We start from the raw sequence: 113182 nt of genomic DNA, 5'->3' as shown, positions 1-113182 counted from the left end.
CACGTGCCGCTGGAACGCCCCGGTCCTTTCCAGCTCCCGTACGGCGAGCGCCGCCTGCTGTTCCGGCGAGGAGGTCGAGTCGAGCCCCACGTACACCCGGATCGGCTGGAGCGCCGGCCTGCCCGAGAAGGCGGACAGCTGCGCCGGGGGCACCGTCCCGCCCGTGAACGTGCGCCCCTCCCTGCCCAGCGACGCCCAGCTCACCAGCGAGCCCGGGCCGCCGGAGATCTTCGGCGAGGTGGGCCGGTGCGCCCGCGGGTCGGTGGTCCCGTTCGTCACCGACGACAGGTCGCTCATCGCGCCGACGAAGCCGGAGTACACCACGTCGTTGGCGAACACGGCCACGACCACCCCGACGATCGCCACGCCCGCCACGTGACCCACGTAGACGGGCACGAACCGGTCGAGCCAGTCGATCAGGTTCCGTCCCGCCAGCCGTACCAGCCGGGCGATCAGCAGGAAGAGCGTGAACAGCGCGAGCGAGACGGCCAGGATCACCGGCGGGAACCAGGTGATGCGGGTGTCCATGTCCATGAGCGCGCGCAGGTCGCGCTGCCAGTCGTAGCTGTACCAGAGGGCGACCGCGGTCAGCCCGGCGCAGCAGCCGAGCATGATCTGCCACGCGAGCCGCCGCCCCCGCTCGCGCGCGGGGAGCAGCCTGCGTCCGGCGGCGCCGATCGCGGCGCCGACGCCGTACCCGAGAATGCCGGTGACCGCGCCCATCACGCCCTGCAGCAGCCAGTCGCGCGGCAGCAGCGACGGCGTCAGCGAGGCGCAGAAGAACAGCGTCGCGCCCAGCGTCCCGCCGAAGCCGGGACGCCGCCATACGACGCGTGCGTTGTTCACGATCACAAAGCGTAACGGACCAGGTCCGGGACGTAGCGGACCAGGCCAGGGCATAGGGTATCCGTGTGACACTCGAGCTGACGGTAGGTCCGGTTGCCCATGGCGGATGGTGCGTGGCGCGCCACGATGGGCGAGTCGTGTTCGTCCGGCACGCGCTGCCGGGCGAGCGCGTCCTGGCCGAGGTCACCGAGGAGACCACCCGCTTCCTGCGCGCCGACGCCGTGGAGATCCTGGAGGCCTCGCCCGACCGCGTGGTCCCTCCCTGCCCGTACGCGGGCCCGGGCCGCTGCGGCGGCTGCGACTGGCAGCACGCCACGCTCGAGGCCCAGCGCGAGCTGAAGGCCGCCGTGGTCGCCGAGCAGCTGCAGCGGCTGGCCGGCATCACCAGGGACGTCGTGGTGGAGGAGGTGCCCGGGGCCAAGGACGGGCTCGGCTGGCGCACCCGCGTGCAGTTCGCGGTCACGCCGGAGGGCGGGCTCGGTTTCCGCAGGCACCGCTCCCACGACATCGAGGTGGTCGACGCCTGCCTGATCGCGCACCCCGAGGTGGAGGCCGTCGGCGCCGAGCAGGTTCCCTGGCGCGGCGCCGGCGGGGTCGAGGTCATCGCCTCGTCGATGGGTGACCGCGCCGTCGTCGTCAAGCCCAAGCCACGCCGTACGGTCACCGTCCCGCCGCTCGACGTGCCGGCCTCGATCCTGCTCGAATCGGGCAAGGGCCGGACGGAGCCGCGCCGGGGCTCCGGCATGCTGCGCGAGCAGGTCGGCGACCGGGAGTTCCGCGTCGCGGGCAGCGGCTTCTGGCAGGTGCATCCCGGCGCCGCCGAGACGCTGCTCGACGCCGTGCTGTCCTACGCGGCCCCCGAGCCGGGGGAGTGGGCGCTCGACCTGTACTGCGGGGTCGGCCTGTTCACCGCCGGGCTCGCCGAGGCGGTCGGCCGCTCGGGCGCGGTCTTCGGCCTGGAGTCGGAGGCCGCCGCGGTCCGCGACGCCCGCGCCAACCTGCGCGACCTCCCGCAGGCGCGGGTGGAGCGCGGCCGGGTGGAGGAGGCGCTCGACCGCTTCCAGATCGAACGCGCGGACCTCGTCGTCGTCGACCCGCCCCGTTCAGGTCTCGGGCGCGACGTCGTCGAGCGCATCGCCACGCTGGAGGCCGGCCGCATCGTCTACGTCTCCTGCGACCCTGCCACCCTGGCCCGCGACCTGTCGTGGCTCGCCGACCTCGGCTATCCCCTGACGGACCTGCGCGCCTTCGACGCGTTCCCGATGACCCACCACGTGGAGTGCGTCGCCCTGCTGTCCAGGGACTGAACCCCGGCCGTTGACCGGGAGTATGCAATCCACTCCTGTATTGTAATTCCTGTTACAGGACAGCGCCCGTGAGTCTATGATCTTGCCCGTCGTAGTGCGGTATGTCATGACATATCGCTATTTGGAGGGCACGATGAGCTTTCGCTTACGCGCGATGACCCTGATATTCGCCACCCTGGCAGGCACCGCCCCGATGGTCTCGGCGACCGTCGCGGCGGCGGCCGAGAAGGCCGTGACGTTCACATCCGAGGAGGACGCCTACGTCAGCCAGGCCGGTCCCGACAAGCCACACAACACCGCCACCTGGCTGTCGGTCTGCACCACCCCGTGCGACGGCGCGAACGCCTCCGAGCGGGGCGCGTTCATCCGCTTCACCGTCAAGGACGTCCCGGACAACGCGGTCAACGTCAAGATGACCCTGGACGTGCAGTCCGTGCGGACCACCGACACCACGCTCGAGGTGCGGCCGGTGACGGGCAAGTGGAGCGCCGACACGCTCACGTTCAACAACCGCCCGGCCGTGGGAGAGGCGATCACCACCCGCAAGGGCCTGACCGCCGGCGGCACGGCGAAGCTGGACGTGTCCTCCGCCTTCCAGGGCAACGGCTCCTACGACTTCGCGCTGACCTCCCCGTCGGGCGCCCACGGAGTGCTCCACTCCTCCCGCGCGACCGCAGGCGTGGGCCCCAAGCTGTCGATCACCTACGACACGCAGGCGGCGACCCCCAGCGGCCCGCTGCCCTTCGCCCTGCCCTCGACCGCGACGCTGCGGGCCTCCGAGCGCAAGGTCTTCGCGCACTACTTCACGCCGTACCCGATCTCGCTGAACAACAAGGCCGGAGCGGACGACTACTACACCAAGAACTACCTCACCCCGACGGGTGAGAGCGGCAAGCACGCGGCCTACGGCGGCCTGCTCAGGGACCGTCCCGTGCCGCGGGGCGTCCTGGCGGGCGACTGGCAGCTCGCGGACATGAAGAAGGAGGTCCAGACCGCCGCGGCCGCCGGGCTCGACGGCTTCACCGTGGACGTCCTCTCGCTCAGCGGCGCCCACTGGGACCGCCTCCAGACGCTGATCAAGGCGGCGGACGCGGTCGACCCGGGCTTCAAGATCGTGCTGATGCCGGACATGACCTCGCTCAAGGCCGACGCGGCCACGCTGGCGGCCTCGATGGCCCAGCTGGCCGCCGCCAAGTCTGTCTACCGCCTCGCCGACAAGCGCCTGGTCATCTCCCCGTTCAAGGCGGAGGGCCAGACGGCCGCGTGGTGGCAGAACTTCATGAAGATCATGAAGGACACGCATGGCATCACGGTCGCCTTCGTGCCCGTCTTCCTGAACTTCCCCTCCAACGCCTCCGCCTTCGCCTCGATCAGCTACGGCTTCTCCAACTGGGGCAACCGCAGCCCCGAGGGGCAGAGCGGCGTCGCCTCGAACATCGCCAAGGCGCACGGCCTGGGCAAGATCTGGATGCAGCCGGTGTCCGTCCAGGACGAGCGGCCCAACCAGGGCATCTACGACGAGGCCGACAACACCGAGAACCTGCGCGTCACGTGGGAGAAGTCCATCGCCGAGCACGCCGACTGGGTCCAGCTGACCACCTGGAACGACTTCTCCGAAGGCACCCAGTTCGCGCCCTCGGTGCACAACGGCGGCGCCTACCTGGACATCTCCTCCTACTACCTGACCTGGCTCAAGACCGGCAAGGCACCGGCGATCATCCGTGACACGCTCTACCTGACGCATCGCACGCAGTTCGCCGCCGCCCGGCCGACCTCGGGCACGCAGACCAAGTTCATGGTCCCGCGCTCCGGCGCCGGCACCCCGCGGGACACCGTCGAGGTGCTCTCCTTCCTCACCCGTAACGCCACGGTCAAGGCGAGCATCGGCGGCGCCGAGAAGACCTACGCGGGCCAGGCGGGGATCCAGGCCAAGACCTTCCCCCTGGCTTACGGGACGAACAAGGCGTCGGTCGGCGCGGTGACGGTCACCTCGCCCTGGGAGGTCAAGAAGGACTTCGCCGTGCAGGACCTGCAGTACCACGCCGTCAGCAGCGGCAGGAAGTGACCCCGGCGCGGGTCCCGCGGGGGACCCGCGCCACCGGCGCTGTCAGAGCCAGCCCATGCGCTGGGCGGTGCGGATGGCCTCCAGGCGGTTCTGGGCGTTGAGCTTGGTCATCGCGCTGGACAGGTAGTTGCGGACCGTGCCCTCCGTCAGGTGGAGCTCCCCGGCGATCCTGGCGACGCTGGCGCCGTCGGCGGCCAGGTGGAGAGCGTCGCGTTCGCGGTCGGTCAGCGGGCTGTCGCCCGCCGCCATGGCGGCGGCCGCCAGCTCGGCGTCCAGGTAGCGGCCGCCCGCCTGGACCTTGCGGATCGCCGCCGCCAGCTCCTCGGCCGGGGCGTCCTTGCCGAGGAAGCCGCTGACGCCGGCGGCCATGGCGCGGCGCAGGTAGCCGGGCCTGCCCAGGCTCGTCAGGATGACGATCTTGCAGTACGAGCTGATCTGCTCGGCCGCGGACAGGCCGTCCATGCCGGGCATCTCGATGTCGAGCACCGCCACGTCCGGGCGGTGCTCGGCCACGGCGGCGAGCACCTCGTCGCCGCGGCCCACCTGGGCGACGACCTCGATGCCCTCCTCCAGGTCGAGCAGCGCCGCCAGGGCTCCCCTGATCAGGTGCTCGTCATCGGCCAGCAACACCCGAGTGGTCACATGCCCTCCCCTGTCAGTCGTGTCGGCGACATCATGCGCTCTCCCCGGCCTGCCGTACGAGGGCTCTGAGGAGGTAGCGGCCGCCGGGCGCGGGCTCGGCCGTGAGGGAGCCGCCCGCGGCGGCCAGCCGCTGTGACAGGCCGCGCAGGCCCGCGGCGGCCTGGTCGTTCACCCCGGCCTGATCGCCGACCCCGTCGTTGGCCATCTCCAGCATCCCGTCCTTGATCGTGATCGTGCAGTGTGCGGCCGTGCTGTGCTTGAGCACGTTGGTCGCGCCCTCGCGCACCACCCCGGCCAGCAGCGTGCGCGACTCGGCGGGCAGCGACCCGGTGTCGGACTCGACGGTCGTGCGCACGTCGGCCGCCTCCAGCACCGCGCGCACGCTCGCCAGCACCTCGTCCAGGTCGAGCGCGCGATAACCCTGTACGGCGGAGCGGACCTCCCGCAGCGAGGTCCTGGCAGCCTCCCGGATCCGCAGCATCTCCCGCGCGGCGGCCTCGGGATCGGTGGCCAGCAACTCCTCGGCGGCGGCCGTGCGGGCGGAGATGTCCGTCAGGGCTTGCCCGAGCAGGTCGTTCAGGTCCCCGGCGAAACGCAGCCGGGCCTCGGAGACGGCCAGCCCCGCCCTGGCCTCCTGCCCCTCGTGCGCCTCCTTGGCCAGCCGCCACAGCCACAGGTTGGCCAGGACGGCGCCCACCACGACCACCGTGACGGCGACCATGACGATCACCAGGAATGCGGTCAGGTCGATCACCAGCGCGAGGACCGGCAGGTAGACCGCCAGGAACAGCGCGCTCAGCAAAAGGACGATCCAGCGGCGGACGAACGGCGCGAGCATGGCCAGCCAGACCGGCGCCACGTAGGGGTTGAACGGGCAGGTGAGGAGCGCGATCACGCCAGAGACAGCCAGCACGGCCACGGGCGCGCGCCCGCCCCTGATCGCGACGCGGAAGGGCCGGGTGGACAGCACGTAGAAGGCCACCGTGAGCACCGCCAGCCCGATCGGCATGATCACGGGGACGGTCTTGGCGGCTTCGGGCTGCAGGAGGGCGACCACGCCGATGAAGCCGGTCAGCGACAGCAGGAACAAGAGGTCGACCGAGTGGACGATGAGCATCCGCACCCGGTCGAGCCGGGAGCGCCGCCTCATGCGGGCACCGCCGCGCGCAGCAGGAACTCCCCGCTCCCGGTGGGCGCGGCCGACAGCGAGCCGCCCGCGCCGGCGATCCGCTCCGACAGCCCGCGCAGCCCGCTGCCCTGGTCGGAGACGGGCCCTGCCATGCCGTCGTTGCGCATCTCGAGCACGCCTCCGTCGATCCTGATCGCGATGCGGGTGGCGGTGCTGTGCTTGAGCACGTTGGTGGCGCCCTCGCGCACCACCCAGGCCAGCAGGGCGCGCGCGGCGGGCGAGAGGTCGTCGGCGCTGGCCTCGATCGTGCAGCTCGCCCCCGCGGCCTCGAGCGCGGCCCGTACCCCGGCCAGCTCGGCTTCCAGGTCCAGCGTCTGGTAGCCCTCGACGGCGGCCCGCACTTCCGTCAGCGACTCGCCCGCCAGGTGCCGCACCGCGGCCATCTCGGCGGCGGCGCGGGCGGCGTCCTTGGTGGCGAGCTTGCCGGCCAGCTCGCTCTTCAGCGCGATGACGGAAAGGCTGTGGCCGAGCAGGTCGTGCAGGTCACGGGCGAAGCGCAGCCGCTCCTCCGAGACGGCCAGGCTGGCCTTGGCCTCCTGGCTGTCGTGCGCCTCCCTGATCGTGCGCCACAGCCAGAGCCACAGCCACGTGGCCACGGGCAGCAGGATCGCCGCGCCTGCTTGGATGGCCAATTCGGCCTGCCAGGGCAGCCACCCGATCCCCCTGACGTACGGGAAGACGATGGCGATCTCCAGCACGCCGAACGCCACCGTGACCTGCCACGACAGGAACAGCGCCGCGGCCGACAGCCAGAGCGGGCCGACCATGTCCCAGGACATGGGGGGCTGGTCCAGCCCGGCGCCGGAGGGCAGGAGGACCAGGGCGACCGCGGCGAGCAGGCCGGAGACGACCAGCTTGGCGACGGGCCTGGGCCGCTCGTCGTAGGCATCGCGCAGCATGAAAGGGAAGATGGCGCAGAAGGCGAGCGCTGAACCGGCCCCAGCCATCGCGTGCGGTACGGAGATCCGATCCTCGGCGACCAGGTACCAGGCACCCGCGATGAACATCACGGCGAAGAAGGCGATCATGCCGTCCATCCAGTAGAGCAGGACCTTCCTCGCCGTCTCCGGACGGGTCGCCACCTCGTACTCCAAACGCCGGAAAATGCCGCCTCGCTGGGAAATCCTATAGTTCAGCCGGCGCGCCAGAGGAGCTGGGCGACGGCCGGAGGCGGCTGGGCGCCGCGCAGCGACAGCCAGGCCAGTGCGTGCTTGTCGGAGAACCCCGCCAGCTTGCCGGCTTCGACCTCGTTCAGATCGCTCGAGCTCGCCAGGACGGAGGTGAGCCCGATCCGGTGCCACGCGTCGGAGTCGCCGAGGTCGAGGGCCCGCGCGATCTGCCGCTGCGCGGCCTTGACGGCGTCGGCGACGCGGTGCAGCCGCCCGGCCGGCGCCGTGCGCGGCTCGAGCGTGGCCAGCAGGTCGACGGTGGCGATGCCGGCCCCGGCCTCGCGGGTGGCGCGCAGCATGGCGGCGTCGGCGTCGGACAGGCCGGTGGGCTGCAGCGGCAGCGTGAAGCCGACCCGCAGCGGGCTGTCCTTCTGCAGTTCCTTGATGGCCAGGGCTCTGCGCCGCACGGTGGCGGTGTCGGTGCTGTCGTGGATCTCGAAGTCGACGTAGGAGGGGTCGAAGGCTCCGGTCATCCGCCGGTAGGCGGCCAGGAGCGCGTCGGGCCGGGTGCAGGCGGCGGCCAGCTCCCTGCCGTCGGGACCGCCGAAGGCGAGCCCGGCGTCGGCGCCCCCGGCGCGCAGGCGGCCGATCCGGTTGGCGACCTGGTTGCCGCCGGGGGCGAGCCCGCCGCTCCAGCGCGGCTGGCACCCGTCGCCGCCCGCGACGAGGTGGCCGAGCGAGTACCACTCGACGCCGCTGCGGCGGGCGTCGGCGGCCAGGTCGAAGCCGGGATGCCGGGCGGTGTCGACGAAGGTCAGGAACGTCTTGGGGCCCGCCATCCTGGCCTGCTGCGTGGGTGTCGGGCTCGGTGTCGCGGGCATGGTCTTGCGCGGCGCGGCCGTCTGCTGGGGCTCGGCCGTGGCGGGCAGCAGCCAGACGGCGACGCCGGTGCCTCCGGCCAGCGTGAGCGCGAGCAGCGTGGCCAGCGGCCGCGGAAGCGTGCCCGGCTCCCTACGGTGCCGAGACTCGGACATAGACCACCCTCCGTGGTGGACCGGCTACAGAGAGCACTGGCAGGGGAACGCTAGCAGCCACGCCGCTCGCCTTGCGGATAATTGGCATATGAAGTTGCGGATCTTCACCGAGCCCCAGCAGGGCGCCACCTACGACGATCTCCTGGCCGTGGCGCAGGCCACCGAGCGGCTCGGATTCGACGCGTTCTTCCGTTCGGACCACTACCAGCGCATCGGCCCCGGCGACCCGGGACCCGGCTCGACCGACGCCTGGGTCACGCTGGGCGCGCTGGCCAGGGAGACCTCGCGGATCAGGCTGGGCACGCTGGTGAGCCCGGCCACGTTCCGGCTGCCCGGGCCGCTGGCGATCAGCGTGGCCCAGGTCGACCAGATGAGCGGCGGGCGGGTCGAGCTCGGCCTGGGCACCGGCTGGTTCGACCAGGAGCATGCCGCCTACGGCATCCCGTTCCCGCCGCTGGGCGAGCGCTACGGCCGCTTCGAGGAGCAGCTGGAGATCATCAAGGGGCTGTGGGCCGCCGAGAAGCCCTACTCCTTCGAGGGCCGCTACTACCGCGTGGTCGACTCGCCCGCGCTGCCCAAGCCGGTCCAGCGCCCCGGACCTCCGGTGATCATCGGCGGGTTCGGCGCCAAGCGCACGCCGCGCCTGGCCGCCACCTACGCCGACGAGTACAACGTCCCGTTCCACACGGAGTCCGACACGGCCGAGGCCTTCGGCCGCGTACGGCAGGCCGCCGAGACCGCCGGCCGTACGCTCGCGCTGTCGGCGGCCCAGACGGTCTGCGTGGGGTCGGACCAGGCCGAGCTCGAACGGCGGGCGGCGGCCATCGGCCAGGACCTGGGCGCGCTGCGGCAGAGCGGGCTGGCGGGCACGCCCGCGGAGGTGGTGGAGAAGATCGGCCGCTTCGGGGAACTGGGCGCCGAGCGCGTCTACCTCCAGGTGATGGATCTGTCGGATCTGGAGCATCTGGAGCTCATCGCGGCGGAAGTACTCCCCCAAATCTGAATATTGACGTTTTCTTGACGCCCTGAGCACGAGAGCACCCTGCTCAACCTCAGTAGGGTGCTCTTCGTCTTTACGGGTTGTTGATGTGGGGGTGGCCGAAATGGCCGGGTATGCGCCGTTTCGTGCATGGATGCTCGAAGGGCTGACCACCGACCGCGAACAGATCGAGCACGGTCCCCACAAGAAGCACTCGTGGTGGCAGGTCATGTGCCTGACCGGCGTGGACTACTTCTCCACGCTGGGCTACCAGCCGGGCATCGCGGCGCTGGCCGCCGGCGCGCTGTCGCCGATCGCCACCCTGCTCCTGGTCGGACTGACGCTGTTCGGCGCGCTGCCGGTCTACCGGCGGGTGGCCGAGGAGAGCCCGCACGGCCAGGGCTCCATCGCGATGCTGGAGAAGCTGGCGCCGCAGTGGTGGGGCAAGCTGTTCGTGCTGGCCCTGCTCGGCTTCGCCGCCACCGACTTCGTGATCACGATGACGCTGTCGGCCGCCGACGCCACCGCGCACATCCTGGAGAACCCGTTCGCGCCGGAGTTCCTGAGCGGGCAGCAGGTGATCGTCACGCTCGTGCTGCTCGCCCTGCTGGGCGGCATCTTCCTCATGGGCTTCAGCGAGGCCATCAGCATCGCCGTGGTGCTCGTGTTCGTCTACCTGGCGCTCAACGCGGTCGTGGTGGCCGTGGCGATCCTGCACGTGCTGGAGAACCCGCAGGTGATCCTGGACTGGAAGAACCTGCTGCGCGTCGACTACAGCAGCCCGCTGGTCATGATCGGGCTCTCGCTCGTCGTCATGCCCAAGCTGGCGCTGGGCATGTCCGGCTTCGAGACGGGCGTCGCGGTCATGCCGGTGATCAAGGGCAAGCTCGAGCAGCGCATCCACGGCACCAAGCGGCTGCTGACCACCGCCGCCGCCATCATGAGCGTGTTCCTGATCCTGACCAGCACGGTGACGACCGTGCTGATCCCGCACCAGGAGTTCGAACCCGGCGGCAAGGCCAACGGGCGGGCCCTGGCCTACCTGGCGCACGGCTTCCTCGGCGACTGGTTCGGCACGATCTACGACGTCAGCACGATCGCCATCCTCTGGTTCGCCGGGGCCTCGGCGATGGCCGGGCTGATCAACCTGGTGCCGCGCTACCTGCCGCGCTACGGCATGGCGCCCAACTGGACGCGCGCCGTCCGCCCGCTGGTGCTGGTCTTCTCCGTCATCGGGTTCGCCATCACGATCATCTTCCGCGCCGACGTCGACGCCCAGGGCGGCGCCTACGCCACCGGCGTGCTGGTGCTGATGCTGTCGGCCGCGGTGGCGGTGACACTGTCCGCGTTCCGCAAGCGGCAGCGCCTGGCCACGGCCGCGTTCGCGCTGATCTCGGCGGTGCTCGCCTACACGCTGGTCGCCAACGTCATCGAGCGGCCCGACGGTGTGAAGATCGCCTCCTTCTTCATCATCACCATCATCGTGACCTCGATCCTGTCCAGGGCCACGCGCTCCACCGAGCTGCGGGTCACCGAGGTCCACCTGGACCCGCTGGCCGAGCAGTTCGTGAACGAGGCGGAGGCCGCGGAGGTCCACCTGATCGCCAACGAGCCGCACCAGCGCGACCAGCGCGAGTACAACGACAAGCTGCGCGAGCAGTGGCTCAACCACCGCCTGCGCTCCTCGGAGCCCATCATGTTCGTCGAGGGCACGGTCGTGGACGCCTCGGAGTTCGAGTCGGAGCTGCGGGTGCGCGGCGAGGAGCGCTACGGCCACAAGATCCTGCGCTTCGAGTCGCCGACGGTGCCCAACGCCCTGGCCGCGCTCACGCTGCACCTGCGCGACCGTGCCGGCAGGCCGCCGCACATCTACTTCCACTGGAGCGAGGGCAACCCCATGGTCAAGATGCTCGGCTACCTGCTGTTCGGCGGGGGTGACGTGCCGCCGATGACCAGGGAGGTGCTGCGCAAGGCCGAGCCCGACCTGGACAAGCGGCCGCACGTGCACGTCGGGTGAGATATTCCGTTCGCGCCGCTCTGCCCGGCTGCGGCACTATGGGGGCGTGCTGCTGACGATCTCGACGACCGCCTCGCCCGCCACCGACCTGGGCTTTCTCCTGCACAAGCATCCCGACCGGGTGCAGGAGTTCGGCCAGTCGTTCGGCACGGCCACGGTGTTCTACCCGGAGGCGGGCGAGGATCGCTGCACGGCGGCGCTGCTGCTCGAGGTCGATCCGATCGCGCTGGTCCGCTCGCGCGGGCGCAACTCACCCGATTTCAGCCTGTCGCAGTACGTCAACGACCGGCCCTACGCCGCCTCGTCGCTGCTGGCGGTGGCGCTGGCCGACGTCTTCCGCACCGCCCGCGCCGGGCGCTGCAAGGCCAGGCCCGAACTTCCCGGTACGGCGCTGCCGCTGGAGATCCGGATTCCCGCGCTGCCCTGCCGGGGCGGGCCGGACCTGGCGCGGGAGCTGTTCGAGCCGCTCGGCTGGCAGGTCGAGGCGCTGGCCGTACCTCTGGACGAGGCCTTTCCCGAGTGGGGTGACTCGCGGTACGTCTCGCTGACGCTGCGCGGGACGCTGCGGCTGGCCGACGCGCTCAACCACCTGTACGTGCTGCTGCCCGTGCTCGACGACGGCAAGCACTACTGGGTGGCCCCCGACGAGGTGGACAAGCTGATCAGGGCCGGCGAGGGCTGGCTGGCCGCGCACCCCTCGCGCGGGCTGATCACGCGCAGGTATCTGGGGCGGCGCTGGGCTCTGGCGCGTACGGCGCTGGCCCGGCTGGCCGAGCTCGGCGACGAGACCGAGGAGCACCTGGAACCCGCGGTGGACGAGGAGGCGGCGCCCGGCGAGACGGCCGCCACGGAGGCGGCTTCCGCGGAAGCTTCTGCGGAAGCCGAGCAGGACGACGCGCCGCCGGAGGACAAGCCGCGCCCGCTCAACACGCTGCGGCGCGAGGCCGTGCTGGCCACGCTGGAGGAGCTGGGCGCGACCAGCGTGATCGACCTGGGCTGCGGGCAGGGCGAGCTGGTCGGCGCGCTGCTGGCCAGGCCGCGCTTCGCCCGGGTGGCGGGCGCCGACGTCTCGTCGCTTGCGCTCACGATCGCGGCGCGCAAGCTGCGCCTGGAGCGGATGCCGGACGCCAAGCGGGCCCGGCTGACGCTGTTCCAGGGCGCGCTCACCTACACCGACAAGCGCTTCACCGGCTACGACGCTGCCGTGCTGATGGAGGTCGTCGAGCACGTGGACCCGCCGCGGCTGGCGGCGCTCGAGCGGGTGGTGTTCGGCCACGCCAGGCCGCAGCACGTGATCGTGACGACGCCGAACGTCGAGTACAACGTGCGCTACGAGTTCCTGACCGGTTTGCGGCACAACGACCACCGCTTCGAGTGGACCCGGGCGGAGTTCCAGGAGTGGGCGACCCGAGTCGCCGCCGCCTACGGCTACCAGGTGACGTTCCGGCCTATCGGGGAGGAGGACGCGGAGATCGGCTCTCCGACGCAGATGGGGGTGTTCAGCCGTGATTAGTGTCCCGGAGCTTTCTCTGGTCGTGCTCGTGGGCGTGTCCGGGAGCGGGAAGTCGACGTTCGCCGCCAAGCACTTCAAGCCCACCCAGGTCATCTCGTCCGACTTCTGCCGCGGCCTGGTGGCCGACGACGAGAACGACCAGGCGGCCACCCCCGCGGCCTTCGACCTGCTGCACCACATCGTCGGCGTACGGCTCTCGCGCGGCCTGTTCACCGTGGTCGACGCCACCAACGTGCAGTACGGCGCCCGCAAGGCGCTCATCGAGCTGGCCAGGAAGCACGACGTGCTGTGCGAAGCGATCGTCCTGGACACCCCGGAGGAGGTGGCGATCGAGCGCAACGCCGCCAGGCCCGACCGCGACTTCGGCCCCGGCGTGGTGATCCGCCAGCGCAAGGACCTGCGCCGCTCCCTGTCGAAGATCTCCCGCGACGGGTTCAGGAAGGTGCACGTGCTGCGCGGCCTGGACGAGATCGCCGCCGCGGAGATCTCCTACGAGAAGGCGTGGACCGACAAGCGGGAGCTGACAGGCCCGTTCGACATCATCGGCGACGTGCACGGCTGCCGCTCGGAGCTGGAGTCGCTGCTCGCCGAGCTGGGCTGGCAGGGATTGACCCACCCCGAGGGCCGCACCGCGGTGTTCGTCGGCGACCTGGTCGACCGCGGTCCCGACACCCCCGGCGTACTGAAGCTCGTCATGAGCATGGTCGCGGCCGGCACCGCGATCTGCGTGGCGGGCAACCACGAGCAGAAGCTGGTGCGCGCGCTGAACGGCCGCAACGTCAAGGTCGCGCACGGCCTGCAGGAGTCGCTTGACCAGCTGGCCGCCCGCGACCCGGCCTTCGTCGAGGAGGCCCGCGCCTTCATGGACGGGCTGATCAGCCACTACCAGCTCGACGGCGGCCGCCTGGTCGTCGCGCACGCCGGGCTCAAGGAGGCCTACCACGGCCGCGCCTCCGGCCGCGTCCGCTCCTTCGCCCTGTACGGCGACACGACCGGCGAGACCGACGAGTACGGCCTGCCGGTGCGTTACCCGTGGGCCGAGGAGTACCGGGGCCGGGCCATGGTCGTCTACGGGCACACCCCGACCACGACCCCCGAATGGGTCAACAACACGATCTGCCTCGACACCGGCTGCGTGTTCGGCGGCCGGCTGACCGCGCTGCGCTACCCGGAGCGGCAGCTCGTCTCCGTGCCCGCCGAGCAGGTGTGGTACGAGTCGGTCAAGCCGCTGGGCGGGCCGTCCCGCGATCCCGGCATGCTCGACATCACCGACGTCCAGGGCACCCGGCACGTGGAGACCCGCTTCGGCGGCCGGGTCAAGATCTTCGAGGAGAACGCGGCCGCCGCGCTGGAGGTGATGAGCCGGTTCGCGGTCGACCCGCGCTGGCTGGTCTACCTGCCGCCGACCATGGCGCCGCCGGAGACCTCCAAGCTCGACGGCTACCTGGAGCACCCGCACGAGGCGTTCGAGGAGTTCGCCGCCGCCGGGGTGACCGAGGTCGTGTGCGAGGAGAAGCACATGGGCTCGCGGGCGATAGCCGTACTGGCCCGTGACCCCGGCGTCGCCGCCGCGCGCTTCGGCGTGACGGACGGTTCGTCGGGCACGGTGTTCACCCGGACGGGCCGGCCCTTCTTCGGCGATGTGGCGCCGCTGGTCGAGCGGCTGCGCGAGGCGTGCGAGCCGCTGTGGGGGGCGCTCGGCTCCGACTGGGTGGTGCTGGACTGCGAGCTGCTGCCCTGGTCGGCCAAGGCGGGCGAGCTGATCCGCACGCAGTACGCCGCGGTCGGCGCGGCGGCGCGCGCGTCGCTGCCGGAGGCGGTCGCGGCGCTGGAGGCGGCGTCCGGGCGCGGGCTGGGTGTGGGCGGGTTGCTGTCCCGCACCCGGCGTCGCCACGACAACGCTGCCCTTTTTCGCGACGCCTATGCACGCTACTGCTGGCCGGTCGACGGACTTTCCGGGGTACGGCTCGCGCCGTTCCAGATCCTGGCGTGCCAGGGACGCGCGGCGGCGCTGGAACCGCACGCCTGGCACCTGTCCACGCTCGGGCTGTTGGAGTCCCCGCTGATCACGCAGACCAGGCACCTGTTCGTCGACCTGAGCTCCGAGTCCTCCCGTGCCTCGGCCGTGGAGTGGTGGTCGTCGCTCACAGCGGCCGGGGGCGAGGGGATGGTGGTCAAGCCCGCCGTCCACACCCCAGGGCGGGTCCAGCCGGGGATCAAGGTGCGCGGGCGGGAGTACCTGCGGATCATCTACGGGCCCGACTACACCGAGTCGCTGGACGTGCTGCGGCACCGCTTCCTGGGCAAGAAGCGGTCGCTGGCGCTGCGCGAGCACTGGCTCGGGCTGGAGGCGCTGTCACGGCTGGCCGACGGTGAGGCGACCTGGCGCGTCCACGAGCCGGTCTTCGCCGTGCTCGCCCTGGAGTCCGAGCCCGTCGACCCGCGGCTCTAGGGGGAGTCGGTCAGTTTCTGAGAAGCGCGGGGGAGGAGGCGAGCCTAGCGTCGTCGGCATGAGAAAACGCCTCCTCACCTGCGCCTACTGGATCCTCGCCGCTTCGTTCGTCGTCGGCGCTGTGACCAAGTACTGGCCGGGGCCGACGTTCTACGGCCCCGCCTACTCCGTGAAATTCGTGGAATGGGGATATCCGTCCTGGTTCAGGTTCGTGATCGGGACGGTGGAGTTCCTGTGTGCCATCCTGCTGGTCATCCCGCGCCGCGAGCACCGCTTCCTGGGCGCGGCGATCCTCGTGGTCGTGCTCACCGGCGCGACACTGACGCACATCATCAACCGCAACGTCCTCTACGAGAGTGTCGCTGCGCCCACCCTTCTGGTGGTCATGCTGGCGATCGCCTGGACATCCCGCCCGCCGAACCTGCTCACCTGGGCCAAATCCCTCACGAAGCCGGTCCAGAACTCCCCCCGCTGACCTCCCGCCCCCTGGGCGGCAGGAGACCGAGGGCCACCTGCCGCCCTACCCGGCCTGGCGATCAGCGGCGGGCTCGGGACGGCGGCCGACCAGACACAGGGCCTCCAACCAGAACAGGACAGTGGCGATGGCGGCGGATCTCACGAGATGGCCCCACGGAGTGGGGTCCTCCCCGGTCGCCCACGACGCCAGGGCGCCCACGCAGAAGAGCGCGATCCCCGATGCCGGTGGCGCGAGCACCGGATGCGCGTCGATCCAGCGCGAATGCCATCCCCATGCCGCCGCGATCCTCGCCCGAACCGTCACGAAGCCGATCATCCCATCGGCGCGACCGGCATGTCACGGCCACTTCGTCTGTTCGTCCCACTGGACGAGCTTCTTGAGCTCGGCGACGGGCGGCAGGCCCTTGGCGCCGCGCAGGTCCGCGTTCTTGAAGTAGGCGCCGTCGAGCTTCGCCCCGGTGAAGTCGGCGCCCCTCAGGTCGGTGGTGAGGAAGACCGTGCCGCGGAGGTCGGCGTGCCACAGGCTCGCGCGGGACATGTCCGCCAGGTTGAAGTTGGCCTTGGCCAGATTCGCCTCCGTCAGGAAGGCGCCCGACAGGTGGGAGAACGGCAACAGGGAGCCCGAGAGATCCGCCTCGATCAGGTTGGCGGACTTCATGCTGGTCCCGAACATCCTGCTGTGCGCCAGGTATGCGCCTTGCAACGTGGCGCCGTCGATGCGGGCGTGCGACAGATCGAGCCACCCGCTCTTCGGGCTCGCCGGGTGGACCCTGCCCAGCACCGTGAGGGCGGTCTGCACATCCCTGGCCACCTCGCTCTTCCCGGACGGGCGGCCGTTGCCGACCACGTACGTGGCCAGCACGTCCACGGTGGTCTGCCGGTATTCGGCGGCGTCGCGCCCGATCCCTTCCAGCGCGTAGACGCCGCCCACCCGCACGTCCACGCTCGCGGCGCCCAACTGCTCCACGGCCCTGGTGAACCGGTCGGTGAGCTGTCCCTTCCTGGCGATGCCCAGCTCCTCGCGCGAGGCCTCGATCGACTTGGCCGTCTGCGCAAGGCCCTGCGCCGTCAGCAGCAACCCGCCGAGCACGCCCAGTGCCGTCACGAACTGCAGGACGGTCGCCACGAGCTCGCGCCGGCTGTCGCGCGCGGCGCGGTGCAGCTCGGCCCGGTCCAGGGCCGGTAACGCGTCGAACTCCTCCTGGCTCAACGGCGTCGGCGCCGCGCGCCTCCATCTCATGAGCGCATTCTGCGATCACATTGGCTTTCCGGCCAGACCTCAGTTCTTCGTGGAGCGCCGGGGTCTTGAAGGTTTGGGCAAGAAGGGGTTATGAAGCGTTGGTAAGGCCCTGATCTGGGGATATGTCGAGACATGTCGGTGACTGCGGAGCGCGTCACCGTTCCTCTGGCTGACGCGCGGGACAACGAGGCCACGCTCTGCTTCGGCCACGGCGTCGATCGGATGAGCCTGCACGCGGCTCCCGGCCTCGGATACCTGCTCGAGGCCAGTCTCGGGACCCCGGGACCCGAGGTGAGCTGGTCCGACGGGCGGATCGACGTCGACTACCCCTACCTCGGCGTGCTGCGCAGGGCCCACCCCGCGCACCTGCTCGTGGACGCCGGCACCGCCTGGACCATCAAGATCGCCGATGGCGCCCACGACGTGTTCATCGATCTGACAGGGGCCGACCTGCTCGAGCTGGAGATCACTGGCGGGGCGACCGGGCTGACACTCGTCCTCGACGAGCCGGAGAAGCCGCGCACCATAACCGCCGACGAGCTCTACCGGACCACGATCCGGCGGCCGGCGGACGTGCCCGTGTGGGTCGAGGTGCACAGGGGAGCCCGTCAGCTCTTCGTGGACGGGCGGCGCATCGGGCACGGAAACGGCCTGATCGCGCAGACGCCGGGGTATGACCCGGCGGATCCCGGGTACCTGGTGGCGATCGGGATCGCCGCTGAGACACGCGTGGAGAGGAGCTGAGATGGCAGTCCGGCCTTCTCACCAGGAGCATCTCGGTCACGTCGTGTTCATAGCGGCGGCGGCGGCCATCGGCGGGTTCCTGTTCGGCTATGACAGCGCCGTGATCAACGGGGCTGTCGTCGGCATCCAGAAGTACTTCGGCGTCGGCCCGGTGCAGACCGGGCTGGTGGTGGCGATCGCGCTGCTCGGCTCGGCCGTGGGCGCCTGGATCGGGGGCGGGCTGGCCGACCGGTGGGGGCGGACGCGGACCATGCAGGCGGCGGCGCTGCTGTTCGCGGTGAGCTCGATCGGGCAGATGCTGCCGTTCTCGATCTGGGACCTGGGGTTCTGGCGGTTGCTCGCGGGCATGGCGATCGGGATGGCCTCGGTGCTCGGGCCCGCATACATCGCGGAGGTGGCGCCGCCGGCCTACCGGGGTCGGCTCGGGTCATTCCAGCAGCTCGCGATCGTGCTCGGGATCGCGGTGTCGCAGCTGGTCAACTACATGTTCGTGCGGCTGGCCGGCGGCAACGTGAACAACACGCTGTGGGGGCTGCAGGCCTGGCAGTGGATGCTCGGCGCCTGCGTGGTGCCCGCAGTGCTGTACCTGGTGTTCGCGCTGAACATTCCCGAATCGCCGCGCTACCTCATCGCCGCCGGCCGTCTCGAGCAGGCGCGCGTGGTGCTGACCGAGGTGGAGGGCGAGAAGATCGACCTGGACGCGCGGGTGGCCGAGATCCAGCACGTGCTCCACACCGAGCACGTGCCGACGATGAAGGACCTGCGCGGGCCGGCGTTCGGGCTCCTGCCGATCGTCTGGATCGGGATCACCCTGTCGGTGTTCCAGCAGTTCGTCGGCATCAACGTGATCTTCTACTACTCGTCGGTGCTGTGGCAGTCGGTCGGTATCACCCAGAGCAACTCGTTGCTGATCAGCTTCTCCAGTTCGGTCATCAACATCATCGGCACGTTCATCGCGATCGCCCTGGTGGACCGGATCGGCCGCAGGCCGCTGCTGATGATCGGCTCCGCGGGCATGGCGGTCTCGCTGGGCACCGCCGCGTGGGCCTTCAGCGCTGCGACCAAGGTGCACGGCGTCGTCACGCTGCCCGACCCGCAGGGGCCCATCGCGCTGATCGCGGCCAACGTGTTCGTGCTGTTCTTCGCCCTGTCGTGGGGTGTCGTGGTCTGGGTGCTGCTGGGGGAGATGTTCCCGAACCGGATCAGGGCCGCCGCGCTCGGCGTGGCCGCGGCCGCGCAGTGGCTCGCGAACTGGGCGATCACGGTGTCGTTCCCCGCCCTGTCGGAGTGGAACCTGCCGCTCACCTACGCGGGCTACGCCGGGTTCGCCGTGCTGTCGTTCGTGTTCGTGTGGTTCTGGGTCAAGGAGACGAAGGGCCGCAAGCTGGAGGAGATGGGCTAGCCACCACGAACCCCTCGTCGCCTTCCGCCTCGAGCGGCCTGCCGACGGACAACGAGTACGCCGCCGCCGGATGGAAGCGAACCTCCCAGCCGTGCCCGGCCAGCCATCCCGCGGGGTCCTCGATCCCGCCCTTCCACAGCTCCCGTACGGCACGCATCCCGGGAACCCGCCCGGCCCGGTCGAGCAGCCGCCCGCCGGTCTCGAAGGACAGCACGCTCCCCGGCGCCGACAGCTCCCCGATCCCGGTGAACAGCCCGGCGACCTCCTCGGCCGCGAGGTAGACCAGCAGCCCCTCGGCCAGCCACGCCGCCGGCTCGTCCGGCGAGAACCCGGCCGCCGCCAGCTCCCGCGTCCACGGGCCCCGCAGGTCGGCCGGCACCGCCGTACGCTCGCAGCGGGGCGCGGCCGAGGCGAGCACCGAGTCCTTGAACTCGAGCACGCCGGGCAGGTCGACCTCGAACACCCGGGTGCCCGGCGGCCAGGCCAGCCGGTAGGCCCGCGTGTCGAGCCCGGCGGCCAGCAGCACCACCTGGCTCAGCCCCGCTCCCAGCAGGTAGTCGTCGAAGAAGCGCGTCCTGAGCACCCCGCTCGCGCTGAACGCGGCACCCAGCCAGGCCATGGGGCCGGACACCGTGTCCGGCGCGGGGAACACCCCGGGCAGCGCCTCCAGGAACGCCCGCGCGTACGGGTCGTCGAACAGCCGGTCCTCCCGCTCGCTCTCCAGGGCGCGCACCATGGCCACGCCCAGGGCCGTGACGCCCACACCGTGCAACATCGCCCGCCTCCAAATCCATCGCTAACGATGCATCTCTACCGATGTATTATCGCGAACCATGGACGCAGCGCAACTCCACAGGCTCGGCCGGCGGCTCATCGAGCTGTCCGCGGAGGTGACGGGCGAGGTCGGTGATGTGGCACTGGGTGCCGCGGAAATGGTCATACTCGAAGACGCCATGAAATATCCGGACAGCCCTATCCGCGACATCCAGCACAGGACCGGCTTCGCCCAGAGCCACGTCTCGGCGGTCATCGCCCGCCTGCGCTCCCTCGGCGCCCTGGAGACGGTGGCCGACCCCGGCGACGGCCGCCGCACGCTGGTCCGCGTCGCCCCGGGAGCGCTGCGCGCCATGCAGGGCCGCGGTGCCCGCGACGCCGTGCCCGCGCTCGCGGCCGCCCTGCACGACGAGGCCGCCGCGCGGCGCGTGACGGCCCTGCTCGACGAGTTGGCGGGGATCCTGCTGTGATCGACGACGTGCTGGGACCCGGGCTGAAGGTCCTGTTCTGCGGCATCAACCCGGGCCTGATGTCGGAGGCGACCGGCCACCACTTCGCCCGCCCGGGGAACCGGTTCTGGCCGGCGCTGCACCTGTCGGGCTTCACGCCCCGGCTGCTCGCCCCCGCGGAGCAGCACCTGCTCCCGTCCCTCGGCCTCGGCGTCACCAACGTCGTGGCGCGCGCGAGCGCCAAGGCGTCGGAGCTGTCACGCGAGGAACTGCTCGAGGGCGGCAGAAGGCTCGCGGGACTGGTGACGGAGGCGGCCCCGCAGGTGCTTGCCGTCCTGGGAGTCTCCGCCTTCCGTACGGCTTTCGCCCAGCCGAAGGCCGCGATCGGCCCGCAGCCCGAGCCGCTGGGCGGTGCCAGGGTGTGGATCCTCCCCAACCCCAGCGGCCTGAACGCGCACTGGACCCTGGAGGGGATCGCCGCGGAGCTGGGCAGGCTGCGCGCGACGCTCTGACCCGGAACACCAGCGCGACGCTCTGACCCCGGAACACCAGAAGGCGCCTGACCTGTGTCGCCAGGTCAGGCGCCTCGCAGCGGAGCCCAGGTCAGGGGGATTGGCGGAGCAACGCGGCCAGCGGGTCCGCCAGACCTGGTGAGGGCTCTTCCGGCACTGTGTAGACCTGTCCGGGACCGTCGCCGACGGTGATCCGGTAGGTCATCAGGTCAGCGCCCACCTCAGCCGGCTCACCTCGAGCTGTGGCGGCCCGGAGCGCGGACACCGCGTCGTACACCTTCGCGGCCTCCTGCTCGGAGAGGTCCTCGGTGTCGTAGGCGGCGACCGTCTCCTGGAGCCCGGCGAAGCCGCCGGTCCTTTCGATCATTACCCGCATGTCTGCCTCCCCCTGCCGTAGTGGGCTCACGTGCGGCACCATACGGCGGCTGCTACTTGAACGCCTTCTTGAGCGCGGCCAGCTCCGTGGCGAGGATGTCGTCGTTGCTCAGGTCGCCCTTGGACGCCAGCTTGTCCGGGGCGATGACCTGGAACTCGGGCATCTGCATGGTGCCGCAGCAACTCGAGCGGTCCTGTACGGCGCGCAGGCTGGCGGATGCCGCGTCGGCGACCTTCACCTGGGTGACGTCCTTCGCGGCCTTGCCGTCGCCGGTGTAGTCGGCGTTCATGAGATCCATTTCGCCGGAGAGCATCTCGGTGAACGGCGTGGGCGAGGTGACCACCTCGCGGAAGGCGAACCGGTTGCGGATGAAGGTCCGGTAGATGTTGGGATCGCCCTGGGCGGCGGAGATCTGCAGCATCTGGTTGACGACGTCGGTGTAGGTGGCCGCGGTCGCGGGCGCCTGCTTGATGGCCTGGAACAGCAGCTTGCACAGCTTGGCCGCGACGTCCATGAGGATCACGGTGGGACTCTTGACCCCGCCCTGCGTGGCGCGTTCGAAGGCGTAGATGTCGGCGAGTACGTCGTAGATGCCGCCGGTGAACACCTGCGAGATCGAGTGGACCTCGTTGCCGACCTCGCTGAGCTTGAGGTCGTTGTCGGCGTTGCGCAGGCCGAACGGCAGGCCGAGCGCCTGGCCGAACTGCTCGGCCAGGGCCGACAGGAAGTTCTTGGCGTGCAGGTTGGCCTTGGTGAGCGCGACGAGCGCCTCGGCCTGGTCAGGCTCCGACAGCGCCAGGAAGATGGCGGTCAGGTCGCCGAACGACTCGTGCAGGCCACCGGTCTGCGGCGGGTTCCCGGCGCTGAGCCAGCCCGGCTTGAGTCCGTCGAGGATCGCGTGACCGGTCTCGTGGGCGACGATGTCCAGTGAGCGGCAGGTGAAGACCTCGTCCGTGGAACCGGTCGGGGTGAAGAAGAGGAACTTCAGCGCCTTGGCCGTCCTGCTGTAGAAGGCGTTGGCTCCGACCGAGGCGTGCGGGAAGACAGTGATCCGGTCGAGGTTCCCGCCGGTGTTCCACGCGAAGGGAATGGGAGCGCCGTCGTTGTGGCGCTGGTACATGGTCAGCGTCTCCCGGACGACCGCGTACGTGTGCGCGCAGTCGAACTGGGGTGAGTTGGGGGTGAAGATGAAGTCGCCGTTGATGTTGCGCGCCACGGGTGTGGTGCCGGGCAGCTCGGTGGTGATCCGGGTGTCGGAGGGTCCATTGAGCACCGTACTGGGGATGAAGATCGCCCTGACACCCAGCTCGGCGACGGTGGGATCCTGCTTGTAGATGAGAATCCGGGGTCCGACGATCGGCGGGAGCGGGATGGGGATCGGGAGCGGGTTCGGAATGGGCGCCGCTTCCATCGCGAAGGGCGGCTGGAGCCGTTGCATCGTCGCCTCGGTCACGGCCGTTCCCGTTACTTCGCGATGTTCAGGGATGGTCTTCTCCCTGAGTTCCTGAATAATCATCTGAATACTCTTCCCATGCGCTGGCCAGGGCGTGGAATTCGGATTTCCGGACGCCCTGCGGAGATTGAGGATCTGTCGTGGCGGTTCCGTGAATGAATTCGCCACCGATCCGGCCGGACGGTGGCAGGTCATGGACACGCCTCCCGGATGGTCCCCGGCGCCGGATCATCGGCCGCACACAGGACATCAAAGTTTCGACCAGGGGCGGAGCGCAGCCTGAAGGGCCCACGCGCGCACGGGTGGCCTGAATCTCTGGTATGCGGCCTTTGTGATTCAAGCTGGAAAGACGATCCCCAACTTTCCGCAAGGGCGGAATACGCATGCAGCACGGTGACGAATGCGGTTCACGCCGCCGCACTCATCGTTCAGCGGTGTTGACGAACATCGTGGTGCGCGCGAGCGCCAAGGCGGGGTAATGAGTTCTTTTCCTCGGCTTGTTTCTATGCGGGCACTTCCGGGGCTTTGCTGGAAACGGCCCACTGGTCCCTTTGCGGAGGCCGTCATGGCTCGCTCACGCATCGTCTTCTCACTGTCACTGGTCGCGGCCCTGGCCCTGGTGGCGCTGGTGATCGGAGTGGTGGCGGGCCGAGCCACGAGCTCGGCCACACAGTCGGGCGGCGGAGGCGCCGGCGGCGCGTCCGCCGGCAAGAAGATCGACGTCATCATCAAGGCGAGTGACTCCTCGTTCTGGCAGACGATGATCGCTGGGGCGAAGCACGCGGGCGGAGACTTCGGCCTCAAGGTGAGCACCTTCGGCCCCACCTCCGAGACGAACATCGACGAGCAGGTGCAACTGGTGGAGAACTCCATCTCCCGGGGCGTTGACGGCCTCGTCATCGCCTCCAACTCCTCCAGCGCACTGAACTCGGCGATCGACCGGGCGCGCAAGGCGGGTCTCAAGGTCATCACCGTGGACAGCCGCGTGACCACCGCCTCGGAGGGCTTCATCGGCACCGACAACGTCAAGGCCGGGATGCAGGCCGCCAAGCGCATGTGCGAACTGCTCAAGGCGCAGAACAAGACCAGCGGCGGCGTCATGATCGAATCCTCCGTGGCCGGCATCCAGTCGCTGGTCGACCGGGACGCCGGCTTCAAGCAGGGCCTCGCCATCAACTGCCCGCAGGTCAAGGTGATCCTGCAGCGCTACAACAACAACGACATCAACACCGCTGCCTCGCAGGTCAACGACGCGCTCACCGCCAACCCGAACCTGGCGGGCGTGTTCGCGGACAACAACACCTCGGGTGTCGGCGCGGCACGGGCGATCCAGGACAACAAGGCGGCTGACACCGTCCCCGTCGTGGCCTTCGACTCCGACCCGCAGGAGAACGCCGCGCTGGCCGCCGGCACCATCGACGCGCTGGTGGTGCAGAACCCCTACTTCTTCGGATACCAGGGCGTTCTGGCGGCCGGAATGGCCACGGTCGGGCGCATCCCGCCGCGTGACATCGACCCCGGCGCCGTCGTGGCCGACAAGCAGAACATGAACGAGCCGGATGTGAAGCAGCTGCTCAACCCGCCGACGATGAAGGCGGAATGACGATGCGGCCCGTCGTCGAGCTGCGCGGGGTCTCCAAGGCCTTCGGCCCCGTGCAGGCGCTCAGCGACGTCTCACTGCGTCTGGTTCCCGGCCAGGTGAACTGCCTGGCCGGGGAGAACGGCGCGGGGAAGTCGACCCTGATCCGGGTGCTGACGGGCGCGCTGCGCCGCGACAGCGGCACCTACGAGATCGACGGCCGGCCGGTCACCACGCCGACCCCCGCGCACATGCGCGCGGCCGGCATTCAGGCCGTCTACCAGGAGCTCAGCCTTCTCCCGCACCTCTCGGTGGAGGAGAACCTGTTCATGGGCCGGCTTCCCGCCCGCAAGGGGATCATCGCCAGGGCCCGGTTGCGGACCCGTGCCAGGAAGGCGCTCGACGAGGTCGGCCTGAGGGACGTCAGCCCGGCCACGATCGTGGAACGGCTCCCCGCGGCCACCCGCCAGCTCGTGGAGATCGCCAAGGTCCTGACCGCCGACTCCGTCAAGGTGATCGTGTTCGACGAGCCGACCACGGCGCTGACCGAGGCGGAATCGGAGCGGCTTCTCGAGCACATCAGGCGGCTGCGCGAGCGCGACATCGCGATGCTCTACGTGACCCACCGGCTGGAGGAGATGTTCGAGATCGGCGACTGGGTGACCGTACTGCGGGACGGGGGCCTGTCCGAGGAAGGGCCGATCAGCGACTACGACGAGGACCGGCTGATCACCGCGATGGTCGGCCGGGAGATCAGCTCGCTCTACCCGGAGACCCACCGGCACGCGGGAACGCCCGCGCTGCGGGTCCGGGGACTGCGCCGCTTCGACAACGCGCCGGCCGTCGACCTTCACGTCGGATCCGGGGAGATCCTCGGCATCGGAGGGCTGCTGGGGTCGGGGCGCAGCGGGTTGCTGCTGTCCGTCTTCGGTGCCTCTCCCATCGTGGCCGGTGAGGTGGAGGTCGACGGCAAGCCCGTGAATCCCTCCGGACCTCGCACGATGATGAACGCCGGCGTGGGGCTGCTCACCGAGGACCGCAAGGTGCTGGGGCTGCTGCCGGAGCTGTCGATCCGGGAGAACGTCACCATCGCCAGCCTGCGCAGCGGCTCCCGGCGTGGTCTCCTGCCCGGTCGTGAGCAGGCAGAGGAGGCCGACCGGCTGCTCGACAGCCTCCGGCTGCGGGCCGGTTCCTACGCCCAGCCGGTGTCGACGCTGTCGGGCGGCAACCAGCAGAAGGTCCTGCTCGCCCGATGGCTGCTCACCAAGCCGAAAGTGCTGATGTTCGACGAGCCGACGAAGGGCATCGACGTCGGGGCCAAGGGCGAGATCTACACCATCATCGGCGACCTGGCCGCGAGAGGGCTGGGGATCATCGTGGTCTCGTCGTACCTTCCGGAACTGCTGGGGCTCGCGGATCGCATCCTCGTGCTGCGAGACGGGGCGGTCGCGGGTGAGCTTCCCGGATCCGCCACCGAGGAGGACGTTCTCCACCTGGCGAGCGGTACCGGAGGCTCCACCGACTCAGGAGGAGTGAGCCGCAATGCCTAAGCTGATCTGGCGTGAGCCGATAGAGACCACGACGATCGTCAACAGGCCACCGGGTGCCGCCGAACCCGGAGTGGAAACGGTGCCGAAGGCCAAGGAGGCGCCCGCGCCCCGGCGACGGGTCATCACGCTGGGGGACATCGCGGGACGAGAGAGCGGCGGCCTCGTCGTGCTGCTCGTGGCGGTCGGCATCCTCACGCTCGTCAGCGACGAGTTCCTCACCCCCAACAACCTGGCCAATCTCGCCCGCCAGGTCGCCATCTTCGGGATCATCGCGGTCGGCGAGCTCCTGGTCATCCTGACCGCCGGGATCGACCTGTCGGTCGGGTCGGTCCTCGGCCTGACAGGCGCCTCCACCGCGCAGTTCCTGGTCGCCGGCGTGCCGATCCTGCCGTCGATCCTGCTCGGGGTGGGGATCGGCACCGGTCTCGGGATCGTCAACGGCCTGCTGGTGACCCGGGCCCTGCTGCCGCCGTTCATCGCGACCCTGGGCATGCTCGGCATCGCCCGTGGACTGGTCCTGCTCACCACCGATGCCCAGACGATTCAGGGCCTGCCGGCGGCGTTCCAGGCCATCGCCAACGGCACCATCCTCGGCATTCCCAACCTGCTCGTCATCGCCGTGCTGGTCACCGTCGTGATGTGGTTCGTGCTCACCCGGACGGTCTTCGGCCGCTACATCTACGCCGTCGGCTCCAACCCCGAGTCGGCCCGCCTGGCGGGTGTGCCCGTGCGCCTGGTGACGGTCTCGGTCTACATGATCTCGGGCATGCTCGCCGGTCTCGGCGGGGTGCTGCTCGCCTCCCGCCTGGGAGCGGGCATCCCCACCGCCGGCACGGGGTTCGAGCTCAACGCGATCGCCGCCTGTGTCATCGGCGGCGCGAGCCTCTTCGGCGCGAAGGGCAGCGCACTCGGCGCCTTCACCGGAGCACTGATCATGGGCGTGCTCAACAACGGTGGCAACCTCCTGGCGATCAACGCCTTCTACCTGCAGATCGCGATCGGCGTGCTCATCCTCGTCGCCGTCGGGTTCGACCAGTTGAACACCAGGCGGTCGGCCGCACATGGCGGTTGAACGCGCACTGGGCGCGGGCGGGCATCTCCGGGGAGATGGCCCGCCTGCGCGCCTCAGCGGCGTGGCCGGTGCGAGTGGCCGAAGACCAGGCGCAGGATCACCGCGACGACGAAGAACGCCAGCAGCACCTTGAAGAAGATGCCGAACCCGCCGACGACCAAGCCGACGATCACGGCCGCGAACAGCAGCGGCACGAACGGTCCAGGGCCGCGCCTGCCCCACGGGCCAGGGCCGCCCTGGTGACGCCACTCGCGCCGCATCTGCCGCCGCTGCTGGTGCATCTGGTGACGCGCCTGCTGCATCTGGTTGCGGTAGGACCCCATGGCCTCACGCCAGTCATTGTGGTCGAACCCCTCCGCCGGGGGCGCCGACGGCTCCTTGAACCGGGAGCCCGGCAGATCGGCGGTGATCTGGGCCAGGTCGCGGGCCGTCTTGGCGGCCAGCGTCCGGTCCAGGCGCTCGTCCAGCTCCTCGTGGGTGAGGCGCCCCTGCGCGAAGTGCTCGCGCAGCGAGGCCATCGTCTGCTCGCGCTCGGCATCGCCGATGCGGAGATCGTCCCTGTCCATCAAGCGCCCTTCACTCACTCTTCGTCACCCGGGTCGCCGTCGGCCAGGATCTGGTAGAGCTTGCGCCGGGTCTCAACAAGAGTCTTACGCGCTTCGCGGATCTGTGCGTCGCTCCCGGTCTGGAGAACCTGCATCATCGCGAAGGCCGACTGCCGGGCGATGTCCCACAGATCGGCGGTGTTGTCGTCGATGTCCGGGCGCATCTCGTCCCACGGCGCGCGCACCTCGTCGTCGTGCGACTCGACGTAGGCGCGGCCCTCGTCGGTGAGGCGGAAGCTCTTGCGCCCCTCGTTCTCCTCCGAGACGACCAGTCCCTCGTCGGTCAGCTGCTGCAACGCCGGGTAGACCGCGCCGGGGCTCGGCTTCCAGCCGCCCTCGCTGCGCTCGGCGATCTCCTGGATGATCTGGTAGCCGTTGCGCGGCTCCTCGGCCAGCAGGGCCAGGATCGCGGCGCGCACGTCGCCGCGCTTGGCCTTGCGCGTCCTGCCGCCCCAGCCGCGGTGCCCCCAGGGCCCGCCGGGGCCGAAAGGACCGCCGCGGAAGTCGAACGGGAACGGTCCCGGCCCGCGCCTGCCACGCTGCCTGTGCTCGTGCGGCCCACGGTGGTGGTGGCCTTCGAAGGCCTCCGCGACCTGGCGGATCGCCTCACGGGCCGCACGCTTGAACTCTCTCGGGTCGGCCCACTGGCCGCCCATCGCTGCCGAAGTCATGAAATCCTCCCCTTCCGATGCGTCAAAGATATATCGAAAGAATGTCTATGACAAGCGAGCGGAGAGAGTGAGACAGATCACGAAAAAGTTGCGGAATCGGGGAACAGGACGGGGATGGGGGCCGTTTACTAGAGCAGACGAGGTCGTTCCGCGTCGGCAGGGCTGGGGGGTGCTGTCGCCGCGGAGACGACCTCGTCTGCGTTTACGGACTAGTAGACGTCGGCCGTGAGGAACTTCCACGGATCAGGGGTACGGCTGTCGCCGCCCGCCCACGCGCCGGAACGTTGCAGCGTCACGTTGGTGCCGTCCGCGCTGCCGATCACCCACGAGGGATCCTTGCGCGAGCCGTACGTCCCGCCTGAGAGATTCCAGCGCATCGAGTCGCTGTACTGGCCGATCGCCGAGGAGCAGCTCGCCACCTGGACGGGCGTGCCCTGGGCCGTCGTCCCGCCCTCGACGTCGGCGCACATGCCAGGGTCGGCGAGGTTGTGCAGCTGCCCGGAGACCGGGTTGTAGGACCAGAACTGGTCGGCGTTGCCGTCGCAGGCGTACAGCAGCAGGTTCGCGCCGCTCGACGGCTTGTTCCCCGGCACGTCCAGGCACTTGCCGTTCAGCTTGAGCTGCGTGTAGGTGAACGCCTTCCTGGGCTCCCAGGTGAACGCCTGCCGCTTGTCGGATCCGTCGCAGGTCGCCAGGACCAGGCCGTCGGCGAGCGCGCGCGCCGTACCGGCAAGCGTCGCGCACAGCGCGGGCGCGCCGGCCGCGTGCAGGCGGGCGCCGTCGTAGGTCCAGCGCTGCGCCGCGCTGGCGTTGCAGTCCCACACCTGTACGGCGGTGCCGGCGACCAGCTTGCCGCCGTTGATGTCGGCGCAGCGGTCCTGCGACAGCATCGAGTGGATCGCCTGGGTGGCCGGGTCGTACCAGAACGCCTCGTTGCGCGTGCCCTCGCACGGCCAGGAGACCAGCTTCCTGCCGTTGCGCGAGGAGTTGCCGTCCACGTCCAGGCAGTTGCCGGTGGCGGCGTGCCTGAGCTGCTTGAACTCCGGCAGCCCCGGATACAGCTTCGGCGACAGGGAACCCGCCGGGTTCATGCAGGTCCCCTGCTGGAGGTTGGCGTTGAAGAACTGCGTCAGGCAGGCGCCGAAGGCGGCGTGGCCGCGCGGGTTGGGGTGGAAGGACTGCCTGGTCGCGTTGGAGTCGAACAGGTCGCCGTTGACGGCGTGCAGCCCCGTCACCCAGGCGGTGTCCTGGCACACCTCGGTGCCGTGGAACAGGCGGCTGGCGTCGAGGTAGCGGGCGCCCGCCTGCGCGGCGGCCCTGCGGATGCCGGTCTCGAAGATCGGGACGGCCTTGTTGCGGGCGAAGGCCAGGTCGGACAGGTAGCCGAGGCAGCCGCCGTTGTACCAGCCGGGGAAGTTCGGGTTGTCCTCGACGTCCGGGCTGGCAGGGCTCGGGTACGACATCGAGACGAGCTGGTAGTCGCCGGGCGCGTAGCCGGCGTCGGCCATGATCTGCTTGACGTCGGTCAGCGCCTTGGCCACGCGCGAGACGATGAAGTCGACGCGCTGCGCCCACGTCGGGTCCTGGGAGGGCCAGCAGTTGCCCTGGAAGAGCACGCGCCGCTTGACGCAGTCGGTCATCGTCGGGCCGAACTCGGGGCCGCCGTCGTCGTTGGCGCCGGCCACCACGACGATCATCTTGATCCGGGTGTTGCGGGCCTTGATCGCCAGGTTGTCGCCCTGGTTGAGCTCGGCGTACTGGTGGGTGCCGCCGATCGTGATGTCGTTGGTCTGGGCGCCGGAGCACGCCAGGTTGTAGGTGACGTCGGCGGGGATCTGGGTGACGTGGACGGCCGCCTTGGTGGAGCGGTGGCACCAGTTGTCGGGGCCGTCGGTGCCCGGCTCGTAGAGCGAGCGGTCGAAGGCGCCCTCGCCGGAGATCTCGCTGTCACCCAGCGAGGTGAGGGAGGTCTTGCGCTGGTCGAGGGGCCTGATGGCGTCGTCGCCGTACAGCTCGATCGCCTCGGCCTTGCGGATGGCCTCCAGGTTCGGGGGGAGTGGGGTGAGGGTGCTTGTCTGTGCGGGGGCTGTGAGCACTGTCAACGCTGTGAGCAGGGCCATGGGTAAGTGCATGGGGGGTGACACCTCCGCTGATATGAGCCTTACTCATAAGTAACCTCAGATTCCGCGGAATGTGAACCAGGCTCATATGCGGATTTTTCCGGGTCCCACCCACGGTCGATGGCCGGTGGGTAGGGCTGAAGTAGGCGAATATGCGGATATTTGTGGCATGTCGGTCAGTCGGATCTGCCGGGTGCTTGCCGTACAGTCCTTGATCGTGATGGGTCACTCGCACGCGATGACCGGCGCCATCGCCTGGCTGGCACTGGCTCCGGCGCTCGCCTCGCTGCCGATGGTCACCGAGTCGACCCGGTTCATCGAGACCGGGATCATGGCCAACGCGCTCACCCCCGCCGAGCTGATCGCGGGCGCGCTGGTCTGCGCAGGCGCCGCCATGCTGCCCGACCTCGACCATCCCAGCGCCACGATCGCGCACACCTTCGGGCCCGTCACGTGGGCGCTGGCCAAGATGGTGTCGTGGGTGGGCGGCGGGCACCGGGGGATGACCCACTCGCTGGCGTTCGCGGTGGCGCTGGGGTTCGGCGCGCACTGGCTGGCGGCCACCTATCCGATCGGCCGCGACATCATGGTGGTGCTGCTGATCGGGCTGGCGTTACGGGCGATCGGCGTCGGAATCCCGGGCAACAAGGCCGGGTCCGCGATGATCAACATCGGATTGACCGCCGGGATCTTCGCGGTCTTACTGTCGCTGCACGTGGGATACGCCTGGCTGGGCATGGCCGTGGCGGTGGGCTGCCTGGTGCACGTGCTGGGCGACTGCATGACCGAGCGCGGGTGCCCCGTGCTGTGGCCGCTGGCCTACAAGTTCGTGCTGCCGTGGAAGATCGGCATCAAGACGGGGAAGACGTTCGAGCAGAAGATCCTGGCTCCGATCCTGTCCGTGGCCATCATCGGGCTGCTCTTCTGGCGGCTGGCTCCGGTTTAACTTGATGTCGAGATACTTTTCTGGATATCTTGACGTCGAGAGACTTCCGCCGCATCGCGGTTAGGGTGACCTAACGTCTTGTGTGGTCCCACGGTGCGGCAGGATTTGACTGAGCAATGGTCCACCGAGGAGGCGAATATCCGTGTCCGCGAACAGCTTCGGCAGCCGTGACACGCTACGCGTCGGCGACGCGTCGTATGAGATTTTCCGGCTGGATGCCGTCGAGGGCGCGGCGCGCCTGCCGTACAGCCTGAAGATCCTGCTGGAGAACCTCCTCCGCACCGAGGACGGCGCGAACATCACCGCCGACCACATCCGCGCGCTGGCCGGATGGGACCCCAAGGCGACGCCGAGCGTGGAGATCCAGTTCACCCCCGCGCGCGTCATCATGCAGGACTTCACCGGCGTGCCGTGCGTGGTCGACCTGGCCACGATGCGCGAGGCCGTGCGCGACCTGGGCGGCGACCCGGCGAAGATCAACCCGCTGGCGCCCGCCGAGATGGTCATCGACCACTCCGTGATCGTCGACTACTTCGGCCACCCGGACGCCTTCCAGCGCAACGTGGAGCGCGAGTACGAGCGCAACCGCGAGCGCTACCAGTTCCTGCGCTGGGGCCAGACCGCCTTCGACGAGTTCAAGGTCGTCCCGCCGGGCACCGGCATCGTCCACCAGGTCAACATCGAGCACCTGGCCCGCGTCGTGATGACGCGCGACGGCAAGGCCTACCCTGACACCTGCGTCGGCACCGACTCCCACACCACGATGGAGAACGGCATCGGCGTGCTCGGCTGGGGCGTCGGCGGCATCGAGGCCGAGGCCGCCATGCTCGGCCAGCCGATCTCCATGCTGATCCCGCGTGTGGTCGGCTTCAAGCTCAACGGCAAGCTGCCCGCCGGCGCCACCGCCACCGACCTGGTGCTGACGATCACCGAGATCCTGCGCAAGCACGGCGTGGTCGGCAAGTTCGTCGAGTTCTACGGCGAGGGCGTCTCGTCCGTGCCGCTGGCCGACCGGGCCACGATCGGCAACATGAGCCCCGAGTTCGGCTCGACCTGCGCCATCTTCCCGATCGACGGCCAGACCGTCGACTACCTGCGCCTGACCGGCCGCTCCGAGGAGCAGATCGCGCTCGTCGAGGCCTACGCCAAGACCCAGGGCCTGTGGCTGGACGCCGCGACCGAGCCCGAGTTCTCCGAGTACATCGAGCTCGACCTGGCCACCGTCGTGCCGTCCATCGCCGGACCGAAGCGCCCGCAGGACCGCATCGCGCTCAGCGACGCCAAGCGGGCCTGGCGCGCGGCCGTCAAGGACTACGCCGCCGAGTCCGACTTCGGCCCGCTGGACGAGGCGTCGTCGGAGTCCTTCCCGGCCTCCGACTCGCCGGCCGTCGGCCACGACAGCGACGGCGACCAGCCGCACAGCCCCACGCTCAACGGCAAGCGCCCGCACAAGAAGGTCGCGGTCACGCTCGAGGACGGCACGTCCTTCGAGATCGACCACGGCATCGTCTCGATCGCCGCGATCACCTCGTGCACCAACACCTCCAACCCGTACGTCATGCTCGGCGCCGCGCTGCTCGCCCGCAACGCCGTCGACAAGGGCCTGGCCCGCAAGCCGTGGGTCAAGACCTCGTTGGCGCCCGGCTCGCAGGTCGTCACCGGCTACTTCGAGCGCTCAGGCCTGCAGCCCTACCTGGACAAGCTGGGCTTCAACCTGGTCGGCTACGGCTGCACCACCTGCATCGGCAACTCCGGGCCGCTGCTGCCCGAGATCTCCGAGGCCGTGCAGGCCAACGACCTGGCCGTCACCGCGGTGCTGTCCGGCAACCGCAACTTCGAGGGCCGCATCAACCCCGACGTCAAGATGAACTACCTGGCCTCGCCGCCGCTGGTGGTCGCCTACGCGCTCGCGGGCACGATGGACATCGACCTCGACTCCGAGCCGCTGGGCACCGGCTCCGACGGGCAGCCGGTCTTCCTGCGCGACATCTGGCCCGCGCCGTCCGAGGTGGCCGAGGTGGTCAACTCCTCGATCGGGCGGGAGATGTTCGAGCGCGACTACGCCGACGTCTTCAAGGGCGACGACACCTGGCGCTCGCTGCCGATCCCGACGGGCAACACCTTCGAGTGGGACGCCGACTCGACGTATGTCCGCAAGGCGCCCTACTTCGACGGCATGCCGGAGAAGCCGGAGCCCGTGACGGACATCCACGGCGCCCGGGTCCTGGTCAAGGTGGGCGACTCGGTCACCACCGACCACATCTCCCCGGCCGGCTCCATCAAGGTCGGCACCCCCGCCGCCCAGTACCTGCAGGCCAACGGGGTCGAGGTCAGAGACTTCAACTCCTACGGCTCGCGCCGCGGCAACCACGAGGTCATGATCCGCGGCACGTTCGCCAACATCCGCCTGCGCAACCAGATCGCCCCCGGCACCGAAGGCGGCTACACCCGCGACTTCACCCAGGACGGCGGGCCGGTGTCGTTCATCTACGACGCCTCGGTCAACTACGCCGCCCAGGACACGCCGCTGGTGGTCCTGGCGGGCAAGGAGTACGGTTCCGGCAGCTCGCGTGACTGGGCCGCCAAGGGCACGGCGCTGCTGGGCGTGAAGGCCGTGATCGCCGAGTCCTACGAGCGCATCCACCGCTCCAACCTGATCGGCATGGGCGTGCTGCCGCTGCAGTTCCCCGAGGGCGCCACGGCCGAGTCGCTGGGCCTGACGGGCGAGGAGGCCTTCGACATCACCGGTGTCGAGGAGCTCAACCAGGGCGGCATCCCGGGCACCGTGCACGTGAAGGCGGGCGAGGTGGAGTTCGACGCGGTCGTCCGCATCGACACGCCCGGCGAGGCCGACTACTACCGGCACGGCGGCATCATGCAGTACGTCCTTCGGTCGCTGCTGGCCAAGTGACTTCCCGGGCTCCGCTCCGGCCAAGAGCCCGGGGCGGAGCCCGGTGGGGACGGGCGCGATCCTCACGCGCCCACATCGGGGGAACCACCCGATCCTCCAGGGCTGCCCGGCGGAACACCCATCCGCCCGGGCGGCCCTTTTTCGCGGTCTTGACAACCCCTTGTTTGTTAGGAAGCCTTCCTAACAACTATTGCCGAAAGGGGCAAGCCCGTGCGCAGGATCACCCCCGTCCTCGCCGTCCTCGCACTGCTGGTCACCGGCGCCTTACCGGCGCAGGCCGCCACCACGCGCTACGAGGCGGAGAACGCCACCATCAGCCAGGGAGTCGTGGAGTCCAACCACCTCGGCTTCTCGGGCACAGGCTTCGTCAACTACGACAACGTCACCGGCAGCTCGGTCACCTGGACCGTGAACGCGGCCCAGGCCGGGCCGGTGACCCTCCAGCTCAGATACGCCAACGGCACCACCGTCAACCGGCCGATGGCGATCTCGGTCAACGGCGGCACGCCGGTCACCCGTGACTTCAACGGCACCGGCAACTGGGACACCTGGGCCACCGCCGAGATTCCCGCCACGCTCAACGCGGGGGCGAACACGGTCACGACCACCGCGACCACCGCCAACGGCGGCCCCAACGCCGACTACCTGGACGTCGCCACCGCCGACACCGGCGGACCCGACTACCAGGCCGAGGACGCCACGCTCAGCCAGGCCGCCGTCGCCTCCAACCACACCGGCTTCACCGGCTCCGGGTTCGTGGACTACGTCAACGTGGCCGGCGGCTACGTCGAGTGGAACGTCCAGTCCACAGGCGGACCGGCCACCCTGACCTTCAGGTACGCCAACGGGACCACCTCGGTCAGGCCGCTGGACATCGCCGTGAACGGGACCACCGTGGCCGGCCGCGACTTCGCGCCCACCGCGAACTGGGACACCTGGGCCACCGTCCAGGTGCCCGTCACCCTCGCGAGCGGGGCCAACACCATCAGGGCCACCGCCACCGGCGCGAGCGGCGGGCCCAACCTGGACAAGCTCACCGTCGGCGCGGGGCAGCCGCCGGTCACCGCCGACGCCGTCGCGCCCTACGTCTACGCCGGATGGGGGAGCGCCGGGTCGCCGAGCGGGGCGATGTCCGCGACCGGGGTGAAGTGGTTCACGCTCGCCTTCATCCTCTCGGACGGGACGTGCAATCCGAAGTGGGACGGCTCGCGCCCGCTGACCGGCGGCACGGACCAGGCCACGATCAACGCGATCCGCGCCGCCGGCGGCGACGTGGTGGTCTCGGTCGGCGGCTGGAGCGGCACCAAGCTGGGCGAGAAGTGCACCAGCGCGTCGGCGCTGGCCGGCGCCTACCAGAAGGTGATCAACGCCTACTCGCTCAAGGCGCTGGACATCGACATCGAGAACACCGAGTGGGCGAGCGCCACCGTACGCCAGCGGGTGATCGACGCGCTGAAGACCGTCAAGGCCAGCAATCCCGGCATCAAGACGATCATCACGTTCGGCACCACGCCCACGGGCCCTGACTCGACCGGCGTCGACATGATCAACCGGGGTGCCGCCTCCGGGCTGCAGAACGACATCTGGACGATCATGCCCTTCGACTTCGGCGGGCACAGCGGCACGATGGGCCAGGCCACGGTCAACGCCATGGAGGGCCTCAAGTCCCGCGTCAAGGCCGCCTACGGCTACTCCGACGCCGCCACGTACGCCCACCTCGGCCTGTCGTCCATGAACGGCAAGACGGACGTGGCGGACGAGGTGGTGTCGCTTGCGGACTTCCAGACCATGCTGTCCTACGCCCAGCAGCACCACATCGCCCGCCTGACGTTCTGGGAGCTCAACCGCGACCGCGCCTGCGGCTCCGGGGGAGACCTGAACGCCTGCAGCGGCGTCTCCCAGCAGCCCTACGACTTCACCAAGATCATCGCCAGGTACACCGGCTGACCGGTCCGCTGATCCCTGTACGGCGGGCCCGCCGTACAGGGATCACCGGGTGGTGGAGCGGTAGCGGTGGACCGCCAGAGGGACGAAGACGACCAGGATCAGCAGGGACCAGGCCAGGCTGGCCGTGATCGGGTGCTGGAGCGGCCACGCCCGGGAGGCGGACGTCGGGTTCCCGAACAGCTGCCGGATGGCGGCGACCGTGGCGCTCATCGGGTTCCAGTCGGCGATCGGCTTGAGCCAGACCGGCAGGCCCTCCGTGGGGACGAACGTGTTGGCCAGGAACGTCATCGGGAAGAGCCAGCCGAACGTGGCCGCGTCCGCCTGGGCGCCGCTCTTGACGTACAGGCCGATGTAGGTCCCCACCCAGATCATGGCGAAGCCGAACAGCGCCAGCAGGCCGAACGCGGCGGCCGTCTGGGCGGGCGTGCCGTGGGCGCGCCAGCCCGCCAGCAGGAGCGCCGCCGCCACCATCGAGGTCAGCGACAGCAGGTGCATCGACAGGTCGGCCACGCTGCGCCCGATGAGCACGGCGCCACGCGCGATCGGCTGGGCGCGGAAGCGGTCGATGATGCCCCGCTCCATGTCCTCGGCCACGGCCGTCGCCGCCGCGGTCGCGGTCATGGCCATGACCTGCATGAAGATGCCCGGCATCAGGTAGCTGCGGTAGTCGCCGCCGGCCGGGAGCTTGATCGCGCTGCCGAAGACGTACCCGAACAGCACGGTCATCATGATCGGGAACACCAGGAACGAGACGATCTCCATGGGCTGCGCCTTGAGCCTGGAGAAGGTCCGCGAGGCGATCGTGAGCGAGTCGGCGACGGTCCATCGCAGGCGCTCACCCGCCGTCGCGGGCGGCCGGGGCACGATCAGCGTCATGACCCCGTCACCGCCAGGAAGACCTCGTCGAGCGTCGGCTGGCGCAGGCTCAGGTCCTCGACCTCGATCCCGGCGCCGTCCAGCGCCGCGGCGATCCTGACCACGGACCGCGGCCCCTCGCTCACGGACACGGTGATCCTGCGCTGTGAGGGGTCGGCCTCCAGCGAGCCGGAGACCGTCTGCCAGATCAGGTCCTGCGCCTCCGCCAGGTCGGCCGCCTCGCGGAAGACCACCTCGATCCGGTTGCCGCCGATGCGCTTCTTGAGCTGGGCGGGCGAGCCCGCGGCGACCACGAGCCCCTGGTCGAGCACCACGATCTGGTCGGTCAGCTGGTCGGCCTCGTCCAGGTACTGGGTGGTGAGCAGCAGGGTCGTGCCCTCGGCGACCAGCCCGCGCAGCATGTTCCACAGGTCGAGCCGGCTGCGCGGGTCGAGGCCCGTGGTGGGCTCGTCCATGAACAGCACCGGCGGGGCGACGATCAGGCTGGCGGCCAGGTCCAGCCTGCGCCGCATGCCGCCCGAGTACGTCTTGACCGGCCGCCTGGCCGCGTCGGTCAGGTCGAAGCGTTCAAGCAGCTCGTCGGCCCGCTGCCGGGCCTGCCGCCGCGGCAGGTGGTAGAGGCGGCCGAACAGCTCCAGGTTGCGGCGCCCGGTCAGCAACTCGTCGACGGCGGCGTGCTGGCCGGCCAGGCCGATGCGGAAACGCAGCCGGGACGCGTCGCGCACCACGTCCAGGTCGCCCACCCGGGCCTGCCCCGCGTCGGGCCGCAGCAGCGTGGCCAGGATCCGCACGATCGTGGTCTTGCCGGCGCCGTTGGGCCCGAGCAGGCCGCAGACGGTGCCCTCCGGCACGTCGAGGTCGACGCCGCCGAGCGCCTCCCGCTCGCCGTACCGCTTGCGCAGGCCGTTCGCTCTGATCATGAGAGCTCCTTAACAGCGTTAAATCTAACGCTGTTAAGCGTGCCTCTAACGTTGTTAAGCTGTCAACCGTGGGTCTCGAGAAATCCGCCATCGTCGCCGCGGCGCTGAAGCTGCTCGCAGAGGTCGGCCTGGAAGGGCTGACGCTGCGCCGCCTGGCCGCCGAGCTCGACGTGCAGGCGCCCGCGCTCTACTGGCACGTCAGGAACAAGCAGGAACTGCTCGACGAGATGGCCGCGGCGATCGTCAGGCCGTACCTGGACCGGCCGCCGCTCACCGACCCCGCGCGGTGGCGCGAGTGGCTGGCCGACTACGCCAGGGGCGTGCGGAACATGCTCAACTCCTACCGCGACGGCGCCAGGGTCGCCGCGGGCACGCGTCCCTCGCCCGAGCTGTTCGCGATGATCGAGGGGATGGTCGCCTCGCTGGAGAAGGCGGGCTTCGACGCGACGGACGCCCTGCTCGGGGTGTTCGCGATCAGCAACTACGTGGACGGGTTCGTCGTGGAGGAGCAGGCCGACCGCGGGCGGAGCGATCCGGAGGACAGCGAGGGGCCGGACCTCGAGATGATGACCGCGGCCTACCCGCGGCTGATGGCCGCGCTGAGCCGTCTGGGAGACCCGCAGGGCGACCGCAGCTTCGAGGAGGGGCTGCAGCTCGTGCTGGACGGGATGCAGGAGCGCCTGCGACGTCAAGGGGCTGGTTGACTGGCACCGTGACGGAAGTGCTGATAATTGGTGGTTTAGCAGTATTCGTCGGTGCGGTGGTGCAGGGGAGCGTGGGCTTCGGGCTCGGGCTGATCGCCGCGCCCGTCCTCACCCTGCTGGATCCGGGCTTGATGCCCGGCGCCATCCAGGTCGCCAACCTCACGCTTCCACTGCTCACGCTGGCCAGGGAGTGGCGCCTGATCGACTGGCGGGGGCTCGGGTTCGGGGTGCTCGGCCGGGTGCCCGGCGGCCTGGTCGGCGCCTACATCGTGGTCTACGTCTCGGTGCAGGCCCTGGGCGTCCTCGTCGGCGCCATGGTGCTCATCGCCGTCGTCGTCACCGCCAAGGCGCCGAGCCTGCCGCGCAACGGGTACACGGTGACCGGGGCGGGCTTCGTCTCCGGCATCACCGGCACCGCCACCGGGATCGGCGGCCCGCCGATCGCGCTGGTCTACCAGGACGCCAAGGGCCCGCAGATCAGGGCGACCCTGGCCATGTACTTCTTCCTCAGCGCCGCGCAGTCGCTGGCGCTCCTGGCCGTCGTCGGCCACCTGCCGGGAAGGGCCCTGGCCACCGGCGCGCTCCTGCTCATCCCGATGATCGCCGGCTTCCTGGCCACCGGCCCGGTGCGCCGTTACGTCGACGGCGGCAAGATGCGCGCCGCGATCCTCGTCGTGGCCGCGCTTTCCGCGATCGTGCTGATCGGGCAGAGCCTGCTGCGTTGATCTCACGTTTCTGGATTGTTACCGGGAACAACAAACTCCCCCTTGCGAGGGTCTTCCAAAGCAGGCCATCCCGGAATACGTTGCCGCAAACAACATTCATCCGGGCCCCTCCGGAAGAAAGGACCCATGCACCATGCGCAAGGGGATCCTCAGCCTGGCCGTGCTCGTCCTTGGTCTAACCGCCTGCGGGGGCAACAGCGGGACCACCACCTCCACGTCGCCGGCGCAGAGCTCGCAGAAAGCGGGAAAGATCGGCGTGATCCTCCCCGACAGCAAATCGTCGGCACGCTGGGAGACGGCAGACCACAAGTACCTCGAAGAGGCGTTCAAGGCGGCCGGAATCGCCTACGACATCCAGAACGCCCAGAACGACAAGACAGCTTTCCAGACCATCGCCGACCAGATGATCACCAACGGCGCGACCGTGCTGATGATCGTGAACCTGGACAGCGGCACTGGCAAGACCGTGATCGACAAGGCGAAGTCGCAGGGCGTCGCGGTCATCGACTACGACAGGCTCACGCTCGGCGGCGGAGCGGCCTACTACGTCAGCTTCGACAACACCAAGGTCGGGCAGCTGCAGGGGGAGGGCCTGGTCAAGTGCCTGTCTGACAAGCAGGCCAAGAAGCCCATCGTCGCGGAGCTGAACGGCTCGCCGACCGACAACAACGCCACGCTGTTCAAGAGCGGCTACGACGGCGTGCTCAAGCCGAAGTACGACTCCGGCGAGTTCGTCAAGGGCCCCGACCAGTCCGTGCCCGAGTGGGACAACACCCAGGCCGGCACGATCTTCGAGCAGATGCTCACCCAGCAGCCGAAGATCGCCGGTGTCCTGGCCGCCAACGACGGTCTCGGCAACGCCGCCATCACGGTGCTGAAGAAGAACAACCTCAACGGCAAGGTCCCGGTCACCGGCCAGGACGCCACCGTCCAGGGCCTGCAGAACATCCTGGCCGGCGACCAGTGCATGACCGTCTACAAGGCCGTCAAGAAGGAGGCCGACGCCGCCGCCAAGCTCGCGGTCGCGCTGGCCAAGGGCGAGAAGCCGACGGCGTCGGGCAAGGTCAACGACCCGACCAGCAAGCAGGACGTGCCCGCCGAACTGCTCGAGCCGCAGGCGATCACCTTCGACAACGTCAAGGACGTGGTCGCCGACGGCTACGTCAGCAAGGAAGAGCTGTGCACCGGCGATTTCGCCAAGAAGTGCACCGAGGCCGGTATTCAGTGAAAATCAGGGGGTACGGCGGCGCCCCGCCGTACCCCTCTCTGAGGGAGCCTCATGAACCCCCTTCTTGAAGTCCGAGGCGTCGACAAGAGCTTCGGGCCCGTCCAAGTCCTCCACGACGTCGCCTTCTCCGCCTACTCCGGCGAGGTCACCGCCCTGGTCGGCGACAACGGAGCCGGGAAGTCCACGCTGGTCAAGTGCGTCGGCGGGATCCATCCGATCGACGGAGGAGAGATCCTCTTCGACGGCGCGCCGGTCCAGGTGCACAGCCCGCGCGACGCGGGCGCCCTCGGCATCGAGATCGTCTACCAGGACCTCGCCCTGTGCGACAACCTCGACATCGTCCAGAACATGTTCCTCGGCCGGGAGCGCCGCAGCGGCCTGGTCCTCGACGAGGCCACGATGGAGGAGCTGGCGGAGAAGACGCTCAGCAGCCTCTCGGTGCGCACCGTGAAATCCATCAGGCAGCAGGTCTCGAGCCTGTCGGGCGGCCAGCGGCAGACGGTCGCCATCGCCAAGGCCGTGCTGTGGAACAGCAAGGTCGTCATCCTCGACGAGCCGACGGCCGCGCTCGGCGTCGCCCAGACCGCGCAGGTGCTGGAACTGGTGCGGCGCCTGGCCGACACCGGGCTGGCCGTGGTCCTCATCTCGCACAACATGAACGACGTGTTCGCCGTCTCCGACCGGATCGCTGCGCTCTACCTCGGCAGGATGGCCGCCCAGGTCAGGACCGCCGACGTGACGCACGCCCAGGTCGTCGAACTGATCACATCCGGCCGGAGCGGGGACCTCGGCCTCAGGAACGGGGTCACCCCATGAACATGGTCACCGATGACGCCATCGTCACGGCCGCCCAGTCGCCGTCGATCAGCCACAGCACCCGCGCCTACCTCGAGCGGGTCCGCGGCGGCGACATCGGAGCGATCCCCGCGGTGCTCGGCCTGCTCGTCCTGTGCACGGCCTTCGCCGTCGCGCGGCCGGCCTTCGTCACCGCGATCAACTTCGCCAACCTCTTCACCCAGGGCGCCGCAGTCACCGTGATCGCCATGGGCCTGGTCTTCGTCCTGCTGCTCGGCGAGATCGACCTGTCGGCCGGCTTCGCCAGCGGCGTCTGCGCGGCGGTGCTCGCGGTCACGCTCACCAACATGGGCCTGCCCTGGTACATCGGCGTGGTCGCGGCGATCGTCACCGGCTCGGTCATCGGCATCGTGCTCGGCACGCTGGTGGCCAAGGTGGGTATCCCGTCGTTCGTGGTGACGCTGGCCGCCTTCCTCGCCTTCCAGGGGCTCGTGCTGGTCCTGGTGCAGGAGGGCACGAACATCTCGATCCGCGACCCGGTCATCGTCGCGATCGCGAACAAGAACCTGCCGCCCTGGCTCGGCTGGGCGCTGTACGCCGCGTGCGTCGCGGTCTACGCGGCCGTTCAGCTGATCAGGGCCAGGAAGCGGGCGGGAAGGGGCCTGGTCGCCGATCCGCTGTCGCTGATCGCCGCCAGGGTCGGGGCGCTGGCGCTCATCGCGGGCGTCGCCGTCTACGTGCTCAACCTGGAGCGCAGCCGCAACCCCGCGCTGGTGTCGCTGACGGGCGTGCCGATCGTGGTCCCCATCATCGTGGCCCTGCTGGTGCTGGGGACGTTCGTGCTGCGCCGTACCGCCTTCGGACGGCACATGTACGCGGTCGGCGGCAGCGCCGAGGCGGCGCGCAGGGCGGGCATCTCGGTCGACAGGATCAGGATCAGCGCGTTCGTGATCTGCTCGTCGATGGCGGCGGTCGGCGGCATCATTGCGGCCTCCCGCGCCAGTTCGGTCGACCCGAACACCGGCGGCAGTTCGGTGCTGCTCTACGCTGTCGGCGCGGCCGTGATCGGCGGCACCAGCCTGTTCGGTGGCAAGGGGCGGGTGCTGGACGCGATACTCGGCGGTGCGGTGATCGCGGTGATCGACAACGGGATGGGTCTGATGAACTATGGTGCCAGCGTGAAATACCTGGTGACTGGATTCGTCCTGCTGCTTGCCGCGGGTGTGGACGCGCTGGCGCGCAGGCGAGCGGCGGCCGCCGGGCTAAGGTGATCAGCCAGCCGCCCCTCAGCGCAGGCCCGTCACAGGAGGACATCAGGCGCCACAACCTTGGCGCGCTGCTGCGTCACGTCCACCTGAGCGGACCCACCTCGCGCGCCGAGCTCACCTCGAAGATGGGGCTGAACCGAAGTACGATCATGGCGCTCACCTCCGACCTGACCGCCGCGGGTCTGGTGCGTGAGGAGCTGCCGCGCGAGACGGGGCGCGCGGGCAGGCCGTCGCTGGTGGTACGGCCCGAGTCGTCGCGCGTCTACGTCTTCGCCTTCGACGTGGGTCCCGACCGGCTCGCGGCGGCCCGCGTCGGGCTGGGCGGGGCGATCCTGGACCGGCGCGAGGTCGCCCGCGAGCGCGGGCCGTTCGTGGTGGAGGAACTGGCCGCCACGCTGGCCGGCTTCGCCAGGCAGATGCGCAGGAAGACCCGGCAGGACACGGTCTGCGTGGGCGCCGCCGCGGCGGTGTCCGGCGGTGTGCGCAAGAGCGACGGCGTCATCACCTTCGGGCCCAACCTGCTGTCGGAGGAGGCGCCGTTCGGCGAGGAGCTGGGCCGCAGGCTCGGCCTCGGGCTGCCGGTCAGCGTCGGCAACGACGCCAACCTGGCCGCGCTGGCCGAGCACAGCAGGGGCGTCGGCGTGGCCGTCAGGGACCTGATCTACCTGCACGGCGACGTCGGCATCGGCGGCGGCATCATCGCCGGCGGCCACCTTCTCGGCGGCCACGACGGCTACGGCGGCGAGGTCGGCCACATGATCGTCAATCCGGGCGGCAGGACCTGCGGCTGCGGCTCCCGCGGCTGCCTGGAGGCGGAGGTGGGGGAGCGGGCGCTGCTGGAGGCCGCCGGACGGGTCGGCCCCGGCCAGCACGGCCGCGACGCCGTCCGCGCGGTGGTCGACGCCGCCGACAGGGGCGACATCGTGGCCCAGGAGGCGCTCAGCAGGGTCGGCGACTGGCTCGGCCTCGGCGTGGCCAACCTGGTCAACATCTTCAACCCCGAGCTGGTCATCTTCGGCGGCATGCTCAGGGAGATCTACCTGGGCTCGGCCGCCCAGGTGCGCAGCCGCCTGGCCCTGCACGCGCTGGCCCCCCAGCGCGAGAAGCTGCGGCTGCGCACGTCGGCGCTGGCCGACGACGCGACGCTCGTGGGCGCGGCCGAGCTGGCCTTCGCCCACGTGCTCGCGGACCCCTTGGAAGTGCTGGCGAGAGCGAACGGCTAGCGGACCCGGCTCGCGGGGGCGGCCCAGGTGTTGCACCCGCCCGGCGCGGCCGACTGGAAGCCCTTGTTCAGCCAGGACTTCTGGGTGGAGCCACGGCCGTGGTCCTTGACCTTGGTGGTCTCGTCACCGCTCATCGCGACGACGTCGAGCAGGCGCTGCCAGTCGTCCTCGGAGCGGTCGAGGGAGTCCCAGACGCTGCCGATGAACACGCCCGCGAAGCACTCGGCCTGCAGCTCCAGGCGCTTGGTCTGCTCGGTCTCCTCCTTCTTGCCGTGGTAGGGCTCGTACTCGTAGGCGCGCATGATGCCGCTCATCTGCTGCACGTGGTGGCCGTACTCGTGCGCGACCACGTCCATCAGGAACAGGTCGTCGACGTCGGTGAGGATCTCCTTGTCGAGCAGCACGGCGAACTGGCGTGTCCTGGGGCAGTAGATCCCGGCCGCGTCACCCCACTTCGAGCCGCAGTAGCGCAGGCCCTTCTTGGAGGTGAAGAAGCGCAGCGACGGCTTGCTGAAGCGCAGGCCCGCCTTGTCGAACTGGGCGGACCAGGCGTCGCCGAGGCAGTTGAAGAGCGTCTTGACGTAGGACTTGGCCGAGCTCACGCTCGACTCGATGGCAGGCTCGGGGCAGCTGACGGTCTCCAGCGGACCGCTCTTGTAGAGCTTGTTCTGGGTGAGTTGCTTGCTCCTGATCGGGTACTGGGTCTGGGCGGGTCCGGTCGCGGCCTGAGCGGGGGCGCCAGACAGGAAGAGGCCGGCGATCACCGCGAACACCGCGGCGACAAAGGGGATCTTCATCCCCAAAGTGTGATTCCCCCGGTTTGAAGATTGCTTGACGTTCACGAAACGTGTCCCCTGTCTGCGGTCCAGGTGTTGCAATAGCGCGTTGATCCGTGGCTGAACCCCTGGTCCTGCCAGTACGCGAGGTTGGCCGGGTGGCCGTGGATCTTGCTCTCGCCGGCCCTGCTGACCGCGTCGATCCACTGCTCCCAGGTGATGCCGGGGTTGATCGAGTCGAGGGTGGAGCTGTAGAAGACACCGGCGAAGCACTCCGCCTGCATCTCCAGGCGGTGGCTGAGGATCTGGCGCGCGGTGCCCGCGGCCTGCCAGTAGAGCCGGTTCTGCGCGTCGAGCATGCCGGTGAGCTGCTGCACGTGGTGGCCCCACTCGTGCGCCACCGAGTGCGCGATGTTCATCCTGAACGGGTCAGTCAGGTCGCGCTTCATGATCCGGATGGCGATGGTCCGCTGCGTGGGGCAGTACTGGGCACCGTTGGTGGTGATCCGCCCGCAGGCCGACCCGCTGCCGGTGGTGATGGTGACCTTCGGCGGGCGGTAGGCCAGGCCCGCGGCCTTGAACCTCTCGGCCCAGAACGTGTTCGCGCACCTGGCCATCGCCAGGTGGAAACTCTTCAGCGAGGCGGTGCTGCCCTTGCGGATCCCCGGGATCACACACGACTGCGGCGTGGTGGTGCCCGAGGAGTAGATCTTGTTCTTGGTCAGTACGGCCGGCGGCGCCTGCGCGGCGGGTTTGACCTCCGCGCTGGCCGTACCCGATAAGGCCACACCCGCGGTCATGACCACAGATGCGGCGATCAGGGGAATTCGCACGATGGCGGATCTTAGACCAGTTCTTGGCAGTTTGTTTACTTAAATGCGGCACGGCCGCGCCCGGAAGGGCGCGGCCGTGCGGCTCGGTGTGGCTAGCGGACGTATCCGGAGGACACCTTCCAGGTGTTGCACGCGCCCGGCGAGCCGGAGTTGTAGCCCCGGTTCATCCAGGCGGCGATCGTCGGGCCCTTGCCGTGGTCGTTCTCCGGCCAGGAGTCGGCGCCGTGCTGGCGGAACCAGTTCACGGTGTAGTCCCACTCGCGGTCGTCGATGGGCAGCGAGTCGTGGACCGTGCTCATGAAGACCGACGAGAGGCACTCGGCCTGCAGCTCCGACCGGCGCGAGAGCTGGAGCTGACCGGAGTGGCCGGAGGCGTTCCTGGCCGCCCAGTAGTAGCTCCAGATGCCGGACATGTTCTGCACGTGGTGGCCGTACTCGTGCGCCATCAGGCGGGTGATGCCCAGGGCGAACGGGTCGCGCAGCTGCGTCTTGGTGATCAGCATGTACATCGTGCGGTCGCTGGAGCAGTAGATGCCGTCGGCGCCGACGCTCCAGGGGCCGCAAGGGGTGCGCATCTTCTTGGTGATGATGCGCAGACGCGGGGAGCTGAAGGTGAGCCCCGCCTTCTTGAACTGGGTGCCCCAGGAACGGTTCAGACAGTTGGTGACCGCTGTCAGGAAGTGCCTGTAGGCCGCGACGCTGCCCTTGGGGAGGGAACCGGGCGAACAGTTCGAGCCGGCGAGCCGGCCGGTCTTGTACAGGGGGTTGTTGACGGCCGCCGCCTTGCCGCTGGGGTTGGCCGCCTGCTGCGATGCTTCGTTACTTGCCTCTGCTGCTTGCGCTGACGCCGTCCCCGCGCCGGCCAGGGCCAGAACGACCCCGGCTGCCAGGAGTGACGTCAGTTTCCTCATGGGGAGAGTGTTCATAGTGATGGAAAGACTAGGTCAAGATCGGACAAATATGGGCTCAATTGACTCGATGGAGTCAATGCCGGGGCCACGAACTAGACTCGATCCGTTGGCGCAGAAGAAGCGGAGGGGACGCGGCATGCTGGGCTCGATCAGGGGACCGCACGACGTCAAAAGGCTCGGCGTGGATGAATTGCCGCAGCTCGCCGGGGAGATCCGGGACGTGCTCGTCGACTCGTGCGCCAAGTTCGGCGGCCACCTGGGTCCCAACCTGGGCGTCGTCGAGCTGACCATCGCCGTTCACCGAGTGTTCGACTCGCCGCGCGACCCGATCATCTGGGACACCGGCCACCAGGCGTACGTGCACAAGCTGCTGACCGGCCGCCTCGACGGCTTCCGCGCGCTCAAGCAGGAGGGCGGCCTGTCGGGCTACCCGAGCCAGGCTGAGTCCGAGCACGACTTCGTGGAGAACTCCCACGCCTCCACCGCGCTGTCCTACGCCGACGGCCTGGCCAAGGCCTTCCGGGTGCGCGCCGAGCGCGACCGCACCGTGGTGGCGGTCATCGGCGACGGCGCCCTCACCGGCGGCATGGCCTGGGAGGCGCTCAACAACATCGCCGCCCGCAAGGACCTGCCGCTCGTCATCGTCGTCAACGACAACGGCCGCTCCTACTCGCCCACGATCGGCGGCCTGGCCTCCCACCTGTCCTCGCTGCGCACCAACCCCCGCTACGAGGACCTGCTGGAGTTCGTCAAGGAGAAGTTCGGCAACGTCCCCGTCCTGTACGACGCGCTGCACGGCATCAAGAAGGGCATCAAGGACGTCCTGGCCCCGCAGGTCATGTTCGAGGACCTCGGGCTGAAGTACGTCGGCCCCATCGACGGCCACGACGAGCAGGCCGTGGAGGCCGCGCTGCGCCAGGCCCGCGACTTCCGCGGCCCGGTCATCGTGCACGTGCTCACCCAGAAGGGCCGCGGCTACTCCCCGGCGGAGAACCACGACGAGGACCAGCTGCACGGCCCCGGCCCCTTCGACAAGGTGACCGGCAGGGAGAAGCCGAAGGGCCGCATCTGGACCGACGTGTTCAGCGAGGAGATCGTCAAGCTCGGCCACGAGCGCGAGGACCTCGTGGCCATCACCGCCGCCATGCAGTACCCGGTGGGCCTGGCTCCCTTCGCCGAGGCCTTCCCCGAGCGCTTCTACGACGTCGGCATCGCCGAGCAGCACGCGGTGACCAGCGCGGCCGGGCTGGCGCTCGGCGGCCTGCACCCGGTGTTCGCCGTCTACGCCACCTTCCTCAACCGCGCCTTCGACCAACTGCTCCTGGACGTGGCCCTGCACAAGCTGCCCGTCACGTTCGTGCTCGACAGGGCGGGTGTCACCGGTGACGACGGGCCGAGTCACAACGGCATGTGGGACCTGTCGATCCTGCAGGTCGTGCCTGGCCTGCGGATCGCGGTGCCGCGCGACGGCGACCGGGTGGTCGAGCTGCTGCGCGAGGCCGTCGCGATCGAGGACGGCCCGACCGCCCTGCGCTACCCCAAGGGCGCGCTGGCCGACCCGCTGGAGGCGATCGGCAAGCTCGGCGAGATGGACGTGCTGCGCGCCGCCGATCCCGACGTGCTCATCGTCGGCGTGGGCCCGATGGCGCACGCGTGCATGGAGGCCGCCGACCTGCTCGACCAGCAGGGCATCTCGGCCACGGTGATCGACCCGCGCTGGGTCAAGCCGCTGGACGAGGCGCTGGTGCTGGCGGCGGGCGCGCACAAGCTGGTCGCGGTCGTGGAGGACAACGGGCGCGTGGGCGGCGTCGGCGACGCGGTGGCCAGGCTGCTGCGCGACAACGACGTGGACGTGCCGGTCAAGACGTTCGGCATCGACCAGAGCTTCCTCGACGTGGCCAAGCGCGCCAAGATCCTCGGTTACCAGGGCCTGACCGGCCAGGACCTGGCCAGGGAGATCACCGAGGCGGTCGCCAAGCGGAGTGCCCCCATCGAGGCATGATCACTCTTGGTGCGGGAAATATCACCGACTGTGGATATCTTTCGCACCAAGAGCGTTGAACAGTCGATCCGTGACACCGAGGAGCCCGAGCACCAGCTGAGAAAGCGGCTGTCGGCCCTCGACCTGACCGTGTTCGGCATCGGGGTGATCGTCGGTACGGGCATCTTCGTGCTGACGGGGCAGGTGGCCAAGCTGACCGCGGGGCCGGCCGTGGCACTGGGATTCGTGGTGTCCGGCGTGGTCTGCGGTCTGGCCGCGCTGTGCTACGCGGAGTTCGCCTCCACGATCCCGGTGGCCGGATCGGCCTACACCTTCTCCTTCGCCACGCTGGGCGAGTTTCCCGCCTGGGTGATCGGGTGGGACCTGATGCTGGAGATGGCGCTGGCCGCCGCCGTGGTCGCGGTCGGCTGGTCGGGCTACTTCGCCGCGCTGCTCGAGTCGATCGGCATCCATCTGCCCGCCTGGATGGCGGGGGAGGCGCCGGTGGTGAACCTGCCCGCGATCGTGATCGTGCTGATCCTCACCGTGATCCTGGTCCTGGGCATCAAGCTGTCCTCGCGGGTGAACGAGGTCATCGTCGCGATCAAGGTGTCGGTCATCCTGCTCGTCATCATCGCCGGGCTGTTCTTCATCAAGGCCGCGAACTACACGCCGTTCATCCCGCCGGCCATCTCCACCCCGGCGGTCGCGGGGCTGAAGGCGCCGCTGATCCAGGTGCTGTTCGGCATCACCCCGGTGTCGTTCGGCGTCATCGGCATCTTCTCCGCCGCCGCGGTCGTCTTCTTCGCCTTCATCGGCTTCGACATCGTGGCCACCGCCGCGGAGGAGACCATCGATCCGCAGCGCGACGTGCCCCGCGGCATCCTCGGCTCGCTGGCCATCTGCACGGTCCTGTACGTCGCCGTCTCGCTCGTCGTGGTCGGCATGCAGAACTACACCAAGCTGAGCACGAAGGCGCCACTGGCCGAGGCGTTCACCGCCGTCGGGCAGAACTGGGCGGCCGCGCTGATCAGCATCGGCGCCATCGCCGGTCTCACCACCGTGGTGATGATCCTGATGCTGGGTCAGAGCCGGGTGCTGTTCGCCATGTGCCGCGACGGGCTGCTGCCGCGGCAGCTGTCGATCGTGCACCCCAAGTACGGCACGCCGGCACGGCTCACGATCATCGTCGGGCTGGTCTCGGCGGCGCTGTCCGGGTTCATCTCGCTCGGCGCGCTGGCCGAGCTGGTGAACATCGGGACGCTGTTCGCCTTCGTGGTGGTCTCGGCCGGCGTCATCATCCTGCGGCGCACCCGCCCGGACCTCCACCGCGGCTTCCGCGCGCCGTGGGTGCCCGTGCTGCCGATCCTGTCGATCATCGCCTGCTTCTACCTGATGCTGAACCTGCCGGTGGAGACCTGGCTGCGGTTCATCATCTGGATGGTGATCGGCTCGATCATCTACTTCCTGTACGGCTACCGCCACAGCCGCGCCGTGCGCAGCCGCACCACGGAGCCGACGCCACCTCCGGTCCCTGGAACGTTCTAGGCGCGGCGAGGCCGCTCTTGGCCGTCCACACGGGAAGACCCCGGGGGGAACGTCTCCCCCGGGGTCTTCTCACGTCAGGCGGGCACCGAGGCGAGGCCCGGCTCCAGGAACCGCGGGTCGGACAGGCCCGCGCGGTCCAGGTACGGGGTGATGCCGCCGAGGTGGAAGGGCCAGCCGGCGCCCAGGATCATGCACAGGTCGATGTCCTGGGCGGCCGCGACCACGCCCTCGTCCAGCATGATCCGGATCTCCTCCGACAGGGCCTCCAGGACGCGCCGCCGTACCTGCTCGGCCGTTGACGGCGTGGAGCCGCCGGCGAACAGCGCGACCGCCTCGGGGTCGAGCGAGAAGTCAGGCCGGTAGAGGCCCGGCTTGCCGGAGGCGACCAGCTTGGCCATGCCCGGCGAGACGCCGAAACGGCCGGGGAAGGCCTCGTGCAGCGTCTCTGCCACGTGCAGGCCGACGGCGGGGCCGACGAGCTGCAGCAGCGCGAAGGGCGTCATCGGCAGCCCGAGGTCGTCCAGCGCGTGCTCGGCCACCTCCAGCGGCGTGCCCTCGTCGACGGCGGCCACGACCTCGCCCATGAAGCGCGTCAGCAGCCGGTTCACCACGAACGCGGGCGCGTCCTTGACCAGCACCGACGACTTCTTCAGCGCCTTGCCCACGGCGAAGGCGGTGGCCAGCGTCTCGTCGTCGGTCTTGGCGCCCTTGATGATCTCCAGCAGCGGCATCACCGCCACCGGGTTGAAGAAGTGGAACCCGACCAGGCGCGCGGGCACCCGCAGGCCGGAGCCCATCTCGGTCAGCGACAGGGACGAGGTGTTCGTGGCCAGCACGCACGAGTCCGAGACCACGGCCTCCACCTCGGCGAAGACCTGCTTCTTGACCGCCAGGTCCTCGAAGACGGCCTCGATGACGAAGTCGGCGTCGGCGAAGGCGTCCTTGGTGAGCGAGCCGGTCACCAGCGACTTGAGGCGGTTGGCCTGGTCGGCGGAGATGCGGCCCTTGCCGAGGAGCTTGTCCACCTCGGCGTGCACGTAGCCGACGCCCTTGTCCAGGCGGGCCTGGTCCAGGTCGGTCAGCACGACGGGCACCTCGAGGCGGCGCGCGAACAGCAGCGCCATCTGCGAGGCCATCAGCCCGGCGCCGACGACGCCGACCTTGGTGACCTTGCGGGCCAGCGCGGGGTCGGGCGCTCCGGCCGGCCGCTTGGCGCGCCGCTGGACCAGGTCGAAGGAGTACAGCCCGGCGCGCAGCGAGTCGCTCATCAGCAGGTCGGCCAGGATCTCCTCCTCGGCCGCGAAGCCCGCCTCGGGCGTGGCCGTGCGGGCCATCGCGATCAGGTCGAGCGCCCGGTAGGGGGCGGGCGAGGCGCCGTGCAGCTTCATGTCCACCAGGAAGCGGGCGTCGGCGACCGCCTTGTCCCAGTCCACGTCGTCATACGACCGGCGTTCAACCGAAATTTCGGACTTGAGGACTCGGGCGGCCCATCGCAGCGACTCCTCGAGGAAGTCGGCGGGCTCGAAGATCGCGTCGGCGACGCCGTACTCGAAGGCCTGGGTGCCCTTGATCATGCGGTTCTGGGAGAGCGGGTTCTCCACAATCAGCTTGATCGCGGCGGCCGGGCCGATCAGGCGAGGCAGCAGCTGGGTGCCGCCCCAGCCGGGCACCAGGCCCAGGAAGCACTCGGGCAGCGCCACGGCGGGCACGCCCGCGGAGATCGTCCGGTAGGTGCAGTGCAGCGCCACCTCCAGGCCGCCGCCCATGGCCGCGCCGTTGACGAAGGCGAAGCTGGGGATGCCGAGCGAGCCGAGGCGCGCGAAGACCGCATGGCCCAGGCGGCCGATCTCCAGCGCCTCCTCAAGGGTGCGCACCTGCGCGGCGCCCTTCAGGTCGGCGCCCACGCCGAAGATGAACGGCTTGCCCGTCACGCCCACGGCCACCAGGTCCGTGCGCGCGGCGATCGCGTCGAGCGCCTGGCCGAGGGAGGTCAGCCCGCCGGGGCCGAAGGTGTTCGGCTTGGTGTGGTCGAAGCCGTTGTCCAGGGTGATCAGCGCCATCGTCCCGCCGCCGTAGGGCAGCTCGACGTCGCGCACGATGGCCTTGGTGACGAGTTCCTCGAAGCTCATGCCGCGTTACCCCCGATGTTCTCCCAGATCACGGTGCCGCCCATGCCCATGCCGACGCACATGGTGGTGATGCCGTAGCGCACGTCGGGGCGCTCGCCGAACTGACGGGCCAGCTGCGTCATCAGCCGGACCCCCGAGGAGGCCAGCGGATGGCCGAAGGCGATCGCGCCGCCCCACGGGTTGACCTTCTCCTCGTCGATGCCGAAGTGGTCGAGGAAGGCCAGGACCTGCACGGCGAAGGCCTCGTTGACCTCGAACAGCCCGATGTCGGAGACGTCCAGGCCGGCCAGCCGCAGCGCGCGCTCCGTGGACGGGATCGGGCCGACGCCCATCACCTCGGGGTCCACGCCCGCGAAGGCGTAGGAGACCAGCCGCATGCGCGCGCTCAGCCCCAGCTCCTCGGCGACGTCAGAGGCGGCCACGATGCAGCCCGTGGCGCCGTCGTTGATGCCCGAGGAGTTGCCCGCGGTGACGTGCCCGTGCGGGCGGAAGGGCGTCTTCAGCCCCGCCAGGCCCGCCAGCGTCGTGTCAGGGCGCGGCGCCTCGTCGGAGACGGCCAGGCCCCAGCCCTTCTCGGCGGTCCTGATCGCGGTCGGCACCAGGTCGGGCTGGATCCTGCCGTCGGCGTAGGCCTTGGCCGCCTTCTCCTGCGAGCGCACCGCGTAGGCGTCCGCGCGCTCCTTGGTGATCTCGGGGTAGCGGTCGTGCAGGTTCTCCGCCGTCATGCCCATGACCAGCGCGCTGGGGTCGACGAGCTTCTCCGACAGGAAGCGCGGGTTCGGGTCCACGCCCTCACCCATCGGGTGGCGCCCCATGTGCTCCACGCCGCCCGCGATCGCCACGTCGTAGGCGCCGAAAGCGATGCCGCCCGCCACCGTGGTGACCGCGGTCATCGCGCCCGCGCACATCCGGTCGATGGCGTATCCGGGCACGCTCTTCGGCAGCCCCGCGAGCACCGCGGCCGAGCGGCCGATGGTCAGCCCCTGGTCGCCGATCTGGGTGGTGGCCGCGATGGCGACCTCGTCCACCCGCTCGGGCGGCAGCGCGGGATTGCGGCGGATGAGCTCGCGGATGACGCGGACGACCATGTCGTCCGCGCGCGTTTCCGCGTACAGCCCCTTCGGCCCCGACCTGCCGAAAGGTGTGCGTACGCCGTCGACGAACACGACGTCACGGGAATTAGGCACGGGTTCGCTCCTCGTTGGGGAAAGCCACCGCGCCTATGCTACTCGCCAGTAACCAACGCCAGGACGAGCGCCGCCGCCAGCAGCGCGTAGACGAGCGCGGTGGGTGGCTCCCACAGGTGGGCACGGCCCGCGACCAGGGCGGCGATCGCCAGCGCCGCGCCCGTCCAGAGCGTCGCGGCGCCTGGCCCGCGCCGCCCGGAGCCGGGGTCCCACGGGTCGCCGGGGGCTCGCCCCGACTTGACGTGCGCCAGGGTTCTCACCAGGTCCCGCCCCCACCAGACGAGGAAGAGCGCGCCCGCGGCGTAGGCCGGGAACGCCACGATGTCCGCGGCTCCGGCGAGCGCGGCGGCGAAGCCGTACATCCCGGACTCCTGGAACAGGCGCGGCACGGTGAAGCCGAGCAGCAGCGTCACCGCCCAGCAGGCGGCCACGCCGAGCCGGGAGGCCAGGCACAGCCAGGCGCCGCGGGCGACGGAGTAGAGCTCGAGCTCGCGCCTGCGGACCGCCCTGGCTCGCGCGCCCCAGACCCCCTGGGTGACGGACAGTGCGGGGAGCGAGCCGAGGAAGAGCCCGAGGGCCAGTACGGCGAGCGGCAGTGCGCCCTCGCGGGTGCGGGCCCGCTCGGCGAGCAGTTGGGCGGCGGTGAGCAGCGCGATCGAACCGGCAAGCGCGACCAGCGCGGTCCGGCGCGCGGCGCGGGCCTGGGCGCGCAGCCCGGTCACCGCCCGCGCACCGGGAGGGGGTGCTTTCTGGGCCGATAGCATGACCGTAATGATGGCGTCACAACATGTGATGGCGCGCCCGCTTCACGCGGTTTGAATGGAGCCCTCGATCATTCCGGCGCATCCGTGGCGCCCTGGCAGACCAGGTCGAGCAGGCCGGGGAAGCGGGCGTCCAGGTCGTCGCGGCGCAGCCGGACCAGCAGGTTCCTGCCCTGGTTGCGCTGGAAGGTCACGCCGCTCTCGCGCAGGATCCGCCAGTGGCTGGTCAGCGTGGACTTCGGCACGCCGCTGATGATGTCGCCGCAGGCCTGCTCCTCGCCGTCGGCGAGGGTGCGCACGATCTGGGCCCGCACCGGATGGCCCAGTGCCGCCAGCACGTCCACCAGCTCGATCTGCTCCCGCGATGGATGAAGCATGCCGTCCATAGTACGAGATTTTCGAACGATGATTTGACGCCGACGGTTCGACTGTACGAGGATTTCGTACCGTTCGAAAATTTCGTACTAAGGATACCGATGTCCCCTCGTTCCGGTTGGACCCTGGCTTTGCTGGCGTTGTCGCAGCTCATCATCGCCCTCGACTTCTTCATCGTGTTCGTGGCGCTGCCCGACATCGGGCGGGATCTCGGGTTCTCGCCGCAGACCCTGCAATGGGTGGCCAGCGCGTACGCGGTGGCCTACGGCGGTTTCCTGCTGTTCGGCGGGCGCGCGGCCGACCTGCTCGGGCGGCGCCGGATGTTCGTCGCCGCACTGGTGATCTTCGCGCTGTCGTCGCTGGCGGGCGGGCTGGCCGGCAGCCCCGGGCTGCTGGTGGCCGCCAGGGTGGTGCAGGGGCTGGGCGGCGCGCTGCTCTTCCCCGCCACGGTGGCGCTGGTCAACACCCGCTTCGAGGAGGGGCCCGCGCGCAACAGGGCGCTGGGTGTGTGGAGCGGCGCGGGCGCCAGCGGCCTGGCCATCGGCTCGCTGGCCGGCGGCTTGCTCACCGGCGCGTGGGGCTGGCAGGCGGACTTCTACGTCAACGTGCCGCTGGCCGTGCTGGCCATCGCCGGTGCCTACGTCCTGCTCCCGGCCGACGGGCCTGACCGGCGCGGGCGCCGCTTCGACCTGCCCGGCGCGGTGCTGGCCACCGGCGGTGTGAGCCTGCTCGCCTACGCCCTCATCCAGGGGCCCGAGTCCGGCTGGGCCTCCCCGGCCATCCTGGGGGCGTTCGTGCTGGCGGTGGTGCTGCTGGCCGCCTTCGTGGCGGTCGAGCGGCGCAGCGCCGACCCGCTGATGCCGCTGCGGCTGTTCGCCAACCGCAGCCTCACCTCGGCCATCGCGGTCATCCTGGTCTTCGGCGCCACGTTCAACGCCATCCCGTACTTCCTGACCGTCTACTTCCAGAACGTGCTCGGCTACGGCGCGGTGACCACCGGCCTGGCCTTCCTCGTCCCCGCGCTGCTCATCGCGCTCGGCACGCAGCTGGGCGGTCGGATGGCGGGCCGCATCGGGATGCGCGCCACCCTGGTCATCGGCACGGTCGGCGGCGCGCTCGGCACCGCGGCGCTCGCGCTCGGGGTGAGCCAGGGCGGCAGCTACTGGGCCGTCCTGCCCGGGATCGTCGTGATGGGCGTCTGCCAGGGGCTGACCTGGACCGGCATGTGGATCGCCTCCGCCACCGGCGTGGCCGCGGCCGAGCAGGGCGTCGCCTCCGGCATGGCCTCCACGGCGCTGCAGGTCGGCGCCGCGCTCGGGCTGGCCGTCCTGGTCGCGGCCGGCGGGCTCGGCACGGCCACCGGCGCCGCGCTGGCCTCGGGCCTGCGTGCGGCCGTGCTGATCGCCGCCGTCGGCATGCTGCTGGGCACCGTGGTCGCGCTCACCTTCGCCAGGAAGCCGATCGCCGAGCCGGTGCCCGCCTGAAACCTGCTCCGGCCCGCCGGTGTTCGTCTCTATCGAGGAGGATCGTGATGATCGATGTCGCCGTCGCCGGCGGGGGACCCGTCGGCATGCTGCTCGCGGCCGAGCTCGCCCTGCAGGGGGTGCGGCCGGTGGTGTTCGAGCGGCTCGCCGTACCGTCAGGGGAGTCCAAGGCCGGCACGCTGCACGCGCGCACCGCGCAGAGCCTGGACCGGCGCGGGCTGCTCGACCTGGTGGGCCGCTCGACCAGGGGGAGCGTCAGCTTCCACTTCTCCGGCATGTTCGGTCTCGACCTCGGGACCGTCGCGGGGGAGGGGCCGAGCATCGTGGGCAGCCCCCAGGCCTGGGCCGAGCAGGTCTTCGCGCGCCGCGCCGTCGAGCTCGGCGCCGAGATCAGGCGCGGGCAGGAGGTCACCGGGCTGGTCCAGCACGACGACCACGTGCTGCTGTCCGTCGGCGGCCGCGAGGTCGCCGCCCGCTACGTGGTCGGCGCGGACGGAGCCCGCAGCGCCGTCCGCGCCGCCGCAGGCATCCCCTTCACCGGCACGGGCGCCCGCGTCGCCGCCCTGTCGGGCGACGTGCGCCTGCTCGACCCGTACGGCGTGCCCTCCGGCTACAACCGGACGCCGCGGGGCTGGGTGCTGGCCTGGGTCAACCCCCTGGGGCTGAGCCGCATCACCACCTACGACTTCGAGGCGCCGCACGCCGACCGCCAGGCTCCCGTCTCGCTGGAGGAGCTTCGCTCCAGCGCCGAGCGCATCCTCGGCGTGCCCGTCCCGATGGCCGACCCCGCCGGTCTGTCCCGGTACGGCGACGCCGCCCTGCAGGCCGAGAACTACCGTGCCGGGCGCGTGCTGCTGGCGGGGGACGCGGCCCACGTCCACTTCCCGTGGGGCGGGCAGGGGCTCAACACCGGGCTGGAGGACGCCATGAACCTGGGCTGGAAGCTGGCGGCCGTGGTCCGCGGGCAGGCGCCCGGCAGCCTGCTCGACACCTACCACGCCGAGCGGCACCCGGTGGCGGCCCGGGTGCTGTGGAACGTGCGGGCGCAGACGGCGCTGGCCAACCCCGATCCCGCGATGGACCCGCTGCGTGAGCTGTTCGCCGAGCTGATGGGGCTCGACCAGGTCAACGAGTACCTGGGCGGCATGATCAGCGGCGTGGACACCGTCTACTGCGTCGGGGCGCCGGGGGCGGGATGGATGCTGCCCGACGTGGAGCTGAAGACCTCCGACGGTCCCGTGCGGCTGGTCGAGCTGCTGCGGGGCGGGCGGCCGCTGCTGCTGGATCTGGCCGGGCGGGACGATCTGGTGGCCGAGGCCGAAGGGTGGCGCGATCGGGTGGAGGTCGTGCGGGCCACGGCGGAGCTCGACGTGGATGCCGTTCTGGTGCGTCCGGATGGGTACGTCGCTTGGATCCCAAATAGGAGCTCCTACCCACTGCATGAGGCCCTTGAACGTTGGTTTGGCCCCTGAAACGCATCATCATTTGAGGGGATCCTGTGAAATTTCCGGACAAGTGGTGGTGGAGTCTGTTAGGAAGGGGCGCGTTGCGAATTCGTACTAGAGAGGTTCACCGTGGCGCGCGACGAGAACGACAGGCCTCATGAGGCGTTAAACCCGGACCTCAGCGGCGACGTGCTGTCCCCGCGCTGGAGCACGGACGACACGGACGAGCAGCCTGCCATCCAGGTCTCGGGCAACGAGACCTACATCATGCCGCCGGACAGAAGTGCTCCGGTGGAGATCGGCGACTACCTCGCGCAGACCGGGTCCTCCTACGGTGATTCCGGGGATGCGCTGGCCGGTGACGCGCTGGCCGCCGACCCTCTGGGTGACCGTCTTGGCTCCGGTTCCGAGCTGGCCTCCTCCGGCGACCACCTCGGCTCGGCCGATCCGCTCGGCTCGGCCGATCCGCTGGGCTCGGTCGATCCGCTAGGTTCCGCCGGCGCGTTTGGCGATCCGCTCCGGGATGAGCCCTTCACCGGGACGGCCGGCGCGAGCGGACCGCACGACTTGGTTTCCTCCTCCCTTTCGGCGGATTCCTCCGACGAGGAGTCCGACTCCGGGTACCTGCCGATCGACCGCGGCTTCGACGCCGAGGACGGCGAGCCCAAGCGCGGGTTCCTCGGCTCCGGGTGGAGCGATGACGGTGGTGACCAGGGGGATCAGGAGGTGCGCCGCCGTACCAAGATCCTGCTGGTGGCGGCCGCGGCGGTCGTGGTGCTCGGCGCGGGAGCGGGGTGGATGCTCACCAGCTCCTCCGACGACGACCCGTGCGCCGGCGGGCACTGCGCCAGCGTCGGCCAGCTGACCGCGCCGACGCCCACGCCGAAGGACTCCAAGTCCGAGTCGGAGCCCACCGAGACCGACTCGCCCGAGCCCACGGCCACGGATACGACGGCGCCGACGCACACGCCCGTCCGGGTGCGCAGCACGCGCACGCCCACGCCGCGGACCTCGCCCACGCGCATCGGCGTGCCGACCACCAAGCCCAGCACGCGCAGCACCAAGCAGCCGGACGGTCCCATCAAGAACACCACGACGGACCAGGACCAGCAGGTCTCCTCGACCAAGCAGTCCAGCCAGCCGACCAACCCGGGGCCGGCGCCCACGGGCACCCAGGCTCCCGTTCCGCAACCCACGCAGTCCAAGCAGGGGGGTCTGCTGGGCTTCCTGTTCAACTGGTAGCCAGTCACCGTGCACCGCGCCTCCTCTCGTCCCAGCCTGTCCCGCGCAGGCTGGGACTTCGCGTCCGCGGATCTCTCTATGGTGCGGAGCTCGCCTGGCTCTCCGGTCGCGCGCCGTACCTCTGGGGCGGGGTGCTGTGCTGGTGGGGTGGGGCGTGCGAGGATGCGGGCCAGGTGTCGTTCTGACACACTGGGAAACCGCTTTCCGGGAGGTCTCGTGGTCACGCTTGAGGACGTCGCCAAGCAGGCGGGCGTGTCCCTGGCGACCGCCTCGCGGGTGCTCAACGGCAGCACCCGCCAGGTGGGCGCCGACCTGCGGGCCCGGGTGGAGCGGGCGGCCGACGAGCTCGGATATCGTGCCAACGTCGCGGCCCAGGCGCTCGCCCGAGGGGCGAGCAACGTGATCGGGCTCGTCGTGCACGATCTCACCGACCCCTACTTCGCGGCGCTGGCCGACGGCGCCATGCGGGCGGCCGCGGGCGAGGGCCTGCTCGTCATGGTCGGCACCACGCACCGCGACCCGGAGCAGGAGATCGCCTACGTGGCGACGCTGAACGCCCAGCGGGTGCGCGCCGTCCTGCTGGCCGGCTCTCGCGTCACCGACACCGAGGTCACCGCCCGGCTGCGCAGCGAACTGGTGCGTTACCAGGCGGGCGGCGGCCGGGTCGCCTGCGTCGGCCAGGACCTGCTCGGCGTCGACACGGTCGCCCCCGCCAACCGCGCGGGCGCCGCCGCGCTCGCCCGCGCGCTGGCCGAGCTGGGACACACGCGCTTCGCGGTGCTCGCAGGGCCGCCGCACCTCATGACGGCCGCCGACCGGTGCGCCGGGTTCGTCGAGACCGTCGAGGAGCTGGGGCTGCCGACGCCGCGCGTCGTCCACGGGCCCTTCGACCGTGACGGCGGTTACCAGGCGGCCACCGAGACCGGCGACGCGACCTGCGTGTTCGCGGTCAACGACGTGATGGCGGTGGGCGCGCTCGCCGCCTACCGCGAACGCGGGATCCGGGTGCCGCAGGACGTGTCGGTGGCCGGTTTCGACGACATCGCCACGCTGCGCGACCAGGTCCCGGCTCTGACGACGGTACGGCTGCCGCTGACCGACATGGGCGCGCGGGCGCTCGAGCTGGCGCTGGGCGAGGGCGAGGCGCCCGTGGTGGAGGAGATCACCGGTGAGGTCGTCCTCAGGGAGAGCGTGCGCCGTTGCGGCCCCTGACCCGCCGTCCCCTGACGCCGCCGGCCCTCCCGCCGCCGGCAGCCGCTCCACCGACCCCACACCACTCCCGCGACGCGCTTCGACGAGCGAGGACGTCGCCAGCCGCTCTACCGACTCCGCACCACTGCCGCTTCCGCGATGTGCTTCGTCGGGCGAGGATGTCGCCAGCCGCTCTGCCGACCCCGCACCACCGCCGCTCCTGTGATGCGTGTCGACGAGTGAGTACGGCGGCTGCCGCCCCGTGCTGCCGTGGCTCCTGCGATGTGCTTCGACGAGTGAGTACGGCGGCGCGGGACGCGGGTTCGGTCGGCTGCGGATGGGGCGGGTGTTGGCGTGAGGTGGGCTTGGTCGGTCGTGAGGGTGGGCTTCGGCAGGGGAGTGGGGCCGGGGCTTGCCGTACAGAAGGTGAGGGAACATGAAGCTGGCGGTCAGCACGCTGGGGATGCCGGGCGAGGGGCTTGACCGGGCGATCGCGGTCGCGGCCGGGCACGGGTGCCAGGGGCTGGAACTGCGGCTGCATCCCGACACGGGAGTGCACGCGGGGCTCTCCCCTGACGAGCGGCGGTCCGCCCGCGATCGGATCTTCACTGCAGGTCTGGAAATTTCGGCGCTCGCCGGATATGTCAGGATCTGCGAGCCGGGAGAGGACGAGCCCGTCGTCGCGGCGCTGGTCGACGATCTGCGGCTGGCCGCCGACCTGGGTGCTCCCGGGGTGCGGGTGTTCCCGCGCGGCGACGATCCCGCGGTGGGAGCGCGCCGCCTGCGGGCAGTCGCCGGTACGGCGAGCAGCCTCGGCGTGCGGGTCCTGGTGGAGACGCACGACCTGATGCCCACCGGGGCGGCCGTGGCGCGGCTCCTCGACGAGGCCGGGTGCCCCGAGGCGACCGGTGCGCTGTGGGACCTGCTCCATCCGTGGCGCAACGGCGAACCTCCGGCCGACACGCTCGCCGCGCTCGGCCCCCACCTGGCCTACGTCCAGGTCAAGGACGCCGTCTCGGCCACCGACACCACGCCGGTGCCGCTCTGGACCGGGTCGGTGCCGCTGGAGGAGGAGGGCCGCCTGCTGCACGAGGCCGGATACGACGGATGGGTGTCGCTCGAATGGGAGCGGACGTGGTATCCACAGGTGGCTCCCGTGGAGAAGATCCTGCCGGGCGCGGCCGAGTGGGTGCGCCGCTACGAGAGGACGTCGCAGTGAGGGACAAGGTACTCGTCGTCGGCATGGACGGCCTGCGCTTCGACCGCATCACGGCCCTGTGCCCGCCGACCCTGACGCACCTCATCGCCACCGGTGCCCACGGCACGAGCGTCCTCCCGTACGGCAAGCCCGCCACCCCCCGCACCAAGTCCCCCGGCGAGGTCATCCGCACCCCACGTCCCAAACTCGCCACACCCTCCGGCGCTGCTCCGACCGGGAGCGCCACGGGGACCGGCGGGTCCGCGGCCGCGCAGGCTCCCACGGGACCCGAGGGCTTCTCGTCGGGCCGTGGCGGACCGGCGGCGGAAGGCTCTCCCCATGGGGGAGACGCGGGCAGGTCCGGGGCCGCGGGCCGTGGCGGATCAGTGGCGGCAGGAGGTGCGGGCGGTTCTGCGGGCGCGGCGTCCGGCCGCGAGAGGGAGGCGGCGTTCGGTGACCGCGAGAGGGAGATCGACTCGCGGACGGATTCCGGGCCGGGATGGGCGTCGATCCTGACGGGGGTGTGGCCGGATCGGCATGGCGTGGTGGACAACGGGTTCGGAGGTGCCCGCTTCACGAAATATCCGGACTTCTTGACGCGGGCCAAGCAGGCCAAGCCGCAGCTGAACACCTCGGCGTTCTTCTCATGGGCGGCCCTCGACGAGCACGGCGCGTTCGGCCTGGCCGTCGACTCCAGGTTCGTGCTCGACGGCTACGCGATCTCGTTCATGACGGCCGACAAGCAGCTGGCCGCCGCCGCCGAGAGCCATCTGGCCGAGTCCGACCCCGACCTGATGTTCGTCTACCTGGGCGCCACCGACGAGGTGGCCCACGACCTCGGCCCGCTGTGCCAGGACTACGCCGACGCCTTGTCGGCGCAGGACGCCTACCTGGCCCGCTTCATCGAGGCCGTCAGGAACCGCCCGCCGTACCAGGAGGAGCGCTGGACGGTCATCGTCACCACCGACCACGGCCATGTGGACGGGGGTGGGCACGGTGGCGACTCCGCCGAGGAGCGGGGCGTCTTCGTGATCGCGGCCAGGCTTGAGGAGGACCTCGGCGGGATCCGCCTGGACGGGCCGCGCCTGGTCGACGTGGGGCCGACGGCGCTGGCGCAGCTCGGCATCGCCACCGATCCCGGCTGGGACCTCGACGGGACCCCGCTTTTCATCAGTCGTTGAATTCTCTGGCCTGAGGTGAGACGCTGAACCTCAGGCGAACGCGGGGAGTACGGGCGATGAAGACCGCGCTGGAGTTCTCGGAGATCGATGCGGGCATGCTGGCCGAGGTCGGCGGCAAGGGCGCCAACCTGGGCGAGCTCATCAGGGCGGGCCTGCCCGTCCCGCCCGGCTGGGTGCTGACCACCGAGGCCTACGGGCGGGCGGCCGAGGCGGCGGGCCTCGACGAGGTCATCGCGGCACACGGCGGGGACGCTCTCGCCGGGATCGCGCGTGAGCGGCTGCTCGAGACCGGCATCCCGGACGACGTCGCGGCGGCGGTCCGCGAGCTCTGCCAGGACGTCCCGGTGGCGGTGCGCTCGTCGGCCACCGCGGAGGACCTGCCGTACGCCAGCTTCGCCGGGCAGCAGGACACCTTCCTCAACGTGGTCGGCGCGGACGCGGTGCTCGAGGCCGTCCGCCGCTGCTGGGCCTCGCTCTGGACCGACCGCGCCGTCGCCTACCGCGAGTCCAACGGCATCGACCACGCCACGGTACGGCTGGCGGTGGTGATCCAGGAGATGGTGGACGCCCGCGTCGCCGGGGTGATGTTCACGGCGAACCCGGTGACGGGCCGCCGCCGCGAGGCCGTCGTCGACGCCGCGCCGGGTCTGGGCGAGGCCGTGGTGTCGGGCGCGGTCAACCCCGACAGGTTCGTGGTCGACACGGCCACCGGCGAGATCCTGCTGCGGCAGCCGGGCGACAAGCGGCTGGCCATCCGCTCCGTTCCGGGCGGCGGGACCGTACGGGTCGAGACGGCGGGCGAGGACCTGTCGCTGACCGACGACGAGGTGCGCGCGCTGGCCGCGCTGGGCGCGCGCGTCGAGGACCACTACGGCGCGCCGCAGGACACCGAATGGGCCGTCGACGCCGGGGGAGCGCTCTGGCTGACGCAGGCCCGGCCGATCACCACGCTGTACCCGCTGCCCGAGAAGACGGCCGACGGGCTGCGCGTCTACCTGTCCGTCAACGTGGCGCAGGGGGTGATGGGCCCGATCACCCCGATGGGGCTGGACGCCATCCGCGTGATCGCCGACGGGGCGGCGGGCGCGTTCGGGTTCGCCCGCGCCACGGCGCTGCGGGTGGCGGGACAGCGGCTGTGGATGGACGTGTCGCCGGCCCTGCGCAGCCGGGTGGGCAGGTTCCTGCTGCCGCGGATGCTCAAGCTGGGCGAGGCGCGCGCCGGGGTCGTCTTCGAGCGGCTCATGGAGGATCCGCGGCTGTCGGTGACCCAGCCCTCGCGGCGGCCGTTCGCGCGGGCGGCCTCGCGCTTCGCCCGGCGGCTGCACGCGCCCAGCAGGGTGTTCCTGGCGCTCACCAGGCCGCGCGCGGCCCTGGCCTACGCCAAGAGCCTCGACGGCGTGCTCGACAGGTGGCTCCAGGTGCCGGACACCGCGAGCCCGGCGTTCCGCCTCGATCACGCCGAACGGGTGCTGAGCAGGACGTTTCCCCTCATCGCCTCCGTGATGCCGATCGTGATCACCGGCTACGGCCTGTTCGGGCTGGCGGGCAGGCTCTCGGGCGCCTCGGCGGAGGAACTGCAGTCGGTGCTGCGCAGCCTGCCGAACAACCCGACCACCGAGATGGACCTGGCCCTGTGGGACCTGGCCACGCGCATCGAGCCTGAGCCGTTCGCCAAGCCGGTGGCCGAGCTGGCCCGCCTTTACGAATCCGGCTCACTGCCGCCCAGGGCCCAGCAGGGCGTCGAGGCCTTCATGCGCGAGTACGGCCATCGCGGGGTGGCGGAGATCGACCTCGGCGTCCCGCGCTGGTCGGAGCGGCCCGCGCACATCCTCGGCGTCCTGGCCAACTACCTGCGCCTCGACGATCCCGCCCTGGCCCCGGCCGCCCTGTTCGCCAAGGGCGCCGCCGAGGCGCGGGCCGCCGTCGCCGGGCTCGCCGCCCGCGGCAAGGGCCCGCTGCGCCGCGCGGTCATCCGCGCCGCCCTGCGCCGCACCCGCGCCTACGCGGGCCTGCGCGAGTTGCCCAAGTTCTACGCGGTCAAGGCCTTCGCCGCGATACGGAGCAGCCTCCAGGCCGTGGGCGCGCACCTGCCGTTCGACGACCCGGACGACGTCTTCTACCTGACCCTGGCCGAGGCCAGAGCCGCCGTGGCGGAGCCGCGGCCGGACGAGCTGCGCGCCCTGGTGGCCGAGCGGAGGCAGGCCTACGAGCTGGAGTCCCGCCGCAGGCACGTGCCGCGCGTCATGCTGTCCGACGGCGTCGAGCCGGAAGCCCTGTCCACACCTGCCGAGGAGGGCGCGCTGACCGGCACCCCCGCCTCGGCGGGCACGGTCACCGCCCCCGCCAGGGTCGTCCTCGACCCGGTCGGCGCCCACCTGGAGCCGGGCGAGATCCTGGTCTGCCCTTCGACGGACCCGGGCTGGACCCCGCTGTTCCTCACCGCGGGCGGCCTGGTCATGGAGATGGGCGGCGCGATGTCCCACGGCGCCGTGGTGGCCAGGGAGTACGGCATCCCCGCGGTCGTCGGCGTCCGTGACGCCACGCACCGCATCGCCACCGGCGCCGAGATCACGGTCAACGGCGCGGCGGGAACGGTCTCTACGGAACGGCTATCTCGATGACCGTGGGCCCGCTCGCCTTCAGCGCCCGCTCGACGGCGGCAGGCAGGTCGTCCAGCCCGTCGAGGCGCTCGCCGTGCCCGCCGAAGGCACGGCCGAGCCCGGGGAAGTCCACGCCGCGGATGTCCACCGCCGTCTCCGGGATGTCCCTGGCCCGCATCTCCTCGCGGATCTCGGCGTAGCCGTGGTTGTTCATCACCACGACGGGCAGCGGCATGCCCAGCTCGGCGGCCACGGCCAGCTCCTGGATGCTGAAGAGCGTCCCGCCGTCGCCGGCCAGCGCGATCACGGTCGTGTCGGGGGCGGCCAGCTTGGCCCCGATCGCCGCCGGGATGGCGTAGCCGAGGGTGGCGTAGCCGGTCGGGTAGACGAACCGCCGCGGCCCCTCCATCGGCCAGAACGGCACGGTCCCGAAGTAGGACACCTGCGCGCTGTCGCCCGCTACGATCGTGTCACCCGGCAGGCACCCCCTTAGCACGTCCTGTACGGCACGCCACCCGGACCCCATCTCCATGGCCGCCCCGGCGGCCGCCTCCCGCAGCCGGGCCGCCCGCTCCCGCCCGTCCTCGCCGGCGCGCCGGTCCGCCAGGGCGTCGCAGAGCGCGGCCAGCACCGTGCGCGCCTCGCCGTGCACCGCGATGTCCGCGGGCACGTTCTTGTGCAACTGCCGCAGGTCCACATCCACCCGGATCACAGTCCCGCGCGGGCTCAGTCGCGCCTCCCACAGGTCGGAGCTCGCCAGCTCGCTGCCCACCACCAGCAGCACGTCGGCGGCCTCGACGGCCTCCTGCACCGGGGCCAGGGACACGCTCGCCCCCGCCGACAGGGGATGGCTCTCGGGGACGACGCCCTTGCCGCTCACGCTGGTGGCCACCGGCGCCCCGAGCAGCTCCGCCAGCCGTACGGCCTGGGCGGAGGCGTCGCGGGCGCCGCCGCCCAGCACGATCAGCGGGGCGGCGGCGCCGCGCAGGGCCGAGACCGCGGCGGCGAGCACCTCGTCGGGGGCGCGCAGCGCGGCCGGGGTCAGCGGCCCGGGAGCGTGGCCGTCCCAGGGCGCCTCCAGCACGTCGAGCGGCAGCTCCAGGTGCACGGGCCGGGGGCGCTCGACCCGCCAGCGGGCGAACGTCTCGTGCACCACCGCGGCCGCCTGGGCGGGCGAGCCCGCGCGGACGCTGCGGTCGTAGAGCGCGTCCATGGCGGCCCGCTGGTCCTTGACCTCGTGCAGCCAGCCCACGTCGGCCCGCTCCTGCCCGAGCGGCGCCGCAGGCGAGATCACCAGGAGCGGGACCGAGTCGGCGTAGGCGGTGGCCGCGGCCGTGGCGATGTTGGTCAGCCCGGGACCGCTCGTCGTGACGCAGACGCCGGGGCGGCCGCTGACGCGCGCGTAGGCGTCGGCCGCGTAGCCGCCGCCCTGCTCGTGCCGCGGCGCCACGTGGCGGATGCCCGAGGCCGCCAGGTGCCGGTAGATCTCGAGATTGTGTGTGCCGGGGATGCCGAAGACCATGCCCACCCCGTTGTCGCGCAGTGCGCGGACGACGGCGGCGGCGCCGTTCAGTGATGATTCGGTCGCCATAGTACGGCCGAGCTTACGTTTCGCCCGTAGTCTTGTCCATGTGGACCTGGATCGCACCGACCTCGAGATCGTCCGCCACCTGCAGGCGGACGGACGGCTCACCTACGAGACCATCGCCCAGCGCGTGGGCCTGTCACGCCCCGCCACCCGGACCAGGGCGCAGCGGCTGCTGAGCTCGGGGGCGGTGCGGATCGTGGCGATCGTGCACCCGTCGGTCAAGGGGCTGACCGCGGTCGCGCACGCCTCGATCAGCGTCGACGGGCCCGCCAGGCCCGTCGCGCTGGCGATCGCCGAACTGGCCGACGCTCCGTTCGTCACGCTTACGGTCGGTGGGTACGCGCTCGTGAGCGAGGTGCGCGCGCGCGACTTCGCGGCCCTGTCCGCCTCGATCGACCGGCTGCGCGGGCTGCCCGGCGTGCGCGGCGTCGACACGCTCGTCTACACGCGGGTGCTCAAGGACTCGACCACGCTGTCCGATCCGCCCGCCGACCTGCACTTGGACGCGCTGGACCAGCGGATACTGACCGAGCTGCAGGCCGACGGGCGCATCGCCTTCGCCGAGCTGGGCGCGCGGGTGGGCCTGTCGCCCGGCGCCGCCAGGGCGCGGACGCTGCGGCTGCTCGACGCGGGCGTGGCCAGGGTGGTCGCGCTGGTGCGGCCCGAGGTGCTGGGGATGGGTCAGCTGTGCGGGTTCGCGGTACGGATCGAGGGCGACGCCGGGCCGCTGGTCGAGCGGTTGTCCGGATGGGACCGGGTGTCGTATCTGGCCGCCTGCATGGGGCGGGCCGACCTGGTCGGCACGGTGGCGGGGGAGTCGCTGGCCGACGTGCTCGCCGTACTGGAGGAGGTGCGTGGGCTCAAGGAGGTGCGTGAGCTGACGTCGTGGGTGCACGCGGAGGTCGTCAAGGAGCGTTACTGACGATTCGTTCGCCAAACTGCATATTGACAAACGACTCCTTCGTTTCGCATGCTCTCGTCAATCGAAAGGGGAGGCATGCGGATGAGGACGATGCTGGTCGCCGGGGCCGAGGTGGTCACGCCCGGCGGGTACGCGCAGGCGATGGCCGTGCGGGGCGATCGGATCGAGCACGTGGGCACGGTCGAGGAGTGCCGGGCCGTGCTCGAGCGGGTGGACGAGGAGCTGGCGCTCGACGGCGGCGTGGTCCACCCGGGGTTCGTCGACGCGCACTGTCACCCCGTCATGTACGGGCAGGCGCTGGCCTGGGTGGACTGCCGCCCCGAGGTGGCGCCCGACATCGACACGCTCGTCGCGCTGCTGAGCAAGGAGAGCGGCCCGGTGCGCGGCTTCGGCTACGAGCACCGCCGCCTGGCCGAGCGCCGCCACCCCACCGCGCACGACCTGGACAGGGTGGCCACCGACCGCGAGGTCTACCTGATGAACGCCTCCGGCCACGGCGGCGTCGTCAACACCTACGCGCTGCGCAAGTACGGCATCACCGCGGGAACCCCGGATCCCGAGGGCGGCAGGATCGGCCGCTTCGCCGGCGGCGAGCCCAACGGCGAGCTCTGGGACGCCGCCTGCGACCTGCTCACCGGCCCCGACGGCGTCAAGATCGGCAACCACGGCCCGAACTTCCACCTCGACGAGCCCGCCGACGTCATGATCGAGCACGTACGGCGGGCCGAGGCCAGATTCCTGGCCGCCGGGGTCACCACGGTCGGCGACGCCCAGGTGTCCAGGCGGGAGCTGGAGACCTACCTGCGGGCCAGGGACGCGGGTGCGCTGCGGCTGCGCGTGTCGGCCTACCTGACCTCCGCCCTGCTGGACACCGCCGCCGAACTCGGGCTGGCCGGGACCCTGGGCGACGACCGGCTGCGCATCGCCGGGGTGAAGTTCTACGCCGACGGGACGCTGGGCGGCTGGACCGCCTACTTCCCCGACGGGTACGCCGCCGACTGCTGCCACCACGGTCAGCTCTACCACTCCGTGGAGGAGTACACCGAACTGGTCGGCCGCGCGCACCGGCTCGGCCTGCAGACCGCCACGCACGCCCAGTCGCCGTACGCGATCGGCATGGTGCTGGACGCCGTGGCCGCTGCCGGAGGGCCGGATCGCAGGCACCGCATCGAGCACTGCGGCCTGCCCACCGACGAGCAGATCTCGCGGATGGCGTCGCTCGGCGTCGTCCCCGTCATGCAGCCGCAGCACCACCTCAGGACCGGCGACGGCACCCTGGCCGCCGTCGGCGAGCTCGGGCACCGCTACAACCCCGCAGGGATCTGCCGGGACAAGGGCGTGCCGGTGGCCTTCAGCTCCGACGCCCCCGTCGCCGAACCCGACCCGCTGGAGGCCGTCGCCGCGGCGGCCCACCGGACCACCGTGCTCGGCACCGTGCTGGGCCCGGAGGAGTTGCGGCTGGCCGTACCGGACGGGCTGCGGGCGCACACGGTCGCGGGCGCCCAGGCCCTGCACCGCGAGCGGCAGGTCGGGACCCTCGAAGCGGGCAAGCTCGCGGACTTCATCGTGCTCGCCGGCGACCCGGCGACGGACGTCACGGTCGGCAACACCCAGACCTGGATCGGCGGCCGCAAGGTGTGGCCCGTTTAGGAGAAACCCCCCATGAACAACAGGAGCAGAGCGGCGCTGGCCGCGCTCGTCGGCACATCCATCGAGTGGTACGACTTCTACGCCTTCGCCACCGCGGCGTCCATCGTCTTCAACGAGGTCTTCTTCCCCTCCGACCTGCCGGGACCCGTCAAGACCATCGCCTCGCTCGGGACGTTCGCGGTCGGCTTCCTGCTGCGGCCGATCGGCGCGATCGTCTTCGGCCACATCGGCGACCGGATCGGCCGCAAGAACACGCTCGTCACCACGCTGCTGATGATGGGCCTGGCCTCGTCCGCCATCGGGCTGCTGCCCACCTACGCCCAGATCGGGTTCTGGGCGCCGCTGCTCCTGGTGGCGTTGCGGCTCGTGCAGGGCATCGCGCTGGGCGGCGAGTGGGGCGGCGCCGTGCTCGTCGCCGTGGAGAACGCGCCCGAGGGCCGGCGCGCCTTCTTCGGCTCCTTCGCCCAGCTCGGCTCCTCGGTCGGCGCGCTGCTGTCGACCGGAGCCTTCAGCGTGATGAGCGCGATGGACGGCTTCACCACCTGGGGCTGGCGGGTGCCGTTCCTGCTGTCGGCCGTGCTGGTCGCGGTCGGGCTGGTCATCCGGCTCAAGCTGGAGGAGTCCCCGGCGATGAGGCAGGTCCGCGCCGAGCGCTCGGCGGAGGACCGGCTGCCCGTGCGGGAGGTGCTGCAGGACTCCTGGCGCACCGTGCTGCTCGGGGTGTTCGCGCTGGCCACCGCGACCGGCGGCTACTACGTGTGCACCACGTTCCTGCTGTCCTACGGCACCGGCGAGCACCACCTGTCGGAGTCCATGCTGCTCAACGGGCTGTCGCTGGCGGCCTTCCTGGAACTGCTCGTCACGCCGGTGCTGTCGTTCTACGCCGACAGGGTCGGCGCGCGCCGCATGGTCATCGCCGGCCTGCTCGGCGTGGTGGCGCTGTCGGTCCCGCAGTTCCTGGTGCTCGGCTCGGGCAGCGTGGCACTGATCTACCTGGCGATGCTGGCCATGCGCTTCGCCATGTCGGCGCTGTACGGGCCGATCGCGACCGTGCTCGCCGACGGCTTCCCCGCCCGCGTCCGCTACACGGGCATCTCGCTGTCGTACCAGGTCTGCACCATGATCTTCGGCGGGCTCTCGCCGATCGCCGCGGCCGCGCTCGCGGCCTGGGCGGGCGGAGCCTTCTGGCCGGTGGCCGGGCTGCTGATGGCGCTCTCGCTGATCGGCGTCTTCTGCACGGCCCGGCTCAGGCCTCACCCGGCGCCGATCACCACCTCCGTGTAACGGCGCTTCATCGTGGCGACGACCTCGTCGGGGTCGGCGGCCCAGACGTCGGCGTTGAAGATCTCGACCTCGATGTCGCCCCGGTAGCCGGCCTCGAGGACCGCGCGGGTGATCGGCCGGAAGCCGATCACCCCGTCGCCCATCATGCCCCTGCCGAGCAGCACGTCGGCGGGCAGCGGATGCAGGTAGTCGCACACCTGGTACGAGGCGATCCTGGCTCCCGCCCGGGCGATCTGCTGCGATAGCTCGGGATCCCACCACACATGGAAGGTGTCCACCACGACCCCGACCTGCTCCACCGGGTACGGCAGGCACAGGTCCACGGCCTGCGCCAGCGTCGAGATCACCGCCCGGTCGGCGCAGTACATCGGATGCAGCGGCTCAAGCGCCAACCGCACCCCGCGCTCCCCGGCATAGGGCGCGAGTACGGCCAGCGCCTCAGCCACCCGTTCGCGGGCGCCCGCCAGGTCCCGCGAGAACCCCGGCGAGCCGGAACCCGCCCCCAACGGCTCGCCGGGGGCCACCCCCGGCAGGCCGCCCACCACCATGACCAGGCACGCCGCCCCCAGCTCGGCGGCCTCGTCCACGGCCCGCCGGTTGTCGTCGAGCGCCGCCACGCCACCCGAGGTGAGGAAGCCGCCCCTGCACAGCGACGACACCCGCAGCCCGGCCGCCCGCACCAGCTTGGCGCTCTCGGCCGGCCCCTGCTCGGCGACCTCCTCCCGCCACAGCCCGATCGCCTCCAGCCCGTGCCGCACGCACCCGTCGACGGCCTCGGCCACGGTCCACCGCTTGGTGGTCCGCTGGTTCAGCGACAGCCGGTTCACAGGCCGTTCACCGCCAGCAGGGACCTCATCCGGTGCACGGCCAGCTCCTGGTCCGACAGCAGGCCCGCCTGGTCGGCCAGGCGGAAGACCTCGGCCAGGTGCGTGATCGAGCGGGCCGACTGCGCCCCGTTGACCATCGCGAAGGCGTCCTGGTGGCCGTTGAGCCAGGCCAGGAAGACGATTCCGGTCTTGTAGTGGTAGGTCGGAGCTTCGAAGATCTTGCGTGACAGTGCCTCGGTGGGGGCGAGGATCTCGTCGTACAGCGCGATGTTCCCGGCGTCGAGCGCCTGCAGCGCCGCCGCGGCGGCCGGGGCGATCGCGTCGAAGATGCCGAGCAGCGCGTGGGATCCCGACTTGATCAGCGACGGGTAGTTGAAGTCGTCGCCGGTGTAGAGCCTGACCCCGTCGGGCAGCGCGGCGCGCAGCCGCACCTCGTGCTCCGCGTCGAGCAGCGAGACCTTCACCCCGTCCACCATCGCGGCGTGCGCGTGCACCAGCTCGAGGAACGCCTCGGTGGCCACGGCCACGTCGCGCGAACCCCAGTAGCCCGCCAGCTGCGGATCGAACATCTCGCCCAGCCAGTGCAGGATCACCGGCCGGTCCGCCAGGCCGAACAGCTTGCCGTACACCTGGTGGTAGTCCTTCGGCCCTGCGGCCGCGGCGGCCAGCTGGCGGGAGGCCATGACGATGACCCCGGCGCCGGCGGCCTGGACCGTCTCGATCTGCTCGGCGTAGGCGGCGGCGATCGTGTGCAGGCTCCTCGCGTCGGGTGCGTGGTCGGTGCCCGCGCCGCAGCTGACGAGCGTGGCCGGGTCGCCGAAGGCGCGCGCCTCGCGGGCGCTGCGCTCGATCAGCGTGCGGGTGGCGGCCCAGTCCAGGCCCATGTTGCGCTGCGCGGTGTCCATCGCGTCCGCCACGCGCAGGCCGTAGGACCACAGGTGGCGGCGGAAGCGCAGCGTGGCGTCCCAGTCGACGGCGGCGGGGGAGCCGGGCGTGTTGTCGCCGAGCGGGTCGGCGACCACGTGCGCGGCGGCGTAGACGACGCGGCTGCGCGCCGGCTTCCCTGGAGGCGTCCAGGTGACCGGTTCGCGCAGCGTGTACGGCCCGCCGGGCAGATCGATCCTCACAGCTGGGGCACCTCGATCCTGCGGCCCTCGGCGGACGAGCGCAGGCCCAGCTCGGCCAGCTGCACGCCGCGCGCGCCCGAGGCGAAGTCGTTGGGGAAGGGCGCGTCCTCGATCACGTGGCGGACGAACCGCTCCCACTGGATCTTGAAGCCGTTGTCGAACTCCTCGTTGTCCGGCACCTCCTGCCAGCCCTCGCGGAAGCGGGCCGTGGCGGGCAGGTCGGGGTTCCACACGGGCTTGGGGGTGGCGGCGCGGTGCTGGATGCGGCAGTTGCGCAGCCCGGCCACGGCGCTGCCCTCCGTGCCGTCCACCTGGAACTCCACCAGCTCGTCCCTGTTCACCCTGACGGTCCAGGAGGAGTTGATCTGCGCCACGATCCCGCCCGCCAGCTCGAAGACCGCGTACGCCGCGTCGTCCGCGGTCGCCTCGTACGGCCGGCCCTGCTCGTCCACCCGGGTGGGGACGTGCGTGACGGCCTTGGCGTAGACGGACTCGACCCGGCCGAACAGGTTCTCCATCACGTAGTGCCAGTGCGGGAACATGTCCAGCACGATGCCGCCGCCGTCCTCGGCCCGGTAGTTCCACGACGGGCGCTGGGCCTGCTGCCAGTCGCCCTCGAACACCCAGTAGCCGAACTCGCCGCGCACCGACAGGATCCGGCCGAAGAAACCGCCGTCGATCAGGCGCTTGAGCTTCAGCAGGCCAGGCAGGAACAGCTTGTCCTGCACCACGCCGTTCTTCACGCCCCTGGCTGTGGCGGCCTCGGCCAGGGCCACGGCCTCCTGCACCGTCTCGGCGGTCGGCTTCTCCGCGTAGACGTGCTTGCCCGCCTCGATCGCCTTCAGCACGGACTTCACCCGGGCGGAGGTGACCTGGGCGTCGAAGTAGATCAGGTTGTCCTCGCTCGCCAGCGCCGCGTCGAGGTCGTCGGTGAACTCGGGGATGTCGTGCGCCGCCGCGATCCGGGCCACCCTGTCCAGGCTCCTGCCCACCAGCACCGGGCGCAGCAGGACCCGGCCGCCGTCGGAGAGGGCGACGCCGCCCTGCTCGTTGATGGCCAGGACGGACCTGACGAGGTGCTGGCGGTAGCCCATCCGCCCGGTGACGCCGTTCATCACGACGCCGATGGTGCGCACGCTCATGGGATTCCTTTCGAGGAAAGCGCTTTCCCGAAAGGTATGACCGCGACCCCGCCACCGTCAAGTGCGTGGCTGGTGGGCGAAGCGGGTGGGCTCGGGGGCGGCGTGCCGTACGAAGGGGTCCACGGCGAGGCGCGTGAGCGCCGAGGGCGCGGCGGGCTCGATCGTCGCCGGGGCCTCGCCCGCCTCGGCCATGCGGCGCAGCAGGCCGGCGGCCAAGGGCCGTGCGGATGCCGCGGCCCACCTGCGACTCGCTGACCTGGAAGAAGACCTCCTCGGGCCAGGCGGCGCGGCCCGGAGTGCGTTGGGCGGCCGGTGGGGCGGCTTGCCGTGGGACTAGATGTCGCCCTTGAGCTGGAGGCGGGAGAGGGCCTTGACGATGGGGTGCACCGTCAGGGAGAGCTGCCACTCGCGCGCGCCGAGCTTGCGCAGGCGGTCGGCCACCGACTCCTCGGTGATCTCCTCCGGCGGCTCCCAGGTCAGGCGGCGGATCGCGTCCGGCTGCAGGAGGTTCTCGGTGGGCATGCGGTGCTCGTCGGCCAGCGCGGCGACCACCGACTTGGCCGCCTGCAGGCGCTTGGCGGCGGCCGGGTCGCGGTCGGCCCAGCGGTTGGCCGGCGGCGGCCCGTCACCGGGAGTGCTCGGCTGCGGCAGCTGGCCGTCGGGCAGCGAGCGGGCCCTGGTGACCGCGGCCAGCCAGTCGCCCATGTAGCGGCGCGCGCTGCGCCCGGTGAAGGCGCTGATCTCGGTGAGCGCCTTCTTGGTGCGCGGCACGTCCAGCGCGGCGGCCACGATGGCCGCGTCGGGCAGCACCCGCCCGGGCGCCAGGTCGCTCTCGCGGGCGATCCTGTCGCGCATCGTCCACAGCTCGCGCACGATCGCCAGCGCCCGCACGTTGCGCACCTTGTGGATGCCCGAGGTGCGCCGCCACGGGTCGGAGCGCGGCGCGGGCGAGGGCATGTTGAGCACCGCGGAGAACTCCTCGCCGGCCCAGCCCAGCTTCCCGCTCTCCGTCAGCTCCTCCTGCAGCACGTCGCGCAGCTCGACCAGCACCTCCACGTCGAGCGCGGCATAGCGCAGCCAGTCTTCCGGCAGTGGGCGCGTGGACCAGTCGGCGGCCGAGTGGCCCTTCTCCAGCCGCAGCCCGAGCACGGTCTCCACCATGGTGCCCAGGCCGACCCGCTCGTAGCCGAGCAGCCGGCCGGCCAGCTCGGTGTCGAACATGTCGTGCGGCCTGAAGCCCACCTCGGCCAGGCACGGCAGATCCTGCGACGCGGCGTGCAGCACGATCTCCGCGTCGGCCACCGCCTCGTTGAGCGCGGACAGGTCGGGGCAGGCGATCGGGTCGATGAGCGCGGTGCCCGCCCCCGCACGGCGCAACTGCACCAGGTAGGCGCGGTTGCCGTAGCGGTAGCCGGAGGCGCGCTCGGCGTCGACGGCCACGGGCCCGCTGCCCGCGGCGAAGGCCGCCACGGTCTCGGCCAGGCCTTCCGCGTCCGCGATCACGGGTGGGATGCCCTCGCGCGGCTCCAGCAGCGGGACTATGGTGCGCTCTTCTGTCATGAGATCACCGCTCTCATGACGTTTGGTGCCCTCACGTCGTTCGGTCACTCTCCGGATCATCGCGCCGGCGGGGCAGGGTCGCCACGTCGGGAGGGAGCGGCGGAATCCCGGCAGCCAGGCACATGAGGTCGCACCAGGCGGCCACATGGCCGGAGAGATCCTCCTCGGCGGGGGACCAGGAAGCCCGCAGCTCGAGCTCGGTGGTGACCGGGTCTTCCGCCTTGTTGCCGAACCCCTCGGACACCGCTCTAGTCACGGTACCGCCCGCGGCGGAGTAGTCGGCGTGGTGGGCCTCGAGCGCCTCGGTGAGCCAGCTCCACGCCACGGGCCCGAGCAGCGGGTCGGAGGTGATCTCCGGCTCCATGTCGGCCCGCACGTAGGCCACCAGCCGGAAGGGGCCGTCCCAGCCGCGCTGCCCGTCGGGGTCGTAGAGCAGGATCAGCCGCCCGACGGCGAGCTCGTCGTCGTCGCGGTAGACGGAGGCGCCGATAGCCGCGGAGAACGGCGCCAGGCGCTGCGGCGCGGGCAGGTCCTCCAGCTCGATCTCCGGCCTGGCCTCGGCCGTCCGCATGCTCTCGGCCGCCCGCAGGAACTCCGCGGGAGCCGGCGGCTGGTCACCGAGGGTCATAGCGGAAGCGTAGGTCGCTGAGGAGCGGAAGGGGACCACGGGGGTACTCATTTATCGTGGTCAAGCCGCCGCCGTCACCTGGTGGCGGGCCAGCGGGCGGACCTCGGCGAACCCGGCGAGGATCGCCGAGCCGCACTCCAGGCACGCCCATTCCGGGCAGGCCTCGTGCCCGTCCAGGCACGGCGGCTGCTCGAACAGCCGCTCGCCAGCACAGGTAGCGCAGTGATCACTGCGGCGCTCTGGGGAACTCCACAACGCGGTCATCGCACCGGGGCCTTTCTTCGGGTCGTGGCTCCGACGTTGGCATGCCGCGCTGACAATTCCGCGCAACGCGCTCGGCGTGTCCCGAAAGTGGTCGCTGAATCGGTGCCGCGCGGTGGCTTGGCCAACATTTGGTCCAGTCGAGACCGGCTTTCTGGACAGCCATGGGGTGTGGCCGACCCGCCCGCGGAGTCGACGCCTGGCTGACCGATAAACATGCATCCGGCTATCTGATCATGATTTTGGCTATCCAATGCCTACTTTTCCGACACTGCGGGCGGATTGGGCGACCGCGCCACGGGCGTGGCACCCTTGGACTGTGACCCTCGCCGATTCCGCCTTCCTGCGCGCCTGCCGCCGCCAGCCCGTCCCGCACACGCCCGTGTGGTTCATGCGCCAGGCGGGGCGCTCGCTGCCCGAATACCTGAAGCTGCGCGAGGGCGTGCCGATGCTGCAGGCCTGCGCGACGCCCGACCTGATCGTCGAGATCACCCTGCAGCCGGTGCGCCGCTACGGCATCGACGCGGCCATCTTCTTCAGCGACATCGTGACGCCGCTCAAGGCCATCGGCGTCGACCTCGACATCCACCCGGGCATCGGCCCGGTGGTCGCCGACCCGATCCGCGACCTCAAGGGCCTGGACGCGCTGCGCCCGCTCGAGCCCGACGACGAGCCCTACGTCACCGAGTCCATCCAGTCACTGGTCAAGGAGCTCGGCGACACCCCGCTGATCGGCTTCGCCGGCGCGCCGTTCACGCTGGGCTCCTACCTGATCGAGGGCGGCCCGTCCAGGAACCACGACCGCACCAAGGCGATGATGTACGGCGAGCCGCGCCTGTGGCACGCGCTGATGGAGCGCCTGACGGAGATCGTGCTCGAGCACCTGCTCATCCAGATCAGGGCCGGGGCGTCGGCCATCCAGCTGTTCGACTCCTGGGTCGGCGCGGTGGCCCCCGACGACTACAGGGAGTTCGTCCTGCCCTACACACGCCGCATCTTCGAGGGCGTGCGGAGCGTGCCGCGCATCCACTTCGGCGTCGGCACGGGCGAACTGCTCGGCGTGCTCGGCGAGGCCGGGGCCGACGTGGTCGGCGTCGACTGGCGGGTGCCGCTCGACGAGGCCGCCCGCCGGGTGGGGCCCGGCAAGGCGCTGCAGGGCAACCTCGACCCGGCCATCCTGCTCGCCCCGTGGGAGGTCGTCGAGCCGCGCGCCCGCGACATCCTGCGCCGCGGGCGGCAGGCCGAGGGGCACGTGTTCAACCTCGGGCACGGCGTGCTGCCGAACACCGACCCCGACCAGCTCAAGCGTCTGACCGACCTGGTCCACGAGGGCTGAGTCAAGCTTCTGTCGTACGGCGAGCCGCCGCCACCGGCCGCCCGCCGTACTCCGGCTGAGGGCCCGTGCCCGGCGCTCGCGGCGAGTCGGGGACTCTTGCTCGCCGCCACGGCGCTTCGTTCTCCGGGCACCGCGGTCCCTCTGGCCCGCCGTACGAGGGCGCCGCTTTCCGCCGTACCTCTCCTCGCCGCCCCGGCGCCCAAGGGACCCGTGGGTTGCCACCTTCCGACACCCGTGGGGCCCGTCCAGCCGGCCCGGGTGAGGGTCAGCCGGTCGGCTGGGGGGCTTCGGCGGGCGGTGGCGGGGTGCCGGGGGTTTCGGTGGGAGGTGCGGTGCGGGGGCGGGTACGGCGCACCAGGTAGACGACGACGAGGGCCACCGGCAGGGCGATGATCAGCCAGGGGAGCAGGACGCCCAGGACCGTCAGGGCGATCTTGACGAAGGAGACCAGCGCGTCCCAGCCCGTCTTGAGGCCGCCGAGGAACCCGGCCGGCTCGTCGGACGGCTCGTGCACGACGGCGGCCGGGCCGATCAGGTTGAGGGTAAGGGTGGCCATGGAGACCTGCCTGGCCAGCTCCTTCTGCTGGGCCTGCAGCGACTCCAGATCGGCCTCACGGGTGGAGATCTCCCGCTCGACCTCCAGCACCTGCCCGATCGTCTTGGCCTTGGTCAGCAGCGTGCGCAGCGAGTCGAGCGACCGCTGGGCCGTCTTCAGCCGGCTGTCGACGTCGGCCACCTGCATGGTGACGTCCTGGGTGCCCTGGTTGACCGACAGCCGCTTGCCCAGCTCCTTGCCCAGCGAGGCGAGCACATCGGGATAGCGCGCCGGCGGGACCTTGAACTCCAGCGTGGCGCTGGCCTGCGCGTCCGAGGCGGCGTTCGAGTCCTCCTTGGACAGGTAGCCGCCCGCGGCGGTGACGATCTGCTTGGCCCTGTCAGCGGCCGTGGGCACGTCCTTGGCGCGCACGGTCAGCCCGCCCAGATAGATGACCTGCCTGTCCTGTTGCGTGACGGTGACGCCCGAGGTGAGGGACTTGCCCGTACCGCCCTCGGCGGCCTTCTGGTCCGCAGCCGCGGGCGTGGGCGCTGCCTCCGCCTTGTACTGGGGGGCCACGCCCGACGAGGATTGCGTGACCCCACCCCCGCCGCCGCATCCGGAAAGGAGCGCGACGCCCAGCGCCAGCGACATCGCTGTGCCGTACCTGATTCTCCTCATGCCTTAAGGACGGTTCCCGATCACGCGCGGTTGTGGAGGAACCGTCACGTTAGGGTCACGCGTCGGGGCACTACCGGCAGGCGGTAGCGTCAGGAGACGTGAACGGCAAGCACGTGGTCGTCGTGGGTGGCGGGATTTCCGGCCTGGCCGCAGCCTGGTTTCTGAGCCAGGGCGGTGTCAGGGTCACGGTCCTGGAGGGCAGCCCACGCATCGGGGGGAAACTGCTGGCGACCGAGGTGGCAGGGGTCCGGGTGGACGCCGGCGCGGAGGCCATGCTGGCGCGCAGGCCCGAGGGCAAGGACCTGGCCAAGGCGGTCGGGCTCGGCGACGACCTGGTGAACCCCGGCACCACCAACGCCTCCATCTACAGCAGGGGCGCGCTGCGGCCGATGCCCAAGGGGCAGGTCATGGGCGTCCCCTCGGACGTGACCGAGCTGGCCAGGAGCGGGATCATCTCGCCCGGCGGGCTGCTGAGGGTGCCGCTGGACCAGATCCTGCCCGCCACGCTGGTGCGCAGCGACGTGTCCGTGGCCGCCTACATCAGGGCCAGGGTCGGCGGCGAGGTCCTCGACAGGATGGTCGAGCCGCTGCTCGGCGGCGTGTACGCGGGCCGGGCCGACATGCTCTCGCTCGAGGCCACGATGCCCGCGATCGCCGAGGCCGCCCGCTCGGAACGCTCGCTCCTCAACGCCGCAAGGCAGATCAGCCAGGACGCGCCCAAGCAGGCGGGCCCGGTGTTCACCTCGCTCAGGAACGGGCTCGGCAGCCTCCCCGAGGCGGTCGCCACGGCCTCGGGCGCCGACATCAGGACCGGCGTGACCGTCCGCGAGCTGCGCCGCACCCAGGACGGCTGGCGCCTGGTGACGGGACCCGTGCCGCGGCCCGAGGTGATCGAGGCCGACGCCGTCGTGGTCGCCGTGCCGGCCCCCGCCGCCGCGCGGCTGCTGCAGACCGAGGTGCCCAAGGCCGCCGCCGAGCTGGCCAGGATCGAGTACGCCAGCATGGCCATCGTCACGCTCGCCTACCCGGTCGACGCATTCCCCGAACCGCCGACGGGCAGCGGCTACCTCGTCCCGCCCGTCGAGGGCCGGCCGATCAAGGCCGCCACGTTCAGCTCCGTCAAGTGGCCGCACCTGGCCAACGACCTGATCATCGTGCGCTGCTCGATCGGCAGGCTCGGCGAGGAGGCGCTGCTGCAGCGCGAGGACGGCGAGCTCGTCTCGCTGGCGATGGCCGAGCTGGGCGAGGTGATGGGGGTGCGCGGCCTGCCCGTCGACACGCGCGTCACCCGCTGGGGAGGCGGCCTCCCTCAGTACAACGTGGGCCACCTCGACCGCATCGCGCGGGTCCGCGCCGCCGTCGCGGTCCAGACGGGGCTGGCCGTCTGCGGCGCGGCCTACGACGGCCTGGGCATCCCCGCCTGCATTTCCACTGCTCGTACGGCTGCCGCCGGGATTCTGGGAGGATTGGACACATGACCGAGAACGCTGCGCGGCCCAAGGCCCGCGACCTGAACCAGGTGATCCGCTACACGATGTGGTCGGTGTTCAAGGTCGCCGAGCCGTGCCCCGGCAACCGCGAGGGCCTGGCCGACGAGGTCGAGGAACTGCTCGAGCAGGCCGCGGGCAAGGACGTGGTGACCAGGGGCCTGTACGACGTGGGCGGCTTCCGCGCCGACGCCGACTACATGTTCTGGTGGCACGCGCCCTCCTCCGACGACCTGCAGGACGTCTACGCCCGCTTCCGCCGCACCGGGCTCGGCCGCCACAGCGAGCCGGTGTGGTCGGCGATGGCGCTGCACCGCCCGGCCGAGTTCAACAAGTCGCACATTCCGGCCTTCCTGGCCGAGGAGGAGCCGCGCAACTACGTCAGCGTGTACCCGTTCGTGCGGTCGCTGGAGTGGTACCTGCTCGAGGACTCCGAGCGCCGCGCCATGCTGGCCGAGCACGGCAAGATGGCCCGCGACTACCCCGACGTGCGGGCCAACACGGTGGCCTGCTTCTCGCTCAACGACTACGAGTGGATGCTCGCCTTCGAGGCCGACGAGCTGCACCGCATCGTCGACCTGATGCGCCACCTGCGCGGCGCCGAGGCCCGCCGCCACACCCGGGTCGAGATCCCCTTCTACACCGGCCGCCGCAAGCCGGTCCAGGAGCTGGTCGCCTCCCTGCCGTGACGGAATCGGGTTGTCCGGCACGCCGTACGGGCCGCAGGATGTCACGATGAAGAAGGACCTGCATCGTTATCTGAAGGAGGGCCGCGAGGCCCTGGTGTGGAAGCTGGACGGCCTGGGCGAGTACGACGTCCGGCGCCCGCTCACCCCGACGGGGACGAACCTGCTCGGCCTGGTCAAGCACGTGGCCAGCGTCGAGGCGGGCTACCTGGGTGACACGTTCGGCCGGCCGTTCCCTGAGAAGCTGCCCTGGTTCGACGAGGACGCCGAGCCGAACGCGGACATGTGGGCCACCGCGAGCGAGTCCCGCGAGGACATCGTCGGCCTCTACCACCGGGTGTGGGTGCATTCCGACGCCACTGTCGAGGCGCTGGAGCTGGACGCGATCGGCCAGGTGCCGTGGTGGCCGGAAGAGCGCCGGCAGGTGACACTGCACCGCATCCTGGTCCACATGATCGGCGAGACCGAACGGCACGCCGGGCACGCGGACATCGTCAGGGAGCTCATCGACGGCGCCACCGGGCTCATCGCGGGCAAGGACAACATGCCCGAGGTCGACGAGATGTGGTGGAAGGCCTACCACGCGCGCCTGGAGGAGTCGGCCCGCCAGGCCGCTAGCGGGTGAGCGCGGCGGCCAGCCGCCACGATCCCAGCCCGAACAGCACCGCCGCGAACGCGAGCAGCACCCCGAGCTGAGGCAGCACGTCGGCCACGGTGCCGCCGTGCCGCAGCAGCTCGGCGAAGCCGTCCAGCGCCCAGGCGTGCGGCGTCACGTGCGCCAGCCGGCGCATGGGCTCGGAGAACAGGTCGAGCGGCAGCATCGCGCCGCCCAGCGCGGCGAGCCCGAGGCTGAGCAGCAGCCCCAGCGCGGTGGCCTGCTGCCCGGAACGTAACACGGAGCCGAGCAGCATCGCGGCGCCCCCGCCCACCAGCGAGAACGCCAGCAGCAGGGCGGCGGCGCCGAGCGGGTCGCCCCAGTGGACGCCGAACAGCAGCGCGGAGCCGGCCATGATGACCAGCCCCTGCGCCAGCGCCACCGCGACCCGCCCGGCGCCCTCGCCCAGCAGGATCCGGCCGCTCGACAGCGGCGCGGCGTACATGCGCCGCGAGATGCCCAGCCGCCTGGTCTCGATCAGCTCCGACGCCCCGGTCAGCGAGGTCAGGAACACGAACAGCAGCAGCTGCTCGCTCGCGGCCACGTCGAACCCCGTCACCGCCACGGGGATCCGCGCGGTGCCCGTGGTGGACTCCTCGATCCTCAGGCCGGGCACGGAGATGCTCCGCGCCCTGTCGGGGGTGACGCCGGCGTACTCGGCCGCCCGCAGCGGGATCGCGGCCTCCGACACGACCGCCCTGACGGCCACGCCGAGCTGCTGCCCCTGCGGCTCCCGCCGGGAGACGTACTCCAGCCCGCCGCCGGAGATCACCAGCCCGCCGGTCAGCCTGCCCCGCTCGACGTCGGAGCGCAGGTCGCCGGCGTCGTCGTAGCGCCGCACCTCGAAGCCCCGCGCCGACTCCAGCGCCCCGATGAGGAACCCGTCGCCGCTCACGCCGAGCCGCGGCTTGCCGCCGGAGCCGAACGCGATCCCGAGCACCAGGATCAGCACGATCGGGAAGACGACCACGAAGAAGATGTTCGACCGGTCACGCACCAGCCTGACCAGGTTGATCCGCACGATCGCGATCATGCCCGGGTCCACCTCCCCACCCGCAGCAGCGCCAGCCCGATGGTGACCACCCCGATGCCGGTCAGCACCAGCACGGGAACGGCCACCACGCCTAGCCCGCCGCCACCGCTCAGGTCGGCCAGCCCCTGCAGGAACCAGCGGTGCGGAGTGATCAGGCTCAACCCGGCCATGACGTCGCTCAGCTGCGGCGTGGGCAGGAACACCCCGCCGAGCACGCCAAGGAGCACGGCCACCACGGCCTCGATGTTGCCCGCCTGCTCGGCCGAGGTGGCGGCGGTGGCGACCGTGGCCATCACCCCCGTCGCCGCCAGGACCCCGGAGACGATCAGCAGGCCGACGCCCACCGGGTCGCCCCAGTGCGCCCCGAGCAGCAGCGCCGAGGCGGTCATCAGCACCGCCATCGACGCCACACCCAGCACGAAGCCGCTCAGCAGCTTGCCGAACACGATCGTGTAGCGGGGGACGGGCGCGGCCAGCAGCCGGGCCAGGGTGCCGTCGCGCCGCTCGTCCAGGATGCCGCTGAAGCCGAACTGCACGGTGAAGAACAGGAAGAACACCGCCATCCCCGCGCTGAGGCTCTCGGCCGCCGTCAGCTGCCGCCTGCCCGCGGGGACGTCACGCACGGTCAGGGGGTCGGGCGTGGCCAGCGCGGACTGAGGGTCACCCGACCCCTTGGCCGCCAGCGCCACCTGCACGTAGCGGACCTGGGCGGCGAACGTCCCGGCGACCGAGCGGGCCACGTACGAGCCGATCTGCGCGTCCACGTCGCCGATCACCTGGATCGAGGCGGGCCTGGCGCTCAGCACGGCCTGGCTCAGCCCGGGCGGCAGCACGTAGGCGGCGTCCACCTCGCCGCGCTCGACCAGCGCCCGCGCCTGCCCCGGGTCCCCCGCGGTCACCAGCGTGATCGCGCCGCCGCGCTCCAGCGGCCGCAGCGCCTGCCGGGAGAAGCTCGCCGCGACGGGCCCGCGGTCCTGGTCGGCCAGGGCGATCCTGGCCGGATGGCGCTCGTCCAGGCCGTGGAAGACCAGGCTGAAGATCGCCGCCAGCCCGAAAGGCACCACCAGCGCCAGCATGAACAGCGACCTGTCCCTGACGCGCTGGCGCAGGTCCTTGGCCAGGATCAGCAGCATCGCGCGCACGTCAGTCACGCAGCGCCTTGCCGGTCAGGTGCAGGAACACCGACTCCAGGTTCGGCTCGTGCACCTCCACCGCCCGCACCCCGTGTCCGGCCGCCGCCAGCACCTTGGGCAGCGCCGCCCTGGCGTCCTCGACCATGAGCTCCACGTGCCCCTCGCTCGCGTCGGCCCGCCGTACCTCCGGCAGCTTCTCCAGGTCCTGTACGGCTATCGCGCCGTCGACGTCCAGCGTGATGCGGTCCAGCTCGCCGACCAGGGCGACCAGCTCCCTGCGGGTGCCCTCGGCCTTGATCGTGCCCACGTCGATGACGCCGATGCGGTCGCACAGCCGCTCGGCCTCCTCCATGTAGTGCGTGGTGTACAGCACGGCCACGCCCTGGCCGGCCAGCGCGGCGACGCTCTCCAGGATCGCGTTGCGGCTCTGCGGGTCCACGCCGACCGTGGGCTCGTCCAGGATCAGCAGTGGCGGGCGGTGCAGCAGGCCCGCGGCGATGTTGAGGCGGCGCTTCATGCCGCCCGAGTACTGGCTGACCGGGTCGCCCGCCCGCTCGGCCAGGCCGACGACCTCCAGCACCTCGGCCACCCGGGTGCGGACCTCGGCGCGGCCCATGCCGTACAGGCGGGCGAAGAAGCGCAGGTTCTCGCGGGCGCTCAGGTCGGGGTAGAGGGCCAGCTCCTGCGGGACGTAGCCGATCCTGGCCTTGCCCCAGGTGCTCCTGGTGTCGTGCGTGCGACCAGCCACCAGGATCTCGCCGGAGTCCCTGGCCAGGACGCCGGCGATCATCGAGATCGTGGTGGTCTTGCCGGCGCCGTTCGGCCCGAGCAGGCCGTAGGTCTCCCCGGCGGAGATGGTGAAGCTCACGCCGTCGACGGCGACGAGGTCGCCGAACGCCTTCCTGAGGTCACGGCATATCAGGATCTCGTCCCCCTGCACCCAGACAGCTTGCTCGCGCAGCGGTACGGCGGGCAAGACCCCGAGACCCATCTTCCGCATCCATCGGATTTGATCTTTCCTGTTTGTCACAATCGGGGGAAATCGGCGTGGCACGTTCCAGGGGGCGCGGTGGCGAAGGGCCCGAGGCGGCGGGGGCGGCGCCGCAAGAAGTCACGGCGACCCTGGGGCTGGGTCCTGGCCTCGGTGTTCGCGCTGGCCGCGGCGGCTCTGGTGACCCTGGGCACGCGGCACGCCGAGCCCCGCGGAACCGGGCTGGTGTCAGGCCCGGCGCCGGCCGCGTCGCGGAGCGTGCCCCAGGCGCAGGCCGCCTCGCAGGTGCAGCAGCCCGCCGAGCAGTCGTCCAGCGACCTCCAGGCCGAAGCCGAGTCGGAGAAGCGGGCCGACGGGCCGTCCAAGGACACCGACCAGCAGGCCGCCGAGTACTTCCGCACCCACTGGGACGACAAGGCCGCCAAGCGGCTCAAGGAGATCAGGACCGTCGGCGGCTACCTGCGCCTCTACACCGACCTGCCGGAGTCGGCGCACAACTCGGCCGAGGCCATCACGCTGTGCGAGCGCGGCCTGGAGTACCTGCGCCAGGAGGGCGTCGAGGAGCCCGTCGTGTTCGTCCAGGCCGAATACGGCGACAACGGCAACCCGGTCCTGGCCAACATCATCGGCCCGTCGGACACGAACTGCCGCCTCACCGACCCCGACCCGCAGTGAACCCGGGCTCAGTCGGCCCGGTTCATCCGCAGGGAGATCGAGTTGATGCAGTAGCGGTCGTCGGTGGGCGTGGGGTAGCCCTCGCCGTGGAAGACGTGACCCAGGTGCGAGTCGCAGCGGGCACAACGCACCTCGGTGCGGACCATGCCGTGGCTGCGGTCCTCGATCAGCGTCACGGCGTCCGACTCCGACGGCTCGAAGAAGCTCGGCCAACCGCAGTGCGACTCGAACTTCCCCTCGGAGCGGAAGAGTTCGGCCCCGCAGGCTCGGCAGACGTAGACACCCTCGTCCTTGGTGTCGGTGTACTCACCGGTGAAGGGCCGCTCGGTGCCCGCCTCCCTGAGCACGTGGAACTCCTCGGGAGAGAGCTGGACCCGCCACTCAGCCTCGCTCTTGACCACCTTGTCCATGCCTCCAGCCTACGAGATCCGGCAAAAAGAGATCTCCGCAGGGGGAAGCATCCATTCTGGGGTGATTTTGCGTCTTTGTAGGCATGGGGGCGCCATAGCTCCCTGCAAAGGGGTGAGATCATCGCCGGATCGCCCGAGCGGCACAGCCCACGCCCGTGCTGGCGCCGCCGGCGGTCACACAGGCCGGCCGGGCGACGCGCCAGCGCCCGGAACGGCGCAGGGGCGCATGGTCTTGTGGTCCGGCGCGTCGAGCCCTGGTCCCGCCACCAGGAGCTCCGCCCGGACCCGCCCCGATGCGGTTATCTTGTTCGCCGCCCCACACCCGGCCGACCCGGCGCCGGAGCGGGCTTGCCTGCCGTACAAGAGGATGATCTTGGGGGCGGGGTAGGTTCGGGGGCATGGCATCGCCGTACATAGAGCTGGAAGTGGGGGAGAGGACCGTCAAGGTCACCAACCCCGACAAGGTGTACTTTCCTGGGATCGGCGCCACCAAGCGTGACCTGGTCGAGTACTACGTGGCCGTCGGGGACGGGGCGCTGCGGGCGCTGAAGGACCGGCCGACCAACCTCAAGCGCCACCCCGACGGCGTGCAGACCGAGGCGATCTACCAGAAGCGGATGCCGCCCAAGCATCCCGAGTGGCTGCAGACGGTGACCGTCACGTTCCCGAGCGGGCGCAAGGCCGACTCGCTGCGCGTGACCGAGGTGGCCGCGATCGCCTACTGCGCCAACCTGGGCACCATCGACTTCCACCCGTGGCAGGTGCGCGCCGCCGACGTGGAGCACCCCGACGAACTGCGCATCGACATCGACCCGCACCCGGACACGCCCTTCGGCAACGCGCGCAGGACCGCGTTCCTGGCCAGGGAGGTGCTTTCCGACGCGGGCCTGGAGGGCTTCGTCAAGACCTCCGGCAACCGCGGCGTGCACATCGCGGTGCGGATCGAGCCGCGCTGGGACTTCGTCGAGGTACGGCACGCGGGCATCGCGCTGGCGCGGGCCATCGAGGCCAAGGACCCCGAGCTGGTCACCACGGCGTGGTGGAAGGAGGAGCGGGGCGAGCGGGTGTTCATCGACTACAACCAGAACGCCCGCGACCGCACCGTGGTCAGCGCCTACTCCATCCGCGCCAAGCCGGAGGCGCCCGTCTCGACGCCGCTGACGTGGGAGGAGCTGGAGGACGCCGACCCGCGCGACTTCGACATCCGCACCGTGCCCGCCCGCTTCGCGCGACTGGGCGACGTGCACGCCGCGATCGACGACCACGCCTACTCGCTGGACACCCTGCTGGAGTGGTACGAGAAGGACGATCGCGGCGACATGCCCTACCCCCCGAACTATCCGAAGATGCCGGGCGAGCCGAAGCGGGTCCAACCCTCCAAAGCCAGGGAGTAGTCAACTGGTTTCGCTTTGGTCACATTACTTGACGCTCGGTCCAATAGTTCGCAAGGCTCTCTTCCTACCTCGGGCGCGACAAACCGATTCGGGAGCCTGGCTATGGCAAGAGCGCGACGACTGGCAGCCGCAGGAGCATTGACGGCCTTCGTGGTGGGCGGGCTGAGCATCGGCATCGGCACGGCCAGCGCACAGGCGGCCGACGACTCCTGCCTGCTGCCGCTGCTGCCGTGCGACACCCAGGACAACCGGGGGCTGCCGCTGCCGGACCTGAAGCTGCCCAACCCGCTGGACAGCACCCCCGGCGGCACGCCCGCGCCGCAGGACTCCTGGTCGCAGGGCCCCGAGGGCCCGCCGCAGGGGCACAAGCCGGAAGACCACCCGTGGAAGCCGGTCGACGAGGACGAGCACCAGGTGCCGCAGGGCCACCCGGAGACCGGCGGCGGCTGGCTGGCGGAAGGCAGGACCGTCTGGCCGTTCACCGTGGGCGGCACGGCACTGCTGGCCGGCGCCGGGCTGACCGGCTTCGCCATGCGGCGCAGGAAAGCGTAGTTGGGCCAGAAACTGATCCTGGCCGGGGCCGGCGCGGTGTCGCTGGCCGGGGTCTCGCTCATCCTCATGGGCGTCACCGGCATCATCGGCGGCGGCGGTGATGAGCCGCCCGAGCCGCCGCCCATGACCCAGCGGGCGGCCCCCACGCTGAACCTGCCCAAGAACCTGCGCCTGGCCCACGTGTCCGCGCCCATGACCGCCGCCCAGCCCTACGCCGTCTACATCCCGTCGATCGGGGTGGCCGCGCCGCTCATGGAGCTGGGCCTGGACGCGAACGGCGCCATCCAGAACCCGCCGTTCTCACCCTCGAACCTGGCCGGCTGGTACCGCTACGGCCCCGTGCCCGGCCAGCGCGGCGCCGCCGTGATCACCGGGCACCTGGACACCAAGAGCGGGCCCGCCGTCTTCGAGTACCTGCACAACGTCAAGCGCGGCGCCCAGATCCAGGTGCTGCGTGCCGACCGCTCAGTCGCCGTCTTCGTGGTCGACAAGGTCGAGCACACCGCCAAGACCGCCTTCCCCACCAGGAAGGTGTACGGCAAGCTGTCCTACCCCGGCCTGCGGGTGATCACCTGCGGCGGCAGCTTCGACCCGGCGGCGCACAGCTACCGGGAGAACACCATCGTCTACGCGCACCTGGCCGCCCCGGTCCACCTCAAGGGCTGATCACGGGTCACGCGGCAGGCCGAGCGCCCGCTCGGCGATGATGTTGAGCTGGACCTCGCTGGTGCCCCCGCCGATGGTGAAGGCGCGGGTGGTGAGGATCATCCGGTTCCAGTACTTGTCCGCGGGCGCGAGCGACCAGCAGAACTCCGAGATCGCCTGGGCGTGGCGCATGCCGAGCAGCTTGCGGACGCTGGCCGCCGGTCCGGGATCGGCGCCCGCCAGCTGTGACAGCGTGACGCGCAGCCCCAGCGCGGAGATGGCCTGCCCCTCGGCCCAGTAGCGTCCTGCCTGCTCGCGCTGCGCAGGGCTGATGTCCTGAATTTTCTGGATCAGTCCGATCATGTCGGTGTGCTGGGACCCGGGTCCCCACGAGTCGCCGAGCGCCACCCGCTCGTGGGAGAGCGTGTCGCGGGCCACCTTCCAGCCTCGGTCCACCTCGCCCACCACGAGGTCGTCGGGGACGAACACGTCGTCGAGGAAGACCTCGTTGAAGATCTCCTCCCCGTTGATCTCCTTCAGCGGCCTGACGGTCACGCCCGGCCCCTTCATGTCCACCAGGAAGTAGGTGATGCCCTCGTGCTTGGGCCTGTCGGGGCTGGTCCTGGCCAGGCAGATGCCCCAGTGCGCGTACTGGGCCAGCGACGTCCAGATCTTCTGACCGCTGATCGACCAGCCGCCCTCCACCCTGGTCGCCTTGGTCGCCAGCCCGGCCAGGTCCGAGCCCGCGCCTGGTTCGCTGAACAGCTGGCACCACACGATCTCGCCGGTGAACGTCCTGGGCAGGAAGCGCTCCTGCTGCTCCGGCGTGCCGTACTTGACGATCGAGGGGACCGCCCAGGCGGCGATGCCCAGGTTGGGGCGCTTGAGCTCGCGGAACTCCTGGTGGATCACGTACTGCTCGAGCGGCGAGGCCGCCCGGCCCCACGGCTCGGGCAGATACGGCATGAGCCAGCCCTCCCTGGCGAAGCGGCCCAGCCTGGCCGGCGGCTCCTCGGCGGCCAGCGCCGCGGCGTGCGCGCGGATCTCGTCCCTGATGCCCGCGGCCTCGGCCGGCAGGTCGGGCTCCATATCCCTGCGCACGCCGGCCAGCGCCAGCCGCGTCACCTCGGCGGCCCACGCGCCGGGGTCGCCCGCCAGCATCCGGTCGCTCAGCGCCCGCCGGTAGTAGCGGTGGGCCTCGTGCTCGAAGGTGTAGCCGATCCCGCCGAGCACCTGGATCGCGTCCTGCGCGCACCCCACGGCCGCGTCGGGACCGAGCACCGCGGCCACCGCCGCGGCCAGCCGTACCTCGTCCGCGGGCTCGATGGCGCCCTCGATGGCGCTCTCGTGGGCGTCGAGTGCGCGGGCCGCGTCCCACACCGCGGCGCGGGCCTGCTCCAGGCGCACCAGCGCGGTGGCGAGGCGGTGCTTGACGCCCTGGAACTGGCCGATCGGGCGGCCGAACTGCTCGCGCACCTTGGCGTAGTCCGTCGCGGTCTCGACAGCCCAGGCGGCCAGCCCGCACGCCTCGGCTCCCAGCAGGACGGCGGCCAGTTCGCGCACCGGCACCGGCCCCAGCACCCGCTCGTCCGGCACGGTCCTGACCCGCACCGAGCACAGCGCCCGGTCCAGATCGACGCCCTCGACGGGTTCCGCCTCGACGTCGCCCTTGTCGAGCAGGGCCCACCCGCCGTCCACGGGCACCAGGAACAGGTCGGCCTCGTGGCTCCCGAGCGCGACGGGGCCGAGCGCGACGGCCGCGGTGAGCGCGCCACCGGCCAGGCCCCGCACGACGTCCTGTGGGAGCGGCTCGCCGGACGGCCAGGTGACCGCGGCGGAGGCGATGACCGCCGGCAGGTGGGGACCTGACACGCGGCGCTCGCCCAGCACCTCCAGCGCCACGCAAAGCTCAAGCAGGCCGTGTCCCTCACCGTCGTACTTCTCCGGCACGTGCAGTCCGAAGATGTCCACCTCGCCGCGCGCCGCCCGCCCGCGCACGGATTCGGACAGCGTCCTGTGCTCCCAGGACAACCCGATACCCATGAAGAGACCCTAGAACGATATTCGGGTTATCTCCAGGGGTGGGGCCGTCGTCGTGGGGCCGGTGATTTCATAGTAGGTTCAGCCGGGAAATATCCAATTAAAGCGGTCGCTGATATTTGGCTGGCCGATTCGGGGGCTTTTTCGACAGGCCTATTCAAGGGAGAATCGGGTGCTGGCCGATGAATTCTTCCTGGTCGCGTGGGATACGACGGGCTCGGGGAGGCCGCGCCTGCACGGGCACGGCGTCGCGCTGGGTCTGGCGGGTGCCCTGATCGGGGAATTGGTCATGGACAACAGGGTCGCCGTGCGCGGCGCCCACCTGAATCCCGTCGATCGGCGGCAGGTGGGGGAGTCCGTGTCCGACCGGGTGATCACCGACATGTTGGCCTCACCGCAGCACACCGACGTGCGGACGTGGCTGGCGTATCTCGCGCAACGCTCCGTTGACGATGTTTCCGGTCGGCTCCTTAATGCCGGATTTTTGCGAAAGGAAGCGCCAAAGCTACTCAAAAGTCGCCAAAGTCGCTATTTTTCGGAGGATTTCGGTCGGGCCGTTTGGCCGGCGACGAGACTCAGGATGGCGCTCGTCCGCGGCCAGCCGATGACGCCCTCCGACATGGCCCTGATCGCGCTTGTCGACGCCTGCGGCATGACGGACATCGTGGTCGACGACCCCGCGGAACGGCGTACCGCACACCGCTACCTGACCACGGTCCTGGCCGCGATGCCGCCCCCCCTCAGCGACCTGGCCAAGCATCTGGGCGCCGCCGTCGGCGACGCCGTACTGACGTATCGCACCTGACCCCGCATGAACCCCCCAGAAAGGAAAGCGATGCAACCCCAGCAGGACCCGATCGCCGGCGCGCTAGCGGCGGACCGGCTCGGCGCCCCCTCCGTGGTGTACTTCGTGCTCTCGGCCGCCGCGCCGCTCACCGTCGTCGCCGGAGTGATCACCACCGGATACGCCGTCACGGGCATCACAGGACTGCCGATCGCCTTCCTCGTGGTGGGCGTCGTGCTGGCCGTGTTCGCGGTCGGCTACGTGGCGATGGCCCGCCACATGGCCAACGCCGGCGCCTTCTACACCTACATCAGCCGCGGCATCGGCAGGCCCGCGGGCATCGCGGGCGCCTGGGTGGCGCTGGTGGCCTACAACGCCCTGCAGGTCGGCCTGTACGGCGCGCTCGGCACCGCCGCGGTGCCGCTCATCGAGCGGTGGGCGGGCATCTCGCCGCCGTGGTGGACGGTCTCGCTGGTCGCCTGGGTGCTGGTCGGCGTCCTGGGCATGATGCGGGTCGACGTCAACGGCCGGCTGCTGGCCATCCTGCTGACCGCCGAGGTCGCGGTCATCCTGCTCTTCGACCTCGCCGACATCGCGAACCCGGGTCCCGAGGGCATGTCGGTGGCCACGCTGTCGCCCGGCGAGCTGTTCGTGCCCGGGGTGGGCGCGCTGCTGGTCATCGCCACGCTGGGGTTCGTCGGGTTCGAGTCGTCGGTGGTGTTCTCGGAGGAGAGCCGCGATCCGCGCAGGACCGTCCCGACCGCCACGTACTCGGCCGTCGCCATCATCGCCGGACTGTACGCCCTGTCGTCGTGGGCCATGACGGTCGCCACCGGCCCCTCGAAGATCGTGGACATCGCCAGGAAGGAGCAGGCCGAAACGATCTTCAACCTCGCGGCCGCGCACCTCGGCGGCGTCGTGGTGGACATCGCCCGCGTCCTGTTCGTCACCAGCGTGTTCGCCGCGATGATCTCCTTCCACAACACCACCGCCCGCTACTTCTTCGCGCTCGGCCGCGAGCGCGTGCTGCCCGCCTTCTTCGGCCGCACCGGGGTGCGCTCGGGCGCGCCGGTGGTGGGCTCGGTCACGCAGAGCCTCATCGGGCTGATCGTGATCGCCGTCTACGCCGTCTTCGGGCTCGACCCGCTGGTCCAGCTGTTCTTCTACGGCGGCGCCTTCGGCGGCTTCGGCGTCCTGCTGCTGATCTTCGTCACGTCCCTGGCGATCATCGCGTTCTTCGCCAGGCAGCCGAGCGGCGAGAGCGCGCTGCGCCGCTTCGTCGCCCCCGTCCCCGCCGCGATCGCGCTGGCCGTGATGGTCTGGCTGGGCGTGACGAACTTCGACGCGCTGCTCGGCGTGCCCAAGGGCGACCCGCTCACCTGGATCCTGCCGCTGGTCTACGCGGTCGTCGCGGTGCTCGGCGTCGGCTGGGCGCTGTTCCTGCGCTACGGCCAGCCGAGCGTGTACACCCTGGTCGGGATGGGCGCCAAGGCGGCCGCCCGATGATGATCAGGCCGGCGGAGCCCGGCGACGCGCAGGCGGTGGCGGACCTGATCGCCACCGCGTTCCTGCCGCTGCGGGCGACCGCCTACCTCGTGCCCGAGCCCGAGCGCCGCCACCGGATCCTCGCCGCCGACTTCCGCATCCTCGTCGAGCACGCGATCGAGCACGGCCAGGTCGACATCGTCGACGACGGCCCCGCCGCCGCGGTCTGGTTCCCCATGACCGGGCCCCTGCCCGAGCCGCCCGACCACGACGCCAGGCTGGCGGCCGCCGCCGGCGACTGCCTCGAGCGCTTCCGCCTGCTGGACAAGCTGTTCGAGGCCAACCACCCGGCCGAACCGCACCACCACCTGGCGTTCCTGGCGGTCCACCCGGACCGGCACGGCCGGGGCATCGGCAGCAGGCTGCTCGACCACCACCACGCGGCGCTCGGCGGGACGGCCGCCTACCTGGAGGCCAGCAGCCCGGGCAGCCGCGACCTGTACGCACGGCACGGCTACCAGGTCCGCGAGCCGTTCGCCCTGCCCGACGGGACGCTGTTCTGGCCCATGTGGCGGCCGGGCCGGTGATCCGGCTTCCCCCGGTCCACGGATCGGGGGAGGCACGCCGTACCTGCTAGGACTCGCCGAACTCCAGGTCCAGGGCCCGGGTGAAGTCGGCGACGGCGGCCTCGTGGCGCTCGAGCTCCTGGAGGATCTCGCCGCGCACGCGGTAGGCCCAGACGTAGTCGGGGGCCAGCTCGATCGCGCGGTCGAGGTCCTTCAGCGCGCTGTCGTTGTCACCCAGCTCGCTGCGGACCGCGCCGCGCACGGCCAGCGCCCGCTCGTTGTCCGGGTCGAGCTCCAGCGCGCGGGTCAGGTCGGCCAGCGCCTCCGGGTAGCGCTCCATCATGCGCAGCGCGTCGCCCCTGCGGGCGAAGGCCCTGGCGTACTCGGGGTCGGCCTCCAGCGCCCTGCTGTAGTCGTCGATCGCCTCGGCGTACAGGTGCATGCGCTGGTAGAGGTCGCCCCTGGCCAGCCAGGAGTAGGCCAGCGTCTCGTTGATCGCGATGATCTTGGCGTGCTCGTCCAGCGCGTCCTCGAAGCGGCCCAGGTCTGCCAGGGCGTTGGCGCGGGCCTCCAGGATCCACGGCGACTCGGGCGCGAGCAGCAGCGCGTGGTCGTAGTCGGCCATGGCCTCCTCCACGCGGCCGAGCGAGGCCAGGGTCTGCCCGCGGGAGCCGAGGGCGTAGGAGCTGTCGGGCTCCAGCCTGATCGCCTCGTCGAAGTCGGTGAGCGCGGCCTCGTAGCGGCCGATCAGCCGGTGGCTCTCGCCGCGCAGCCGCCACGAGCGGGCGTTGTCGGGGACCAGGCTGATCGCCTCGGTCAGGTCGGCGACGGCCGCCTCGTACCTGCCCAGCGCGACGTAGGATTCGGCGCGGCTGCGCAGCACGGAGGCGTGGGACTGGGCCGCGGCCTCCGTGATCTCCTCGCTCATAGAGGGGAATCTATCGGACTAAGTCTGGATGATCGCCGCTTTCTCCCTGGTGTACTGGAGGACGGCGTCGTGGCCGTAGCCGCTGTCCTTGACGCCGCCGAAGGGCAGGCCAGGGGGCATCTGGCGGAAGGTGTTCACCCAGACGGTGCCGCTCTGCAGGTCCCGCACGAAGCGGTGGGCTCTGGACAGGTCCCTGGTCCACAGTCCGGCGGCCAGGCCATAGGCGGAGTCGTTGGAGATCCGCAGGGCCTCGTCGTCGGTGTCGAACGGGATGGCGACGGCGACGGGGCCGAAGATCTCCTCCTGGCAGACCCGCAGGGCGTTGTCGGTGGTGGTGTAGAGGGTGGGGGAGACCCAGTAGCCGCCCGGCATCCCGGGCATTACCTCGGCGCCCGTGCCGCCGCCGAAGACCTTCTCGGCGCCCTCCTTCTCGGCCAGCTCCAGGTATCCCGTCACCCTGTCGTACTGGCCCTTGGAGACGATGGGGCCCATCTCGGTCTCGAGGTCGCCGGGATCACCGATCCGGATTTTTGCCGAAATATCCTGGATTCTTCCGAGCATCTCATCCCAGATCTGGCGGTGGATGAGGATGCGGGAGCCTGCCGCGCAGACCTGGCCCGCGTTGCCCGTGTAGATCGAGTTGACCGTCACGCCCTGGGCGGCGGCGTCCAGGTCGGCGTCGGGGAAGACGATATTCGGGGATTTGCCGCCCAGCTCGAACGTCAGCGGCTTGATCCCGGCGGCTCGCGTGATGGCCAGGCCCGTCTCCGTCGACCCCGTCAGGCTGATCTTGTGCACGCCGCGGTGCCGTACCAGCGCCTCGCCGACCTCCTCGCCCAGGCCGCTGACGATGTTGAGCACGCCGGGCGGGAAGACCCCGGCCAGCAGCTCGCCCAGCCGCAGCACCGACGCGGACGCCTGCTCGGCCGGCTTGACGATCACCGTGTTGCCCGCCGCCAGCGCGAACGCCGCCTTGGCGGAGAACGTCGAGATGGGGGAGTTCCACGGGATGATGCACAGGGCCACGCCGTACGGCTCGCGCCGGGTGATCCCCAGCGCGTCGGGGCCCAGGATCACCGTCTCGCCCTTGACGGCCTCCAGGCACTGGCCGGCGGCCAGCTGCCACAGGTGCGTCATGCCGGGCAGGTCCCGCTTGAGCGTGTCGCGCAGGATCCTGCCGTTGTCGCGGGTCTCCAGCCTGGCCAGCTCCTCGGCGTGCTCGGCGAAGATCTCGGCCACCTTGCGCAGGAAGTACGCCCTGCCGAGCGCGGGCATCGCCGCCCACTTGGGGAACGCCTCGCCCGCTTTCGCGACGGCGTCCTCGGCGTCCTCGGGCCCGCTCCTCGGGATCGTCGCCCACGGCTCGCCGGTGGCCGGGTTCACCGTTTCCAGGGTCCTGCCGTCGCGCGCCGCCGTGAGCCTGCCGCCGATGAGGTTGCGATACTCAGTCACGCGCCCAAGCATATGCTTGCTTGCCTCCCGCCGATAGGCGAACCCCGGTCGGTCAAAGTGTCGGCGACTCCTGGCACACTCGGATGCCATGGGAGAAGAAGTGCGGCTGAGAGACGTCGAGCAGGACGATCTCGAGGTGTTCTACCAGCAGGAGAACGACCCTGAGGCCACCAGCAGGTCGCTGTTCGCACCCCGTGAGCGCGACCGTTTCATGACCCACTGGGCCGAGAGGATCCTCGGCGACCCCGAGGTCTTCGTCCAGACGGTCACGGTCGACGGCGAGACGGCCGGCAACCTCGTGGCCTGGTGGGAGGAGGACAAGCGCTTCGTCGGCTACTGGTTCGGCCGCGAATACTGGGGCCGGGGCATCGGCACCAAGGCCCTCCAGCTCTTCCTCCAAGTGGAAAAGGCCCGCCCCCTCTACGCCGACCCCTACGAGGGCAACACGGGTTCGGTCCGCCTCCTGGAACGCTGCGGCTTCTGCCGCACCGGCATGATCCGCCACGGCGAGAACGAACACATCATGCTCGTCCTCGCCGACACCTAACCTCCGCCCAAACCAGGCCCGATCACCCCCACGCGAGCAGCCCCCACCCAGCCCTCCCAGCCACCGACTCGGCGAGGACGTGTACAGCAGTGACCGGCGCCCACGTATGCCGGCCAGGGTGGTCGCCGGGGCGAGGAGGTATGCGGGGGTCCGGCACGACCCCGCCGGGGAGTTCCCAGGCGCCGGGTCGACGAGACGGCGTACGGCGGAGTCCGGCGCCCATGTACGGCGGAGACCGGTGTCTACGTACGGCGGGCTTTGGCGCCCGGGTACGGCGGAGACCGGCGTCCATGTACGGCGGGCAGGGTGGTCGCCGGGGCGAGGAGGTATGCGGGCGTCCGGCACGACCCGGCCGGGGCGTCCCCAGGCGCCGGGGCGGCGAGACGGTGTACGGCGGAGTCCGGCGCCCATGTACGGCGGAGTCCGGCGTCTACGTACGGCGGGCTTTGGCGCCCGGGTACGGCGGAGACTGGCAGCCGCGTACGGCGGGATCCGGCGGCCGCGTGCGGCGGGGCAGGGTGGCCGACGGGTGAGGGTCCTTCGGCTGCGCGCTAGGACGGGCCGCCCGCCGGGGCGTTCCCAGGCGCCGGTGCGGCGAGAGGGCGTACGGCGGAGTCCGGCGCCCGTGTACGGCGGAGTCCGGCGTCTACGTAGGGCGGGTTTTGGTGCCCGGGTACGGCGGAGACCGGCGGCCGCGTATGGCGGGATCCGGCGCTCGCGTGCGGCGGGGCAGGGTGGTCGACGGGTGAGAGGCCTCCGGCTACGCGCCAGAACGGGCGCTCGCCGGGGCGTCCTCAGGCGCCGGGTCGGCGAGGCGGTGTACGGCGAAGTCCGGCGCCCAGGTACGGCGGAGTTCGGCGGCCGTGTACGGCGGGGCGGGCACCACGCTCGCGGGCTGGGCGGGTGCCGCGTTCGCGAGTGGGGCGAGCGCCTCGTTCGTGGGTGGCAGGTCGGAGGGCGTGCCCGGGTTCGGAGGGCCGTGCGTGTCGGGTTGGAGTGGAGTCGTAACGGTGGCCGGCCATGCGTCGCTGGAGGAGCGTCTCCCTGGACAGGGGGCGGCCGAAGTGCGGTGGGTGGCGGTTGGGTGGCTTGCCGTACAAGAGTCTTGCCGTACAAGAGTCGGGTGGGTTGCCGTACAAGGAGAGAACGGGAAGCGGTGCGCTGGAGGGCAAGGGAAGGGCGGGCCGCGGGAGAGGGCGGCCCGCCGAGGGTGGGGTCAGTAGGGGGCGGCGCAGGGGAGGCCGGCGGACCACTGGCCGAAGGAGGTCCAAGGGCTCCAGCCGTTGTTCGGCGCCGTCTGGTAGCGGTCGAAGACGCCGCGTCCCTCCGGTCCGAGGGCGAGGATTTCCAGGCGGCCGTCGGCGTTGCTCGCGACCGTGGGTGAGCAGCCCGCGGCCGTGGGGCCGAAGGCGCCGTCCCAGTCGCTCCACCCGCCGCTGGGCGCGAGCTGGTGCCGGTTGGCGATGGAGGTACCGCCGGGAGCCAGGGCGAAGAGCTCGAGCCGTCCGTCGACGTTGCGTCCGACGGTGGGCGGGCCGCCCGCGGGGCCGCCGAAGGAGGCCCAGTCGCTCCACCCGCCGCTGGGCGTCAGCTGCCAGCGGTGATTGAGCGCCGCCCCGCCGGGAGCCAGGGCGAAGACCTCCAGCCGTCCGTCCGCGTTCTGGCCGACCGTGGGAGCCGCGGCGGCGGGACCGCCGAAGGGCGCCCAGTCGCTCCATCCGCCGCTGGGCGTCAGCTGCCAGCGGTGGTGCAGCCCGGTGCCGCCGGGGTCCAGGCTGAAGACCTCGAGCCGGCCGTCGGCGTTGCGTCCGACGGTGGGCGGGCCGCCCGCGGGACCGCCGAAGGAGGCCCAGTCGCTCCACCCGCCGCTGGGCGCGGTCTGCCAGCGGTGGAACAGGCCGCTGCCCGCGGGGCCGAGCGCGAAGACTTCGAGCCGCCCGTCCGCGTTCTGCCCGACCACCGGCGCCGCGCCCGCGGGACCGCCGAAGGGCGCCCAGTCGCTCCACCCGCCGTTCGGGCCGGTCTGCCGGCGGTGGTAGATGCCCGTCCCGCCGGGGCTGAGCGCGAAGACCTCCAGGCTGCCGTCGGCGTTACGCCCGACGGTCGGTACGGCTCCCGCCGAGTCTCCGAACCTCTCCCATCCGCTCCACGACCCGCTCGGCGCGGTCTGCCAGCGGTGGAACAGGTTGTTGCTGCCCGGCTCCATGGCGAAGACCTCGAGCCTGCCGTCGGCGTTCGCCGCGACGGCCGGGTTCTGCGCGCTCTGCCACAGCGGCGGGTCGGCCGCCCACGTCAGCGGGGCCAGCCACACTCCCTGCTGGTACCAGCCCGCCCCGGTGACCCACCAGGAGGCGCCGGCCTGGACGACCTCGGCGGCGTGCGCGGCGATGTGGCCCGCGTAGTCGTTGATCGAGAAGCTGTAGGGGGTGCGGCTGCGGTAGACGTCGGTGCCGGCGTAGCCGCCGCGCGGGCCGATGAACAGGTACCACCAGCCGTCCCGCTGGACCACGAACGGCGACTCGGTGAGCTCGAACACCCAGCCGACCACGGGATCGCTGTAGGCGATGTGCCGGGGACTCCAGGACCTCAGGTCGGGGCTGGTCCGGTAGGCGACCGCGTAGTTGCCGACGCTGCCCGTCGTGGTCGAGGTGTAGTACATCACCCACTGGCCGTCGATCCACGTGACCATCGGGTCCCTGGCCTCCGCGCCGTCGATGAAGGCGATCCCCTCGCGGTGCCAGTTCATGAGGTCCGTGGACGTGGCGTACTTGATCTTCGCGGTGTCGGCGCTGCCGGCGGCGTAGAACATGTAGTAGGTGCCGCCGTTCTTGACCACGTGCGGGGCCCAGACGTGGCTCTCGCCATAGGCGTCCGGGTTGGTGAGCACGTCAGGCTCCTTGTGCCACGGCCCGGCCAGGGCCGGCGCGGTGGCGTGGGCGAGCTGGTCCTCACCGTCGGGGTCCGGCGGATCCGCCACGCCGGTGATGCCGAACAGGTGCCATTTCTGGCCGTCGTAGATGAGGGTGTGGTCGTTGATGTAGAGCTGCCCCTCCCTTCCGTTGTAGGTGCCTCTGCCCGGGTTCCACACGTGGTCGAAGGTGCCGGCGGTGGGCCAGGCGAGGTCGGGTTCCTGGGCCGGCCACGGCGCGGCCGCGGCGGGTAAGCAGATCAGGGACGAGACCAGGAGCGCGCAGAGCGCGCTGATGCTGAACAACCTCTTCATGGCGCGGATCGCATTCTCGAGGCGGACAGGTTGCTGGAAATCGTTTTCTCGCAACTCCCGCGGATCGTCAAGGTTTATCCGCAAAGTACGAGTAATCGATTTCTCAACTACCCCGGTCGCAGCTCACAGGCTCCTGGCCACGCTCGCCGTCAGCAGCACCAGCACGAAGGTGGCCACCCCGGCAAGACCGTGCAGCAGTACGGCCAGCACGGGAAAACGCCGCTCGGCCCCCCTGGCGTGGCGCCCGCCGCCCAGCCACCGGGTGAACATGGTGAACCCGAGCAGCGCCGCCGAGGCGAGCACCCCGAACGACACCCAGGCCAGCACCTTGCTACCGGTCAGCAGGAACGCCACCCAGCACACCAGCCCGGTCACGGCCAGCGTGGGATGGGAGAAGATCAGGACCACCGGGAACCGGGTCACTTTGGTCGCCTGTTGTCGCAGCCCGCCGCCCGACAACCACAGATAGAGCAGGTAGATCCCGACCAGCGCGGTGAACGACCACGTCACGGCAGTGACCAGACCCACTGGGCCTCCTCGTAGTCCCTGATCCCTGCCGCCACGTTATGCACATGTCGCCACGTAAGTCATCGGGATGTTCCAAAGCGCTATATCCGCCTTCAAGCGCTGAGTGTCAGAGCCGTGTGCCAAGGTAGAGGGGTGCGCCGCATCCATCCCGACATACAGGACAACCCGGACATCGAGCTTGCCTACGCCTACCCGGCGGGGCGGCCCTGGCTGCGGGTCAACATGGTGGAGAGCGCCGACGGCGCCGCCTGGGTGAAGGGCCTGTCCGGGGGGCTGTCCAGCAAGGGCGACCGGCGCATCTTCGGAGTGCTCCGCGGGCTGTCCGACGTGATCATGGCCGGCGCCGCGACCGTCCGCACCGAGGGATACGGCCCCGCCAAGCCGCGCGAGTCGTGGAAGGTGCTGCGCGCGGACCGGCCGGCGGCCCCACCGATCGCGGTCGTCACCCGGCGGCTCGACCTCGACCTGGGCAGCCCGCTGTTCACCGAGGCCAGCGCCCGGACCATCGTCATCACCTGCGAGGCCGCGCCCGCCGACCGGCGCAAGGACGCCGCCCGGCTGGCCGACGTGATCGTGGCGGGCGGCGAGCGGGTGGACATGACGCTCGCCGTACGGGAGCTGCACGACCGGGGGCTGACCAGGGTGCTGTGCGAAGGCGGGCCGCGGCTCAACGGGCAGCTGGCGGCGGCCGACCTGGTCGACGAGCTGTGCCTGACGATCAGCCCGATGCTGGTGGGCGGCGGCGCGGCACGGATACTGAACGGCGAGTCCGCGCAGGTGAAGCTGGGCCTGCGTCAGGTTCTGGAGGAGGAGGGCGTCCTCTTCTGCGCGTACACGAGGGAGCTGGCCGATGGATGACGAGGAACTCCGGCTCGACCTGCCGGTGCTGCCGCCCGTTCCGCCCATGCTGGCCAAGGCCGTCAAGGCCATGCCCAAGCAGGACGGCACGCTGTTCTACGAGCCGAAGTGGGACGGCTTCCGCTGCATCATCTTCCGCGACGGCGACGAGGTGTTCCTCGGCAGCCGCAACGAGCGGCCGTTCACGCGCTACTTCCCTGAGCTGGTGGCAGCGGTCAAGGCGGAGCTGCCCGACAAGTGCGTGGTCGACGGGGAGATCGTGCTCCCGCGCGGCAGCCACCTCGACTTCGACGCGCTGCAGCAGCGCATCCATCCGGCGGCCTCACGGGTGAACATGCTCGCCGAGCAGACCCCGGCCTCCTTCGTCGCCTTCGACCTGCTGGCGCTGGGCCAGGAGTCGTTCATGGAGGCCCCCTTCGCCGAGCGGCGGGAGCGCCTGGAGGGGATCTTCCCGGAGGAGAAGGGCGGGTCGATCAGGCTCACGCCCGTGACGAAGAACGACTCCCAGGCCGAGGAGTGGTTCGAGATGTTCGAGGGCGCCGGGCTCGACGGGATCATCGTCAAACCGGGCGACCAGCCCTACGTGCCCGACAAGCGCACGATGTTCAAGGTCAAGCACGAGCGCACCGCCGACGTGGTGATCGCCGGGTTCCGCGAGCACAAGACCGGGCCGATCATCGGCTCGATCCTGCTCGGCCTGTACGGGCCCGACGGCAGGCTGCACCACGTCGGAGTGGCCGCCTCCTTCCCGATGGCGCGCAGGGCCGAGCTGATGGAGGAGCTGCGCCCCTACATCGCCGACCTGAGCGAACACCCGTGGGGCCACTGGGCCGAGCAGGCCGTCGCCAACATCGGCCAGCCCGCCGCCGGTCCCGCGCGCGGCGGGCAGCGGGTGCCGGGCGCGGTCTCGCGGTGGAACGCCAAGAAGGACCTGTCGTTCACGCCGCTGCGGCCCGAGCTGGTGATCGAGGTGGCCTACGACCAGATGGAGGGCGACCGGTTCCGCCACACCGCGCAGTGGCGCCGCTGGCGTCCCGACCGCACGCCCGAGTCGTGCACCTACGAGCAGCTCGAGCGCCCCGTCTCCTACAACCTCGACGACATCCTCGCCAGGTAGCCTCATGGCATGAGCACCGGTGATGAGTTAAGGGCCGCCGTCCAGGCACGGCGCGACCTCGGGCCCGACTACGAGGACGCCGTCGTCGAGTCCTTCTTGGACAAGATGGGCAAGGAGGTCGACCGGCGGGTCGACGAACGCCTGGCCGCGGCCAACCCCAAGGCGCTGGCCAAGCAGCGGAAAGCGGCCGAAGGCCAGCGGCTGGCGCTGGCGATCGTCTCGATGGCGCTCGGCACGGGCGCCACGATCGCGATCGCCGTCACGGGTGGATCAGAACGAATCTTCCTGATCATCTGGCTGGGGATCGTGCTGGTGAACGTGGTGTTCGCGCTGGGCCGCCGCAGCGGCTAGGTCAGCCAGATGAGCCCGGCGAAGCGGCCGCCTGGCTGCTCGCGCCGGTGTGAGTAGAGCTCCGCCGACTCGATCGTGCACCGGGCGTCGTGCCGCACGTCCACGACGCCCGCCGCCCGCAGCTGGGCCTCGATGCCGGCGCGCAGATCGAGCGCCGGAGTGTCCCACGAGGTGGTGGAGAACGTCTCGGGCACCGCGGCGGCCACCCGCTCGCGCAGGTCGGCGGGCACCTCGTAGCAGCGGCCGCACGCCCCCGGCCCGACCAGCGCGACCATCCGCGCCGGATCCGCGCCCTTGGCGGCCATGGCCTCGACCAGGGCGGTGGCGATGCCCGCCTCGGTGCCGGGCCGCCCCGAGTGCGCGGCGCCCACGAGCCTGGCCTCCGGGTCGCCCACCAGCACCGCCGGGCAGTCGGCGCCCAGTGACGCCAGCGCCAGCCTCGGCTCGCCGGTGAACACGCCGTCCATCGGCGGTGCGTCGGTCCCGAACGGCTCGCTCACGTAGGCGACGTCCGCACTGTGCACCTGGCGCATGAACACGACCGCCCGCACGCCCAGCTCCCGCGCCACGCTCTCGCGGTTGGCCCGCACGGCCTCCGGGTCGTCGCCGACCAGCCCGCCGAGGTTGCGCGAGCCGTACGGCGGGCTGCTGACACCGCCGTGACGGTCGGTGACGGCGACCTGGATCCCCCTCGCGAGCTGCATGCCTCTGATCCTATCGAGTCTCGAAAAGAGTTGACTCGATTCGAGAGTCTCGTTTAGAGTCACGGCTATGAGCTTCGTGACCACGCCACACGGTGTCCGCCTGTCCTACGTCGACTCCGGCGGCCCGGGCCGTCCCATCCTCGCCCTGCACGGCGCCTTCGGCCGCGGCCGCTCCTTCATGCCGCTCGCCGAGCACCTCGGCCGCCGCGTCATCGGGCTCGACCAGCGCGGCCACGGCCTGTCGGACAAGCCGGGCGACTACTCGCGCGAGGGCTACCTCGCCGACACCGCCGCCTTCATCGAGGCGCTCGACCTCGCGCCGGTCACGATCGTCGGCCACTCACTCGGGGCGCTCAACGCCTACCAGCTCGCGGCCCGCCGCCCCGAGCTGGTGGAGTCGTTCGTGGCCATCGACTTCCCCGCCGAGGCGGGCACCTCCACCGACCCCTGGCTCGACGAGCTCCCCGACCGCTTCGCCAGCTTCACCCAGCTCGAGCAGGCGATCAGGCGGCTGGTCGGCACGGACGTGCCCGGCCACTTCACGGAGAGCGCCTTCGAGGACGAGCGCGGCTGGGGCTTCCTGTGGAACGCCGAGGACATCCGCGCCACCAAACGCGGCATCGCCGGGTCCTGGTGGGACGACTGGACCTCCAGCCCCCAACCGGCCCTCCTCGTGGTCGGCGGCGACAGCGCCGTCGCCCGCCACGCGCCCGAAATGATCGCCCGCCGGCCGCACACCCGCCTCGTCACGATCCCCGGCGCCGGCCACGACCTCTACCTCAGCCACACCCCCGCGCTGGCCACCGCCGTCTCCACCTTCCTCCCCATCCCGGTGTCCTGACGGCCTCTCCCGGGTGCTCGACTTCCTCGCCGCGAGAGTCCTCCGCCGGTCACACCCTTCGCCTGTACGGCAAGCCACCCAACCGCCACCCACCGCACTTCGGCCGCTCCCTGTCCAGGGAGACGCTCCTCCAGCGACGCAAGCAGCCCGCCGCTACGCCTCCCCTCCAACCCGACACGCACGGCCTTCCGGACCCAGGCACGCCCTCCGACCTGCCCACCCACGAATGAGGCGCTCGCCCCCGCCCGCGAACGCGGCACCCGCCCCGCCCGCGAGCGCGGTGCCCGCCACGCCCGCCGTACACGGCCGCCGGTCTCCGCCGTACGTGGGCGCCGGACTTCGCCGTGCACTGTCTCGCCGACGCGGCGCCTGGAAGGTTTCGGCGGGTGCTCGTGCCGGACCCCGTCGCACACCTCGTCCCGGCGATCACCGTGCCCGCCGTACGCGGGTGCCAGATCCCGCCGTACGTGGGCGCCGGAGTCCGCCGTGCGCCGTCTCGCCGACGCGGCGCCTGGAAGGTTTTGGCGGATGCTCGTGCCGGACCCCGCCGCCCCTCGCCCCGGCGACCACCTTGCCCGCCGTACACGGCCGCCGGATTTAGCCGTACGTGGGCGGTGGAGTGTGGGTGGTTAGGGGAGGGGTTGGCGGAGGAGTTGGATGCTGCGGGAGGTGACGGCGACCAGGGAGCCGGGGGTCCAGTGGTCGTCGGGGTAGGGGGGTTCCTGGAAGGTGTCGTCGTTGGTGTCGAGGATGGGGATCCAGGCGGCGCCGAACTCGGGTCCCGGCAGGGTGAACGTCATGTCCTCGTGGTGGGCGTTGATGAGCATGAGGAACGAGTCGTCGGTGATCGGCTCCCCGCGCGGCCCGGGCTCGGTGATGGCTTCGCCGTTCAGGTAGACCATGAGCGACTTGGCGTAGCCCGTGTGCCAGTCGCCGGCCGTCATCTCCGCGCCGGCGGGCGTCAGCCAGACCAGGTCGCGCTCGCCGCTGTCGGGGGCGCGGCCGTGGAAGAAGCGGCGGCGCTGGAAGACGGGATGGTCGCGGCGCAGCCGGGAGAGCGAGCGGACGAACTCCAGCAGGTCCGACTCGGTGCGCGTCATCGACCAGTCGATCCAGGCGACCTCGTTGTCCTGGCAGTAGGCGTTGTTGTTGCCCCGCTGGGTGCGGCCGATCTCGTCGCCGTGGGACAGCATCGGCACGCCCTGCGACAGGAACAGCGTGGTCAGGAAGTTGCGCCGCTGCCGGTGGCGCAGCCGCACGATCTCCGGGTCCTCGACGGGGCCCTCGACGCCGCAGTTCCACGAGCGGTTGTCGTCGGTGCCGTCGCGGTTGTCCTCGCCGTTGTCCTCGTTGTGCTTGCGGTCGTAGGACACCAGGTCCGTGAGGGTGAAGCCGTCGTGGCAGGTCACGAAGTTGATCGAGGCGACGGGGCGGCGGCCGGAGGAGGCGTACAGGTCGGCCGAGCCGGTCAGCCGGGAGGCGAACTCCGGCAGCGCCGAGCCCGTCCCCCGCCAGAAGTCACGCACGGTGTCGCGGTACTTCCCGTTCCACTCCGTCCACAGCGGCGGGAAGTTGCCGACCTGGTAGCCGCCCGGCCCCACGTCCCAGGGCTCGGCGATCAGCTTGACCTGCGAGATCACCGGATCCTGCTGGATGAGGTCGAAGAAGGCCGACAGCCGGTCCACGTCGTGCAGTTCCCTGGCCAGCGCCGCCGCCAGGTCGAAGCGGAACCCGTCGACGTGCATGTCCAGCACCCAGTACCGCAGCGAGTCCATGATCAGCTGCAGCGCGTGCGGCGAGCGCACGTTCAGCGAGTTCCCGCAGCCGGTGTAGTCCAGGTAGTAGCGCCGGTCGCCGTCGTGCAGCCGGTAGTAGGCGGCGTTGTCGATCCCGCGGAAGCCCAGCGTGGGCCCCATGTGGTCGCCCTCGGCCGTGTGGTTGTAGACCACGTCCAGGATGACCTCGATGCCCGCCTCGTGCAGCGCCCGCACCATGGCCTTGAACTCCAGCACCTGCTCGCCGCGCGTGCCCGAGCTGGAGTAGTCGGCGTGCGGCGCCAGGTAGGCCATCGTGTTGTAGCCCCAGTAGTTCGTCAGCCCGCGCGCCACCAGGAAGTGCTCGGGCATGTAGTGGTGCACCGGCATCAGCTCGACGGCCGTCACGCCCAGCGACAGCAGGTGGTCGATGACCGCGGGATGCCCGATCGCGGCGTACGTCCCGCGCTGCTCCTCGGGCACCGCCGGGTGCCGCATCGTCAGCCCGCGCACGTGCGCCTCGTAGATCACGGTCTGGTGGTACGGCGTGCGGGGCGCCCGATCGTTGCCCCAGTCGAAGAAGGGGTTGATCACCACGTTCTTCGGCATGAACGGCGCGCTGTCGTCGCTGTTCACGACGCCGGGATCGGTGAAGCGGTAGGGGAAGAGCGCCTCGTTCCACACCAGGTCGCCGTCGATCGCCTTGGCGTAGGGGTCGAGCAGCAGCTTGTCCGGGTTGCACCGGTGACCCCTGGCAGGCTCGTAGGGGCCGTGGACGCGGTAGCCGTACCGCTGGCCCGGCATGATGCCCGGCAGGTAGCCGTGCCAGACGAACCCGTCGACTTCGGGCAGCTCGATACGCTCCTCGGAGTCGTCGTCCCCGAAGAGGCACAGCTCGATCCGCTCGGCGACCTCGGAGAACACCGAAAAACTGGTGCCCACGCCGTCCCAGGTGCCGCCGAGTGGATAGGGCTCGCCCGGCCAGACCTCGCGCATGTGACCCAATTGTCGCACGCGATCGCGTTCCTGCTAGAGCAGTTCGGCCGTCAGCGTGATCGTCGTGCCCGTCAGGGCCTTGCTGACCGGGCAGTTGGCCTTCGCGGTCTCGGCGGCCTGCTGGAACTGCTCGGCCGTGATGCCGGGCACGTGACCCTTCACGCTGAGCGCGATGCCCGTGATGCCCTCGCCCGGCTGGAAGGTCACGTCCGCGCTGGTCTGCAGCGACTCGGGCGGCGTGCCCGCGCCGGCCAGGCCGTGCGACAGGGCCATCGAGAAGCAGGAGGAGTGCGCGGCGGCGATCAGCTCCTCAGGGGAGGTCTTGCCGTTGGCGGCCTCGGCCCTGGAAGCCCAGGAGACCTCGAAGGTGCCGACGCCCGAGGTGTCGAGCGAGACGGTGCCCGACCCGTCGAGCAGGGCGCCCTTCCACTGCGTGGTGGCGGTACGGGTGGTGGCCATGGCGGCTGGTCCCTTCATCGGCTTGTGCTGCAGTCACGAAGATATCGCGCGAGCCTTTCACGGACCCGGCCCGCACCCTCACGGGCGTGGCGCTTGGACGATTTCGTGAAATGCCGTGACGTTCGTCATCCGCCTCAACTTTTCCAGCGAATAGTGACATGCTCGGGTCGCGGCGCACCTGCCGCCTTGGTCCGGATCACGGGAGCGTGGTGCCAGTGGAGGCACCGTACGACGACCGCCTGCTGCACCAGCGGGTGGTCGGCGGTGACGAGTCCGCCCTCGGGGAGGTCTACGATCGGCTCTCCTCGCTGATCTTCGGCTTGGCCCTGCGCGTCACCAGGGACCGGGTGATCGCCGAGGACATCACCCAGGAGGTGTTCCTGGTCTTCTGGGAGCGGCCCCTGGCCTACGACCCGGAACGCGGCACGCTGCGCGCCTGGCTGGCCACGATCGCGCACCGGCGCGCGGTCGACCACGTCCGGGCCGAGGAGCGGCGCCGCGTGTCGGCGCTCGGCCCCCGCCTGTTCGAGCCCGAGCCCGCCAGGCTGGAGGACAACGTGCTGGCCGCCGACGAGGCCAAGCGGGTACGGCAGGCGGTGACGGAATTACCCGACAGCCTGCGCCAGGCGGTCGAGCTGGCTTATTTCGGGGGCAGGACCTACCGGCAGGTGGGCGAGGAGCTGGGCGTGCCCGAGGGCACCGCCAAATCGCGCATCCGGCTGGCGCTGCGGCGCCTGGCGGACGCGCTGTCGGAGGAAGAGGTGTGATGGAGCCCGTCGAGCGTCTCTACCTGGACGCGCTGATGGAGGAGCCGGCCGTGCCGGAGCGGTCGCTGCGCCCGCAGCTGCTGGCCGGGGCCAGGGCGCGGCGCAGGCCCGCCGCCGCCACCGCGGCCTGGGCGCAGCCGTACGCCGCCCGCGTGGCCGCCATGGACGCGCTGCTCGCCTCCGCCGTCGACGAGGACTGGTCCCGGGTGATCGTGGAGGGCTGGACGCTGCAGGAGCTCGTGGCCCATCTCGCCGCCAAGGACGGCCTGCTCGCCGCCTCGGTCGGCGCCCCCGTGCTGGGTCCCGAGCTGCGCGCCGCCGACGCGGCCGGCCGTACGGCCGACGTGCAGGCGCACGAGCGCAACCGCAGCCCCGAGCAGACCCGCCGCGACTGGCGGGCGCAGGCCGACGCGCTGTGCCGGCACGTCAGCGAGCTCGACCCCGCCATGCCCGCGGCCGTGGACGGCATCGAGACACCGCTCGGCGACCAGCTGCTGGCCAGGACGCTGGAGACGTGGATACACACCGACGACGCCGCCAGGACCGCCCGCCTCCGGCTGCCGCACCCGATCCCCGAGCACATCCACCCGACCGCGGACCTGTGCACCCGCCTGCTGGCCTGGACGATGCTGCTGTCAGGCCTGGACGGCACGGGCCGCACGATCCAGGTCACACTCACCGGACCGGGCGGCGGCGACTGGCACGTTCCCCTCGGGGTGTCCGACACCGCCGCCGGCACGCCCGAGGCGCGCATCACCGTCGACGTCGTCGACTTCTGCTTCCTGCTGGGCGGCCGCGGCAGCCAAGACACCATCGCGGTCGAGCTCGAGGGCGACCTCTCCCTCGCCCGCGACGTGCTGCGCACGGCCCCCGCCCTGTCGGGCCCCTGACATCGGGGACGGTCAGGAACCTCCGGAGAGCTTGGCGGCCGCCTCGGTGACCAGCTCCCTGGCGTACTCGTCGTCGCTCTCCGCCAGCACCCGCTTGACCCCCTGCTCGGCCCGGGAGTCGCCGCGTTCCGCCAGGCCGCGGGTGGCCTCGGCCACCGTGTGCATGTCCGGGTCGTCGAGCCGGTCCACCAGCGCCTGCCGTACCTCGGGGGTGTCGACCTCGAGGCCGGCCAATCCCGCGGTGGCCCAGTCGCGCACCTCGTCGGAGTCGTCGGTGGTCAGGGTGATCAGCAGCGCCAGTCCCTCGGCGTTGCCGGGCGGCAGCACGTCGGCCAGCGCGATCGCGTCGGTCATCGTGCGGGTGTGGCCCTCGCGCGTGATGACGTCCATGACCTGGGGGAAGGCGCGTGGATCGCCCTGGTGGCCGAGCGCGGACAGCACGGACCTGAGCACCTGCGGGCTGGCCTCGGTGGTGACCATGCGCTGCAGCAGCGGCAGCGTCCGCTCCAGGTACGGCTTGGCGTCCTTGGTGACGCCGAACTGGGCGATGGCGTCCACGCCGAACTCGCGCTCGCGGGCGTCCTGGCTCACGCACAGCCGGGTCAGCGCCTCGTAGGTGTCCTCGTCGCCCCGCCTGCCGAGCACGTCGGCCACGATCCACCAGGTCTCGGCGTCCTCGTCGACGTCGCGGTGGGCCAGGGCCCTGGCCGTCAGCTCCTCCACCGGGGTGGTCGCGCCCGTCGCCTCCTCCAGCAGGGTGGCGATGGCGGCATGGCCGCGCTGGGCCTGGACCTCCTCGCGGGTGGCGTCGTCGGGGGCCAGCCCGGTCACGGTCACCAGCTCGGTGCCGTCCTTGGCGAACTGGCGGGTCACCACGTAGTCCCAGCCCTCGTTCGCGATGGTCTCGAGCAGCGCGTTCTCCAGGTGGACGCCCACCCAGTCGAGCGCGTTCTCCAAGGGGGTGTCGCCGTCGCCGTCGTACTTCCCGGCGTCGGCGCCCGCGTCGAGCAGCGCCTGGACCACGCCGAGGGCGCCGCGCCTGGCGGCCAGCGTCAGCGGGGTGTCGCCGTCATCGTTGGTCTCGTCGAGGTCCGCGCCCGCCTCGATCAGGACGCGGGCGGTGTCGGCGCAGCCGTTGGCGGCGGCCCACTGCAGGGCGGTCCAGCCGCCGCTCTCCCGGCCGTTCACCTCGGCGCCCGCGGCCAGCAACGCCCCGGCGACGGCCACATGGTCCCTGGCGGCGGCCGCGCTCAGCGGCAGGCCGTCGGAGGTGGCCTGGTTGGGGTCGGCGCCGCGGGCGAGCAGATCGCTCACGGCCGCCAGGTCGCCGCCAAGCGCGGCCCGGTAGAGGTCATCCTCGTGCATGTGCCGAGCCTAGCCGGGACGGCGGAGCAATAATGGGATCGTGATCTGCCAGAGCTGCAAGGACAGCCGGCACGAGGACTGCCGCGGCGGCTCGTGGTGCGACTGCCAGCACCAGCAGGAGGAAGAGGCCCAGGAGTCGGCGCTCGACTGGCCCCGCCAGGGCTAGGGTGTCCACTGGCTGGACCCCTTCTTGGACATCCGGGGACGCCAGGGTATCTTCGATACATGCCAGCGGACCCCATGCTCGTCGGTCGACGCCACGTCGACCTTCAGCGTGTCCGCAGTGCCATCTGTTGCGACGCCCGCTAACCACCTCATCTTTCCAGCTGAGCGCGTCGCAACCTCCTCCGCACCCCTGCACTCGATGACGAGGCAGGAGGAATCCTGCGCGCGCCCCATGAGTCAGAAGGACGCGCAATGAGCACCCCTGCCAGCCGGCACCACAAGCGCCCGCGCGGTGAAGGTCAGTGGGCTCTCGGTTACCGGGAGCCGCTGAACAAGAACGAAGAGAACAAGAAGAACGACGACGGGCTCAACGTCCGCCAGCGGATCATCGACATCTACTCCAAGCGGGGCTTCGACTCCATCGACCCCGCCGACCTGCGCGGCCGGATGCGCTGGTACGGCCTCTACACCCAGCGCAAGCCCGGCATCGACGGCGGCAAGACGGCGATCCTGGAGCCGGAGGAGCTCGACGACCGCTACTTCATGCTGCGCATCCGCATCGACGGCGGCCAGCTCAGCCTGGAGCAGCTGCGGGTCGTCGCCGACATCTGCAACGAGTACGGCAGGGGCACCGCCGACGTCACCGACCGGCAGAACATCCAGCTGCACTGGGTGGAGATCGAGTCGGTGCCCGACATCTGGGCCCGCCTGGAGGCGGTCGGCCTGTCGACCACCGAGGCCTGCGGTGACACGCCCCGCGTCATCCTCGGCTGCCCGCTGGCCGGGATCGACTCCGACGAGGTGATCGACGCCACCGAGCAGATCCGCGAGGTGCACGAGCGCTTCATCGGCGACCCGGCGTACTCCAACCTGCCGCGCAAGTTCAAGTCGGCCATCAGCGGCTGCCCCGCGCACTGCACCGTCCACGAGATCAACGACGTGGCCTTCGTCGGCGTGGTCAACGAGCAGGGGGAGAAGGGCTTCGACCTGTGGGTCGGCGGCGGCCTGTCGACGAACCCGATGTTCGGCAAGCGCCTGGGGGTCTTCGTCCGTCCCGACCAGGTCGGAGACGTCTACGGCGGCGTAATCGGGATATTTCGTGATTACGGCTACCGCAGGCTCCGCCACCGGGCCCGGATCAAGTTCCTGGTCAACGACTGGGGCGCCGAGAAGTTCCGCGAGGTGCTCGAGACCGAGTACGTCAAGGAGGCGCTGCCCGACGGCCCCGAGCCCGAGCTGCCCCGCGCCAACCGCCGCGACCACGTCGGCGTCTTCCCGCAGAAGGACGGCAACTTCTACGTCGGCTTCGCGCCCAAGGTCGGCCGCCTCAGCGGCGACAAGCTGCACGTGATCGCCGACATCGCCGAGCGGCACGGCTCCGACCGGGTCCGCACCACGGTCGAGCAGAAGCTGGTCATCCTCGACGTGGCGCCTGAGCGGGTCGACAGCCTGGTGGCCGAGCTGGAGGCCAACGACCTGCAGGTCAACCCGTCCACGTTCCGCCGCCAGACGATGGCGTGCACCGGGATCGAGTTCTGCAAGCTGGCCATCGTCGAGACCAAGGCCGCCGCCTCCCACCTGATCGACGAGCTCGAGGCCCGCCTGCCGGACTTCAAGGAGCCGCTGACCATCAACGTCAACGGCTGCCCGAACTCCTGCGCCCGCATCCAGGTCGCCGACATCGGGCTGAAGGGCCAACTCGTCGTCGACGAGAACGGCGAGCAGGTCGAGGGCTTCCAGATCCACCTGGGCGGCTCGCTCGGCGTGAACGCCAACTTCGGCCGCAAGGTGCGCGGCCTCAAGACCACAGCCAAGGCCCTGCCCGACTACGTCGAGCGGGTCGTCAGGAACTTCGACTCCCAGAAGAAGGAGGGCGAGTCCTTCGCCGATTGGGTGCAGCGAGCGGACGAGGCGGATCTGCGATGAGCACGCGAGCCGTCCCGTTCCACTGCCCCTACTGCGGTGATGAGGACCTGGAGCCCTACGAGGGCGACGGCGGCTGGTACTGCCGCTCGTGCGCCCGCGCCTTCAAGCTCAAGTTTCTGGGGATCGGAGTCAAAATATGACGCTCGTTGAGATAGAGAACGGTTTGCGAGAACAGCGCGGCACGCTCGACCTGCAGGGCATCGTCGATTCCGCGGCGATCTTCCTGGAGGACGCGCCGGCCCGCGAGATCATCCGCTGGGCCGCGGCCACCTTCGGCGACCGGCTGTGCCTGACCTCCTCGATGAGCGACGCCCTGCTCATCGACCTGGTCAGCCGCGTCAAGCCGGGCGTGGACGTGCTGTTCATCGACACGGGCTACCACTTCGTCGAGACGATCGGCACCCGTGACGCCGTCCAGCAGGTCTACGACGTCAACGTGATCAACGTGACGCCGTCGCGGACCGTCCAAGAACAGGACCGCGACCTGGGTCCCCGGCTGTTCGGACGCAATCCCGATTTGTGCTGCTATTTGCGGAAAGTGGAGCCTTTGAACCGCGCCCTGGAGCCTTATCTGGCGTGGTTCTCCGGCATCCGCCGCGACGAGTCGCGCAGCCGGGCAGGCACCAAGGTCGTCGAGTGGGACGCCAAGCGCCAGATGGTGAAGGTCAACCCGATCGCCTCCTGGACGCAGGACGACGTCGACAACTACATCGCCGACAACGGCGTGCTGATCAACCCGCTGCACTACGACAACTACCCGTCGATCGGCTGCGCCCCCTGCACCCGCCAGGTCGCCGAGGGCGAGGACCCGCGCAGCGGCCGCTGGGCCGGGCTGGGAAAGATCGAATGCGGCATTCACCTCTAGGCCCCGACCTGTTGGCAGGCGGGACGGGCCCCTTCCGGGGCGGCGCGGGTGGGCATTCACCCGCGCCGCCCGAAAACCCGGTGCCGCTGGTCGCGGTGGCACACGGCTCGCGCGACCCGCGCGCGGCCGCGACGGTCGAGGCCCTGCTCGACCAGGTACGGCGGGCCACGACCGTCCCCGTGCGGGTCGCCTACCTCGACCACACCCGGCCGACGCTGGCCCAGGCCATGCGCGGGCTGGACGAGGCAGTGGTGCTGCCGCTGCTGCTCACCGAGGCCTACCACAGCAAGGTGGACCTCCCCGCGGCGCTCAACGAGCTGAAGGCCGCCAAGCCCGGGCTGCGCGTCCACTACGGCACCACGCTCGGCCCGCACCCGCTGATGCTCTCCGCCCTGGAGCGCCGCCTGGCCGAGGCGGGCGTCGAGCCCGGCGACCCGGACACGGCCGTCGTCCTGGTCTCGGCGGGCTCGAGCGACCCGCAGGCCAACGCGGTGATCGCCGACATGGCCGGCGCCTGGGCGGAGCGCGGGTGGTGGGGCGTGCGGGCCGCGTACGCCTCGGCGGCGGAGCCGACGCCCGTGCAGGCCGTGACCGCGCTTCGTGAGGCGGGGGCGCCCCGCGTGGCCGTGGCGCCGTACCTGCTGGCGCCCGGTTACTTCGCCGACAAGGTGCGCGACAGCGCCGGCGCCGACGCGACGGCGGAGGTCCTGGGCGTGGCGCCGGAGCTGGTCCGGGTGCTGCTCGAGCGGTACGAGGCGGCTCTCACGATCCGGCCAGACTCTCGAAGCAGGGCCGTAGCAGTTCGAT

At 70.9% G+C, this 113182-nt stretch carries 105 protein-coding genes (3 of these 105 running past the window's edge); 59 read left to right on the top strand and 46 right to left on the bottom strand.

Annotated features, from left to right (window positions below; all coding sequences use genetic code 11):
• Nucleotides 1–846: the 5' portion of an alpha/beta hydrolase gene (locus KIK09_RS17265; protein ID WP_308164144.1), read on the bottom strand. It extends 765 nt beyond the left edge of the window; only the first 846 of its 1611 coding nucleotides appear in the window; the start codon lies at nucleotides 844–846; the stop codon falls past the left edge of the window.
• A 65-nt stretch (nucleotides 847–911) separates the two neighbouring features.
• On the opposite strand from KIK09_RS17265, the gene KIK09_RS17260 reads away from it, so the two are divergent.
• Complete coding sequence (locus KIK09_RS17260; protein WP_214320228.1) at nucleotides 912–2153, top strand: class I SAM-dependent RNA methyltransferase; 1242 nt, start codon at nucleotides 912–914, stop codon at nucleotides 2151–2153.
• A 133-nt stretch (nucleotides 2154–2286) separates the two neighbouring features.
• Nucleotides 2287–4218 carry a glycoside hydrolase family 71 protein gene (locus KIK09_RS17255; protein ID WP_214320227.1) on the top strand — a complete coding sequence of 644 codons (1932 nt, stop codon included), beginning with the start codon at nucleotides 2287–2289 and terminating at the stop codon, nucleotides 4216–4218.
• Nucleotides 4219–4260: 42 nt separating this feature from the next.
• On the opposite strand, the gene KIK09_RS17250 is transcribed toward KIK09_RS17255, so the two are convergent.
• From KIK09_RS17250 to KIK09_RS17235, 4 genes are read right to left on the bottom strand one after another with little or no spacing between them, the layout of a single operon-like run.
• Nucleotides 4261–4860 carry a response regulator transcription factor gene (locus KIK09_RS17250; RefSeq protein ID WP_214320226.1) on the bottom strand — a complete coding sequence of 200 codons (600 nt, stop codon included), beginning with the start codon at nucleotides 4858–4860 and terminating at the stop codon, nucleotides 4261–4263.
• 31 nt (nucleotides 4861–4891) lie between these two features.
• Nucleotides 4892–6010 carry a sensor histidine kinase gene (locus KIK09_RS17245; RefSeq protein ID WP_214320225.1) on the bottom strand — a complete coding sequence of 373 codons (1119 nt, stop codon included), beginning with the start codon at nucleotides 6008–6010 and terminating at the stop codon, nucleotides 4892–4894.
• Entirely contained in the window at nucleotides 6007–7131 is a 1125-nt protein-coding gene (locus KIK09_RS17240) for a sensor histidine kinase (protein ID WP_214320224.1), read from the bottom strand. The genes KIK09_RS17245 and KIK09_RS17240 overlap by 4 nt, the downstream gene beginning before the upstream one ends.
• Before the next feature lie 50 nt (nucleotides 7132–7181).
• Entirely contained in the window at nucleotides 7182–8192 is a 1011-nt protein-coding gene (locus KIK09_RS17235; protein WP_214320223.1) for a glycoside hydrolase family 18 protein, read from the bottom strand.
• Nucleotides 8193–8280: 88 nt separating this feature from the next.
• On the opposite strand from KIK09_RS17235, the gene KIK09_RS17230 reads away from it, so the two are divergent.
• The 5 genes from KIK09_RS17230 (at nucleotide 8281) to KIK09_RS17210 (ending at nucleotide 15628) form a co-directional block, all read left to right on the top strand.
• Nucleotides 8281–9195 carry an LLM class F420-dependent oxidoreductase gene (locus tag KIK09_RS17230; RefSeq protein ID WP_214320222.1) on the top strand — a complete coding sequence of 305 codons (915 nt, stop codon included), beginning with the start codon at nucleotides 8281–8283 and terminating at the stop codon, nucleotides 9193–9195.
• Between the two features lie 130 nt (nucleotides 9196–9325).
• Nucleotides 9326–11188, top strand: coding sequence for an APC family permease (locus KIK09_RS17225; RefSeq protein ID WP_214320221.1), 1863 nt, complete (start codon nucleotides 9326–9328; stop codon nucleotides 11186–11188).
• Nucleotides 11189–11234: 46 nt separating this feature from the next.
• Nucleotides 11235–12701 carry a 3' terminal RNA ribose 2'-O-methyltransferase Hen1 gene (locus KIK09_RS17220; RefSeq protein WP_214320220.1) on the top strand — a complete coding sequence of 489 codons (1467 nt, stop codon included), beginning with the start codon at nucleotides 11235–11237 and terminating at the stop codon, nucleotides 12699–12701.
• Nucleotides 12694–15153, top strand: coding sequence for a polynucleotide kinase-phosphatase (locus KIK09_RS17215; RefSeq protein ID WP_214320219.1), 2460 nt, complete (start codon nucleotides 12694–12696; stop codon nucleotides 15151–15153). The genes KIK09_RS17220 and KIK09_RS17215 overlap by 8 nt, the downstream gene beginning before the upstream one ends.
• A gap of 58 nt (nucleotides 15154–15211) precedes the next feature.
• Nucleotides 15212–15628, top strand: a complete 417-nt coding sequence (locus KIK09_RS17210; protein WP_214320218.1) for a DoxX family protein — start codon at nucleotides 15212–15214, stop codon at nucleotides 15626–15628.
• Between the two features lie 45 nt (nucleotides 15629–15673).
• On the opposite strand, the gene KIK09_RS17205 is transcribed toward KIK09_RS17210, so the two are convergent.
• The gene (locus KIK09_RS17205) at nucleotides 15674–15934 is read right to left on the bottom strand and encodes a hypothetical protein (RefSeq protein WP_214320217.1); all 261 of its coding nucleotides are present in this window, start codon (nucleotides 15932–15934) and stop codon (nucleotides 15674–15676) included.
• A 33-nt stretch (nucleotides 15935–15967) separates the two neighbouring features.
• Nucleotides 15968–16870: a pentapeptide repeat-containing protein gene (locus tag KIK09_RS17200; protein WP_214320216.1), complete on the bottom strand. Its 903-nt coding sequence runs from the start codon at nucleotides 16868–16870 to the stop codon at nucleotides 15968–15970.
• A gap of 132 nt (nucleotides 16871–17002) precedes the next feature.
• On the opposite strand from KIK09_RS17200, the gene KIK09_RS17195 reads away from it, so the two are divergent.
• On the top strand, nucleotides 17003–17614 hold the full coding sequence (locus KIK09_RS17195; RefSeq protein WP_214320215.1) for a hypothetical protein: 612 nt from the start codon (nucleotides 17003–17005) through the stop codon (nucleotides 17612–17614).
• A gap of 1 nt (nucleotide 17615) precedes the next feature.
• The gene (locus KIK09_RS17190) at nucleotides 17616–19016 is read left to right on the top strand and encodes a sugar porter family MFS transporter (RefSeq protein ID WP_214320214.1); all 1401 of its coding nucleotides are present in this window, start codon (nucleotides 17616–17618) and stop codon (nucleotides 19014–19016) included.
• Here the strand turns inward: KIK09_RS17190 and KIK09_RS17185 are convergent.
• Nucleotides 18976–19791 carry an SAM-dependent methyltransferase gene (locus KIK09_RS17185; protein ID WP_214320213.1) on the bottom strand — a complete coding sequence of 272 codons (816 nt, stop codon included), beginning with the start codon at nucleotides 19789–19791 and terminating at the stop codon, nucleotides 18976–18978. The genes KIK09_RS17190 and KIK09_RS17185 overlap by 41 nt on opposite strands.
• 58 nt (nucleotides 19792–19849) lie before the next feature.
• Between KIK09_RS17185 and KIK09_RS17180 the strand changes: the two genes are divergently transcribed.
• Both KIK09_RS17180 and mug read left to right on the top strand, forming a co-directional pair.
• Nucleotides 19850–20260 (top strand): helix-turn-helix domain-containing protein, encoded by a 411-nt coding sequence (locus KIK09_RS17180; RefSeq protein WP_214320212.1) that lies wholly within the window; start codon nucleotides 19850–19852, stop codon nucleotides 20258–20260.
• A complete protein-coding gene (gene mug, locus KIK09_RS17175) occupies nucleotides 20257–20751 on the top strand; it encodes a G/U mismatch-specific DNA glycosylase (protein ID WP_214320211.1) in 495 nt (164 codons plus the stop codon). Before KIK09_RS17180 ends, mug begins: the two co-directional genes overlap by 4 nt.
• Nucleotides 20752–20842: 91 nt before the next feature.
• Here the strand turns inward: mug and KIK09_RS17170 are convergent, their stop codons facing one another.
• Together KIK09_RS17170 and KIK09_RS17165 are read right to left on the bottom strand one after the other, a co-directional pair.
• Nucleotides 20843–21127 carry a protealysin inhibitor emfourin gene (locus KIK09_RS17170; protein WP_214320210.1) on the bottom strand — a complete coding sequence of 95 codons (285 nt, stop codon included), beginning with the start codon at nucleotides 21125–21127 and terminating at the stop codon, nucleotides 20843–20845.
• A 52-nt stretch (nucleotides 21128–21179) separates the two neighbouring features.
• Nucleotides 21180–22643: a gluzincin family metallopeptidase gene (locus KIK09_RS17165; RefSeq protein ID WP_214320209.1), complete on the bottom strand. Its 1464-nt coding sequence runs from the start codon at nucleotides 22641–22643 to the stop codon at nucleotides 21180–21182.
• Nucleotides 22644–23145: 502 nt separating this feature from the next.
• Between KIK09_RS17165 and KIK09_RS17160 the strand changes: the two genes are divergently transcribed.
• From KIK09_RS17160 to KIK09_RS17150, 3 genes are read left to right on the top strand one after another with little or no spacing between them, the layout of a single operon-like run.
• A complete protein-coding gene (locus tag KIK09_RS17160) occupies nucleotides 23146–24183 on the top strand; it encodes an ABC transporter substrate-binding protein (RefSeq protein ID WP_214320208.1) in 1038 nt (345 codons plus the stop codon).
• Complete coding sequence (locus KIK09_RS17155) at nucleotides 24180–25709, top strand: sugar ABC transporter ATP-binding protein (RefSeq protein WP_214320207.1); 1530 nt, start codon at nucleotides 24180–24182, stop codon at nucleotides 25707–25709. The genes KIK09_RS17160 and KIK09_RS17155 overlap by 4 nt, the downstream gene beginning before the upstream one ends.
• Complete coding sequence (locus tag KIK09_RS17150; protein ID WP_214320206.1) at nucleotides 25702–26781, top strand: ABC transporter permease; 1080 nt, start codon at nucleotides 25702–25704, stop codon at nucleotides 26779–26781. The genes KIK09_RS17155 and KIK09_RS17150 overlap by 8 nt, the downstream gene beginning before the upstream one ends.
• Nucleotides 26782–26834: 53 nt before the next feature.
• Here the strand turns inward: KIK09_RS17150 and KIK09_RS17145 are convergent, their stop codons facing one another.
• From KIK09_RS17145 to KIK09_RS17135, 3 genes are all read right to left on the bottom strand, one after another.
• Nucleotides 26835–27347: a DUF1707 SHOCT-like domain-containing protein gene (locus KIK09_RS17145; protein WP_214320205.1), complete on the bottom strand. Its 513-nt coding sequence runs from the start codon at nucleotides 27345–27347 to the stop codon at nucleotides 26835–26837.
• Nucleotides 27348–27361: 14 nt separating this feature from the next.
• On the bottom strand, nucleotides 27362–28057 hold the full coding sequence (locus tag KIK09_RS17140) for a PadR family transcriptional regulator (protein WP_214320204.1): 696 nt from the start codon (nucleotides 28055–28057) through the stop codon (nucleotides 27362–27364).
• Between the two features lie 209 nt (nucleotides 28058–28266).
• Nucleotides 28267–30189, bottom strand: a complete 1923-nt coding sequence (locus KIK09_RS17135; RefSeq protein WP_214320203.1) for a ricin-type beta-trefoil lectin domain protein — start codon at nucleotides 30187–30189, stop codon at nucleotides 28267–28269.
• 157 nt (nucleotides 30190–30346) lie between these two features.
• On the opposite strand from KIK09_RS17135, the gene KIK09_RS17130 reads away from it, so the two are divergent.
• The 3 genes from KIK09_RS17130 (at nucleotide 30347) to KIK09_RS17120 (ending at nucleotide 35981) form a co-directional block, all read left to right on the top strand.
• Nucleotides 30347–31123, top strand: a complete 777-nt coding sequence (locus tag KIK09_RS17130) for a metal-dependent hydrolase (protein ID WP_250573217.1) — start codon at nucleotides 30347–30349, stop codon at nucleotides 31121–31123.
• Between the two features lie 136 nt (nucleotides 31124–31259).
• Nucleotides 31260–34034, top strand: a complete 2775-nt coding sequence (gene acnA / locus KIK09_RS17125; RefSeq protein WP_214320711.1) for an aconitate hydratase AcnA — start codon at nucleotides 31260–31262, stop codon at nucleotides 34032–34034.
• Between the two features lie 210 nt (nucleotides 34035–34244).
• The gene (locus KIK09_RS17120; RefSeq protein ID WP_214320202.1) at nucleotides 34245–35981 is read left to right on the top strand and encodes a CBM35 domain-containing protein; all 1737 of its coding nucleotides are present in this window, start codon (nucleotides 34245–34247) and stop codon (nucleotides 35979–35981) included.
• A 42-nt stretch (nucleotides 35982–36023) separates the two neighbouring features.
• Here KIK09_RS17120 and KIK09_RS17115 read toward each other — a convergent pair whose 3' ends face one another.
• Complete coding sequence (locus tag KIK09_RS17115) at nucleotides 36024–36857, bottom strand: ABC transporter permease (protein ID WP_214320201.1); 834 nt, start codon at nucleotides 36855–36857, stop codon at nucleotides 36024–36026.
• Nucleotides 36854–37777 (bottom strand): ATP-binding cassette domain-containing protein, encoded by a 924-nt coding sequence (locus KIK09_RS17110; protein ID WP_214320200.1) that lies wholly within the window; start codon nucleotides 37775–37777, stop codon nucleotides 36854–36856. The genes KIK09_RS17115 and KIK09_RS17110 overlap by 4 nt, the downstream gene beginning before the upstream one ends.
• 68 nt (nucleotides 37778–37845) lie before the next feature.
• On the opposite strand from KIK09_RS17110, the gene KIK09_RS17105 reads away from it, so the two are divergent.
• From KIK09_RS17105 to KIK09_RS17080, 6 genes are all read left to right on the top strand, one after another.
• Nucleotides 37846–38481 carry a TetR/AcrR family transcriptional regulator C-terminal domain-containing protein gene (locus KIK09_RS17105; RefSeq protein WP_214320199.1) on the top strand — a complete coding sequence of 212 codons (636 nt, stop codon included), beginning with the start codon at nucleotides 37846–37848 and terminating at the stop codon, nucleotides 38479–38481.
• Between the two features lie 8 nt (nucleotides 38482–38489).
• Nucleotides 38490–39206: a sulfite exporter TauE/SafE family protein gene (locus tag KIK09_RS17100; RefSeq protein WP_214320198.1), complete on the top strand. Its 717-nt coding sequence runs from the start codon at nucleotides 38490–38492 to the stop codon at nucleotides 39204–39206.
• A gap of 133 nt (nucleotides 39207–39339) precedes the next feature.
• Nucleotides 39340–40434, top strand: a complete 1095-nt coding sequence (locus KIK09_RS17095) for a sugar ABC transporter substrate-binding protein (RefSeq protein ID WP_214320197.1) — start codon at nucleotides 39340–39342, stop codon at nucleotides 40432–40434.
• Nucleotides 40435–40485: 51 nt separating this feature from the next.
• Complete coding sequence (locus KIK09_RS17090; RefSeq protein WP_214320196.1) at nucleotides 40486–41250, top strand: ATP-binding cassette domain-containing protein; 765 nt, start codon at nucleotides 40486–40488, stop codon at nucleotides 41248–41250.
• On the top strand, nucleotides 41247–42500 hold the full coding sequence (locus KIK09_RS17085; RefSeq protein WP_214320195.1) for a sugar ABC transporter permease: 1254 nt from the start codon (nucleotides 41247–41249) through the stop codon (nucleotides 42498–42500). The genes KIK09_RS17090 and KIK09_RS17085 overlap by 4 nt, the downstream gene beginning before the upstream one ends.
• 146 nt (nucleotides 42501–42646) lie before the next feature.
• Entirely contained in the window at nucleotides 42647–43720 is a 1074-nt protein-coding gene (locus KIK09_RS17080) for an ROK family protein (protein ID WP_250573216.1), read from the top strand.
• Here the strand turns inward: KIK09_RS17080 and KIK09_RS17075 are convergent.
• From KIK09_RS17075 to KIK09_RS17065, 3 genes are all read right to left on the bottom strand, one after another.
• Nucleotides 43717–44517: a neutral zinc metallopeptidase gene (locus tag KIK09_RS17075; protein ID WP_214320194.1), complete on the bottom strand. Its 801-nt coding sequence runs from the start codon at nucleotides 44515–44517 to the stop codon at nucleotides 43717–43719. The genes KIK09_RS17080 and KIK09_RS17075 overlap by 4 nt on opposite strands.
• Before the next feature lie 41 nt (nucleotides 44518–44558).
• A complete protein-coding gene (locus tag KIK09_RS17070) occupies nucleotides 44559–45329 on the bottom strand; it encodes a neutral zinc metallopeptidase (protein WP_214320193.1) in 771 nt (256 codons plus the stop codon).
• 92 nt (nucleotides 45330–45421) lie between these two features.
• Nucleotides 45422–46240 carry a neutral zinc metallopeptidase gene (locus KIK09_RS17065; protein WP_214320192.1) on the bottom strand — a complete coding sequence of 273 codons (819 nt, stop codon included), beginning with the start codon at nucleotides 46238–46240 and terminating at the stop codon, nucleotides 45422–45424.
• 136 nt (nucleotides 46241–46376) lie between these two features.
• Here KIK09_RS17065 and dxs point away from each other — a divergent pair, with 136 nt between their 5' ends.
• Nucleotides 46377–48242 carry a 1-deoxy-D-xylulose-5-phosphate synthase gene (dxs, locus tag KIK09_RS17060; RefSeq protein ID WP_214320709.1) on the top strand — a complete coding sequence of 622 codons (1866 nt, stop codon included), beginning with the start codon at nucleotides 46377–46379 and terminating at the stop codon, nucleotides 48240–48242.
• 30 nt (nucleotides 48243–48272) lie between these two features.
• Nucleotides 48273–49769, top strand: a complete 1497-nt coding sequence (locus KIK09_RS17055; protein WP_214320191.1) for an amino acid permease — start codon at nucleotides 48273–48275, stop codon at nucleotides 49767–49769.
• 74 nt (nucleotides 49770–49843) lie between these two features.
• Here KIK09_RS17055 and KIK09_RS17050 read toward each other — a convergent pair whose 3' ends face one another.
• The 4 genes from KIK09_RS17050 to KIK09_RS17035 form a co-directional block, all read right to left on the bottom strand.
• Nucleotides 49844–51898 (bottom strand): 3-hydroxyacyl-CoA dehydrogenase NAD-binding domain-containing protein, encoded by a 2055-nt coding sequence (locus KIK09_RS17050; RefSeq protein ID WP_214320190.1) that lies wholly within the window; start codon nucleotides 51896–51898, stop codon nucleotides 49844–49846.
• A complete protein-coding gene (locus KIK09_RS17045) occupies nucleotides 51895–53064 on the bottom strand; it encodes a thiolase family protein (protein WP_372455675.1) in 1170 nt (389 codons plus the stop codon). The genes KIK09_RS17050 and KIK09_RS17045 overlap by 4 nt, the downstream gene beginning before the upstream one ends.
• Before the next feature lie 59 nt (nucleotides 53065–53123).
• On the bottom strand, nucleotides 53124–53849 hold the full coding sequence (locus KIK09_RS17040) for a hypothetical protein (protein ID WP_214320188.1): 726 nt from the start codon (nucleotides 53847–53849) through the stop codon (nucleotides 53124–53126).
• Between the two features lie 68 nt (nucleotides 53850–53917).
• Nucleotides 53918–54223 (bottom strand): ArsR/SmtB family transcription factor, encoded by a 306-nt coding sequence (locus KIK09_RS17035; protein ID WP_308164141.1) that lies wholly within the window; start codon nucleotides 54221–54223, stop codon nucleotides 53918–53920.
• A 99-nt stretch (nucleotides 54224–54322) separates the two neighbouring features.
• On the opposite strand from KIK09_RS17035, the gene KIK09_RS17030 reads away from it, so the two are divergent.
• The 7 genes from KIK09_RS17030 (at nucleotide 54323) to KIK09_RS17000 (ending at nucleotide 64583) form a co-directional block, all read left to right on the top strand.
• A complete protein-coding gene (locus KIK09_RS17030; protein WP_214320186.1) occupies nucleotides 54323–55705 on the top strand; it encodes an MFS transporter in 1383 nt (460 codons plus the stop codon).
• Between the two features lie 47 nt (nucleotides 55706–55752).
• On the top strand, nucleotides 55753–57177 hold the full coding sequence (locus KIK09_RS17025; RefSeq protein WP_214320185.1) for an FAD-dependent monooxygenase: 1425 nt from the start codon (nucleotides 55753–55755) through the stop codon (nucleotides 57175–57177).
• A gap of 102 nt (nucleotides 57178–57279) precedes the next feature.
• Nucleotides 57280–58392, top strand: coding sequence for a hypothetical protein (locus KIK09_RS17020; protein ID WP_214320184.1), 1113 nt, complete (start codon nucleotides 57280–57282; stop codon nucleotides 58390–58392).
• A gap of 216 nt (nucleotides 58393–58608) precedes the next feature.
• Nucleotides 58609–59604 (top strand): LacI family DNA-binding transcriptional regulator, encoded by a 996-nt coding sequence (locus KIK09_RS17015; protein ID WP_308164140.1) that lies wholly within the window; start codon nucleotides 58609–58611, stop codon nucleotides 59602–59604.
• A gap of 415 nt (nucleotides 59605–60019) precedes the next feature.
• Entirely contained in the window at nucleotides 60020–60802 is a 783-nt protein-coding gene (locus KIK09_RS17010; protein ID WP_214320182.1) for a sugar phosphate isomerase/epimerase family protein, read from the top strand.
• Entirely contained in the window at nucleotides 60799–61962 is a 1164-nt protein-coding gene (locus KIK09_RS59200) for an alkaline phosphatase family protein (protein ID WP_214320181.1), read from the top strand. The genes KIK09_RS17010 and KIK09_RS59200 overlap by 4 nt, the downstream gene beginning before the upstream one ends.
• A 56-nt stretch (nucleotides 61963–62018) precedes the next feature.
• On the top strand, nucleotides 62019–64583 hold the full coding sequence (locus KIK09_RS17000; protein ID WP_214320180.1) for a PEP/pyruvate-binding domain-containing protein: 2565 nt from the start codon (nucleotides 62019–62021) through the stop codon (nucleotides 64581–64583).
• Here the strand turns inward: KIK09_RS17000 and KIK09_RS16995 are convergent.
• Entirely contained in the window at nucleotides 64561–66153 is a 1593-nt protein-coding gene (locus KIK09_RS16995) for a 5-guanidino-2-oxopentanoate decarboxylase (RefSeq protein WP_214320179.1), read from the bottom strand. The two genes, KIK09_RS17000 and KIK09_RS16995, sit on opposite strands and share 23 nt — an antisense overlap.
• A gap of 40 nt (nucleotides 66154–66193) precedes the next feature.
• Here KIK09_RS16995 and KIK09_RS16990 point away from each other — a divergent pair, with 40 nt between their 5' ends.
• The 3 genes from KIK09_RS16990 to KIK09_RS16980 all read left to right on the top strand — a co-directional run bounded on the left by KIK09_RS16990 (nucleotide 66194) and on the right by KIK09_RS16980 (nucleotide 70006).
• The gene (locus KIK09_RS16990) at nucleotides 66194–67072 is read left to right on the top strand and encodes an Lrp/AsnC family transcriptional regulator (protein WP_214320178.1); all 879 of its coding nucleotides are present in this window, start codon (nucleotides 66194–66196) and stop codon (nucleotides 67070–67072) included.
• Nucleotides 67073–67153: 81 nt separating this feature from the next.
• Nucleotides 67154–68722, top strand: coding sequence for an amidohydrolase (locus KIK09_RS16985; protein ID WP_214320177.1), 1569 nt, complete (start codon nucleotides 67154–67156; stop codon nucleotides 68720–68722).
• A 12-nt stretch (nucleotides 68723–68734) separates the two neighbouring features.
• Nucleotides 68735–70006: an MFS transporter gene (locus KIK09_RS16980; protein ID WP_214320176.1), complete on the top strand. Its 1272-nt coding sequence runs from the start codon at nucleotides 68735–68737 to the stop codon at nucleotides 70004–70006.
• Here the strand turns inward: KIK09_RS16980 and KIK09_RS16975 are convergent.
• From KIK09_RS16975 to KIK09_RS16945, 7 genes are all read right to left on the bottom strand, one after another.
• Nucleotides 69976–70833: a sugar phosphate isomerase/epimerase family protein gene (locus KIK09_RS16975; RefSeq protein WP_214320175.1), complete on the bottom strand. Its 858-nt coding sequence runs from the start codon at nucleotides 70831–70833 to the stop codon at nucleotides 69976–69978. The genes KIK09_RS16980 and KIK09_RS16975 overlap by 31 nt on opposite strands.
• On the bottom strand, nucleotides 70830–71960 hold the full coding sequence (locus KIK09_RS16970) for a dihydrodipicolinate synthase family protein (protein WP_214320174.1): 1131 nt from the start codon (nucleotides 71958–71960) through the stop codon (nucleotides 70830–70832). Before KIK09_RS16970 ends, KIK09_RS16975 begins: the two co-directional genes overlap by 4 nt.
• The gene (locus KIK09_RS16965) at nucleotides 71957–73102 is read right to left on the bottom strand and encodes a Gfo/Idh/MocA family protein (RefSeq protein WP_214320173.1); all 1146 of its coding nucleotides are present in this window, start codon (nucleotides 73100–73102) and stop codon (nucleotides 71957–71959) included. The genes KIK09_RS16970 and KIK09_RS16965 overlap by 4 nt, the downstream gene beginning before the upstream one ends.
• Before the next feature lie 57 nt (nucleotides 73103–73159).
• The gene (locus KIK09_RS16960) at nucleotides 73160–73318 is read right to left on the bottom strand and encodes a hypothetical protein (protein ID WP_214320172.1); all 159 of its coding nucleotides are present in this window, start codon (nucleotides 73316–73318) and stop codon (nucleotides 73160–73162) included.
• A 117-nt stretch (nucleotides 73319–73435) separates the two neighbouring features.
• Nucleotides 73436–74662: a ribonuclease D gene (locus KIK09_RS16955; RefSeq protein WP_214320171.1), complete on the bottom strand. Its 1227-nt coding sequence runs from the start codon at nucleotides 74660–74662 to the stop codon at nucleotides 73436–73438.
• 31 nt (nucleotides 74663–74693) lie between these two features.
• Nucleotides 74694–75290, bottom strand: coding sequence for a DUF3000 domain-containing protein (locus KIK09_RS16950; protein ID WP_214320170.1), 597 nt, complete (start codon nucleotides 75288–75290; stop codon nucleotides 74694–74696).
• A 60-nt stretch (nucleotides 75291–75350) separates the two neighbouring features.
• Nucleotides 75351–75545 (bottom strand): hypothetical protein, encoded by a 195-nt coding sequence (locus tag KIK09_RS16945; RefSeq protein ID WP_214320169.1) that lies wholly within the window; start codon nucleotides 75543–75545, stop codon nucleotides 75351–75353.
• A gap of 325 nt (nucleotides 75546–75870) precedes the next feature.
• Between KIK09_RS16945 and hemE the strand changes: the two genes are divergently transcribed.
• Nucleotides 75871–76887 carry a uroporphyrinogen decarboxylase gene (hemE, locus tag KIK09_RS16940; protein WP_308164139.1) on the top strand — a complete coding sequence of 339 codons (1017 nt, stop codon included), beginning with the start codon at nucleotides 75871–75873 and terminating at the stop codon, nucleotides 76885–76887.
• Nucleotides 76888–77152: 265 nt separating this feature from the next.
• Here hemE and KIK09_RS16935 read toward each other — a convergent pair whose 3' ends face one another.
• Nucleotides 77153–78103: a DUF4349 domain-containing protein gene (locus tag KIK09_RS16935; protein WP_214320167.1), complete on the bottom strand. Its 951-nt coding sequence runs from the start codon at nucleotides 78101–78103 to the stop codon at nucleotides 77153–77155.
• 98 nt (nucleotides 78104–78201) lie between these two features.
• Here KIK09_RS16935 and hemG point away from each other — a divergent pair, with 98 nt between their 5' ends.
• Genes hemG through KIK09_RS16920 form a run of 3 tightly spaced genes read left to right on the top strand, consistent with a single transcriptional unit; the run spans nucleotide 78202 to nucleotide 80901 of the window.
• Nucleotides 78202–79581, top strand: a complete 1380-nt coding sequence (hemG, locus tag KIK09_RS16930) for a protoporphyrinogen oxidase (protein ID WP_214320166.1) — start codon at nucleotides 78202–78204, stop codon at nucleotides 79579–79581.
• On the top strand, nucleotides 79578–80279 hold the full coding sequence (hemQ, locus tag KIK09_RS16925) for a hydrogen peroxide-dependent heme synthase (protein WP_214320165.1): 702 nt from the start codon (nucleotides 79578–79580) through the stop codon (nucleotides 80277–80279). Before hemG ends, hemQ begins: the two co-directional genes overlap by 4 nt.
• Before the next feature lie 46 nt (nucleotides 80280–80325).
• Nucleotides 80326–80901, top strand: coding sequence for a DinB family protein (locus KIK09_RS16920; protein WP_214320164.1), 576 nt, complete (start codon nucleotides 80326–80328; stop codon nucleotides 80899–80901).
• On the opposite strand, the gene KIK09_RS16915 is transcribed toward KIK09_RS16920, so the two are convergent.
• Genes KIK09_RS16915 through KIK09_RS16905 form a run of 3 tightly spaced genes read right to left on the bottom strand, consistent with a single transcriptional unit; the run spans nucleotide 80891 to nucleotide 84088 of the window.
• Entirely contained in the window at nucleotides 80891–81964 is a 1074-nt protein-coding gene (locus KIK09_RS16915; RefSeq protein WP_214320163.1) for an ABC transporter permease, read from the bottom strand. The genes KIK09_RS16920 and KIK09_RS16915 overlap by 11 nt on opposite strands.
• A complete protein-coding gene (locus tag KIK09_RS16910) occupies nucleotides 81961–83115 on the bottom strand; it encodes an ABC transporter permease (protein ID WP_214320162.1) in 1155 nt (384 codons plus the stop codon). The genes KIK09_RS16915 and KIK09_RS16910 overlap by 4 nt, the downstream gene beginning before the upstream one ends.
• Entirely contained in the window at nucleotides 83108–84088 is a 981-nt protein-coding gene (locus KIK09_RS16905) for an ABC transporter ATP-binding protein (RefSeq protein WP_250573214.1), read from the bottom strand. Before KIK09_RS16905 ends, KIK09_RS16910 begins: the two co-directional genes overlap by 8 nt.
• 78 nt (nucleotides 84089–84166) lie before the next feature.
• Here KIK09_RS16905 and KIK09_RS16900 point away from each other — a divergent pair, with 78 nt between their 5' ends.
• Nucleotides 84167–84763, top strand: a complete 597-nt coding sequence (locus tag KIK09_RS16900) for a hypothetical protein (RefSeq protein WP_214320161.1) — start codon at nucleotides 84167–84169, stop codon at nucleotides 84761–84763.
• 8 nt (nucleotides 84764–84771) lie between these two features.
• Here KIK09_RS16900 and msrB read toward each other — a convergent pair whose 3' ends face one another.
• A complete protein-coding gene (msrB, locus tag KIK09_RS16895) occupies nucleotides 84772–85173 on the bottom strand; it encodes a peptide-methionine (R)-S-oxide reductase MsrB (RefSeq protein WP_214320160.1) in 402 nt (133 codons plus the stop codon).
• Nucleotides 85174–85571: 398 nt separating this feature from the next.
• Here msrB and ligD point away from each other — a divergent pair, with 398 nt between their 5' ends.
• The 3 genes from ligD to KIK09_RS16880 all read left to right on the top strand — a co-directional run bounded on the left by ligD (nucleotide 85572) and on the right by KIK09_RS16880 (nucleotide 87785).
• The gene (gene ligD / locus KIK09_RS16890) at nucleotides 85572–86567 is read left to right on the top strand and encodes a non-homologous end-joining DNA ligase (RefSeq protein ID WP_214320159.1); all 996 of its coding nucleotides are present in this window, start codon (nucleotides 85572–85574) and stop codon (nucleotides 86565–86567) included.
• A gap of 102 nt (nucleotides 86568–86669) precedes the next feature.
• Nucleotides 86670–87119 carry a hypothetical protein gene (locus KIK09_RS16885; protein ID WP_214320158.1) on the top strand — a complete coding sequence of 150 codons (450 nt, stop codon included), beginning with the start codon at nucleotides 86670–86672 and terminating at the stop codon, nucleotides 87117–87119.
• Complete coding sequence (locus KIK09_RS16880) at nucleotides 87120–87785, top strand: class F sortase (protein ID WP_214320157.1); 666 nt, start codon at nucleotides 87120–87122, stop codon at nucleotides 87783–87785. It begins immediately after the preceding gene.
• Here KIK09_RS16880 and KIK09_RS16875 read toward each other — a convergent pair whose 3' ends face one another.
• Complete coding sequence (locus tag KIK09_RS16875) at nucleotides 87786–89807, bottom strand: acyl-CoA dehydrogenase family protein (protein ID WP_214320156.1); 2022 nt, start codon at nucleotides 89805–89807, stop codon at nucleotides 87786–87788.
• Between the two features lie 169 nt (nucleotides 89808–89976).
• Between KIK09_RS16875 and KIK09_RS16870 the strand changes: the two genes are divergently transcribed.
• From KIK09_RS16870 to KIK09_RS16860, 3 genes are read left to right on the top strand one after another with little or no spacing between them, the layout of a single operon-like run.
• Nucleotides 89977–90609 carry a GOLPH3/VPS74 family protein gene (locus KIK09_RS16870; protein ID WP_214320155.1) on the top strand — a complete coding sequence of 211 codons (633 nt, stop codon included), beginning with the start codon at nucleotides 89977–89979 and terminating at the stop codon, nucleotides 90607–90609.
• 30 nt (nucleotides 90610–90639) lie between these two features.
• Nucleotides 90640–92094 carry an APC family permease gene (locus KIK09_RS16865; protein WP_214320154.1) on the top strand — a complete coding sequence of 485 codons (1455 nt, stop codon included), beginning with the start codon at nucleotides 90640–90642 and terminating at the stop codon, nucleotides 92092–92094.
• Complete coding sequence (locus KIK09_RS16860) at nucleotides 92091–92660, top strand: GNAT family N-acetyltransferase (RefSeq protein WP_214320153.1); 570 nt, start codon at nucleotides 92091–92093, stop codon at nucleotides 92658–92660. Before KIK09_RS16865 ends, KIK09_RS16860 begins: the two co-directional genes overlap by 4 nt.
• A gap of 46 nt (nucleotides 92661–92706) precedes the next feature.
• Here KIK09_RS16860 and KIK09_RS16855 read toward each other — a convergent pair whose 3' ends face one another.
• Together KIK09_RS16855 and KIK09_RS16850 are read right to left on the bottom strand one after the other, a co-directional pair.
• Nucleotides 92707–93567 (bottom strand): tetratricopeptide repeat protein, encoded by an 861-nt coding sequence (locus KIK09_RS16855; protein ID WP_214320152.1) that lies wholly within the window; start codon nucleotides 93565–93567, stop codon nucleotides 92707–92709.
• Nucleotides 93568–93585: 18 nt separating this feature from the next.
• Nucleotides 93586–95019 carry an aldehyde dehydrogenase family protein gene (locus KIK09_RS16850; RefSeq protein ID WP_214320151.1) on the bottom strand — a complete coding sequence of 478 codons (1434 nt, stop codon included), beginning with the start codon at nucleotides 95017–95019 and terminating at the stop codon, nucleotides 93586–93588.
• 88 nt (nucleotides 95020–95107) lie between these two features.
• On the opposite strand from KIK09_RS16850, the gene KIK09_RS16845 reads away from it, so the two are divergent.
• On the top strand, nucleotides 95108–95566 hold the full coding sequence (locus tag KIK09_RS16845; RefSeq protein WP_214320150.1) for a GNAT family N-acetyltransferase: 459 nt from the start codon (nucleotides 95108–95110) through the stop codon (nucleotides 95564–95566).
• A gap of 760 nt (nucleotides 95567–96326) precedes the next feature.
• Here the strand turns inward: KIK09_RS16845 and KIK09_RS59195 are convergent.
• From KIK09_RS59195 to KIK09_RS16835, 3 genes are all read right to left on the bottom strand, one after another.
• Nucleotides 96327–96452, bottom strand: a complete 126-nt coding sequence (locus tag KIK09_RS59195; RefSeq protein ID WP_275956154.1) for a hypothetical protein — start codon at nucleotides 96450–96452, stop codon at nucleotides 96327–96329.
• A 330-nt stretch (nucleotides 96453–96782) separates the two neighbouring features.
• On the bottom strand, nucleotides 96783–98789 hold the full coding sequence (locus KIK09_RS16840) for a DUF8189 domain-containing protein (protein ID WP_214320149.1): 2007 nt from the start codon (nucleotides 98787–98789) through the stop codon (nucleotides 96783–96785).
• Nucleotides 98790–98912: 123 nt separating this feature from the next.
• A complete protein-coding gene (locus tag KIK09_RS16835; protein ID WP_214320148.1) occupies nucleotides 98913–99317 on the bottom strand; it encodes a hypothetical protein in 405 nt (134 codons plus the stop codon).
• Nucleotides 99318–99449: 132 nt separating this feature from the next.
• On the opposite strand from KIK09_RS16835, the gene KIK09_RS16830 reads away from it, so the two are divergent.
• Genes KIK09_RS16830 through KIK09_RS16820 form a run of 3 tightly spaced genes read left to right on the top strand, consistent with a single transcriptional unit; the run spans nucleotide 99450 to nucleotide 101643 of the window.
• Nucleotides 99450–100175: a pyrimidine reductase family protein gene (locus KIK09_RS16830; RefSeq protein WP_214320147.1), complete on the top strand. Its 726-nt coding sequence runs from the start codon at nucleotides 99450–99452 to the stop codon at nucleotides 100173–100175.
• Complete coding sequence (locus tag KIK09_RS16825) at nucleotides 100168–101292, top strand: ATP-dependent DNA ligase (protein WP_214320146.1); 1125 nt, start codon at nucleotides 100168–100170, stop codon at nucleotides 101290–101292. The genes KIK09_RS16830 and KIK09_RS16825 overlap by 8 nt, the downstream gene beginning before the upstream one ends.
• Before the next feature lie 9 nt (nucleotides 101293–101301).
• Nucleotides 101302–101643, top strand: a complete 342-nt coding sequence (locus KIK09_RS16820) for a DUF3619 family protein (RefSeq protein ID WP_214320145.1) — start codon at nucleotides 101302–101304, stop codon at nucleotides 101641–101643.
• On the opposite strand, the gene pgeF is transcribed toward KIK09_RS16820, so the two are convergent.
• The gene (pgeF, locus tag KIK09_RS16815; protein ID WP_214320144.1) at nucleotides 101640–102347 is read right to left on the bottom strand and encodes a peptidoglycan editing factor PgeF; all 708 of its coding nucleotides are present in this window, start codon (nucleotides 102345–102347) and stop codon (nucleotides 101640–101642) included. The genes KIK09_RS16820 and pgeF overlap by 4 nt on opposite strands.
• A 67-nt stretch (nucleotides 102348–102414) precedes the next feature.
• Here pgeF and KIK09_RS16810 point away from each other — a divergent pair, with 67 nt between their 5' ends.
• Nucleotides 102415–103188 (top strand): alpha/beta fold hydrolase, encoded by a 774-nt coding sequence (locus KIK09_RS16810; RefSeq protein ID WP_214320143.1) that lies wholly within the window; start codon nucleotides 102415–102417, stop codon nucleotides 103186–103188.
• Nucleotides 103189–103817: 629 nt separating this feature from the next.
• Here KIK09_RS16810 and glgX read toward each other — a convergent pair.
• Complete coding sequence (gene glgX / locus KIK09_RS16805; RefSeq protein WP_214320142.1) at nucleotides 103818–105938, bottom strand: glycogen debranching protein GlgX; 2121 nt, start codon at nucleotides 105936–105938, stop codon at nucleotides 103818–103820.
• Nucleotides 105939–105971: 33 nt separating this feature from the next.
• The gene (locus tag KIK09_RS16800) at nucleotides 105972–106397 is read right to left on the bottom strand and encodes an OsmC family peroxiredoxin (RefSeq protein ID WP_214320141.1); all 426 of its coding nucleotides are present in this window, start codon (nucleotides 106395–106397) and stop codon (nucleotides 105972–105974) included.
• 215 nt (nucleotides 106398–106612) lie between these two features.
• Here KIK09_RS16800 and KIK09_RS16795 point away from each other — a divergent pair, with 215 nt between their 5' ends.
• Nucleotides 106613–107164, top strand: coding sequence for a sigma-70 family RNA polymerase sigma factor (locus KIK09_RS16795; protein WP_214320140.1), 552 nt, complete (start codon nucleotides 106613–106615; stop codon nucleotides 107162–107164).
• Entirely contained in the window at nucleotides 107164–108054 is an 891-nt protein-coding gene (locus KIK09_RS16790) for a maleylpyruvate isomerase family mycothiol-dependent enzyme (protein ID WP_214320139.1), read from the top strand. The genes KIK09_RS16795 and KIK09_RS16790 overlap by 1 nt, the downstream gene beginning before the upstream one ends.
• A 12-nt stretch (nucleotides 108055–108066) precedes the next feature.
• On the opposite strand, the gene KIK09_RS16785 is transcribed toward KIK09_RS16790, so the two are convergent.
• Nucleotides 108067–109419, bottom strand: a complete 1353-nt coding sequence (locus KIK09_RS16785) for an ankyrin repeat domain-containing protein (RefSeq protein ID WP_214320138.1) — start codon at nucleotides 109417–109419, stop codon at nucleotides 108067–108069.
• Between the two features lie 40 nt (nucleotides 109420–109459).
• On the opposite strand from KIK09_RS16785, the gene KIK09_RS59190 reads away from it, so the two are divergent.
• The 6 genes from KIK09_RS59190 to KIK09_RS16765 all read left to right on the top strand — a co-directional run.
• The gene (locus KIK09_RS59190) at nucleotides 109460–109585 is read left to right on the top strand and encodes a hypothetical protein (RefSeq protein ID WP_275956153.1); all 126 of its coding nucleotides are present in this window, start codon (nucleotides 109460–109462) and stop codon (nucleotides 109583–109585) included.
• Between the two features lie 59 nt (nucleotides 109586–109644).
• Nucleotides 109645–109728, top strand: coding sequence for a putative leader peptide (locus KIK09_RS60600; RefSeq protein WP_311132608.1), 84 nt, complete (start codon nucleotides 109645–109647; stop codon nucleotides 109726–109728).
• Nucleotides 109729–109836: 108 nt separating this feature from the next.
• A complete protein-coding gene (locus KIK09_RS16780) occupies nucleotides 109837–111510 on the top strand; it encodes a nitrite/sulfite reductase (RefSeq protein WP_214320137.1) in 1674 nt (557 codons plus the stop codon).
• The gene (locus KIK09_RS16775) at nucleotides 111507–111650 is read left to right on the top strand and encodes an Insertion element protein (protein WP_113703089.1); all 144 of its coding nucleotides are present in this window, start codon (nucleotides 111507–111509) and stop codon (nucleotides 111648–111650) included. The genes KIK09_RS16780 and KIK09_RS16775 overlap by 4 nt, the downstream gene beginning before the upstream one ends.
• Nucleotides 111647–112375, top strand: a complete 729-nt coding sequence (locus KIK09_RS16770; RefSeq protein ID WP_214320136.1) for a phosphoadenylyl-sulfate reductase — start codon at nucleotides 111647–111649, stop codon at nucleotides 112373–112375. The genes KIK09_RS16775 and KIK09_RS16770 overlap by 4 nt, the downstream gene beginning before the upstream one ends.
• A gap of 80 nt (nucleotides 112376–112455) precedes the next feature.
• Nucleotides 112456–113182 carry the 5' portion of a sirohydrochlorin chelatase gene (locus KIK09_RS16765; protein ID WP_308164138.1) on the top strand. It continues 2 nt past the right edge of the window, so the window shows 727 of its 729 coding nt (coding positions 1–727); the start codon lies at nucleotides 112456–112458; only part of the stop codon is in view: it crosses the right edge, with 1 base visible at nucleotide 113182.
• Nucleotides 113138–113182, bottom strand: the final stretch of a protein-coding gene (locus KIK09_RS16760) for a TetR/AcrR family transcriptional regulator (RefSeq protein WP_214320134.1). Its footprint extends 507 nt past the window's final position; the window shows 45 of its 552 coding nt (coding positions 508–552); the start codon falls outside the window, past its right edge — the gene reads right to left on this strand; its stop codon occupies nucleotides 113138–113140. The two genes, KIK09_RS16765 and KIK09_RS16760, sit on opposite strands and share 47 nt — an antisense overlap.

It is taken from the genome of Nonomuraea sediminis (assembly GCF_018531495.1).
Lineage (GTDB): Bacteria > Actinomycetota > Actinomycetes > Streptosporangiales > Streptosporangiaceae > Nonomuraea > Nonomuraea sediminis.
The sequence above is the reverse complement of the archived record's forward strand: the minus strand, read 5'-3'. Positions and strand labels throughout refer to the sequence as shown.

Bases quoted from the DNA above. Each gene is read 5' to 3' on its own strand.
- KIK09_RS17255 (WP_214320227.1), top strand. From the start codon at position 2,287: ATGAGCTTTCGCTTACGCGCGATGACCCTGATATTCGCCACCCTGGCA.
- KIK09_RS17245 (WP_214320225.1), bottom strand. From the start codon at position 6,010: ATGAGGCGGCGCTCCCGGCTCGACCGGGTGCGGATGCTCATCGTCCAC.
- KIK09_RS17235 (WP_214320223.1), bottom strand. From the start codon at position 8,192: ATGTCCGAGTCTCGGCACCGTAGGGAGCCGGGCACGCTTCCGCGGCCG.
- KIK09_RS17230 (WP_214320222.1), top strand. From the start codon at position 8,281: ATGAAGTTGCGGATCTTCACCGAGCCCCAGCAGGGCGCCACCTACGAC.
- KIK09_RS17225 (WP_214320221.1), top strand. From the start codon at position 9,326: ATGCTCGAAGGGCTGACCACCGACCGCGAACAGATCGAGCACGGTCCC.
- KIK09_RS17210 (WP_214320218.1), top strand. From the start codon at position 15,212: ATGAGAAAACGCCTCCTCACCTGCGCCTACTGGATCCTCGCCGCTTCG.
- KIK09_RS17200 (WP_214320216.1), bottom strand. From the start codon at position 16,870: ATGAGATGGAGGCGCGCGGCGCCGACGCCGTTGAGCCAGGAGGAGTTC.
- KIK09_RS17195 (WP_214320215.1), top strand. From the start codon at position 17,003: ATGTCGGTGACTGCGGAGCGCGTCACCGTTCCTCTGGCTGACGCGCGG.
- KIK09_RS17190 (WP_214320214.1), top strand. From the start codon at position 17,616: ATGGCAGTCCGGCCTTCTCACCAGGAGCATCTCGGTCACGTCGTGTTC.
- KIK09_RS17185 (WP_214320213.1), bottom strand. From the start codon at position 19,791: ATGTTGCACGGTGTGGGCGTCACGGCCCTGGGCGTGGCCATGGTGCGC.
- KIK09_RS17180 (WP_214320212.1), top strand. From the start codon at position 19,850: ATGGACGCAGCGCAACTCCACAGGCTCGGCCGGCGGCTCATCGAGCTG.
- KIK09_RS17170 (WP_214320210.1), bottom strand. From the start codon at position 21,127: ATGCGGGTAATGATCGAAAGGACCGGCGGCTTCGCCGGGCTCCAGGAG.
- KIK09_RS17165 (WP_214320209.1), bottom strand. From the start codon at position 22,643: ATGATTATTCAGGAACTCAGGGAGAAGACCATCCCTGAACATCGCGAA.
- KIK09_RS17160 (WP_214320208.1), top strand. From the start codon at position 23,146: ATGGCTCGCTCACGCATCGTCTTCTCACTGTCACTGGTCGCGGCCCTG.
- KIK09_RS17155 (WP_214320207.1), top strand. From the start codon at position 24,180: ATGACGATGCGGCCCGTCGTCGAGCTGCGCGGGGTCTCCAAGGCCTTC.
- KIK09_RS17150 (WP_214320206.1), top strand. From the start codon at position 25,702: ATGCCTAAGCTGATCTGGCGTGAGCCGATAGAGACCACGACGATCGTC.
- KIK09_RS17145 (WP_214320205.1), bottom strand. From the start codon at position 27,347: ATGGACAGGGACGATCTCCGCATCGGCGATGCCGAGCGCGAGCAGACG.
- KIK09_RS17140 (WP_214320204.1), bottom strand. From the start codon at position 28,057: ATGACTTCGGCAGCGATGGGCGGCCAGTGGGCCGACCCGAGAGAGTTC.
- KIK09_RS17135 (WP_214320203.1), bottom strand. From the start codon at position 30,189: ATGCACTTACCCATGGCCCTGCTCACAGCGTTGACAGTGCTCACAGCC.
- KIK09_RS17130 (WP_250573217.1), top strand. From the start codon at position 30,347: ATGTCGGTCAGTCGGATCTGCCGGGTGCTTGCCGTACAGTCCTTGATC.
- KIK09_RS17115 (WP_214320201.1), bottom strand. From the start codon at position 36,857: ATGACGCTGATCGTGCCCCGGCCGCCCGCGACGGCGGGTGAGCGCCTG.
- KIK09_RS17110 (WP_214320200.1), bottom strand. From the start codon at position 37,777: ATGATCAGAGCGAACGGCCTGCGCAAGCGGTACGGCGAGCGGGAGGCG.
- KIK09_RS17095 (WP_214320197.1), top strand. From the start codon at position 39,340: ATGCGCAAGGGGATCCTCAGCCTGGCCGTGCTCGTCCTTGGTCTAACC.
- KIK09_RS17090 (WP_214320196.1), top strand. From the start codon at position 40,486: ATGAACCCCCTTCTTGAAGTCCGAGGCGTCGACAAGAGCTTCGGGCCC.
- KIK09_RS17085 (WP_214320195.1), top strand. From the start codon at position 41,247: ATGAACATGGTCACCGATGACGCCATCGTCACGGCCGCCCAGTCGCCG.
- KIK09_RS17080 (WP_250573216.1), top strand. From the start codon at position 42,647: ATGGCGCTCACCTCCGACCTGACCGCCGCGGGTCTGGTGCGTGAGGAG.
- KIK09_RS17075 (WP_214320194.1), bottom strand. From the start codon at position 44,517: ATGAAGATCCCCTTTGTCGCCGCGGTGTTCGCGGTGATCGCCGGCCTC.
- KIK09_RS17065 (WP_214320192.1), bottom strand. From the start codon at position 46,240: ATGAGGAAACTGACGTCACTCCTGGCAGCCGGGGTCGTTCTGGCCCTG.
- dxs (WP_214320709.1), top strand. From the start codon at position 46,377: ATGCTGGGCTCGATCAGGGGACCGCACGACGTCAAAAGGCTCGGCGTG.
- KIK09_RS17050 (WP_214320190.1), bottom strand. From the start codon at position 51,898: ATGAGCTTCGAGGAACTCGTCACCAAGGCCATCGTGCGCGACGTCGAG.
- KIK09_RS17040 (WP_214320188.1), bottom strand. From the start codon at position 53,849: ATGCTATCGGCCCAGAAAGCACCCCCTCCCGGTGCGCGGGCGGTGACC.
- KIK09_RS17035 (WP_308164141.1), bottom strand. From the start codon at position 54,223: ATGCTTCATCCATCGCGGGAGCAGATCGAGCTGGTGGACGTGCTGGCG.
- KIK09_RS17030 (WP_214320186.1), top strand. From the start codon at position 54,323: ATGTCCCCTCGTTCCGGTTGGACCCTGGCTTTGCTGGCGTTGTCGCAG.
- KIK09_RS17025 (WP_214320185.1), top strand. From the start codon at position 55,753: ATGATCGATGTCGCCGTCGCCGGCGGGGGACCCGTCGGCATGCTGCTC.
- KIK09_RS17010 (WP_214320182.1), top strand. From the start codon at position 60,020: ATGAAGCTGGCGGTCAGCACGCTGGGGATGCCGGGCGAGGGGCTTGAC.
- KIK09_RS17000 (WP_214320180.1), top strand. From the start codon at position 62,019: ATGAAGACCGCGCTGGAGTTCTCGGAGATCGATGCGGGCATGCTGGCC.
- KIK09_RS16995 (WP_214320179.1), bottom strand. From the start codon at position 66,153: ATGGCGACCGAATCATCACTGAACGGCGCCGCCGCCGTCGTCCGCGCA.
- KIK09_RS16985 (WP_214320177.1), top strand. From the start codon at position 67,154: ATGAGGACGATGCTGGTCGCCGGGGCCGAGGTGGTCACGCCCGGCGGG.
- KIK09_RS16980 (WP_214320176.1), top strand. From the start codon at position 68,735: ATGAACAACAGGAGCAGAGCGGCGCTGGCCGCGCTCGTCGGCACATCC.
- KIK09_RS16965 (WP_214320173.1), bottom strand. From the start codon at position 73,102: ATGAGCGTGCGCACCATCGGCGTCGTGATGAACGGCGTCACCGGGCGG.
- KIK09_RS16955 (WP_214320171.1), bottom strand. From the start codon at position 74,662: ATGACAGAAGAGCGCACCATAGTCCCGCTGCTGGAGCCGCGCGAGGGC.
- KIK09_RS16950 (WP_214320170.1), bottom strand. From the start codon at position 75,290: ATGACCCTCGGTGACCAGCCGCCGGCTCCCGCGGAGTTCCTGCGGGCG.
- KIK09_RS16935 (WP_214320167.1), bottom strand. From the start codon at position 78,103: ATGAGGAGAATCAGGTACGGCACAGCGATGTCGCTGGCGCTGGGCGTC.
- hemQ (WP_214320165.1), top strand. From the start codon at position 79,578: ATGACCGAGAACGCTGCGCGGCCCAAGGCCCGCGACCTGAACCAGGTG.
- KIK09_RS16920 (WP_214320164.1), top strand. From the start codon at position 80,326: ATGAAGAAGGACCTGCATCGTTATCTGAAGGAGGGCCGCGAGGCCCTG.
- KIK09_RS16915 (WP_214320163.1), bottom strand. From the start codon at position 81,964: ATGATCGCGATCGTGCGGATCAACCTGGTCAGGCTGGTGCGTGACCGG.
- KIK09_RS16905 (WP_250573214.1), bottom strand. From the start codon at position 84,088: ATGGGTCTCGGGGTCTTGCCCGCCGTACCGCTGCGCGAGCAAGCTGTC.
- msrB (WP_214320160.1), bottom strand. From the start codon at position 85,173: ATGGACAAGGTGGTCAAGAGCGAGGCTGAGTGGCGGGTCCAGCTCTCT.
- ligD (WP_214320159.1), top strand. From the start codon at position 85,572: ATGGCATCGCCGTACATAGAGCTGGAAGTGGGGGAGAGGACCGTCAAG.
- KIK09_RS16885 (WP_214320158.1), top strand. From the start codon at position 86,670: ATGGCAAGAGCGCGACGACTGGCAGCCGCAGGAGCATTGACGGCCTTC.
- KIK09_RS16875 (WP_214320156.1), bottom strand. From the start codon at position 89,807: ATGGGTATCGGGTTGTCCTGGGAGCACAGGACGCTGTCCGAATCCGTG.
- KIK09_RS16865 (WP_214320154.1), top strand. From the start codon at position 90,640: ATGCAACCCCAGCAGGACCCGATCGCCGGCGCGCTAGCGGCGGACCGG.
- KIK09_RS16860 (WP_214320153.1), top strand. From the start codon at position 92,091: ATGATGATCAGGCCGGCGGAGCCCGGCGACGCGCAGGCGGTGGCGGAC.
- KIK09_RS16855 (WP_214320152.1), bottom strand. From the start codon at position 93,567: ATGAGCGAGGAGATCACGGAGGCCGCGGCCCAGTCCCACGCCTCCGTG.
- KIK09_RS16845 (WP_214320150.1), top strand. From the start codon at position 95,108: ATGGGAGAAGAAGTGCGGCTGAGAGACGTCGAGCAGGACGATCTCGAG.
- KIK09_RS16840 (WP_214320149.1), bottom strand. From the start codon at position 98,789: ATGAAGAGGTTGTTCAGCATCAGCGCGCTCTGCGCGCTCCTGGTCTCG.
- KIK09_RS16825 (WP_214320146.1), top strand. From the start codon at position 100,168: ATGGATGACGAGGAACTCCGGCTCGACCTGCCGGTGCTGCCGCCCGTT.
- KIK09_RS16820 (WP_214320145.1), top strand. From the start codon at position 101,302: ATGAGCACCGGTGATGAGTTAAGGGCCGCCGTCCAGGCACGGCGCGAC.
- pgeF (WP_214320144.1), bottom strand. From the start codon at position 102,347: ATGCAGCTCGCGAGGGGGATCCAGGTCGCCGTCACCGACCGTCACGGC.
- KIK09_RS16810 (WP_214320143.1), top strand. From the start codon at position 102,415: ATGAGCTTCGTGACCACGCCACACGGTGTCCGCCTGTCCTACGTCGAC.
- glgX (WP_214320142.1), bottom strand. From the start codon at position 105,938: ATGCGCGAGGTCTGGCCGGGCGAGCCCTATCCACTCGGCGGCACCTGG.
- KIK09_RS16800 (WP_214320141.1), bottom strand. From the start codon at position 106,397: ATGGCCACCACCCGTACCGCCACCACGCAGTGGAAGGGCGCCCTGCTC.
- KIK09_RS16790 (WP_214320139.1), top strand. From the start codon at position 107,164: ATGGAGCCCGTCGAGCGTCTCTACCTGGACGCGCTGATGGAGGAGCCG.
- KIK09_RS16785 (WP_214320138.1), bottom strand. From the start codon at position 109,419: ATGCACGAGGATGACCTCTACCGGGCCGCGCTTGGCGGCGACCTGGCG.
- KIK09_RS60600 (WP_311132608.1), top strand. From the start codon at position 109,645: ATGCCAGCGGACCCCATGCTCGTCGGTCGACGCCACGTCGACCTTCAG.
- KIK09_RS16780 (WP_214320137.1), top strand. From the start codon at position 109,837: ATGAGCACCCCTGCCAGCCGGCACCACAAGCGCCCGCGCGGTGAAGGT.
- KIK09_RS16775 (WP_113703089.1), top strand. From the start codon at position 111,507: ATGAGCACGCGAGCCGTCCCGTTCCACTGCCCCTACTGCGGTGATGAG.
- KIK09_RS16770 (WP_214320136.1), top strand. From the start codon at position 111,647: ATGACGCTCGTTGAGATAGAGAACGGTTTGCGAGAACAGCGCGGCACG.